The organism is Mycobacterium sp. IDUB_37, assembly GCF_055419245.1.
Genome location: NZ_JBVAXG010000007.1, coordinates 155749 through 251133 on the forward strand (window position 1 = coordinate 155749; position 95385 = coordinate 251133).

The following is a 95385-nucleotide window of genomic DNA, read 5'->3' on the forward strand; positions in this document are numbered from 1 at the left end:
TGCGCCCGCCTACGCCGCGCTTGCGATCGCTCCGGCCCGCTACTGATAAACCCGCGGGTCCAGTGTCCCGATGTAGGGCAGGTCGCGGTACCGCTCGTCGTAATCCAGGCCGTAGCCGACGACGAAGTCGTTGGGAATATCGAAACCCACGTATTCGATTTCAACGTTGGCGCCGACCGCATCCGGCTTGCGTAGCAGCGTGCACACCCGCAGCGAGCGCGGGTGCCGACTGGTCAGGTTGCGCAACAACCAGGACAGCGTCAGGCCCGAATCGACGACATCCTCGACGATCAGCACGTCACGGTCATGGATGTCGCGGTCGAGATCCTTAAGGATCCGCACCACGCCCGACGACGAAGTCGAGGAACCGTAGGAACTCACCGCCATGAACTCGAACTGCGTCGGCAGCGGAATCGCGCGCGCCAGGTCGGTGACGAACAGCACAGCGCCCTTGAGCACGGTGATCAGCAGCAGGTCCTGGCCCGTCTCAGCCACCAGGTCGCGATATTCGGCGCCGATCCGCGCTCCGAGCTCGGCGATGCGGGCGTGAATCTGCTCCTGGGTGAGCAGGACCGACTTGATGTCGCCCGGGTACAGGTCCGCGGTCACGTGCACAGCGTGCCACGACTACCTGTGAACAACCAACGCGGACGTCAAATGTCTTCGCATTGCAACACGAGTAGTCCATTTCGCCGCCCTGCGACCAGGCGTTGACCGCTTAGCGCGGACCCGACCGCTACCCCACCCTGACCTCGCCACCCGGTGATCAAAATGTCTACACCGCGAATCTGCTTGTCGGTCAGGCCGATCGCCCCGCCGACCTGGAGCCAATTGCGGATCACCCGCCGCCGTACCGGGCCGGGCAGCGCGGACAGTGCCTGAGTATTCAGACCGGATCCGTCCGGTCCGGACCCGGCGATGTCGGGCAGCAATTCCGCGGCAACACCGTCCAGGTGGTCGGTGTCCTCGCGCAACGCGGTCGCGGTACGGGCGAGTGCCTCGGCCACACCTCCGCCCAGCACGTCCTCCAACAACGGCAGGACCTCAGCTCGCAACCTGGCGCGGGTGAACCGGGGATCGGCGTTGTGCGGATCCTGCCAGGCGGTCAGGCCCAATTCTCGGCAGGCGTCGTGGGTCACGTCGCGTCGAATCCCCAGCAGCGGACGGCACCACGGTGCATCGTAGGGACGCATCCCGGCGATGGACCGTCCGCCGGAACCGCGGCCGAGTCCCAGTAGCACCGTCTCGGCCTGATCATCGAGCGTGTGCGCCAAGAGCACCGGACCATCGCGATTGCCGTCTAGCGCCGCGTAACGGGCGGTGCGCGCCGCAGCCTCGGGGCCGCCACCAGCGGCCACCTCGACGCGCAACACCCGCGCATCCACGCATCCCAATGAAATCGCTTGCGCCCGTGCGGTTTCGGCCACTTCGGCCGAGCCGGACTGCAACCCGTGATCCACGATCAATGCGCGGGTCGGCCGCAGCGTCGCCGCGACAGCGGTCAGCGCCAACGAGTCTGGGCCGCCGGACAGTCCGACACACCACCGATCGTCGGCGCCCAGCTGGCCGCCCATGTAGTTGAGTGCGAATCTCTTTGTCGCCCAGCGCAGCTGGGCTACAGCACCCGATCGATCCATCGCTGCGGGTGGTCAATTTCGGCGGGCAGTGGCAGTGTCTCGGGGCCCGTCCAGACCGTGTTGAAGCGCTTCATTCCGACCCGCTCCACAACCTGGTCCACGAACGCCTTGCCGCGGGTGTACTGGCTGAGTTTGGCGTCCAGACCCAGCAGAGCGCGCAGCAGTCGCTGCAGCGGCGGCTGTTTGCGCTGTCGCCGTTCGTCGAACCGGCCGCGGATGGTCGCGACCGACGGCACCACCATCGGCCCCACCGCATCCATCACATGCTCGGCGTGGCCTTCCAGCAGTGTGCCGAGCACGAGCAGTTGATCTAGGGCTTTGCGTTGCGGCTCGGATTGCACGGCGCGCACCAGGCCCAGAATGCCCTCGGCATTGGAGTCATCAGCGCCCTTGCCGCGGCTGCGGACAAACTCGGCAAGCCGGCCGACCACCTCGCCGAGGTCTTCGGCGGGTTCCTGGGTCAGCAACGCGAGCGAGCTCGACATGTAGCCCGCTATCCAGGCGTTGGCGGTGAACTGCACCCGGTGCGTCACCTCGTGGAGGCACACCCACAACCGGAAATCGGATGGATCGACCTTCAACTGGCGCTCAACGGCAATCACGTTCGGGTACACCAGCAGCAAACTGCCGGCGCCTTCCGGCTCAGAAGTGCTGAACGGGTCGTACTGCCCCAGGATTCCGGAGGACACGAACGCCAGCACGGCACCCGTCTGAGCACCGGTGAGTCGGCCGGTGAGAAAGCTGCGCGGCGTCTCACTCCCGTTCATCATTGCCCGCATCGAGTCGGCCGCCGCCCGAATCCACTCCCGCCGGTCGATGACGCGGGCCGGTGGCACCACACCGCCGGTGAGCAAACCGGTGACATCGCGAACCGGCGGCTCGGCCTGCTCCGCTGCCCGCAGCAATTCGTCCATGGCCTGCTGCCGCGTGTAATCGGAAGTCGGTGGGCCTGGGCGAGTCAGCTTCTCGCCTACCGTCGCTGCGAATCGCCAATCCACGGCGTTGCCCATCGTCAAGCCAGACGATGCCGAGGAGGAAGTCGCAGAAGAAGTCATGTTGCACACCCACAGAACCACAGTTTCGTGGCCAGCGCATCGATCGCGTTGCGGCCGTTGGGGCCGGCCTCGTTGGAGATGAACGCGAAGGTGAGCACTCGGCCACTGGCATCAGTCAGCACACCTACCAGTGAGTTGACGGCGGTCAGCGAGCCGGTCTTGGCGCGCAGCCAGCCGGCCGGCCCCTGGTCGGTGGACCGGTCCAGAAAGCGTTCGCCGAGCGTTCCGCTGCCGCCGGCGATCGGTAGCAGGTCCAGCAGTGCGCGCAACGAAGCCTGATCCGGACCGGCCGCCGCCTGCATCGTGCCGTCCAGGGTCCGGGCCGTGAGGCGGTCGTTGACCGACAGCCCGCTGGAATCCACCAGACTGATGCCGCCGGTATCAACGTGCGCGGTGTTCAACCTGCTGGTCACCGCGTCGACCGCGCCGGTGAAGCTCTGCGGCCGGTTGATGGCCAGCGCCACCTCGCGGGCAATGCACTCGGCCATCACGTTGTCGGAGGCGTTCATCATCTGGGACAGCCGCTGGATCAGCGGCGCCGACTGCACTACGGCCAGTTGCCGCGCGCCGGACGGGGCTGAGGCGATCGATACCGCCGCCGGGTCCAGGCCGAGTGCTTTGGCTAACTCTCGGCCGGCGTCCAGAGCCGGGGTTTTGGAACGGCGCGAGTTGACCGTCGTCGGCTGAATACGTCCGGCGTCGATCATCGCCGCCTCGATCGGCGCGACGTCACCGTTGTCGACGTCGGAGGGGTCCCAGCCCGGCGCCAGCGTGGGACCACTGAATGCCGAGACGTCCACCTGCACTGCCGTCGGCGTCATGCCGCTACGGTGCACCTGTTCGACCAGGTCACTGATCCGCGCCGCGCCGCGATACCAGGTGTCCACACCCGGCGGAGCCGCCGACAGCGTCGGATCCCCCGCTCCCATCAACAGGACGGGTCCCTGCGAGCTCTGGCCTGCGGCTACCACCCGGGTGCTGATCCGGGCCTGGTGGTCCAAGGTGAGCAGCGCCGCAGCCGCAGTCAAGACCTTGTTCGTCGACGCCGGCACCATCGGCAGGTCGTCGAGCTGGCGCCAGAGTTCCTTGCCGCTCATGGCATCGGTGATGCGACCGCCCAAGCGGCCCAGATTGGGGTCGGCAGCGGTGGCCGCCAGTGCCGCGGCCACACCTTCGGCGCTGGGCATCGCGGCGCTGTCAGCAGCCGGAGACACCGCCGCCTTGACGGTGGGTGGTCGCGGCGGGGGAACGGGCGATCGTGCGCTGCCCGCGCCGTGCCCGCCCGCGGTGAAGAGCACCGCGGCCGCCACAACGGCAGCGACGAACGCAAGCACCACCAACCCAACGAGCACGCGGGTGGACTTGCGCCAGCGTTTGGGGCCCATAACACTCCTGTCTTTCCGGACCCATTCTGCCGAACCGCCCGCCGAGCGCCGCCGGGGTGCCTGCTCGACTACTGTGTAGCCGTGCAATTCGACGTGACGATCGAAATCCCAAAGGGCCAGCGCAACAAGTACGAGGTCGATCACGAGACCGGCCGGGTGCGGCTGGACCGCTACCTCTATACCCCGATGGCATACCCCGCCGACTACGGGTTCATCGAGGACACCCTGGGTGAGGACGGCGACCCGCTGGACGCGCTGGTGCTGCTGCCCCAGCCGCTGTACCCCGGCGTGCTGGTCGAGGCCCGCCCAGTCGGCATGTTCAAGATGGTCGACGAGGCCGGTGGCGACGACAAGGTGCTCTGTGTTCCGGCCGGCGACAAGCGGTGGGACTGGATCCAGGACATCACCGACGTCCCGGAGCACGAACTCGAAGCCATCAAGCACTTCTTTGTGCACTACAAGGACTTGGAACCGGGCAAGTACGTCAAGGCTGCCGACTGGGTTGGCCGCGCCGAGGCCGAAGCCGAGGTCCAGCGTTCGGTGGAGCGGTTTCAGACCGAAGGGCACTAGCCTCCGCCCGATGGCTCTGCGCTGAGGGCGGGAAAACGCGAGTGACCCGCGCCGTCAGCGCAGAATCAATGCAGGGCCAGCGGCTGCGCTACCCGGCCGGACGGTTAGTGTCGCCACGGTGACAGAGGGCGCGGGCACCCCCGCAGCCGGCGCAGGCCCAATCGCGCGCGGCAGCGTCGCGCGGGTCGGCACCGCAACGGCGGTGACCGCCCTGTGCGGCTACGCGGTGATCTACCTGGCTGCGCGCAACCTGGCACCCGGCGGTTTCTCGATATTCGGGGTGTTCTGGGGTGCGTTCGGACTGGTCTCCGGTGCAACCAACGGGCTGCTGCAGGAGACGACGCGTGAGGTCCGCGCGATGCACTACCTGGCCCCGGAGCCGGCAGAGCCAGGCGAGCCCAGGACACATCCGCTGCGGACTGCCGCGCTCATCGGGCTGGCTTCTGCCGGCCTGATCGCTGGCAGCTCGCCACTGTGGAGCGGCCGGGTCTTCGTCGAGGCGCGCTGGACGTCGGTCGCATTGCTCTCGATCGGGCTGGCCGGATTCTGTCTGCACGCCACCCTGCTGGGCATGCTGGCCGGCGTCAACCGGTGGGGTCCGTACGGCGCGCTGATGGTGACCGACGCGATCATCCGGGTGGCGCTGGCTGCCGCGACCGTGGTGATGGGATGGGGTCTGGTCGGGTTCCTGTGGGCCACGGTCGCGGGCTCGGTGGCCTGGCTGATCATTTTGTCTGCCTCACCCACCTCACGTGCAGCGGCGCGACTGCAGACGCCCGGCAGCACCGCAACGTTTCTGCGGGGTGCCGCCCACTCCGTCACCGCCGCCGGTGCCAGCGCAATCCTGGTGATGGGCTTTCCGGTGCTGCTGAAGCTGACGTCGACCGAACTGGGTGCGGCGGGCGGCGTCGTCATCCTGGCGGTGACTTTGACCCGCGCGCCACTACTGGTGCCACTGACCGCCATGCAGGGCAACCTGATCGCCCATTTCGTCGACGAGCGCAGCCACCGACTGCGGGCGCTGATCTCCCCCGCGCTGCTGATCGCCGGTATCGGCGCGGTGGGGATCCTGCTGGCCGGCGTGCTGGGACCGTGGTTGTTGCATTTCGCATTCGGCCCCGACTATCAGGCCAGTAGTGCACTACTGGCCTGGCTGACGGCCGCGGCCGTGGCGATCGCCCTGCTGACGCTCACCGGCGCCGCTACGGTGGCAGCGGCGCTGCACCGGTCCTATTCGCTGGGCTGGGTCGGCGCCACGGTGGCGTCGGGGCTGTTACTGCTGCTACCGCTGCCGCTCGAGACCCGCACCGTGGTGGGTCTGCTGTGCGGTCCGCTGGTGGGAATTGGCGTCCATTTACTTGCGCTCGGGCGTGCCGGACGCAGCAGTTGAATCCGCTCGACGTGTAATTTGTGCTTGAAATGGCTTCTGATACGCACTACCCCGACGTCTGGATCGTCGTTCCCGCCTTCAACGAAGCCGCCGTCCTCGGCGAGGTGATCGCCGAGCTGCGTTCGGTCTTCGACAACGTCGTCTGCGTGGACGACGGCAGCTCCGACGGCAGCGGCCAAGTGGCCCGGCAGGCCGGGGCGCATCTGGTGCGCCATCCGATCAACCTGGGGCAGGGCGCGGCAATCCAGACCGGCGTCGAATACGCCCGTCGGCAGCCGGGCGCCCAGGTGTTCGCCACCTTCGACGCCGACGGCCAGCACCGGGTGAAAGATGTCGCGGCGATGGTCGACCGACTGGCCGCCGGTGACGTCGACGTGGTCATCGGCACCAGGTTCGCCGCGTCCACCGCCAGCCGGCCGCCGTTCATCAAGCGGTTGGTGCTGCAGACCGCCGCGCGGCTCAGCCGCCGCGGTCGCAGGCTGGGCCTGACCGACACCAACAACGGCCTGCGGGTGTTCAACAAGACTGTCGCCGACGGGCTGAACATCACCATGAGCGGCATGAGCCATGCCACCGAGATCGTCATGATGATCGCCGAAAACAATTGGCGGGTAGCCGAACAGCCGGTCGAGGTGCTTTACACCGAGTACTCGAAGTCGAAGGGGCAGCCGCTGCTCAACGGCGTCAACATCATCTTCGACGGTTTTCTGCGAGGGAGGATCAGGCGATGAACTGGATCCAGGTTCTGCTGATCGGATCGATCATGGCCTTGCTGGTCTTCCTGCTGCGGTCGCGCCGCAGCGCGCGCGCCCGCGCCTGGGTCAAGGTGGGCTACGTCCTGTTCGTGTTCGCCGGCGTTTACGCCGTCATCCGGCCCGACGACACCACGATCATCGCGCAATGGTTCGGCGTTCGCCGTGGCACTGACCTGATGCTCTACGCGCTGATCATGGCGTTCAGTTTCACCACGCTGAGCACCTACATGCGCTTCAAGGACCTGGAATTGCGTTACGCGCGACTGGCGCGCGCAGTGGCGCTCGAGGGTGCGCAGCTACCCGACCCTCGGTAACCGTCACCTACGCCTCGGCAGCCGCCGAGCGTGGACAGTACGACGCCCAATCGGCGTGTCTCGTCGTGAAATTCACGCTCGGCGCGGGGAAGCTAGTGCCGGAAGTAATCCACCGTCCGGCGCACGCCCTCGGCCAGCTCAACCTTAGGCTGCCAGCCCAAAACCTCTGTCGCTAAACCGATATCGAGGCAGGACCGCTTCAGATCACCCAGCCGCGGCGGGTGGAACGCAGGGTCGTCAGGCCCGCCCACTGCCGCGGCCACCGCAGTGTGCAGTTGGCGGTCGGAGGTTTCGATACCGGTCCCGACATTGAAACGCTGACCACCGCCTGCCTCGCCGGAAGCGCGGACAAAGGCGTCGACGACGTCGTCGACGAATACATAGTCGCGAGTGTTGGAGCCGTCGCCGAACACCTTGGTGTCCTTGCCCGACAGCAGCGCCCGGGCGAAGATCGCCACCACGCCGGCCTCGCCGTGCGGATCCTGGCGCGGGCCATAGACATTGGCCGGCGCGATGTGCGAGCAGTCCAGGCCGTACAGATGCCGGAAGGTGTTCAGGTAAATCTCGCCGGCCACTTTGCCCGCGGCATACGGCGACGCAGGGTCGGTGGGCACCGTCTCCGGCGTCGGGTACTGCGGCGGCACGCCGTAGATAGATCCGCCCGAGGAGGTATGCACGACCTTGCGCACCTGGGCGCGCCGGGCCGCTTCCGCCAGCCGAATCGTGCCGATCACGTTGACCGAGGCGTCGAATTGCGAGTCGGCCACCGAATGGCGGACGTCGATCTGGGCCGCCAGGTGGAAAACCACCTCCGGTTGGTGCTCGGCGAGGATGCCGTCGAGGTCCGCGGTGACGATGTCGGCATCGACGAACACGTACGCCGCGTTGTCGGCCAGGTGTTCGATATTGGTCGCTTTACCTGTCGCAAAGTTGTCCAGGCCAACTACCGTGTGGCCGTCGGCTAAGAGACGGTCGACTAGCGTCGATCCGATGAAACCGGCTGCCCCGGTGACCAGTGCGCGCACCGGCCCACCATACCGAGGGGCCAGGGCGGTCGTCGTCGCCGCTGCCGTACTGATCCTGGCGCAGCTGGGGATCCGCGCCGTGCTGGCGTTCGGTGGCTACTTCTATTGGGACGATCTGATTCTCATCGGACGGGCGGGTACACAACCGCTGCTGTCGCCGTCGTACCTGTTCGACGATCACGACGGTCACGTCATGCCCGGTGCCTTCCTGGTCGCCGGTGCGATTATCCGGTTGGCACCCCTGGCCTGGACCGGGCCGGCGATCAGCCTGGTAGTGCTGCAACTGCTGGCGTCGCTGGCGCTGCTGCGGGCGCTCTACGTGATCCTGGGCTGGCGACCGGTGTTGTTGATCCCACTGACGTTCGCACTGTTCACCCCGCTGGGGGTGCCGGGGTTCGCGTGGTGGGCGGCGGCGCTGAACTCATTGCCGATGCTGGTGGCGTTGGCCTGGGTGAGTGCCGATGCCGTCCTGCTGCTGCGCACCGGCAACCAGCGCTACGCGGTCACCGGCGTGCTTGCATACCTGGGCGGCCTGTTGTTCTTCGAGAAGGCCGCGGTGATCCCGTTCGTCGCCTTCGCCGTCGCGACTCTGCTGAGCCACGTTCAGGGGACCGCACTCCGCACGGCGCTGCGCACGGTCTGGAAGGACGGAATCCGGCTGTGGGTGTCATCGCTCGCGCTGACCATTGGCTGGGTGCTGCTGTATCTGGCGGTGGTGAATCAGCGTCGCTGGAGTTCGGACCTGGCGATGACGTGGGCGCTGCTGCGCCGTTCGATCACTCACGGCATCGTGCCCGGCCTGGCCGGTGGACCGTGGGACTGGGCGCGCTGGGCGCCGTCGTCCCCTTGGGCCACTCCGCCGCTGACTGTGATGGTGCTGGGGTGGCTGGTGCTGGCTCTGGCGGTCGCGATCTCGCTGACCCGCAAGCAGCGCATCGGACTCGTGTGGGTGACGGCGGTCGGTTACACGGTCGCCTGCCAGGTCCCGATCTACCTGATGCGGTCGTCACGATTTACCGCACTCGAGCTGGCGCAGACTCTGCGCTACTTCCCGGACCTGGTGGTGGTGCTGGCACTGCTGGCCGCAATCGCGTTCACCGCGCCCAACCGCGAGTCGTCCGGCCGACTGGAAGCCTCGCCCACCCGCGCCGCAGCCACGATCAGCCTGGCGGCGTTGTTCGTGGCCAGCAGCCTCTACTCGACTGCGACCTTTCTGACGTCGTGGCGCGATAACCCCGCCGAGCCCTATCTGAAGAACGCCCGGGCCAGCCTGGCGGCCGCCAACAAGGCGGTGCCGTTGCTGGATTCCGAGGTCGATCCCTTTGTGTTGCAGCGCGTCGCCTGGCCGGAGAACATGGCCAGCCACATGTTCGCGCTGCTGCACGACCGACCCGAATTCGAGCCCGCGACAACACAATTACGAATGCTCAACAGCGCGGGTCAGTTGGTCGACGCCCGGGTCACGTGGGTGCGGACCATCAAGCCGGGCCCGGTGCCGCAGTGCGGATACTTCGCCCAGCCCGACCAGCCCGCCCGCCTGATCCTGGACGGGCCGCTGCTGCCGGCCGACTGGACCGTCGAACTGAACTACCTCGGCAACACTGAAGGCTCCATGATGCTGTCCCTGTCCGAAGGACCCGAGGTGAAGGTTCCGGTGCATCCGGGGCTGAATCGCGTGTACGCCCGACTCCCGGGCGCCGGCGACGCGATAACCGTGCGCGCCGCCACCACCACACTCGCGCTATGCCTCGCGTCGGGGCCGGTGGGATTTCTGGCGCCGCTTTAGAAGTCGACCCGGCCAGGGCGGAGAGAACTGTTCGCCATAGCAGTTTCCAACCCCGCGTCAATCGAATTCACATAATTACAAATTCCCTGGTCAACACCGGGATATGGCAGCGCCAAACCCTCAAAATGGTGCGCCGCCAGGGCGATACTGGGAGTTAGCCAGAAGGTCAATTTGAGACCTGTGAGGGGGCCGCAGCGATGTCATATTTGGTGGCTGCACCGGAATCAATAGCCTCGGCGGCAGCGGATTTGGCCGGTGTCGGCTCGATGATCAGCGAGGCTAACGCCGCAGCAGCAAGCTCGACCACCGGGTTGATCGCCGCCGGCGCGGATGAAGTGTCGGCAGCGGTGGCCGCGCTGTTTGCTGGGTACGCCCAGCAGTATCAGGCGCTGGGTGCTCAGGCGGGTGCGTTCCATCAACAGGTTGTGCAATTACTGGGGTCAGGCGCGCAGTCGTATGCCACCGCCGAGTCGATCAACGCCGGGCCACTGCAACCCGCCCTCGACCTGATCAATGCGCCCACCCGGGCACTACTGGGACGCCCGTTGATCGGCGATGGAGCCAACGGGGCCACACCGGGGCAAGCCGGCGGCGCCGGCGGGCTGCTGTTCGGCAACGGCGGCAACGGGGCTGCGGGCGGAACAGCTCAGGCCGGCGGTGCCGGCGGAGAAGCCGGACTGATCGGCTACGGCGGGATCGGCGGCAAAGGCGGCCTCGGCGGAGCGGCCGGTGGGGCAGGTGGCCGCGGTGGCTGGTTGTTCGGCGACGGCGGCCAAGGCGGGATGGGCGGGGCCGGCCAGGGCGTGGCTCTCACCGGAGGCGCCGGCGGCGCCGGTGGCGCCGCCGGGCTCTGGGGCAGTGGCGGATACGGGGGTGAGGGTGGATCTGGGGCCCCAGTAGCGACGCCCGGCAGCGCGGGTGGCCGTGGCGGCGATGGCGGTAACGGCGGGCTGCTCAGCGGCGACGCCGGTGACGGCGGAAATGGTGGTCATGCCACCTTCGCCGCTAAGGGTGGCGACGCCGGAAATGGCGGCAACGCCGGGCTGATGGGCGGCGGCGGCAACGGCGGGTTCGGCGGGTCAGCCGCCCCAACGTCAAGTGGCAACCAGATCGGCGGCAACGGCGGCGGCGGTGGGCGCGGCGGCATGCTGTTCGGCGACGGCGGGCACGGCGGCGCGGGCGGCTTGAGCGCCAGCGTGTTGACAGCCTCGCAGGGCGGCGCAGGTGGCAACGCCGGCTTGTTCGGCGATGGAGGTTGGGGCGGCGCCGGCGGACAGGGCAATCCCGCTACAGGAGGGGTGGGCGGCAACGCGGGTGTGGGCGGCAACGGGGGCCTCATCTATGGCCTCGGCGGAATCGGGGGGGCCGGCGGGACTGGCGGCGCCAGCGGCGCCCTGGGCATCGGCGGATTCGGTGGGTCCGGCGGGTCCGGTGGAGCGGGCGGGATGCTGCTCGGCTCCGGCGGCGCCGGTGGAGTGGGCGGGCGCGGAGGAGATCTGCCCAGCATGGGCTTCGTCGCCGGAAGCGGCGGGGCAGGCGGAGCGGGTGGAGCCGGCGGGCTGCTGTACGGCAACGGCGGAGCCGGTGCCGCAGGTGGTGCTGGGGGCCTTTCCTTCGTCAGCGGCGGGTTGCCCGGAAGTGGTGGCAACGGCGGTGCCGGCGGGTCGGCGAAGCTGATCGGCAACGGCGGTAATGGCGGCCCCGGTGGGCCTCCGGGCACCGGAGGGATCGGCATTGCGCTTGGCGGCGCCGACGGACCCGGTGGTGCCCGCGGCAGTCTCTTCGGCACACCGGGCGCTGCCGGATAACGCCCGGCGGGTGAAACATTCGGGCCCGCGATAGCGATACGTTGGATGTCTATCGTCCGGCGGGAGGCCACCGTTGTCGCAGCTGGTTGCAATTCCAGAGCTGATGGCTTCTGCGGCAACCGATCTGGCCGGCATCAAATCGGTATTGACCGCGGCCAACGCGGCCGCCGCCGCACCGACCGTCGGGTTGCTGGCGGCCGCCCAGGACGAGGTGTCAACCGCGCTGGCAGCGCTGTTCTCCGGCCATGCGCTGGAATACCAGTCACTCAACGACCAGGCGACGGCGCTGCATCAGCGGTTCGTGCAGTTGCTGACGTCGGGCACCGGGGAATACGCGGCGGCGGAGGCAGCCGGTGCGGGGCCGTTGCAACCGTTGCTGGACCTGATCAATGCACCAACTCAGACCTTGTTCGGGCGGCCGCTGATCGGCAACGGCGCCGACGCGGCAGCGGCCGGTGGCGCGGGCGGCGCCGGTGGATTGCTGCTGGGCAACGGCGGCAGCGGCGCCGCTGGCGGCGCGAGTCAGTCCGGCGGTGCCGGCGGTGACGCGGGACTTATCGGTAACGGCGGCAATGGCGGCACGGGCGGCATCGGTGGCGCCGCGGGTGGCGCCGGCGGGCACGGCGGCTGGCTGTTCGGCGACGGCGGCCGCGGCGGGCTGGGCGGTGCAGGGACGTTGGCGAACACGGCCGGCGGCAGAAGTGGTGCCGGCGGCGCCGCCGGACTGTGGGGTGCCGGCGGCGGCGGTGGTGCGGGCGGGGCCGGGAGCAACGTCGGCGCGGGCGCGGCCGGCGGCAATGGCGGACAGGGCGGCAAAGGTGGCCTGCTTTACGGCCCCGGCGGCTTCGGCGGCGTGGGCGGCGACAGCACCCTCGAGGGGAATGGCGGCGCGGGCGGTGACGGTGGCTCAGCCACGCTGTTCGGGCAAGGCGGCCAAGGTGGCGCGGGCGGGGCGGGCAACTCCGCCCTGAGCGCGCACAACGGCGGCACCGGCGGTGCTGGCGGCCGGGGTGGATGGGTGTTCGGCGCCGGAGGGTTCGGCGGGAACGGCGGACAAGGCGGTGACGCCGGCGTTGCCGGGGTCGGCGGCGACGGCGGTGCGGGAGGTGCCGGCGGTTCCGGCGGCGCCGTGTACGGCAATGGCGCGCGGGGCGGCGCGGGCGGCCAAGGCGGCAACGCGGCGGGCATCCCCGGCGGGATCGGCGGTGACGGCGGGGCCGGTGGCTACGGCGGCTCCACCGGGGTGGTGGGTACCGGCGGGATCGGCGGTGGTGGTGGCGCCGGTGGGCTCGGTGGTACCGGCGGAAAGGGTGGCGACGGCGGGAATGGCGGCACCGGCGGGTCCGCTGAGGTCCTCGGCACCGGCGGCGACGGTGGGGCCGGCGGCGTCCCAGGAGCGCCGTTTGGCAGCTCGGTCGGTGGTCTCGGTGGCGCCGGCGGCGCGAAAGGGGTGCTGTTCGGTGCGGACGGTCAGCCCGGGCCGAACGGCTGACCGACTAGATGGAGCCGCCTAGGAGAATCGAACTCCTGACCTATTCATTACGAGTGAATCGCTCTACCGACTGAGCTAAGGCGGCTGTACCCGTTGGCGCCCACGCGCCGGGCGGGACGAGTCTACGGCAGGCGGACCGCGTGGCCCAACTCCGGACGCCGGGTTAGCGCAGTTCCTGGCCGATGGTGGCCACCATGGCGTCGACGGCGAACTTCGGTTTGACGTTGATCGCCAGCGCCTCACGGCATTCCAGCACCGCCTCGATGCAGCGCAGCAGCCGCTCCGGGGTGGCATGGTCGGCCAGCGAGCCCACCCGCTCGGCCATATCCGGGTGGTTGGGCCGCACCTGACCCGCCTTCGCCGAGACCACCAGCGCGTCCCGGAAGTAGGTGGCCAGATCCATCAGCGCCCTATCCAGCGCGTCCCGCGACGCCCTGGTCTGGCGGGACTTCTGCCGTCGCTCCAGATCCTTGATCGCGCCCGCCGAACCACGCAACGCCCCGGCGGCGCCTTTCCCGGTGCCTCCCGCTCCCAGCGCGGTACGCAGTTCCTCGGTCTCGGTCTCTGCGCGTCCGGCGGTCTGCGCCACTGCCTCGGCTTCGGCGGCAGCCACCAACTCTTCAGCAGCGAGGAACGCCCGCGCCGGGCGTGCAGCGTCCCGAATCAACTCCAGCGCCTGCTCTCGCCGCTGCCGTGCCTCGGAGTCGGTGGCGAGCCGGCGCGCCCGACCCACGTGACCGCCGCTGACCGATGCCGCCCATGTCGCCGTGTCAACGCCCAGGCCGTCGACGTCGATCAAGACCTGCGCAATCGCTTCGGTCGGCGGAGTCACCAGCGCGACGTGCCGGCATCGGGAACGCAGCGTGATAGCGATGTCTTCGGGGTCGACCGACGGCGCACACAGCAGGAAGACCGTGGACGGTGGTGGTTCCTCGACGACCTTCAGCAAGGCATTCGCGGCACCTTCGGTCAGCCGGTCGGCATCCTCGACAACCACGATTTGATGGCTACCAGTCGTCGGCCGTCGCGACGCGATCTGCACGATCCCCCGCATCTCACCGACACCGATGGACAGGCCTTCGGGAATCACCCGCCGCACGTCAGCGTGAGTGCCCGCCATCGTCGTCGTGCAGGCTTTGCAGCGTCCGCACCCGGGGCCGCCGTCTTCGACCGTGCTGGTGCATTGCAGCGCCGCCGCGAAGCACAAAGCGGCAATCGATCGGCCAGAACCTGGCGGACCGGTGATCAGCCACGCATGTGTCATAGTCCCGGAGCTCGCGGGTCCGTGACCCTGATCACTGCGAGAACCAGCGCGCGCGGACCTAGCGGCGGCCAGCAGTTCAGCCTCCACGACTTGCTGGCCTACCAGCCGTGTAAACACCCCCGTCATCATCGGCAACAGTAGCCAGCGCCCCCGACAGATACCGTTCAGCGTCCGTTTCGCGACCCTTCCGTGATCTTTCCTTTTCTTTCCTGCACGAAGGCGACTTGCCGACCCACTTTTTAGTTTCCGACGAGTCCCTGCTGACCGATACGGTGGTTCCGTGAGCACGGCAGCAACACTCCCTCGGCGGATCAGCGCATTCGCCCGCTGGGTGGTGCGCACGCCATGGCCCGTCTTTTCGCTGAGCATGCTCCAAGCCGACATCATCGGTGGCCTGTTCGTGCTGGGCTTCCTGCGCTACGGCTTGCTGCCGCACGACCGGATTCTGCTGCAGGATCTGCCGCCGCTGAACGTCGCGATTTTCGTCTCGTCAGTGATCTTCCTGTTCCTGTTCGGGTTCGCCTGGAACCTCAAACTTCTGGTGCCGGTATTCCGATGGCAGCGCCGCGACAACCTGCTGGTCGAAGCCGACCCATCCACTACCGAGCTGGCCCGTACCCGCGCCTTACGCATGCCCTTCTATCGCACAACCATCAGCGCGGCGTCCTGGGCGGTCGGCAGCGTGATTTTCATCGTGGCCAGCTGGTCGGTAGCCCGGCACGCCGCACCCGTGGTCGTGGTGGCCAACGCGCTGGGTGCTACGGCCACCGCGATCATCGGCTACCTGCAATCCGAGCGGGTGCTGCGGCCGGTGGCTGTCGCCGCGCTGCGCAGCGGTGTGCCCGAGAACGTGCGCGCGCCCGGAGTCATCCTGCGGCTGATGCTGACCTGGACGCTCTCCACGGCCGTGCCGCTGCTGACGATCGTGCTTGCGGTGACCTCGGACAAGATCTCGCTGCTGCACACCTCAGCGGAGACACTGTTCAACCCCATCCTGTTGCTGGCGCTGGCGGCGCTGGGCATCGGCGCGGCCAGCACGCTGCTGGTGTCCATGTCGATCGCCGATCCGCTGCGCCAGCTGCGCTGGGCACTGTCGGAGGTGCAGCGCGGCAATTACAACGCCCACATGCAGATTTACGACGCCAGCGAGCTGGGCCTTCTGCAGGCCGGCTTCAACGACATGGTCCGCGATCTGTCCGAACGACAGCGACTGCGTGACCTGTTCGGTCGGTACGTGGGTGAGGATGTCGCCCGTCGGGCCATCGAGCGCGGCACCGAACTGGGCGGGCAGGAACGCGACGTCGCGGTGCTTTTCGTGGATCTGATCGGTTCCACTCAGTTGGCAGCGACCCGGCCACCCGCCGAAGTGGTGCATCTGCTCAACGAGTTTTTCCGGGTGGTGGTCGACACCGTCGGTCGCTATGGCGGGTTCGTCAACAAGTTCCAGGGTGACGCCGCGCTGGCAATCTTCGGAGCGCCGATCGAACACCCCGACGGCGCCGGTGCCGCGCTGTCGGCCGCCCGGGCCCTGCACGACGAACTGCTTCCGGTGCTGGGTTCGGCCGAGTTCGGCATCGGCGTATCGGCCGGCCGGGCCATCGCAGGTCATATCGGCGCTCAGGCCCGTTTCGAATACACCGTCATCGGCGACCCGGTCAATGAGGCCGCCCGGTTGACCGAGCTGGCCAAGGTCGAAGAAGGCCACGTGCTGGCATCGGCGATCGCGGTCAGCGGCGCGCTGGATGCCGAAGCGCTGTGCTGGGATGTGGGCGAAGTCGTCGAACTGCGTGGGCGTACCGCGCCCACGCAACTCGCGCGTCCACTGAACCTTGCCGAGCCCGGTAGCTTTGCCCGGCCGACCGAGGAAGCGGCCGCCGAGGTGGACAGCGACAAGGCTGACCTGACCTCAGCCGTCAACGAAAGTAACCGTCTCGGCTAACGGCGCCCGGCCCGTCCGTTCGTGCACCACCGTCTCATCCTCGTAGCCGATCGACAGTGCGCAGAACAGCATCAACCGGTCGGGGGGCAACAGCACGTCGGCGACGGTCTCGCGATACACCGACCAGGCCATCTGCGGGCAGCTGTGCAGTCCTTCAGCGCGAAGCAGGACCATGACGGTCTGCAGGTACATACCAACATCGGCCCATTGCGCCGGGCCAAGGTCACGGTCGATGTAGCAGAACAGTGCGGCGGGCGCGCCGAAGCAATCCCAGTTCGCGACGGCGGCACGCTGGCGCGCCCCGACGTCATCCCGCGATATGCCCAGCGCTCCGTAGCGCTGCTCTCCGAAGTCGGCGCGGCGCTCGCGGTACGGGGACTTCATCGCAGGCGGATACATCTCGTACTCCCGCTCATCCCAGGGGTCACCGATAGCGACCCTTTCGAGGGCGCGCTTCTTGATTTCCGCCAGCGGCGCGCCGGTGACCACGTAGCAGTTCCACGGCTGAATATTGGATCCCGACGGCGACCAGGCCGCGGCGGCCAGCACCCGCTCCAGCACCTGCTGCGGTACCGGTCGGTCGGTGAACCCGCGCACTGCCCGGCGGCTCGTGACTGCCTCGTATACGTCCATCTCCGTCACCTCTGTCATCCGCCCGATGCGAACCCTTACACCTTATAGTATTGAGTGAGATGGTTTCATTCAATACTTTGTGACGGTTGCGACATCCTCACTCGACCGCGGGGCCGGTCAGCCGGGTCAGCAAATCGGTCAACTGCTCGGGTTCGCCGGGTTTCAGTGCCTGCACGAAACGCTCCGCGAGCGGCTCGGCCGCCACATGCGCGGCATCGAAGAGGTCGAGACCCGCGGCCGTGATTTCCACCGCGCGCGCCCGACGGTCGCCGGGGACCGCGTTGCGGACGGCCAGACCTCGCCGCTCCAAGTCGTCCACCACCCGCATGATTCCGGCCTTATCCGAGCCCGTCGCCTCCACCAGGTCCTGCTGACGGGTGGGACCACGCTCGACCAGCGCAATCAATACGGCGAAATGCCGGACTTCGATTCCAAGTGGCCTCAACGCCTCCGACATCACCGCGGCCGCATGCCAGTGCGCCCGGCGCAGTAGCAGGCCCAAAGCGAATGGCGATGCCTCAGCGGACACGCGCCAACGTTAACCTAGCTGCGCTTGACAGCTTTCTTCGCCGGCGCCTTCTTCGCGGGCACCTTCTTGGCCGGCGTCTTCTTCGCAGCGGTCTTCTTCGCGGTCCGCTTCACGGGCCCACGAGCCCTGCGGTCGGCGAGCAGTTCGGAAGCCCGCTCGTCGGTTATCGACAGCACATCGTCGCCCTTGCGCAGGCTGGCGTTGGTCTCGCCGTCGGTGACGTAAGGGCCGAATCGCCCGTCTTTGATCACCATCGGATTGCCAGACGCCGCATCGGTACCCAACTCGCGCAGCGGCGGCGCCGAAGCCGATTGGCGCCCAGAGCGTTTCGGCTCGGAGTAGATCTTGAGGGCCTCATCGAGGGTGATGGTGAACATCTGGTCCTCGTTTTGCAGTGACCGAGAATCCGTGCCGCGCTTCAGGTATGGGCCATAACGCCCGTTCTGCGCGGTGATCTCGTCACCGGATGCGGGATCCGCGCCAACTACCCGCGGCAGCGACAGTAGCTTGAGCGCGTCCTCGAGCGTCACCGTCTGCAGGTCCATGCTGCGCAGCAGCGAACCGCTGCGAGGCTTCGGCCCGACCGGCTTCTTACCCCTCTTGGCCGGCGCCTCACCGCCCTCCTCGGGCGGAGGTTCCGGCAGGATCTCGGTCACGTACGGGCCGTACCGGCCGTCCTTCGCGACGATGTCATGACCAGTTGCCGGGTCCACGCCCAGCACCCGACCCTCCTGCGGGGTCGCAAAAAGTTCTTCCGCCACATCAAGAGTCAGCTCGTCAGGAGTGAGCGAGTCATTCAGGTTGGCCCGCTGCGGCTTGGTCTCACCGTTGTCGTCGGCAACCGTACGTTCCAGGTAAGGCCCGTTCTTTCCGACCCGGACGTAGACGGCACGGCCTTCCACGTCATCAAACAGCTTGATGGAGTTGACTTCTCGCGCGTCGATGCCTTCGAGGTTGACGCCGACCAACTTCTTCAGGCCGCCGGAGCGGGCCACCGAATCGGCAACGCCGTGCGCTCCGCCGAAATAGAAGTTGTTGAGCCAGTTGGTGCGCTGCTCGTTCCCGGAGGCGATGGCGTCGAGCTCGTCTTCCATGGCCGCGGTGAAGTCGTAATCCACCAGGCGACCGAAATGCTGTTCCAGCAAACCAGTTACGGCGAACGCCACCCAGGACGGCACCAGTGCGCTGCCCTTCTTGTGGACGTAGCCACGGTCCTGGATGGTCTTGATGATCGAGGAGTACGTCGACGGCCGGCCGATGCCCAACTCTTCGAGCGCCTTGATCAGGGAAGCCTCGGTGTAGCGGGCGGGCGGGTTGGTGGAGTGCCCGTCCGGGTTCAACTCGATCGCTTCGAGTCGCTGTCCGGCGGTCAGGTTGGGCAGCCGGCGCTCGGCGTCGTCAGCCTCGCCGCCGGCCTGGTCATCCACCGTTTCCACGTAAGCCTTGAGGAAGCCCGGGAACGTCAGAGTGCGCCCACTCGCCGAGAAGACCACCTGCTGATTGCCGGCTGCTCCTTCGATGCGCAGGCTCAGGGTGGTGCCGCGGGCGTCCGCCATCTGGGAGGCCACGGTGCGCTGCCAGATCAGCTCATAGAGCCGGAATCCGTCACCGTCGAGCTCGGAGCGGACCGCGTCCGGAGTGGCGAATGTTTCGCCGGCGGGCCGGATCGCCTCGTGCGCCTCCTGGGCGTTCTTCACCTTGCGGGTGTACTGCCGCGGGGAAGGCGACACGTACTCCTCGCCATAAAGCTGGCGCGCCTGATTGCGCGCGGCCGTGATCGCCGACTCCGACAGCGTGGTCGAGTCGGTACGCATATAAGTGATGTAGCCGTTCTCGTAGAGGCGCTGCGCGACGCTCATCGTGCGTTCGGACGAGAACCGCAATTTGCGGCCGGCCTCCTGCTGCAGCGTCGACGTCATGAACGGCGGGTACGGCTTGCGGGTGTACGGCTTTTCCTCCGCCGAGGCCACAGTCAGCTGCGCGCCCTGCAGGTTGGTCGCCAGCTCTGTCGCGCCGGCCTGGTTGAGGACGATGACTTCGTCGGCCTTGCGCAGAGTGCCCAGCGAGTCGAAATCCCGGCCCGTAGCGACCCTCAAGCCATCGACATTCGTCAGCCGCGCGGCAAAGGTCGGCGGCTGCGCCTTCGGGTCGGAAACGCTGGCGTCCAGCCTGGCCAGGATGTCCCAGTAGGACGCGCTGCGGAAGGCCATCCGGTCGCGTTCGCGTTGCACGATGATGCGGGTGGCAACTGACTGCACCCGGCCGGCCGACAGCTTGGGTGCGACCTTTTTCCACAACACCGGGCTGACCTCGTAGCCGTACAGCCGGTCCAGGATGCGCCGGGTTTCCTGCGCGTCAACCAGATCGATGTCCAGGTCACGCGGGTTCTCGGCAGCCTCGAGGATCGCCGGCCTGGTGATCTCGTGGAACACCATCCGTTTCACCGGGATGCGCGGTTTCAGGGTTTCCAGCAGGTGCCAGGCGATGGCTTCGCCCTCGCGGTCACCATCCGTAGCCAGATAGAGCTCGTCGACGTCCTTGAGCAGGCCTTTCAGCTCGGTGACCGTGCTCTTCTTCTCCGGGCTGATGATGTAAAGGGGTTCGAAGTCCGCGTCAACGTTGACACCTAGGCGGGCCCACGGCTCAGACTTGAACCGCGCGGGCACGTCGGCCGCGGCGCGGGGTAGGTCGCGGATGTGTCCCCGGGAGGACTCGACGATGTAGTTGGACCCCAGGTAACCCGCAAGTTTGCGCGCTTTGGTGGGCGACTCGACTATCACGAGTCGCCGGGTAATCCCGTTTCTGCCGCCGGAACGGCTCCCGTCAGCCAACTGCGCCTACGCTCCATCTCCTGTGCCGGTCCCCTGGCGGAACCGCCCCGCAGGGAAGAATGACAGCTCCGACCCCTGAAATTCCCGGAAATCCGGTCAACCAGAGGTACGCCGCCGTTCCCTTCATCTCGCGGGCAACTGACAATTTCGCACCCTTGGGCGGGCCTGCGCAAACCGACCACCCCGGACAAGGGGCGGATCGGGTCCTCAAACCCGTGGCCACAGTTCCAACGCCTCGGCACCCTCCGGGGGTTCTCCTACGTTCTCTACCAGGCGCGATAGCCTGCGCCGACCGCCGATTCGCAGCGCCGGCCGGGCCCCGCGGGTACCGATCAGAGTTGGTGCGATCCCGACGCGCATCAACGCCGATGCCAGTGGCGAATGCGTGTCCGGCGCGTGCGGGTCCAGGCCCAGCAAGTAGCGGTCCGCCTCGGGATTGCCGGCCGCCAGCGTCCACGTCCGCAACTCCCGGGGACCGGGCAACCAGCGCGGGGGCACCGTCTTCACCGCACCTCGCGTCCACTCTCTGGCGATACCACGCAACGAGGGGTCGACCGCCGTCCGCACCAAAGGGGTGTCTTCGTCGGTTCGGGTGATCTCCGGGATGAGGCCGGCCTGCGTGATCATGTCGGCCAACGCCGCCGCCCGCCAATGGTGATCCACCACCACCGACAGTCGCGCGCCCGAACCGACCACGACAATCTGGCCGCTCGCCGCCAGCAACCCACATAGATCTCCGACTGCGGGCGGCACAGACTCCGCGGCGAAGAAGGAAAGCTGGCTCACGAATCAAGACAGTAGGCCAGCGAGTCGATCGGCGGCTTCTCCACTCCGGCGCGGCGCAGCGAGCAAGCAGAGCCGGGAGGCGGTCACACACTCCCGGGTAACGAGAACCCCCCGGGGCGGTTCCCGCAAAAGCGAGTCTGCGCCGGGGGGTTTCGTCAGAATCTGCTCGATTAAAGGGAGCGGACTCCGGTGGCCTGGGGGCCCTTGGGGCTGTGGCCGATCTCGAACTCGACCTTCTGGTTTTCTTCGAGGGTGCGGAAGCCCGTCCCCTGGATCTCCGTGTAGTGGACAAAAACATCCGCGGAACCGTCTTCGGGGGCGATGAAGCCGAACCCCTTCTCCGCGTTGAACCACTTCACAGTTCCCTGTGGCATCTCTCGATCGTTCCTTTGCTTATCTATCTGGGTGCGGGGCGCCGCCTTCCGATGCCCCGGGCCAGCCACGACCGCCATACCTCGCGGAGTCGCCGGAATTTCACCCGACAGATAACCTCGCAGGAACCGCGACCGCAACGTCGATCCTGCGAAAGCTTTGACACGAACACAGAAGCTGCGACCGCAAACAGTCAACCATGTTCATCGCCGCAACGACAGCCTCTAGACGACGGAAACAGCACCTAATTTACGTCGGCGTCATCTTGTAGGCAGGTGCATCGTCCCCGCTAGCGACGTCGACGGCGTAGTGGTCGGTCGGTAAAGGTCAGGAAAGGAATGTGATGGCCAGTTTCGGCAGCGAACTCCTTGCCGCTGCCCTCGCCGGCACCGCTCCGGACGAACGACCGCTGCGCCACATCGCCGAGCTACCGCCCCGAATCGGCCGGCCGCGCGGCTGGCCGGAATGGGCCGCGCCCGAAGTGGTCCGAGCCTTCACCGACCGCGGCATCCGCACACCGTGGTCCCATCAGTCCGAGGCCGCCGATCTGGCCCACACCGGCCGGCATGTGGTGGTGAGCACCGGAACCGCGTCGGGCAAGTCTCTGGCCTATCAACTCCCCGTGCTGACCGCGTTGGCAACCGACCCCCGAGCCCGCGTGCTCTACCTGTCCCCCACCAAGGCGCTGGGCCACGACCAGTTGCGCACCGCACACGCCCTGGTCACCGCCGTTCCGCTCAACGACGTCGTGCCCACCGCCTACGACGGGGACAGTCCCACCGAGGTGCGCCGATTCGCCCGGGAGCGCTCCCGGTGGATCTTCTCGAACCCCGACATGATCCACCTGTCGATACTGCGCAACCACGCCCGCTGGGCAGTGCTGTTGCGCGGCCTTCGCTACGTGGTGGTCGACGAGTGCCACTACTACCGAGGCGTGTTCGGCTCGAATGTGGCGATGGTGCTGCGCCGCCTGTTGCGGTTGTGCGCGCGCTACGGCTCCTACCCGACCGTGATCTTCGCCAGCGCGACCACCGATTCCCCGGGGGTGACCGCCACCGAGCTCATCGGCCAGTCAGTCGTGGCGGTGGTGGAGGACGGGTCCCCGCAGGGCGCCCGCACGGTGGCGCTGTGGGAGCCCGCGCTGCTGGCCGAACTGACCGGCGAGAACGGCGCCCCGGTGCGGCGGTCGGCGGGCGCGGAGGCGGCGCGGGTGATGGCCGACCTGATCGTCGAGGGTGCCCAGACGCTGACATTCGTCCGGTCGCGCCGTGCCGCCGAACTGACCGCGCTGGGCACCCAGGCCCGCCTGGACGACATCGCCCCGCAGCTATCGGGCACGGTGGCCTCGTATCGCGCCGGATATCTCTCCGAGGAGCGCACCGCTTTGGAGCACGCCCTGGCCGAGGGACGGCTGCGGGGCCTGGCCACCACGAATGCGCTGGAGCTGGGTGTCGACATTGCGGGGCTGGACGCCGTCGTGTTGGCCGGCTTCCCGGGCACCGTCGCGTCGTTCTGGCAACAGGCCGGCCGATCGGGTCGGCGCGGCCAGGGCGCCCTCGTGGTGCTCATCGCACGTGACGATCCATTGGATACGTATCTGGTGCACCACCCGGCCGCGTTGCTGGCAAAACCCGTGGAACGGGTGGTGATCGACCCGGGCAACCCCTACATCCTGGGACCCCAACTACTCTGCGCCGCGACCGAACTACCACTCGATATCGCCGAAGTCCGGGCGCTGGATGCCGTGGACGTGGCCGAGGGACTGGTCGATGACGGGCTGCTGAAACGGCGCGGCGGCAGATACTTTCCCGCTCCGGGCGTGGAACCGCACGCGGCAGTGGACATTCGGGGATCCATCGGCGGCGAGATCGTCATAGTCGAGGCAGATACGGGTCGGCTGCTGGGTAGCACCGGGGTCGGGCAGGCGCCGGCATCCATTCATCCCGGTGCGGTGTACCTGCACCAGGGTGAGAGCTACGTCGTCAACTCGTTGGATTTCGAGGAGGGCATCGCCTTCGTTCGCGCCGAAGACCCTGGCTACGCGACATTCGCACGGGAGATCACCGACATCACAGTCACCGGGCCCGGGGAACGAACGGTCTTCGGCGCCGTGACGCTGGGGCTCGTGCCGGTGACCGTCACCAACCAGGTCGTCGGGTACTTGAGGCGCCGCCCAGACGGCGAGGTGATCGACTTCGTCGAGTTGAGCATGCCGGAACGCTCGCTGCCCACCGTTGCGGTCATGTACACCATCGACCCAGAAGCGTTCGAGTGCAACGGCATTGAAGCCGTCCAGATTCCGGGGTCGTTGCACGCCGCCGAACACGCGGCGATCGGGTTGCTGCCGTTGGTGGCCAGCTGCGACCGAGGCGACATCGGCGGCGTGTCTACCGCACTCGGTCCCGACGGCCTGCCGACCGTCTTCGTCTACGACGGGTATCCGGGCGGCGCCGGATTCGCCGAACGCGGCTTTCGGAGGGCTCGCACCTGGCTGGCGGCGACGGCGTCGGCCATCGAGGCGTGCGAGTGCCCCACCGGCTGCCCGTCGTGTGTGCAGTCGCCCAAGTGCGGGAACGGCAACGATCCGCTGGACAAGGCCGGTGCCGTACGGGTACTGCGCCTCGTGCTCGCTGAGTTGGATGACGAATCAGGCTGATCCGTGCCGCTAACTGTGGCGCCGAACCCTGTGGCAATCGCGGGCGCGCGGTAGCCGCCGACCGCGGGAGCAAACAATTCAAAGCCCCAAAAAATTAAGTGTTGCACTTGCGTAAAAAGGCGCTAAATTGCTCATATCCATGGCATTGCGATGGTGATCAGACACTGGCCGGGTCTGTCGGGAGCGGATTGGGAGGTGTCGCGTGTCTTTCGTCGGAGCGGTGCCCGAGTTCATCGGCGCATCGGCCCGCGACCTGGTCGGCATCGGCATGACGATCAGCAGTTCCAACGCGATGGCAGCGGGACCCACCGTTGTCCTCTCGGCCGCCGCGGGCGATCAGGTGTCAGCCGCAGTCGCGGCATTCTTCTCCGGGCACGCTCGTGGCTATCAGACGCTCAGCGCCCAAGCGGCAGAGATTCACAACGAGTTCGTGCAGAAGCTCAGCACGGGAGCCAATAACTACGCCGCCACCGAGGCCGCCAATGCGGCCCCCATGGATCAATCACTCGACGCCGCCAACACGGCGGAAAAGGTCGCGGGGCAACCGATCGCCGGTGCCGGCGGCACTACCACAGGCTCCGGAGCAAACGGCTCACAGCGAAGCAATGGAAACAGCGCCGCAGCGGGGGCACAGCAAAGGGTCGGCGGTGGCGGCTCGAGACTGACCATGGGTCTGGTCGGCGGTGGCGGCTCGGCCCGGTTGGGCGAGTCCGGCGGAAACGAGCGTTACGGCGGACTCCTGTTTGGCAACGGCGGCGTCGGATCCGCAACACGACTCGGCAACGCCGGTGCCGCCGAACCGGGCCGCATCGGGGGACTGCTGGGTACGGTGAGTCGTACGGACCACGCCGGTAGCGTCACTTCGGGCGACGCCGGGCGGCCGAGCCCAACCCTGCGTCGACTGGCCGACTCCAGTGCCGACAGTGAGCCAACCGGCGCTACCAGCCAGGTCGGTGGCGGCAAGCTGAGGTTCGGCGACCCGAGGGGCTGGTTGCACTCCTGCCGCTGCGTCGGCGGGTCCGGTGGGCAGTTGAGGCCGTCGGCCGCAGGCACCGAGGCAGGTCCGCTGAGCGTCACGTCAAGTGCTGGCGGAAATAGCGGTCTCTCGATGGGTGGCCGACCGAATCTTCGCGGCGCATCTAGCTGAGCTCACCGCGTAATACGCAGCAGCACAACATGATTCATAGCGTCGCTTTGCTCCCCGACGACAGGTGGGGAGCCTCGTCGGTCGCGGCAGGACCGCCGGCTGCCAAACATCAATCACGCTGATACACAACAAATTGCGATGCGCCGAGCGCCCATTGATCCAATTACGTTACAGGGAATCAATTCCATCCAAGTCGGATGCATTGAAAGATTACGGATGGGAACTGCATTGCAAATCCCGCGACAATAACGTTCGAAATCCGGTGGATGGCGACCGACCCCTCGACGGTCGACCTCCACCGATTCGTTGTTTGACACTCGTACAACAAGATCCGCTGTCTATGTCAAACGTTATGCAGCAAAAACTTACATGGATTCAAGTCTCGAGCGCAACACACACGTGAGCCATTTCACGAACGATCCCTGTGCGAAATCCGCCTATCGGTATGGCAAATCTGGCGCAGTAAGACCCAGATCTGTTGCGGCACCTTCAAATACCTCCTACGGTCCTCAAGTGACCATTGGTCACACGAATTCTCCCCCGCATATGCCCCCCCAAGGGCAGGGAGCCAACAGATTTGACGTTCATGACAATAAATTCGGGGAGCTCCGCCACGCGGTCGATTCCGCGGACGTCGGCAACACCGCTGCGGCAGTTCGGCGCAACCCCGGGAGCGCCCCGCGAGTGGGCCGGTCGAGGCGGTGCTCCGATGCGCGGCTCCGGTCGTATTTTCCTTTCGCGCAATGAATTCCGCCGGACCCGCGATGTGCGAGCTGCCAGGCATGGCGCGATGACATTGTCAGCACCGGTCACCACGACGATCCCCCGCCCGCCTCAACAGTCTGTGTCGCAGTCAGTAAACTGCGCCGTATGGGCCACGACTGGTTGCTCGTGGAGACGTTGGGGGATGAGCCCGCCGTCGTCGCGCAAGGGCGACAGCTGAAGAACCTCGTTCCGATCTCCACGTTCTTGCGGCGCAGCCCCTACCTCGCGTCCGTCAAGACAGCGATCGCCGAGTCCGTACAGACCGGCCAGGCTCTGACCAGCATCACCCCCAAGAACGACCGCGTCATCCGCACCGAACCGGTGATGATGTCCGATGGTCGCATGCATGGCGTGCACGTCTGGACCGGTCCGGTCAACGAGGAACCGCCCGAGCGGCCCACGCCCGGTCCGCTGAAATGGGACCTCACCCGTGGCGTGGCCACCGACACCCCCGAGTCGCTGGCTAACAGCGGCAAGAATCCCGAAGTTGAGGTCACTTACGGCAGGGCCTTCGCCGAGGATCTTCCGTCCCGCGAGCTCAATCCGAACGAGACCAAGGTCCTGGCCATGGCGGTGCGCGCCGAGCCCGGCCAAACAATCTGCAGCACATGGGATATCACCGATTGGCAGGGTAATCCGATCCGAATCGGCTTCACTGCCCGCAGCGCGATGGAGCCGGGACCAGACGGGCGGGACCACCTTGTGGCGCGCGCAATGAATTGGCGTGCCGAACACAAGGGCGCGGCGGTGGCCCGTGACGATCTGGCGCAACGGATTCTGAATGGATTGGCGCAGGAGGGTGTTCATCGGGCCCTCGTCGACCTCAAGAACTGGACCTTGCTGAAATGGCTCGACGAACCCTGCTCGTTCTACAACTGGCGCGCTACCGAGTCCGACGTCGCCCGGGTCCATCCCGATGACGAGGCCCTATTGTCTTACATGACAAAGGAATTCGCCAACGGTGCAACCAGCCGGGTGCTGAGACTGCCGGGAAATGACACCGAGTGGGTGCCTGTGCACGTCACCGTCAATCGAGTCGAGCTCGAGCCGGATACATTTGCCGGGCTGCTCTCTCTGCGATTGCCTACCGAAGAGGAACTCGCGGCGGCCAAACGACGGAATGCGACGGACGAACCCGACTGAGTCGGTAGTCCAACCCGATTGACTTCAACGGGACGGCGCCGTAGCCGGCGTTCCTTTGCCGACCGGCCCGGCCCGCGCGGCCGACCGCGCGATACCGACGTGCGCAACGGGTACCTCGACGCTGACGACCACGTCGAGGCCTTCCACCTGGCACCCGGTGGAACCGACGCGCATCGCCCGGGCCACCGTCGTCGCGCTCGCGCAGGCCGCGGCAACCCCCTGCGGTAGCCGTGCCGCCCCGGCTAACGCCGCCAGATCAGCGGCCGCCTGGGCCCGGTGACGCGCGACCACGGCAGCGCCCAGGCAGACACCTGCCCCGGTGACGCATAGCAGTACAGCCAGCATGGCGACCGCGACCACCGTAGCGGATCCACGCTCATCCCGGCTCGGCGGCCGATACCGCCGTGGCGGCAATATCCAGTGCAGGCAACAGCTTTGATCGCGCAACGACGGTCGCGACCACGAACTCACCGTCTCGGCGCACCTGAATCCGCGCCCCATCAGGCGCAATGCTGCCAGCGGCCGCAACCGCAATACGTTCGTCGCCGCGTGCCGCCAACCGCGCTGCTTCACGGGCAGCGTCGACACAGCGCACCTGCATCGACACCGCCGTGATGCCGGCCAGGCACAGCGCCAGCACCACCACCAGCGAGGCGATCGCCAGGGCCGCCTCGACCGTGCTGAAACCATCACTGGCAGTCAGACTTTCGGGGTCAGTGCGCGACCGATGATGTGGTTCAGCGCCGTGACAATCGAGTCCCCCGTGACGACGGTATATAAAATCGCGCCAAAAGCTGCCGCCGCAATCGTGCCGATTGCGTACTCGACGGTCGACATGCCCGACTCGTCGGTCGCCAACACCGTCATGCGGGCTACGAATACCCGAAACATGCTGAACATCAATGACTTCCCTTCTCACAGCAGACCTGATTGCAAGACCTCGCCCGCCAGCCCGGCCACCACCGGAATGATCCCCAGACACACGAATGCAGGCAGAAAGCAGAGACCGAGCGGCCCGGCTATCAGCACCGCGGCCCGTTCCGCGGCCGCGGTTGCAGCATGCGCGGCGTCATGACGGGACTGTGCGGCCAGTTCGACGACACCATCAGCGAGTGCGGCGCCCGAAGCCGCCGAGCGCCGCGCCAGTCGCAGTAAGCCGTCGGCAGACGCGTCAACCATTCCGGGCGCCCCATCCGCCTGCGGCGCCCACGCGACGGCAGGGTCAGCGCCCAATGCGAGCAAGTCGGCGGCCCGCCGCAGGACCTGCGCCAGTCGTGCCGGCGCGGACGGCGCGGTCGCGGCGGCGGCCGCGGACACTGCCATGCCCGCCGCCAGACAAACGGCGAGCACATCCAGGCTGGACGCGACCGCCAACGGATCTGGGCCGTCGGACCGCGTTCGCCGCGGCCGCCGAGTACGGGATTCGCTGACGGCCCGAGAGCGCACTGCGGAAGGGCGTGCGCCCACCAATAACGCAAAGGCCAACAGCACCGCCGCCGTAGTCACGCCGCGACCACCCGATCCGTGATCCGGTCCGACCACAACAGGCCGCAGCACACCAGAAGCAGGCCGGCCACCAGCAACCAGCCACCGGCATGCCCGCCCAACAGAAAGCTCAGCGGGCGGGCCCCGATCAACTGCCCTAGCAGCAGTCCGAGCAGCGGCAGGCCGGCCAGAATGCCGGCGGTGGCGCGGGCACCAGCCATACCCGACGCCACCTTCGCCGAGAACCGTTGCCGCTCAGCGATGTCACATTGCGCCGCCCGCATGAGCGTGGCGACCGCCAGACCGTGATCGGTGGCCAGCTGCCAACACACCGCCAGTCGCTCCCAGTGCGCCGGCAGCGCCGACGATCCGGCCGCGGCGCGCAGACCGGCCGAGACGTCAGCGCCTAATCGGGCACGAGCGGCTACCGTCCGCAGTGCCGTCGAGACCGAACCAGCGGTCTCGTCGGCGGCAACGCCGAACGCGCGCACCGGATGAGCGCCTGCCCGCAATTCACCGACCAGCACCTCGAGGCCGGCTTCCAGCGACCGTCCCTCGGCCATACCGCTGTGTCCCCGGTGACGCCGTCGGTAACGCAAGGCCGCAGTAGCCCCCACCACCGCAACTGCCAAAACGCTGGTCGGCGGCAAGATCACGACCATGACGGCAACGACACACCCGCACACCCAACCGACCGATCCGGCGCCGCCGGTGAACCGTCCACGGACCGGTGCTGCAACAACCAGTCGGCGAGGCGGCCGTGATACCAGCAGCGCGAGGGACAGCAGTAGCGCGGCGAGTTGCAGACCGGTCATGCCGGTATCCGGTTGTGCAGCAATGCATGTAACGCGGTCGCGTGGTCAGTCATCCCGCGATCTGCATGCCACGCCGTCAACGCGTGCACCTGACCGCCGTCGACTTTTCGCAGCACGGCGATCTCGCTGAGCCGCCGCCCCGTCCGGCCGCGGGTGACGTGCAACAGCACCTGCACGGCGGCGGCAAGCTGGCTGTGCAGGGCGCCGCGGTCGAGGCCGCCCAGCGCGCCCAGTGCCTCCAGCCGCGCCGGAACCTCCGCTGGACTGTTGGCGTGTACCGTGCCCGCGCCCCCTTCATGTCCAGTGTTCAAGGCCGCCAACAGATCCACCACTTCGGCCCCCCTCACCTCACCGACCACGATCCGGTCCGGCCGCATCCGCAGCGCTTGCCGCACGAGTTGGCGAACGGTCACCTCACCAACGCCTTCGACGTTGGCGCACCGGGCTACCAGCTTGACCAGGTGAGGGTGCTGAGGCGCCAGTTCGGCGGCGTCCTCGACGCAGACGATCCGCTCGGTCGGGGGGACGGCACCCAACATCGCAGACAGCAGCGTGGTCTTGCCCGCGCCGGTTCCGCCGCAGACCAAGAAGGCCAGCCGCGCGGCGATGATGTCGGCGACCAGGCCCGTGGCGTCAGGCGCGAGCGTGCCTGCCGCGGCGAGTGCGGCCAAATCCTGGGTGGCGGGCCGCAATACCCGCAACGACAGGCAGGTGCCTTCGGTGGCGACCGGCGGTAACACCGCGTGCAACCGTACCGCCAACCCGCCCGCGCCGATCTCAGTCAATTGCCCGTCCACCCACGGTTGGGCGTCATCGAGTCGGCGGCCGGCCGCCAGCGCGAGCCGCTGTGCCAGACGGCGTACCGCCGCTTCGTCGGGAAATTGAATCCGGCTGCGGCGCAAGCCGTTTCCATCGTCGATCCAGACCGCATCCGGTGCAGTGACCAACACATCGGTGGTGCCGTCCGCACACAACAGCGGATCGAGGATGCCGGCGCCGGTCAGTTCGGTCTGCAGCAGCCGGAGACTGGCCAACACCTCGGTGTCCCCGAGGATCCCGCCGGACTCGGCGCGAATCGCTGCGGCCACCACATTCGGCCGCAACGGGCCGGATTCGGTTGCCAGTCGCTCGCGGACGCGTTCAATCAACGACCCGTTCATGCCGCCCGCCCATCGAGCGTGCCTCGCCCGGTCAGCACGCCGAGGACCGCGCCCGCAGCGGACCGCAACGGGGATCGCCGCCCCAGGCGTAACCCGCCATGCTCCAGTCGCTCGGGGATCTGAGAATCGGCGCGCATCGAAGCCAACAACGGCACGCCCACGATGTCGGCGACCTCGGCCGCACGCAATCCACCCGGCGCTGGTCCGCGCACCACCAGACCGAGGTTGGGGTTGATCGCGGCGAGCACCGGAGCGAAGGTCGCCGAGGCCGCGCACGCCCGCACGTCGCATCGACTGACCAGCACCACCAGATCGGCGTTGTCCAGCGCAACGTGCGTCGCCTCGGTCAGGCGACGCGGCAGGTCGCAGACCACGGTGACTCCCCCGCGGCGGCCGGCATCGACGATCGCGTTCACCGGTCCGGCGTCCAACTCGTAACCGCGTCGCGTCCCGGACAGAACGCTGATTCCACGCTGTCGCGGCAGTGCCGCGCGGATGTCCGCCCAGTTCAACCGGCCGGCCTGCAGCGCCAGATCCGGCCACCGCAGTCCCGGTGACGTCTCACCGCCCACCAGCAGATCGATGCCGCCGCCCCACGGATCAAGATCCAGCAGCAGCGCGTCTACCGCTGCATATGCCACTGCGACCGCGAACAACGAAGCCCCGGCGCCGCCGCAGCCTCCTATGACAGCGACCGCCGGGCCACGGCGCCGGTCATCGCGCGCCGACTCGGCGGCTTCAGCGAGTTCATGCACCAACTCGCGCTCCTGTTGCGGCATCCGAAGGACTCGCTGCGCCCCGATCGCGACCGCTGACTCCCAGGTTGTCGTCGAGGCTTCGATGCTGCTCAGCACGCTTACGCGGGACCGCCTGGGCAGCGCGGCCTGCTCGCATCGTTCCGCCGCGGCCTGGTCGAGTACGACCGCCGCTGCGGCCGACCACGCTTTCCTGCTCACCAGATCACCGCCGGCGTGCACGACCCGCACGCCGACAGCTGCGCCGACCCGGTCAATTTCGTCGCGCAGATCCGGATCGGTCACCATGGCCAGCACGCCGGATCCAAGCCCGATTTTGGTTTCGGTGGCGCAAGAAGTGTTGGTCACCGCTCCACCGTGCGGTGCCGCTGGTCTTGGACGCCAGTGCCAAAGACCGATCTGTGGAGGGAGACCGGTCTGTGTACAACAGTGTTCGCTGGGCACCGGACAGACGACGGACAAGCACTGTGCCCGCAGCGCGAAGAGAGTAGGCCTAAGGATCCGTGAGATCCGTAACCAGGAGTTTCTTACCCCAGAAAAGGGACGACCCCCGCCAGGGGGGGAGGAGGCGGAGGTCGTCGTACATCAGCCCCGGGGGGTCGGGCTGATGTACTCTCGGCTCAGTGGCCGAGTAACGCTTACTATACACATGCCAGCGGGGCATCACGCAAGTATTCCGCGGACCAAAATGTGGCTTGACCGCTCAAAACACTGCCAGCAGAACGACAACGTTGGTTTTCAACCGCCCGCATGGACGCAAAGTCGCGAGTGTCAGGGCTTCTCCGGAGAACTCCGACCTATGCTTGATTGGTGACCGCCCCCGACTCGGACGCGCCGCAGCAAACCTCGCCGCAACCAGCGGAAGCCACCGTTCCCAGCGCCCGCACCGCAGCCTTTTTCGACCTTGACAAAACGATCATCGCCAAGTCGAGCACCCTGGCGTTCAGCAAACCCTTCTTCGCCCAAGGTCTGCTTAACCGTCGAGCCGTGTTGAAGTCCAGCTACGCGCAGTTCATCTTCCTGCTCTCCGGCGCCGACCATGACCAAATGGATCGGATGCGCACTCACCTGGCCAACATGTGCATCGGCTGGGATGTTGAGCAGGTCAAGTCGATCGTCAACGAGACGTTGCACGACATCGTGACGCCACTGGTGTTCGCCGAGGCCGCCGACCTCATCGCCGCGCACAAGCTGTGCGGTCGCGACGTGGTGGTGGTCTCGGCCTCCGGCGAGGAAATCGTCGCGCCGATTGCCCGCGCATTGGGAGCCACCCACGCGATGGCCACGCGGATGGTGGTCGAGGACGGCAAGTACACCGGCGAGGTCGCGTTCTACTGCTACGGCGAGGGCAAGGTGCAGGCCATTCGCGAGCTGGCCGCCCGCGAGGGTTACCCACTCGAGCACTGCTACGCCTACTCCGACTCGATCACCGACATGCCGATGCTCGAGAACGTCGGTCATCCGTCGGTGGTCAACCCCGATCGCGGCTTGCGCAAGGAGGCCGTCGAGCGCGGCTGGCCGGTCTTGTCCTTTTCCCGGCCGGTGTCATTGCGCGATCGGATCCCGGCGCCCTCTGGTGCGGCGATCGCCACCACCGCCGCGGTCGGTGTCACCGCCGTCGCCGCCGGCGCTGTCACCTACGCCCTGCTGCGCCGCTTCGCTTTCTGACGCAGGCGCCCCAGCTTTCCCAACCGCCACGGCAACCTGTCCAGCAAAGTCGTTATGGGCACAATTCAAAGTCATTGCACAACTTTCCGCCCGTAGCCCTTGCTGTGCCTGAGGCCTGGGAGTACAAAGGAATCACGGCAGCTCGGTGAGGCCAAGATCGACCCGGAAGAGAAGGATCGCTCTCCCGAACCGAGCACCCAGCACAGTTCCCGGCACCCACGCGGAGTCATAGCCGCGATAATGGCAGAAGTGTTGCGGGCCTGCGTAATTGCGAAAATCGAATGCCGCGACAGTCCTTTGGGTAGGGCTGCAGCATGAAGTTTCGTAAACGCGCCGAGGCCACCCACGCAACCCACAGGTGCACGCTTGGTACCCGGGAACTGTGTTGGCGGGCGGTGATTCGAATTCGTTCGAATCACCGCCCGCTTTGCATTTCCGAACAATAACTTTCGCGACCGTCAGCTACCTCGCAGGCATTGACTCGGCAATCGCCACCGCCTCCTGCGCGCCGGCTCGCAACGCCCGGCAACACAGCACCAGCCAGGCCGCGACTCCTTCCGGAGTGCCGGAGGCGAACTTGATCGCGGTGTCGCGGTAAGCGGCCGGCTGACGCATCCAATTCACCTCTGGCACACCAAGTCCGTGCGGATCCAAACCGGTGGCGATCGTCACCAACCGCGACACCGCGCGGGCCACCACGCCGTCGGCGCTCCCGAATGGCTGCAGCGTCAACAATTCCCCGTGCGCCACCGCAGCAACCACCGGCGCCGATGCTTTGGTGGGTCGGGTGACCACATCCGCCAGCAACTCGAGCCGTGGTCCGATCTCCGGCTCGCCGCGTGGGCGGCCCAGCCGATCCTCGCCGACCTGATCGGCGGCGGCCAGCACGTGCAGGCGAGCCAGTGCCTGCAGCGGCGCACGCCGCCACACACCCACCAGAGCGCCCTCGCCACCTTCCAATGCCTGTGCCACCCGCAGCGCTCCCCCGAAAACCGGGTCGCTGACGCCGGCGGCGCTGGCTACGTCCTCCAGCCGCACCGGACCGCCGTCGAGCACCGATGACGCCCGCGCCGCCCGCAACGAAGCTTCCGCCGCGGTAACCGGCCAGCCACGCAGGTTAACCCGGTGTCGGTGCGCACGGCTGAGCGCTTCCCGGGCCCGGTCGCTGGCTTCGGCAACACCGGGAAGGTCCATCAGAGGAGCCAGCGCGTCAGTCACAGGTTGCCAAACTAGTCGCGATGGTCGCGACCCGCTGCGCGCGGCCTGCGACCGCACTTGCGATCGCTTCTAGCGCGATGGTCGCGACCCGCTGCGCGCGGCCTGCGACCGCACTTGCGATCGCGCCTAGCGCGATGGTCGCGACCCGCTGCGCGCGGCCTGCGACCGCACCTAGCCCTAACCCGACCCGGCCGGAGCACCGGGAATGGCCTCCAGCAGTTGTCGGGTGTAGTCGTGACCGGGCCGGGTGAACACCGACTCGGTGATTGCGTGTTCGACCACGCGGCCACCGCGCATCACCAGCACCTCGTCGGAAATCTGCCGGACCACTGCAAGATCGTGACTGATGAAGAGGTAGGTCAGACCGAGGTTGGCCTGAAGCTCCGCCAACAGGTTCAGGATCTGCGCCTGCACCAGAACATCGAGAGCGGAAACCGCCTCATCGCACACCAGCATGTCGGGTTTCAGGGCCAACGCGCGCGCGATCGCGACCCGCTGCCGCTGACCGCCAGACAGCTCGCGGGGCAGCCGGCCCAACACCGACGCCGGCAACGCCACCTGATCAAGCAAGTCACGCACCGCCTGTTGACGCTGCTTGCGGTCACCGATTCGGTGAATTCGCAGCGGCTCTTCGATGGCACGGGCCACCGAGTACATCGGGTCGAGGCTGCTGTAGGGATTCTGGAACACCGGCTGCACCCGCCGACGAAACGCGAGCGTTTTCTCCCGGTCCATCTTGCCCACATTTGAGTCACCGTCGAAGGCCACCGTGCCCGACGTAGGCCGCAGCAGACCGAGCACCATGCGCGCCAGCGTCGACTTACCCGAGCCCGACTCCCCGACGATCGCCAAGGTGCTGGCTCGACGGAGCCGAAACGACACCCCGTCGACTGCGCGAAACTCTGCCCGCCGCCATGGCGCACCGTGCGATTCCCGATAGCTCTTGGTCAATTCCGAAACGACGAGAATGTCGTCGGACGCCTCCACGTGTTCGGCAGCTTCGGCTGCCACTCGCGACCGGATCTGGGCCGAGCGCTTGTCCCGCGCCGTCAGCGACGGGGCCGCGGCGACCAGCCGCTTTGTGTACTCATGCTGCGGGTCTCGCAGAATTTGCTGCGCTGCACCAGATTCCACCACCATCCCGCGGTGAATCACCACCACCGACTCGGCGCGCTCGGCGGCCAGCGCCAGATCGTGGGTGATGAGCAGCAGCGCGGTGCCCAACTCGTCGGTGAGGCGCTGCAGATGATCGAGTACCTGGCGCTGCACCGTCACGTCCAGCGCCGAGGTCGGCTCGTCGGCAATCAGCAAGCGCGGCCGTCCCGCCAGACCGATCGCGATGAGCGCGCGTTGGCACATTCCGCCGGACAATTGGTGCGGATACCGACCAGCCTGCTTGCTCGGGTCCGGCATCCCGGCCTCGGCCAGCAGTTCCAGTGCCCGCTGCCGCGCGTCGCGACCGTCACCGTTGGCGCGCAATGCTTCCCGAATCTGGAAACCGACCTTCCAGACCGGATTGAGGTTGGTCATCGGGTCCTGGGGTACGTAGCCGATCTCGCGTCCGCGCAGGGAGCGGAGCAATCGCCGGTCGGATCTACGGTCGCGCCCGGTGATGTCACGTCCGTCGAAAGTGATGCGACCGGACGTGATTCGGCCACCCGGCGACAGCAGACCGAGGATCGCCGCCGCGGTGGTGGACTTGCCCGAACCGGATTCGCCGACCACGGCCACGGTCTGGCCACGCAGCACAGTCAGATCCACGCCGCATACCGCCGGTTCGTTGGCGCCGAAGCGGACCTCGAGTCCTTCGACCGAGAGCAGTGTCTCCGGGTTGCTCATGCCCGCCACGCCCGTGACGCGGGATCCAGACCATCACGCAAGGCATCGCCCATCATCATGAAGGCAAGCACCGTAACCGCAAGTGCCCCAGCGGGATAGAACAATATCGGCGAGCCCGCCCGCAGCCTCATCTGGGCGATGTTGATGTCACCACCCCACGACACGACCGACGTCGGCAGGCCCACCCCCAGGTAGGAAAGCGTGGCCTCGGTGACGATGAAGATACCCAGCGCGATGGTAGACATCGCGATAACAGGCCCCATCGCATTGGGCAGCGCGTGTCGCAGAAGTATTTGAAATCTGCTCAACCCCAACGCTTCCGCCGCGAGCACATAGTCGCTGGACCGCACTTCGAGCACCGAACTACGCGCGATCCGCGCCACCTGCGGCCAGCCGAACAGCGCCAGAATCGCGATCACCGTCCATACCGTGCGGTGGTGCAGAACCTGCATGAGCACGATCGCGGCCAACAGCAACGGCAACGCGAAGAACACATCGGTGATGCGGGACACGACGGCATCTACCCAGCCGCCATAGAAGCCGGCCAGCGCGCCGAGGGCACCGCCGACGACGAACACCAACACCGTGGCGCCCAACCCGACGACGACCGACGCCCGTGCCCCGTAGATGGTGCGCGCGTAGATGTCGTGGCCCTGCAGATCGGTACCGAACCAGTGCGCGGCCGACGGGCTCAACAGGCTCTGGCCCGGGTCGGCGTAGCTGGGATCAGCGGAGGTGAACACCGCCGGAAACGCAGCCACCAACAGGATGAGCAGGATCAGTGCGCCGGCGACCACGAACTTCGGGCGCTTATACATAGCGGATCCGCGGGTCCAGGGCCGCATACAACAGGTCCACCAAGAGATTGCTGGTCAAGTAGATCAGCACCAGTACGGTGACGATCGACACGACCGTCGGCGCCTCCTGGCGCGTGACGGCCTGATAGAGCACCCCGCCGACGCCGTGGATGTTGAAGATCCCCTCGGTCACAATGGCTCCGCCCATCAGCGCCCCCAAATCCGCGCCCAGGAAGGTCACCACCGGGATCAGCGAGTTGCGCAGGATGTGAACGGTCACCACGCGGGGCCGCGACAACCCTTTGGCGGTAGCGGTGCGGACGTAGTCGGTGTGTGAATTGGCGGCGACCGCAGAACGGGTCAATCGCACCACGTAGGCGAATGAGACCAGCCCCAGGACGATTCCCGGCAACAACAGTCGCTCGAAGGTGGCCCGGCCTCCGACCGTCACCGGCGCAAGTCCCAGCCGAACCCCGAACACGAACTGCGCCAGGAAACCCAGCACGAAGATGGGGATTGCGATGATGACCAGCCCGGTGAGCAGCACGGTGGCGTCGAAGATTCCGCCTTGGCGCAACCCGGCGAGCACGCCGAACCCGATGCCCAGCACCGCTTCCACCACCAACGCGATCAGCGCCAGCCTGATGGTTACCGGAAATGCATGTGCCAGAACGGCACTGACCGGCAAACCGGAATATGCGCGGCCCAGGTCACCGTGCAACAGCCCACCGAGATATCGCAGGTACTGGACCAGGAAGGGATCGTCGAGGTGGTACTGGGCGCGTAGCTGTGCGGTCACTGCGGGACTCAACGGTCGGTCGCCTGCCAGCGCCGCAACCGGATCGCCGGGCAGCAGGAATACCATGCCGTAGATCAGCAGCGTCGCGCCCAGAAAAACCGGCACCATCACCGCGATTCGACGCAGCACGTACCAGCCCATCTCAGCCCTTCACGACGTTCTCGTAGTCCGGAAGCCCGTTCCAGGTCACCTTCACGTTGCTCACCGACGTGGACCACCCGACCACGCTGATGTAGTACCACAGAGGTACAGCCGGCATGTCGTACAACAGGATTCGCTGCGCGACGTTCGCCAGGACATCGGCGCCATGCAGATCGGGTGCCGCCTCCGCTGTCGCGAGCGCGGCGTCGAACTCGCGGCTGGCGTATCCGACGTCGTTGGAACCGGCCCCCGTTGCGTAGAGCGGGGCGAGGAATTCGATCATCGACGGATAGTCGCCGATCCAACCGGCCCGAAACGCGGTGTCGATGGTGCGGTTGGTGATCTGAGTGCGGAACCCGGCGAAGGTGGGCTGGGGCGCGCCGGCAGCGTCGATCCCCAGCACGTTCTTGATGCTGTTTGCCACCGCATCCACCCATTCCTGATGGCCGCTGTCAGCGTTGTAGGCGATGGCGTACCGTCCGCCCCACGGCGAGATCGCGTTGGCCTGGGCCCAAAGTTGTCGGGCCCGTTCGGGGTTGAAGTCCAGCGCGTCGCTGCCCGGGATGTTCGGATCGAATCCCGGCAACGAACTTGCGGTGAAATCACGCGCCGGACTGCGGGTTCCGTTGAAGATCTGCTGACAGATCTGCGGTCGGTTGATCGCCGCGGACAACGCCAGCCGGCGCAACCGTCCCTCCTCGCCGCCGAAATGGGGCAGTCGCAACGGAGTATCGAGCGACTGACTGACCGCAACGGGCCCGCTGACGGCGTTGCCGCCCAGGTCGCGCTGGTAGATGGTCAGTGCGCTGGACGGAATCGTGTCCAGCACATCGAGATTGCCGGACAGCAGGTCGGAATACGCGGTGTCGAGGTTGGCGTAGAACTCGAATCGAAGGCCCTTGTTTCGGGGCACCCGGTTGCCGTGATAATCGGGGTTGGCCGCCAGATCGATCTTGACGTTGTGCTCCCACGCCGGCCCGTCGGGACCATCCACGAGTTTGTAGGGACCATTGCCGACCGGGCTGCGTCCGAACGCTGCCATGTCACGAAATGCGTTAGGCGGCAACGGATAGAACGCGTTGTGACCCAGGCTCATGATGAAGTCGATGGTCGGCTCCTTGAGCCGCACGGTGAACTCGAGATCGTTGACTATCTGCAGCCCGGACATGACGGTCGGCTGTCCGGCGGCAGGCGGCCCGGCAACCTCGTCGTACCCGGCGATCGGGCTGAAAAAGTGCTGCTGCAGTTGGGCATTAGCGCTCAACGCGCCGTAGTTCCAGGCGTCGACGAACGAGTGAGAGGTCACCGGGGATCCATCGGTGAATTTCCAGCCCGGTTTGAGGACGACCCGATAGTTGACGTTGTCGGAGGTGTCGATCGACTTGGCAACTTCCAGCGATGGCCGTCCGGCAGCGTCGTACGACATCAGGCCGGCGAAGAGCCGATCGAGGATCCGCCCGCCCAGGCTATCGTTGGTGCCCGTCGGGATCAGCGGATTCGGCGGCTCACCACCGTTGGTCACCACCTCATCCGGCGTCAGCACTCCGCCCCCGCAGGCGGCCAACGGCGCGACGATCAACAGGCCGGCAACGACCGCAGCCAGCATCCGACGCATGACAGCGACCCTAGCGAGGGTCGCGAGCGCGGCGCAGCCGGGCGCTGCGGGCCCGAGCCATTGATCTAGCGAGGGTCGCGAGCGCGGCGCAGCCGGGCGCTGCGGGCCCGAGCCATTGATCTAGCGAGGGTCGCGAGCGCGGCGCAGCCGGGCGCTGCGGGCCCGAGCCATTGATCTAGCTGTGCGCGGCCTGCAGATTCTGGCTACTCCGCAGGAGGCGGTGGCCCCGGTTCTACAGTGACCGGCGTGACGGGGTGCACCTGCAACTGACAGCCGTCGATCGGCGCTCCCACCGCGACCCCCGCGGTGGTACCGGGCGGGATGACACTCAGGTTGGCGAATCCGGAGCACTGATCGCCACTGGCGTCGTCGGCGACACTCTCGAGGACCGACTGCGCCAACTGCGAAGGCGACAGCGTGACGGTCGGCGGTCCATCGACGCCGTCAGGCAATCCGCCCATGTACCCGCGCAACGTCGGCCGCGCGTGATCGAACGGTCCGCCTCCGGCCGACTCCACCCGCGGATAGCCGGTCAGCGTGCAGGGCGCGGCACCGCCTGCGAGAGCGAAGATCAAGGTCACCCCGCGGTGGCCTGCTGCCGCCTGAGGCTCGGAGACGCTAACCCCGACCTGGCCCGACGCGCACGGCGGCGCATCATGGTCGCCCGGGACCGCCGCGGCGGGTGCGCCCGGCGCTACCACGGCAAAACCTGTTGCGAGACATGTTAAGAGGGCAGCCGCAGCGGCCAGCCGAGGAACGCGTGTCATGGCGCATGATTATTCCGCAATTGACGGGCGCTGAAACACCACTCGAAATGCGCCGAGCCAGTACGGAGTTACGCTCACACTCGTGACTGCGACTGAACCCGAGAGTCCCGAAGTTGCCGCCTCCTACCCGCCTGCCAACCAGTTCGCCGAGCAGGCCAATGTCCAACCCGAGGTGTATGAACAGGCCGATGCAGATCGGCTGGCGTTTTGGGCCGAACAGGCCGACCGTTTGTCCTGGGAGACGCCGTATACCGAAGTGCTGGACTGGTCGGATGCGCCGTTTGCCAAGTGGTTCGTCGGCGGCAAGCTCAACGTCGCCTACAACTGCGTCGATCGTCACGTCGAAGCCGGAAACGGGGATCGGGTCGCCATCCACTGGGAAGGTGAACCCACCGACCATCGTCGCACCCTGACTTACGCAGAACTGCAAGTAGAAGTGTCTAAGGCGGCCAACGCGCTGACCGATCTCGGCCTGGTCGCCGGCGACCGCGCCGCCATCTATCTGCCACTGATCCCCGAAGCCGTGATCGCGATGCTGGCCTGCGCGCGCCTAGGCATCATGCACACCGTGGTGTTCGGCGGCTACACCGCGCACGCACTGCAGGCCCGGATCGCAGACGCCGATGCCAAGCTGTTGATCACCGCCGACGGGCAGTACCGGCGCGGCAAGCCCGCTCCGCTCAAGGACGCCGCCGACGAGGCGGTCTCGGTATCCGACAGCCCCGTCGAGCGGGTTCTGGTGGTGCGCCGCACGGGGATTGACGTGTCGTGGAACGACGACCGCGACCTGTGGTGGCACGACGTCGTCGACTCGGCTTCACCCGAACACACCGCGGAGGCTTTCGACGCCGAACAGCCGTTGTTTCTGCTGTACACCTCGGGCACAACCGGTAAGCCCAAAGGCATCGTGCACACCAGCGGCGGCTACCTGACCCAGTCCTCCTACACGGTGCACGCGATATTCGACGTCAAGCCGGACCGCGATGTGTTCTGGTGCACCGCCGATATCGGCTGGGTCACTGGACACACCTACGGCGTCTACGGTCCGCTGTCCAACGGAATCACCGAGGTGCTCTACGAGGGCACGCCTAACACTCCCAGTGAGCACCGGCATTTCGAGATCATCGAAAAGTACGGCGTCACAATCTATTACACCGCTCCGACGATGATCCGGACGTTCATGAAGTGGGGCCGGGAGATCCCCGACGCGCACGACCTGTCCAGCGTGCGACTGCTGGGGTCGGTCGGAGAGATCATCAACCCCGAGGCCTGGCGGTGGTACCGCGAGGTCATCGGCGCGGGCAAGGTTCCGGTGGTGGACACCTGGTGGCAGACCGAGACCGGTGCCGCGATGATCTCTCCCCTGCCTGGAGTCAGCGATGCCAAGCCCGGTTCGGCGATGAAGCCACTGCCCGGAATCTCGGCCAGGATCGTCGACGACCACGGCGAACCGCTGCCCCCAGACAAAGAGGGCGAAGAACACGTCACCGGCTATCTCGTGCTGGACAAGCCGTGGCCCTCGATGCTGCGCGGCATCTGGGGCGACCCCGACCGGTACCGAGACACCTACTGGTCCAAGTTCGCCGACAAGGGTTACTACTTCGCCGGTGACGGCGCTCGGTTCGACCCCGACGGCGCCATCTGGGTGCTGGGCCGCATCGACGACGTGATGAACATATCCGGCCACCGAATCTCCACTGCGGAAGTGGAGTCGGCGCTGGTCGGGCATTCCGGAGTCGCCGAGGCGGCTGTCGTCGGCGTCACCGACGACACCACCGGCCAAGCCATCTGCGCTTTCGTCGTGATGCGCTCCAACTACGAACCGGACGACGGCACCGTCGGTGAGTTACGCAGTCAGGTCGCCAAGGAGATCTCGCCGATCGCCAAGCCGCGCGAGATCCACGTAGTACCCGAATTGCCGAAAACCCGCAGCGGCAAGATCATGCGCCGACTGTTGCGCGACATCGCCGAAAAACGGGAGTTGGGCGACACTTCGACGCTGCTGGATCCCGACGTCTTCGACGCGATTCGGGACGCCAAGTAGTCAGGCGATCGGGACGAATCCCGAACCCGGCCGGTTCTTAGCGACGATGTCGGCCAGGTCCGCGTTGATCGACATCACCACGGCCGGCGTGTGCAGGGGGATGTACTTGGTGACGCAGCTGGGCAGACTGTCGCTGAATGCGCCGTGGATCATCCCGACCAACTGGTTGTCGACCGTGACCGGCGCTCCTGAGTCGCCCGGGCCGCCGCAGACCTGCATCAGGATGGTGCCCGGGTCCTGACCCGGCCCCCAGGTGACACCACAGGAGTTGCCGGTGGTGCGGCCCTGCTTGCAGGCCACCTGACCGAAGTTCGGGTCGGGGCCGATGCCGCTGATGGCAAAGCCGTTGACGTTGTTCACCGGGATCACCTTGGCCGGGTCGAACTTGATCACCGCGTAGTCCAGGATGTCGTTGCCGGCGACCATGGTGCCCACCTGGCCCTTATTCTCCAGACCTTCGGCCGCGACGGGTGCCCCGGGGCCTCCGCAGTGCGCCGAGGTGAATCCGATCAGGTCACCTTTATTGTCGTGTCCTATCGCGGTCAGGGTGCACAGGGTGCCGGTGTTGACGACTATGCCCGACCCGCCACCCAACTGAATCTTGTCGTCGGCGACCGCGCGGACGGCGGGCAGGAATAGCAGACCCAACAGCGCGGCCACCACCGCCGCAGTAGTACCAGTTTTAAGGCCACTCAGTGCCTTGCGCAAAGTGGTACTCCCGTCGAATCGGTGAATGTTGGAGAGAATTTGGCGAACAGTGCGCCAGTCTAGATGATCGGACTCGGTCGTTTGCCCATGCTGAATCAGCGATAAACGTGAATTTTGCGGGTTTGATTCAGCCCGGTCGGCTCGGTGTTTTGGCTGGCCTCGTACGGCATTGGGACTCATGGCAACATGAACCGCGACGACGACGCACCGCGTGGCGTCGAGTGGGCTTGAATGTGCCTGAACGGAGAGGACCGTCTGTGAGCAAACCTGATCGGAAGAACGGTGTGCCCAGCACGCTGACCACGATTCCGCTGGCAGACCCGCATGCCAGGGCCGGCGAGCCGTCGGTGGGTGACCTGATCAAAGACGCGACGACGCAGATGTCGACGCTGGTGCGCGCCGAAGTCGAGTTGGCCCGCGCGGAAATCACCGCCGACGTCAAAAAGGGACTGACCGGCAGCGTCTTCTTCGTCGCCGCGCTGGTAGTGCTTTTCTACTCGACCTTTTTCCTTTTCTTTTTCCTCGCTGAGTTGCTCGACAACTGGCTGTACCGCTGGGCGGCGTTCCTGATCGTTTTCGGGATCATGGTCGTCGTTACCGCTGCACTTGCGCTCTTCGGCTTTCTCAAGGTCCGCCGGATTCGCGGACCGCAGAAGACCATCGAATCGGTCAAGGAGGCGCGCACGGCGTTCACCCCCGGCCACGACAAGCCTCCGCCTGCTGTGGCCGCTCCAAAGACCCCAGCGATCACGGCCGACGCCAAGACCGATCCTTCGGGCTGGTAAATGCCCCCACCAGATCCGTCGATGGCCCGCATCGACGGGCCTTGGCGTCATCTGGATGTGCACGCCAACGGCATTCGGTTCCATGTCGTCGAAGCGCTTCCGGCCGATACCAGCACCCCGGGCACCGCACGCCCCCTGGTCATCCTGCTGCACGGGTTCGGCTCGTTCTGGTGGTCCTGGCGTCACCAGTTGCGCGGTCTGACCGGCGCGCGGGTGGTCGCGGTAGACCTGCGTGGATACGGGGGCAGCGACAAACCGCCACGCGGTTACGACGGCTGGACGCTGGCCGGCGATACGGCCGGACTCATTCGCGCACTGGGTCATTCGTCCGCAACGCTCATCGGGCACGCGGACGGTGGGCTCGCTTGCTGGACCACTGCACTGCTGCATTCGCGACTGGTGCGCGCCATCGCCGTCATCAGTTCCCCGCACCCGGCGGCATTGCGCCGCTCCACCTTGACCCGGCGCGACCAGAGTCGCGCTCTGTTGCCGACGCTGCTGCGCTACCAGGCGCCGCTGTGGCCCGAACGATTGCTCACCCGCCACAACGGCGCCGAGATCGAGCGTCTCGTCCGCAGCCGAAGCAGCGCCAAATGGGTTGCCTCGGAAGACTTTTCACAGTCGATCGAGTACCTGCGCCGCGCCATCCGGATACCGGGGGCCGCACACTGCGCACTCGAGTACCAGCGTTGGGCGGTGCGCAGCCAGCTACGTAGCGAAGGTCACCGGTTCATCAAGTCGATGACTCAACAACTCGGCGTTCCGCTGCTGCATATCCGCGGCGACGTTGATCCCTATGTGCTGGCCGCCCCGGTCGAGCGCTCGCAACGCTACGCACCGCACGGACGCTACCTATCCGTCTCCGGCGCAGGGCATTTCAGCCACGAAGAGGCACCTGAGGAGATCAACCGGCACCTGATGCGGTTTCTCGAGCAGGTGCACAAGCCGAAACTCAGCTGACGCAGGCCCCGGTGCCCACCGGTTGGGTGGCGCCGATCTTGCTGAGTTGACCGGACACCTCCTCGGACGTCAGTACGAAGCCCGTGTCGGCGTCATCCACCGCGGCGCCGAACACCACGCCGAGCACTCGACCGTCGAGATCGATCAACGGCCCGCCCGAATCACCCTGCTCCACATTGGCTCTGATGGTGTAGACGTCGCGGGTCACCGGCTGCGGACTGCGGTAGATGTCGGGCCCGCTGAGCTTGATCACCTCGCGGATTCGAGCCGGGGTGGCGGTGAAGTTGCCGCCACCCGGATAGCCGAGCACCACCACGTCGGTGCCGGTCTTTGCCGGGGCGTCGTCGAAAACCAGAGGCGCCGACGGCAGATTCGGCACGGCCAGGATCGCGATGTCCACGGCCGGGTCGTAGGAGACCACCGAGGCGTCCATCGACTTGCCGTTGACCTGGATGGAGACGCTGCTCGATCCCGCCACCACGTGTGCGTTCGTCATCACCCGCTCGGGTGCGATGACGAATCCGCTGCCCTCGAGTACCTTTTGGCAGCCTGGCGCCAGGCTGCGAATCTTGAGCACGCTGGGCGCGGTAGCCGCCACCACCGGGTTGTTGGCCAGCGCCGGGTCCGGCGAGGCAACCGGGATGACCGGGGTGCGGCTGAACGGTTCGAGGACCGCCGGCAGACCGGAGGTGTTCAGCAGTCCCGATAGTCGTTGGCGCAACGGTTGCTTCAACCAGTCGGGGGCCACCTCGTTGACCGTGGCGAGCACCCGCGAACCCTTTACTGCGGCGGCCAGTTCGGGCTGATCCTTGGACTGGGTCAGCGGCGTGGCCAACAGGTAAGCCGCGACCAACACCACCTGGAGCTGCACCGCAACGCCGATCACCGAGTCGATTGTGCGCAACGGCCGGTTGCGAATCGCACCGCGGATGGCCCGACCCAGCACCACACCGGCAACTTCGCCGACCACCACCAGTGCCAGGATCAGGAACAGCGCGGCGAACAATTTGGCGCGCGGGGCAGCGATGTGGCTGACCACGTGCGGCGCCAGCAGCACACCGGCCACCGCGCCGAGCAGCACTCCGGCGAAGGACAGCAGCGAGCCGAGGGCGCCCGATCGCCAGCCCGAGATCGCGGCGATGAACGCGACCGCAAGTACAGCGATGTCCAACCATTGCGACGGGGTCATCGAATTCACCGCAACCCCCTTTCGCCACCGACCAGCACCAACGCGTCGTCCAACTCACGGCAATCGTCGGTGTCCCACGGCTTGGACCAGCCGGCGACGTCGAGAACCGCTGAGATCACCTGGCCAGTGAAGCCCCACACCAGCATTTGGTTCAACAGAAACGCCGGTCCCGCCCAGCGTTGCCCCAACGTGCCCCGGTAAACCATCAGCCGGTTGGCCGGGTTGATGAACGCGCGCACCGGCACTCGGGCCACGATCGCCGTTTCGGCATCGTTGACGACGTTCACCGGCCCGGGATCCGGGGAGTAGGCCAGCACGGGAACGACATGAAAGCGGGACGGCGCAATGAAGGTGCGCTCCATGGTCGCCAGCGGCTGCAACCTGCCGACATCGATCCCGGTCTCCTCGCGCGCCTCCCGCAGGGCGGTCGCGACGGGGCCGTCATCGCCGGGGTCGGACGCGCCGCCCGGAAACGCGGCCTGACCGGCATGGTGGCGCAATGTCGACGCCCGCACGGTCAGCAGCAGGTCGGCGTCATCCGGAACGCTGCCGTCGGCCGGGCCGGTCTGAGGACCTGAGAACAGCACCAGTACGGCGGCGTCTCGGCCACCCCGGGTAAGCGCTTTGGCTGCGGTCACCATGGCAATCACATCGGCCGGCAGCCTGCGTCGGTAAGCGTCGGGTATCTCATCGATGCGATCGATCAGAGGTCGCAGCCAAGTCGGGCCGGCATCAGGATTCAAGGCGACCGCCTGCTCGCGCGCGGTCTCCCCAGCACTCACCGATACCTCACTCGACTCACTTGGCGCGGTTCCTCCCCCGGCCCTCGCGCGGCTCGCTCACCCCGCCTCATTTCCGACCGCGGCTGCGATCTCGTCGGCGCTCGCGAAAGCACGCGGCAAGGTCTGCGCAACGCTACCGTCCGACCGTAAGACGACCGTCGCTGGCATCACATTTGCCACCCGCAATGCCGCGGCCACCCTGCGGCGGCCGTCCTGCAGCGTCGGCAGCCGAACGCCGAGTTCAGCCAACCGCAGCAACGCGGCCGTCTCGTTCTCATCCTGATGCACCGTCACCACCGTCACGTCAGACCCCACTCGACGTTGATACTCGGCCATTGCGGGCAATTCGGCAGTACAGGGAGCGCACCAGTACGCCCACAAATTGATCACCACCCGCCGTCCGGCGAGCACCTTGGCGACGTCGACGGCGGCCCCGTCAGCCGCGCATTCCACCACCACGCCCCGCAGCGAGGCTGCGCCGTCACCAACAACGGGGGTCGGGCAGGGCGACAGGTCGGCTCGCTGCCGGGGACCGGCCAGCGCTTCGGGAGTGTCGGCATCACGGTGTTCGCGCTGCTCGGGCGCCGCGTGGGGTGTCGCCGATGACGGATCGTCCCCCAGTTGGCCCACCAGCGCGACTATCAGAGCAGCCACCACCGCGACGATCGCTATGGTCCAGCGGACAGTTGAAGAAGGTGCCCTCACGGTTGTGGATCGAGGCCGGCCAGAGCCAGCAGGTGCTCGGCTTCCGGGCCTTGGACCAGCGGGGCAGCCAGCAGCGGTTCCGTAGGACCGAGGCCGTAGGAGGGGCAGTCCTTGGCCAGTACGCACACCCCGCACGCCGGTTTACGGGCGTGGCACACCCGTCGGCCGTGGAAGATGACCCGGTGGCTGAGCAGCGTCCACTCTTTGCGCTCGATCAGTTCGCCGACCGCGTGCTCCACCTTGACCGGGTCTTCCTCGGCGGTCCATCGCCACCGCCGCACCAGGCGCCCGAAGTGCGTGTCGACGGTGATGCCCGGGATGTCGAACGCATTGCCCAGGATCACGTTGGCGGTCTTGCGGCCAACGCCCGGCAGCGTCACCAGTTCTGCCATGGTCTTCGGCACCTCACCGTCGAACCGCTCGACGAGGGCCTGGCCGAGCCCGATCAGCGAGGACGCCTTGTTGCGGAAAAAACCGGTTGGGTGGATCAGCGTCTCCAACTCGGTGCGATCTGCCTGCGCGTAGTCGAGTGCTGTCCGGTACTTCAAGAACAGCGGAGGGGTCGTGAGATTCACCCGTTTATCCGTGCTCTGCGCCGACAGAATTGTGGCGACCGCGAGTTCGAGCGGCGAGGTGAAGTCCAGTTCGCAGTAGACATGCGGAAACGCTTGTGCCAGTTCGCGATTCATTCGTCGAGCCCGCCGCACCAGTCCGGTGCGGGTCTCGTTGGCAAAGCGCTTGGCGACCACCGGTGCGGCCGGGGCAGGCTTTGATTTCGCGCGCCCGGGACTCCGCCCCGAGAAGTCCGCCGCTGTCACCTACGACAGAGTACTGATTTCGTAATCTCTCTGAGACCTTGACCATGTTTACTCATTTTGTGTTGTGGTTGCTGGTGGCCTGCATTCCGGCGTTGCTGATGCTGGCCACACTCGGGCTCGGACGGCTGGAACGGTCGCTTGCCCATGACACGGTGACGGCCACGGACGTCGCCGAATTTCTCGATCAGGCGGAGCCCGTCGATGTCCACACGCTGGCCCGAGAGGGAATGCCCGAAGCGTTGGAGTATCTGCATCGCCGGCAGGCTCTCGAACTCGCCGCGCCGCCGCAGCACAAGGCACTCACCGGTCGACACCATGCGGAGACTTTCTTAACCGCGGACGTCGTCCGCATCGAATCCGGCCTGCCCACTCGCATCACACCCAGCAGGGAAGTGCGCTACCGGACCAGCACGCAATTTTCAGTGAGTCAGCACATTAATCGTGTGTAGCGTTGGCACGCCGCACGGATTGGCCTACCTTTAGAATCGTGTCGGCCGTCACAGATTGGCCCGCTCACATCACTTCGTTGGAGGGTTGAAAAGGCACGTGGACGAAATCCTGGCAAGGGCTGGAATCTTTCAAGGGGTTGAGCCCAGCGCAGTCGCGGCACTCACCAAGCAACTGCAGCCAGTCGACTTTCCCCGCGGACACACCGTGTTCGCCGAAGGCGAGCCGGGTGACCGGCTGTACATCATCGTGGCGGGAAAGGTGAAGATCGGCCGGCGCTCACCGGATGGTCGGGAGAACTTGCTGACGATCATGGGCCCGTCGGACATGTTCGGCGAGCTGTCGATCTTCGACCCGGGTCCGCGGACGTCGAGCGCGACGACGATCACCGAGGTGCGCGCGGTATCCATGGACCGCGATGCGCTGCGGGCGTGGATCGCCGACCGGCCGGAGATCGCCGAGCAACTGCTGCGGGTGTTGGCGCGCCGGCTGCGTCGCACCAACAACAACCTGGCTGACCTGATCTTCACCGACGTGCCGGGCCGGGTGGCCAAGCAGCTGCTGCAGCTCGCTCAGCGTTTCGGCACCCAGGAGGGTGGCGCGATGCGGGTCACCCACGACCTGACTCAGGAAGAGATCGCCCAGCTTGTCGGCGCTTCCCGGGAGACGGTGAACAAGGCGCTGGCCGACTTCGCGCACCGCGGCTGGATCCGTTTAGAGGGGAAGAGCGTGCTCATCTCCGACTCCGAACGCCTGGCAAGACGGGCGCGTTAGTTACGCCGAGCGCTACTGGGTGCGCAGGTAGTTGAGTTGCACCTGCACGGACCACTCCGCGGCGTCCCACAGCTTCTCGTCGACGTCGGTGTAGACGTGTTCGACGATCTGGCGGGCGCTCGCGTCCTCTCCTAGGTCGCGTAACGCAGAGCGCACCTGTTCCAGGCGTTCCTGTCGGTGCACCAGGTAGTCGTGGGTGATCGCGTCCAGATCCGGCAGCTCCGGCCCATGCCCGGGCAGCACGGCCCGGCGCCCGAGCCCGCGCAACCTGTTCAGCGATTCCAGGTAGTCGGTCAGGCTGCCGTCTTCCTTGTCCATCACCGTCGTGCCGCGGCCCAACACCGTGTCGGCGGTCAGCACCGCGTCCTCCAGTACGAACGACAGCGAGTCTGCGGTATGGCCCGGGGTGGACATGACTTTGATCTTGAGGCCCGCAGCGTCGATCACCTCGCCATCGGTGAGATGGCCGCCGAGGCCGCGCAGGAATCCGCTGCCCGCGGACCGTACCGTCGCCCCGGTCAGCTCGACCAGCTTGTCGATGCCGTCGGTGTGGTCCGGGTGGCGATGACTTATCAACACCAGGGAGACACGGCCCAGCGCGGCGATGCGCGCAATGTGCTGGTCGTCGTCGGGCCCGGGGTCGACGATCACCAATTCGTCGCTGCGTGGGCCGCGTAGCACCCAGGTATTGGTGCCTTCCAGCGTCATCAAGCCGGGGTTGTCGGCCAACAGGACCGAGGCAGTGTCCGTGACCGCCCGCAACAATCCGTATGCGGGATGGGTCAGCGACTCAGCCTCAGTCACGATCGTTAACCAACCTCCACGATGAGCTCAACTTCGACCGGAGCACCCAGCGGCAGTTCGGCCACGCCGACCGCCGAGCGCGCGTGTGAACCGCGGTCGCCGAACACCTCGCCCAGCAATTCGGAGGCCCCGTTGATGACGCTCGGTTGACCGTGAAATCCCGGCGCCGAGGCGACGAACCCGACCACCTTGACCACCTGGGTCACCGAGTCCAAGCCGACCAGCGAGTCCACCGCGGCCAGCGCGTTGAGCGCACAGATCTGAGCCAGCGCTCGCGCCTCTTCGGGTGTCACGTCCGCACCGACCTTGCCAATATGCGTCAACTTGCCGTCCACGAACGGCAATTGACCGGCGGTGTAGACCAGATTGCCGGTGCGTACCGCGGGGACGTAGGCCGCCAGCGGGGCGACCACCTGCGGAAGCACGAGGCCGAGTTCTTCTACGCGAGCTTTGGCGCTCATCGACGTTGCCCCCTACTTCGGGCGCTTCAGGTAGGCCACGTGCTGCTCGCCTGTTGGCCCCGGCAGCACGGCTACCAACTCCCAGCCGTCGGCGCCCCACTGGTCGAGGATCTGCTTGGTGGCGTGGGTGAGCAGCGGAATCGTCGCGTATTCCCATGTCGTAGGTTGGGTCATCCCGCGAGCTTATCCGCCACAGTTGACCAGCTCCGGCCAGCCCGGCAGCCGGCCGAACCGGTAGGGCTAGCATGCGATAGTGGCAAACACTTCTAGCGGCGGTCGCTCCGTCGGGTGGCCGTCGCGGTTGTCGAAGGCCCGCCTCCATTTTGTGACCGGCAAGGGCGGCACGGGTAAGTCGACGATCGCGGCCGCACTGGCGCTGACCCTGGCTGCGGGCGGGCGCAAAGTCCTACTGGTCGAGGTCGAGGGGCGGCAAGGCATTGCGCAACTCTTCGACGTCCCGCCCCTGCCCTACCAGGAACTCAAAATCGCGACCGCGGAACGCGGAGGTCAGGTCAATGCCCTGGCGATCGATATCGAGGCTGCCTTCCTGGAATACCTCGACATGTTCTACAACCTGGGTATCGCCGGCCGCGCCATGCGCCGGATCGGCGCGATCGAATTCGCCACCACGATCGCGCCCGGCCTGCGTGACGTGCTGCTCACCGGCAAAATCAAAGAGTCGGTGATTCGCGTCGATAAAGCGAAAAACCCGGTGTACGACGCAATCGTGGTGGACGCGCCGCCGACCGGCCGTATCGCCCGCTTCCTTGACGTCACCAAGGCGGTGTCAGAGCTGGCCAAGGGCGGGCCCGTGCATTCGCAGGCCGACGGCGTGGTCAAGCTGCTGCATTCCGATCAGACCGCGATCCACCTGGTGACGCTGCTCGAAGCGCTTCCGGTGCAGGAAACTTTGGAAGCCATCGAGGAACTCGCGGAGATGGAACTGCCGATCGGCAGCGTGATCGTGAACCGCAATATCCCGGCCCATCTCAATGCCGACGACCTCACCAAGGCGGCCGAGGGCGTCGTCGATGCGGACGCCGTCCGGGCCGGGCTCGCCTCCGCCGGAATCGAGCTCGACGACAACGATTTCGCCGGTCTGCTGACCGAGACCATTCAGCACGCCACCCGGATCACCGCGCGCGCCGAGACCGCGCAACAGCTGGACGCCTTGAAGGTGCCCCGCCTCGAACTACCGACCATCTCTGACGGTGTCGACCTGGGCAGCCTGTACGAACTTTCGGAAGCACTTGCGCAACAGGGGGTTCGCTAGCATGACCCAGGCACACAAGCCGAAAACCCTTGAGATGGCCGCCATTCTGGCGGACACCACCAACCGGGTTATCGTGTGCTGCGGCGCCGGCGGCGTCGGCAAGACCACCACCGCCGCGGCCATCGCGTTACGCGCGGCCGAATATGGGCGCACCGTAGTCGTTTTGACGATCGACCCGGCCAAGCGGCTTGCACAAGCGTTGGGAGTCAACGACCTTGGCAATACTCCGCAGCGCGTCCCGCTAGCGCCGGAAGTCCCCGGCGAACTCCACGCGATGATGCTGGACATGCGCCGCACGTTCGACGAGATGGTCGTTCAGTACTCGGGATCCGATCGCGCACAGTCGATTCTGGACAACCAGTTCTACCAGACCGTCGCCACTTCGCTGGCCGGCACGCAAGAGTACATGGCCATGGAGAAGCTCGGTCAGCTGTTGGCCCAGGACCGTTGGGACCTGGTGGTGGTGGACACCCCGCCGTCGCGCAACGCACTGGATTTCCTGGACGCGCCTAAACGTCTGGGCAGCTTCATGGACGGCCGGCTGTGGCGGCTGTTGCTCGCGCCGGGACGGGGCTTCGGCCGACTGGTCACCGGTGTAATGGGCTTGGCCATGAAGGCGATGTCGACGATCCTCGGGTCACAGATGCTCGGAGACGCGGCGGCATTCGTGCAGTCGCTGGACGCCACTTTCGGGGGCTTCCGGGAAAAGGCCGACCGCACCTACGCGTTGCTGAAACGGCGAGGCACCCAGTTCGTCGTCGTGTCGGCCGCCGAGCCCGACGCCCTACGCGAGGCGTCCTTCTTTATCGACCGGCTGTCCCAAGAAGGGATGCCGTTGGCGGGTCTGGTCTTGAACCGCACTCACCCGATGCTGTGCGCGCTGCCTGCCGAGAGTGCCGTCGATGCCACCGAGAAACTGCACTCCGACGACACGGAGTCTGGGTCATTGACGTCCGCCGTGCTGACGATCCACTCCGAACGCGCCCAGACGGCCAAGCGGGAGATACGCCTGTTGTCCCGATTCACGGGCGCCAACCCGCACGTGCCAGTGATCGGGGTGCCGTCGTTGCCGTTCGACGTGTCGGACCTGGAAGCGCTACGCGCTCTCGCGGACCAGATCACCTCGGGCTGATCGGGCTCGACGCGACCGGATACCGCCGTGACCAGCGGCAATATCCTCATGATCTCGTTATATTCGACATCGCGTCAGTGATAACGATCTGCCCACACTGGCCCCACCAGCACCAAAACTATCTCTGACCTGCGAGAACGCCGCTTCCGCGATAGTACGCTGAGCTAACGTGTAACAAAAAAGTAATGATGAACGTGTCGAATTGGCCCACGACGCGCCACCCGCGATCCACCCCACCGACGCTGTTTCTGCGGCCCTATAAGCGCCGATCCGAAAGGCGCCCGCTTAACCGAGCTGCCAAAAATCGCCCTGAACTGCACAAATATGCCCGCCACGGAAGGTGATGAGCTCGGCCTTAACGAAAAAGAAATAACGGGGACTGCTCAGCAGTCCCCGCTTGGGATGAGATTGGGGTCAGATCAGATGATGCCGCGACGCTTGCGCTTGTCGAAGTAGTCGCCCCAGTTGGCCACCTCGGGGTTCTGCTTGAGCAGCGCACGGCGCTGGCGCTCGGTCATGCCGCCCCACACGCCGAACTCGACCTTATTGTCCAGGGCGTCGGCGCCACATTCCTGCATCACAGGGCAGTGCCGGCAGATGACCGCGGCCTTGCGCTGGGCTGCTCCACGCACGAACAGTTCGTCAGGGTCGGTGGCCCGGCACAACGCTTGCGACACCCACGCGGTGCGGTCGTCCTGCTCGACACTGCGGAGGAGGTTGCCTGCGGATGTGAGGCTGGTCCTGCGACCGCCCGGACGTGTATCGGACACGAGCTCATCCCTTCCTTCCGGTCGCTACCTTGCGACCGCCCTCCTCCGGCACCAGCCAGTGATGCGATCTACGCCACATTGGAGCCACCGGTGTTACCTGAATCTCACTGCGATTCTAAGTTAGGCGTCAGGTGGCGATTGCGCAACAGTCCGATAACGCTTCTTCTGGGACGTGCGTGCCGTCTTGCGTCGAGCCGCCGGGGCAGTTGGGTCGCTCGCGATACATTTTGTGGCTCTGACCAGTGACGTAGCCGTAAGTTCGCCTCACCTTACCGGTGCCTAGGCCGGAAAACACCTGCTGAGAAATTATTTCCACCCGCGCGGCGAGGTGCCGTGACGAGGGGTCGCTACTGTAGTACGCATGTCCGAACGTCCCCCGGTTGTGCTCACGCTGCTGAAGCTCGCAGGTTTCTGCTTGCTGGCCAGCATCGTCGCCACCGCGCTGATGTTCCCTTTCGCCGGTGGAATCGGGCTGATGTCCAACCGCGCCTCCGAAGTTGTCGCCAACGGTTCGGCGCAGCTCCTCGAGGGGCAGGTGCCGGCGGTGTCGACGATGGTCGACGCCAAGGGCAACACGATTGCGTGGCTGTACTCACAACGCCGGTTCGAGGTGCCGTCCGACAAGATCGCCAACACCATGAAGCTGGCGATCGTGTCCATCGAGGACAAGCGCTTCGCCGACCACAACGGCGTGGACTGGAAGGGCACCCTGACGGGCCTGGCCGGGTACGCGTCCGGTGATGTCGACACCCGCGGTGGCTCGACAATCGAGCAGCAGTACATCAAGAACTACCAACTTCTGGTCACCGCCCAGACCGACTCGGAGAAGCGCGCCGCCGTCGAGACCACCCCGGCGCGCAAGCTGCGCGAGATCCGGATGGCGCTGACACTGGACAAGACCTTCACCAAGCCGGAGATCCTGACCCGCTACCTCAACCTGGTGTCGTTCGGGAACAACTCTTTCGGCGTGCAGGATGCCGCCCAGACTTACTTCGGCGTGAATGCGACCGACCTCAACTGGCAGCAGGCAGCGCTGCTGGCCGGCATGGTGCAGTCGACCAGCGCGCTCAACCCCTACACCAACCCCGAGGGCGCGCTGGCCCGACGGAACCTGGTGCTGGACACCATGATCACGAACATCCCCAACGAGGCCGACGCCCTGCGTGCGGCCAAAGCTCAGCCGTTGGGAATCCTGCCGCAGCCCAACGAGTTGCCACGCGGCTGTATCGCGGCCGGCGATCGCGCCTTCTTCTGCGACTACGTCCAGGAGTACCTGTCGCGCGCCGGCATCAGTAAGGAACAGGTTGCCCGCGGCGGATACCTGATTCGCACCACGCTCGATCCCGATGTGCAGATCCCGGTCAAGTCGGCGATCGACAAGTTCGCTCCCCCGACGCTCAGCGGCATCTCGAGCGTGATGAGCGTGATCCTGCCCGGCAAGACCTCGCACAAAGTGGTCGCGATGGCCAGCAACCGCAAGTACGGACTGGACACCGAGGCCGGCGAAACGATGCGGCCCCAGCCGTTCTCACTGGTAGGCGATGGCGCCGGGTCGATCTTCAAGATCTTCACCACCGCCGCGGCGCTGGACATGGGGATGGGCATCAATGCCCAGCTCGACGTGCCGCCGCGGTTCCAGGGCAAGGGCCTGGGCAGCGGTGGCGCCAAGGGGTGCCCCAAGGACACCTGGTGCGTAATCAACGCCGGAAATTACCGCGGCGCGATGAGCGTCACGGACGCCCTCGCCACCTCGCCTAACACGGCTTTTGCCAAGTTGATCTCCCAGGTCGGCGTCACACGCGCGGTCGACATGGCGATCAAACTCGGATTGCGGTCCTACGCCAATCCCGGCACCGCTCGCGACTACAACCCCGACAGCAACGAGAGCCTGGCCGACTTCGTCAAGAGGCAGAACATCGGCTCGTTCACACTCGGCCCCATCGAGGTCAACGCGCTGGAGCTGTCGAACGTCGCCGCGACGCTGGCATCCGGCGGCACCTGGTGCCCGCCGAACCCGATCGACAAGCTAATCGACCGCAACGGCAATGAGGTCGCCGTCACCACCGAGACCTGCGAACAGGTGGTGCCCGAGGGGCTGGCCAACACCCTCGCCAACGCCATGAGCAAGGACGCGGTAGGCAGCGGCACGGCCGCCGGTTCCGCGGGCGCGGCCGGCTGGGATCTGCCGGTGGCCGGTAAGACCGGCACCACCGAAGCTCACCGGTCGTCCGGTTTCGTCGGCTTCACCAACCGCTACGCGGCCGCCAACTACATCTACGACGACTCACCGTCGCCGACGGATCTGTGTTCCGGCCCGTTGCGGCACTGCGGCAGCGGCGACTTGTATGGCGGCAACGAGCCGGCTCGCACCTGGTTCACCGCGTTGAAGCCGATCGCCAACAACTTCGGTGAAGTACATCTACCGCCCACCGATACGCGCTACGTCGAAGGTTCACCCGGGTCCCGGGTGCCTAGCGTGGCCGGTCTGGACGAGTCCGCAGCCCGTCAGCGGTTGCGGGACGCGGGGTTCCAGGTCGCCGATCAGTCGAACTCGGTCAACAGCTTGGCCAAGTTGGGCGAGGTGGTCGGAACGTCGCCCACCGGTCAGACCATTCCGGGTTCGATCGTGACGATCCAGATCAGTAACGGCATTCCGCCGCCACCGCCGCCGCCACCGGAGGGTGGTCTGCCACCGGAGGTCATCGGCTCGCAGGTCGTCGAGATTCCTGGGCTGCCGCCGATCACCATTCCGCTGTTGGCGCCGCCCCCACCGCCTGCGCCGCCCCCGTAGGCCCGGATCGCGCGGGAGACGCGCGATCAGTCGCCGGGCGGCAGTAAACTGCCGGGCATGGCTGATGTTTTGCCCGTCTTGTTGCGCACCGGTGCCGCCGTCGTCGGCTCGGCGGTCGCTGGGATCGGTTACGCCTCGGTTGTCGAGCGCAATGCGTTCGTCCTGCGCGAGGTAACGATTCCGGTCCTGACCCCGGGTTCCACACCGTTGCGAGTGCTGCATATCAGTGATCTGCACATGACGCCCAACCAGCGGCGTAAGCAGGCCTGGGTGCGTGAGCTGGCCAGTTGGGAACCCGACCTGGTGGTCAATACCGGCGACAACCTGGCCCACCCCAAGGCGGTGCCCGCTGTCGTGCAATCCCTGGGTGACCTGTTGTCCCGACCCGGCGTGTTCGTGTTCGGCAGCAATGACTACTTCGGGCCTCGTCTGAAGAATCCGGCGAACTACCTGATCAACAAGGGTCACCGGGTCCGCGGCGAAGCGTTGCCCTGGCAGGACCTGCGGGCGGCTTTCTCCGAGCGTGGCTGGTTGGACATGACCCACACCCGCCGTGAATTCGAGGTGGCGGGCCTGCACATCGCCGCCGCCGGCGTTGACGACCCACACATCGACCGGGACCGCTACGACACCATCGCGGGACCCGCCAGCCCGGCCGCCAACCTGAGGCTGGGCCTGACCCACTCCCCGGAACCGCGGGTGCTGGACCGCTTCGCGGCCGACGGCTACCAGTTGGTAATGGCCGGCCACACCCACGGCGGCCAGTTGTGCCTGCCGTTCTACGGGGCCATCGTCACCAACTGCGGACTGGACCGATCCCGGGCCAAGGGACCGTCCCAGTGGGGTGCGAACACCCGACTGCATGTGTCTGCGGGTCTCGGCACCTCTCCGTTCGCGCCGGTGCGGTTCTGCTGCCGGCCCGAAGCGACGCTGCTGACCCTGATCGCCACCCCGATGGGTGGCCATGACACCACTAGCAATCTCGGCCGACAGCCCACTGCGTCGTCGGTGCGTTGAACGATCGAACTCAGATCGCGGACCGCAGTCTGTCCCGGCGTTGGACTGACAATGCGATCCGACTGATTGAGGCCGACGCACGTCGCAGCGCCGACACCCACCTGCTGCGCTATCCGCTACCGGCCGCGTGGGGCATTGGGGCCGGCGTGGAGTTGTATCTCAAAGACGAGACGACCCACATCACCGGGAGCCTCAAGCACCGGCTGGCCCGCTCCCTGTTCCTCTACGCGTTGTGCAACGGCTGGATCGGCGAAGGCACCACAGTCGTCGAGGCGTCCTCGGGTTCGACCGCGGTCTCGGAGGCCTACTTTGCCGCACTGCTGGGTTTGCCATTCGTCGCGGTGATGCCGGCGGCGACCAGCGCGGCCAAGATCGCACTGATCGAATCGCAAGGTGGTCGTTGCCATTTCGTCGAGAAGTCCAGCGAGGTCTACGCCGAGGCCGCGCGCCTCGCCGACGAGGCCGGCGGCCACTACCTGGACCAGTTCACCAACGCCGAACGGGCCACCGACTGGCGTGGCAACAACAACATCGCCGAGTCGATCTATCTGCAGATGCGCTCGGAGACACACCCGATACCCGCGTGGATTGTCGTGGGTGCCGGCACCGGCGGAACCAGCGCGACGATCGGCCGCTATATCCGCTACCAACGGCACGCGACCCGGCTGTGTGTAGTCGACCCGGAGAATTCCGCGTTCTTCCCGGCCTACGCCCAGGGGCGACTGGACATCACGACCGGCGCATCGTCACGGATCGAAGGCATCGGCCGACCGCGGGTTGAGCCGTCTTTTCTGCCGTCGGTGGTGGACCGGATGGTCGCAGTGCCCGACGCCGCCTCAATCGCCGCCGCGCGCCACGTCAGCGCCGTCCTGGGGCGCCGGGTGGGGCCGTCTACGGGCACCAATCTGTGGGGCGCCTTCGGCCTGCTGGCGGAGATGGTCGCCGAGGGCCGCAGCGGTTCGGTGGTCACGCTGCTGGCCGACAGCGGTGATCGGTATGCCGACACTTACTTCAGCGACGAGTGGGTGGCCGCTGCCGGGATCGATCCCCGCGCCGCGTCCAGCACACTGGTCGAGTTCGAGCGATCCTGTCGCTGGAACTGATCCGCCGACCTGCCGTTTGGGAAGTACCTGGTCGGGTGCGATAGGCTGTCGAGGCTTCAATCGGGGTGTGGCGCAGCTTGGTAGCGCGCTTCGTTCGGGACGAAGAGGTCGCAGGTTCAAATCCTGTCACCCCGACACTCACAAGGCCCTGGCCAGCACATATGTGGCCGGGGCCTTGTTGCATCCTGGGTAGGAACTAATACGATCGGAATGCGCCGAGCAGGCGCGTGAACACATTTCGCTTATCTGTGTTGAGAGGTAGCGAATATGCCGCACGGGTTCCGCATTGAGCGCAGTACTGCCGTTGCAGCCCAACAGCTCTACGACCGACTCGCAGACGCAGCGTCATGGGATCAATGGGCCCCCATGGTTGGCCGTTCGGAAGTGGTTCAGTCCGGCCCCAATGATCCGTTGGGCGCCGGCACGATCCGCAGAATGACAGGTCTCCGCGGGCTGCTGACGGTCGACGAGGAGATCCTGGAAGCCAAATCGCCGACATATCAGCGGTACACGGTCCGCGGCCTCCCTACCCGCGATTACATCGGAGAGGTCCATATCGACGAGGTCGACGGTCGGACGCAAATCGTCTGGACCGGCCGATTTGAGCCTCGTGTCCCCGGCACCGGCCCGGCGCTAGCCAAGTTTCTTGGATATTCGATACGCCGAATCACCGAGCGTTTGATCGTCGAGTGTGAGCGCACGTCGGTCAACGACGTGTAGTCCTGCGATGCCGCCGACGGTGCCCTAGACCGGTTCGGCCGAATTGTTGGCACGCTCGGATGCGGTGAACCGCAATTGGTCGAACTCCGAATGTGAGCCGATAGTGGCCTGACTGATGCTGCATAAGTCGCTGGCAATCTGTTGGGCGAGTCGGGCCAACTTCGTGTTGTGCGCTTGAGACAGCGACGTCAACATGTTGATTGCGGCGGACTCGTTGATGTCGTAGACGAACATCAAAATGCCCTTGGCTTGTTCGATTGCGCCACGACTCCGGGCGATCGCCTCGACCTTCGGGCGTCACGTTGACGTAGAACCGTGAATTCCCACCCTGACAACCTTCGCTACCTGCGGACGGTCGTCGGGGGTTGGTAGCCGTGGATGCGGTGGACTTCGTCAGACCACTCTCACCGCTCCTGCACGAAATAGAAGCGGAACCATCCCACCCGCCGTGGCGCCTCGATGGTCAGCGCCTCGTCCACCGCTGCGGCTTGGGCATCCAGGTCCGATTTCACTGCGCCCGGCTAGGGGTTTGAGGTGGGGATTTCGCCGTCTGCTCAGCGCGAGACAGACGACTCGTGCGGCACTCTTGCCAAAGGACGACCGCACGCTGGCATTCTTCGCTCGATGCGGCACACAGTTCGCGGGATCTGCTGATGCTGTCCTGAACGCGCCTGCGGGTGGCAGCAGCGGCATCCCGCGTCGACACTGCTGACGCGTTGCCCTCCAGACGTTTGACCATTGCCGCCACTCGGCGGGCGCTGCGGACGCGGTGAGCCCGCTGCCGACACGCCGGCGTGCAGTAGACCGCATCGGATCGGCCGTCGAAACAAGCCCCGCAAACTGCGCATTCGACCCTGGCCATAGCCGTCACGTTACAACTACCAGGCGCTGGTCAGCACCTCAAAAGTTCTCGACGCACAGACGCGAACTGCCGCGTCACGTCACCTTGAGGTTCAAGGTGACGTGACGCGGCAGTTTTGCTGGCGGTTAGTACCAAGCTCTACGGCCGCCGACCGGGCGACCTACCGCGCCCAGAATCCATAAGACGACCCCAACGAGCAGGAGGACGCCACCAATTGTGTACAGAATGCTGATCCCGGTGAAATAACCAACCACCAGGAGAACGATCCCCAGGATAATCACGTCGCGCTCCTTCTGATGTTGTTGAACGCTGTCTAATTGGCCGACCCAATTCATGTGTACCCCGCGACATGTGCGCCCAATCACAATGGATTGCAACAGATTTTGGTCGGGAAATCAGGCCTAGCCGTCAAACGCAATACGCGGACGAAACCGCACCCTGGTGCCGTTGCGCGGGGCCAACATGATCGAACGGCGCACGATCTTCTCGGGCCTGTCATCGACGGCGGTGAACTCACCTTCACGCAGCAGCACGTGCAAGACCGTCACGAGTTCCCGCATCGAAAATGCCGCGCCCAGACACCGTTTCACGCCACCTCCGAACGGCAGCCAGGCATAGGTCTGCGGCCGGGTGCCGAGAAATCGTTCGGGCCGGAACTCGTGCGGTCGGTCATAGGTAGCCGGATTGCGGTTTATGGCGATGATGTGGATGACGATTCGCGTTCCGGCGGCTACGAGATAGTCGCCGATGACAATCGGTTTCGCGGCGACTCGAGAGGTCAACGGCGCCGGCGGGCGCACCCGCAATGTTTCGTCGATCACGGCCGTCGTGAAGGATTCCGCTCCGCTGACCGCCTCTTCCCGTACTCGCCGTAGCGCGTCGGGATGGTGCAACAACAGATCGAACACCCACGCCAACGTGGTGGCGGTGGTTTCGTGACCGGCCAACATCAAGGTGATCAGGTCATCGCGAATCTCGCTGTCCGACAACCCCTCTCCGTCCTCACCCCGGGCCGACATGAGCAGTGCCAGGATGTCGCGTTGCTCTCCCAACGCCGGGTCGGCGCGGCGCGCGGCGATGAGTGGAAGTACCACATCGTCGATCTCGCGGTTGGCCCGCGCCCGGGACGGCCAGACCCGCAGCGTTCCGAGGTGCCGCAGGGCGTAGCGGACGGTCAATTGCTCTGAGACACCGAGATTCAGCAGCCGCTCGAAAGGTTGCCCCAACCGCCGCACCTCGGCGGGATCCTCGACACCAAAGATGACCTTGACGATCACATCCAGCATCAGTGCCCGCGCCGCCTGCAGCATCTCGAATGGATGGTCAACCGGCCAGTCGCGCATCGCCGCCCGAGTGGAAGCCTCGATGATCGGCACGTAACTGTTCAGCGCCGATCCGTGCAACGGCGGCGTCAGCAGTTTGCGTCGCCGCAGATGCTCGGGTTCCTCTTGGACGAACATCGACCCGGATCCGTAGATTGCCGCTGCGGGGCCTACCCCTTCTCCCCCGAGCAGCACATCCGTTGGTGCGGTGAAAACCTCCTTGACCAGCGCCGGGTCGGAAACGATCGCGACATCACCAAGACTCAGAATCGGCATCGTCATGATCGGCCCGTGGCGACGGATCAATCGGAGCATCCGCCGCTCCCCGCCCACCAGGTAGGCCACCGCATACACCGTCGCGAAGAGGCTTCGCAACCGGCGCGGTGCGGGCAGGCCGGGCGGAGGGCTCACGGGCGCTGCCACGCTGTCGACCCAACACGGCGCCGCCAGCTAGGTCAAGGCGCCACGGCGCCCGGGGACCCGAAGGGGCCCGGCGAGGCACTTAGGAGCAGTCGGCGCAAATCTGTCGCCCGCCGCTGGAGACGCGCAAGCGGTTGCGGTGCTGCACCAGGAAGCAGCATGAGCAGGTGAACTCGTCGGAGCGTTGCGGGATGACAACTACCGAGAGCTCCTCACCAGACAGATCCGCGCCCGGCAGTTCGAAGAAGGGGGTGTCGTTGGGGTCCTCGTCGACGACGACCATGCCCACCGTGGGCAGGGGCCCCAGGTCGCGCAGGGCAGACTTGTCTGCGGTATCGACGTCGGTCACACGGCGAGCGTCGTAGTCAGTGGCGGTACGCATGGTATTCCCTCCTGAGTGGTCGGGCCACGCACCTCGTGCTCGCCCGTTGGCGCAGGAGATACCCCTTTCGGCCGCGGCTCACACCCAACTGTCGGAAGAAATTCCGCACGTGGTAACGCGGCCGCGCGAGCCCCCTTGGAAGGAACGGAAACGTGCCCTACCGGGCGGGCCAACCGCCCGCGTACGGCGACACCTGGACAGCCGAGATCCCGCGCTGCTGATTACGGGCCCCGGCCCGCTGACTTTGCGACAACCAGGCCAGCCCGAACCACGGCGACAGGATGGCCAGCACCAGCGAGACGCCGGCTACAAGTTCGTGTCCGTGCGTCATTGCGACAAGCCCGATCACCAGGCCGATCGCCCAGGTGGCGGCGGCCAGCAGGCCGGGCACGCTGAAAGCGTCCTCGTCCGAGTCGCCGGCCATGGCCGACCCGGGAGCTATCGCGTCGGCTGCGAGGTGAACCATGACCACTCCTAATCGAACAGCTAATAATCAATTTGGATAATGCATCCCATAGATAGTGTTTCTGCACCATCTAATCGTTGGGCGTGCCAGCTTTAAGACAACGTCGCAGACATCATCAGGCCTCGCGCGCACGCGATCAAGACCTGCAAGGCAAACGGACGACGTCAACTTCATTACGCCGTACCAGAACGTGAAGACGCCGGCCGTGGCGGCTACCGCTGTAAGTCGACCACCAGCGGGCGATGGTCCGAAATCGGCATCAACTCAGCGCTCGCGGCGTCGGCGCGCAGATCGTCAGCGTCGGTCAGGATGTGGTCGAGCTGACGATTGGGAGCGGGCGCGGGGAACGTGACGGCCGAGACCAACGGCCGCATACCCGAATAGCGCTGCACTGCCGCCGGCGTCAGATTGAGGTCGCCGAGCAGCACCCGGGGACCGGGAAGTCCGCGCAGGTCGCGCACCAGGCGCCGCAGCTGACGCCGATTCCAACCGGGCACGAAGGACAGGTGCGTGTTGGCCACCGTCATCAGCCCCAACGGGGTCTGCAACCGGGCGATGACGGCGGCGCGCGGCTCTTCGTCGACGATTAACACCTTGTTCGCTCCGGGCAGGTACATCGGGAAGCGCAACGGGATGCGCGGCATCCGCACCACCTGCCAACTGACGGCCGGGAAGCGGGACAGCAGCGCGATGCCGTACGCCGCAGTTCCGGGCCGCTCCCGGCCGGTGGCGGCGATCCAGGTCGCTCCTGGCGTTCCCGAGATGGCGGCCACGAATCGGTGCTCGACCGCGCCCATCGCTTCGGCGGCCGCCGCGGTCAGATCTACCCGGCCGGAGCGGGGCTGATCGACGTCAACCTCCTGCAGAGCAAGTACATCGGGATTGAGCAGACGGACGCATTCCTGCAGACGCTGCACGTCGACGATGCCATCTGCGACGGTGCGGCCATGCAAGATGTTGAAGGTCGCGACCCGCATGGCTACTCAACGGCTCCTGGGAGCTCTTCGCGGACAGCGACCGACCGCCCATCGCCCGCGTCGAATACCTCGATGGCGACGTCCTCATCGAGGTACCGGCCCACCGATATCAGCCCGGGTGTGGCGGCGATGACGGAATTGGCGGCTTCGCCGGTCAGCGGATAGTCCGACACCGGGTGCCGCCAGTGTGCGGCGATCACTGTGGCCCCAGGCGCCAGGCGATCACGTTCCCGGCGCAATGTCTGGGCCAACGTATCTGCCGTCAAGTAGTAGGCGACCTCGCTGAGCACCACCAGGTCAAACGGACCGAGCGGCCACGGCTCGTCCAGGGATCCGCGGGACAACGTCACTTGTTCCCGGCAGCCCGCCTCGTGCAGGTGCGCGTCAGCGGTCCGCACCGCGGCATCCGCTACGTCTACCGCAGTGATGTGGTCGCAACGCAGCGCCAGGTGGGATGTCAGTGCCCCGATGGAGCAGCCCGGCTCGAACGCGTGCCGGTACCTGCGCCGCGGCAGTAGAGCCAGTGTGATCGCGTACTTGCGCTGCTCGTACCAGCGCGACGACAACTGCCAAGGGTCCTCGGCGCCGGCGTACATGCGGTCGAAGTAGGCGTCCGGCAGTCGAGCGGTCATCCTCTGCTGGTCGGACGCCCGGCCAGGCGCCCGAGTTCGGCCAAGTCGCGCTCGGCGTGACTTTGGCGGATGTAAATGGTCAGGTCGGCAACTCGCTGGGCGTGCCGGCCATCCTGGGTGAGCGGGCCTGGGCCCAGCGCGCGTCCAGTACGGGTGATCGCTTCGTCGACAGCATGCTCCACGACCGCGCGCACCCGACGGGCCAGTAGTTGGGCGGTACCGGCGTGGTCGAACGGGTCCGCGTCGAGAGTCGCGGCCGCAGCGCCGAGCATCGCATCACCGGCGGACAGCGCGGCGTCGACCGCGCCCAGGTGGGCCAACGCGTATGCGTCAGCCGACTTGCCCTTCGCGGAGCGATACAACGGATCGGCCACTCGACGCGCCCCGCCGAGCCAGCACGCTGCGACGCCGATGGCGCCGTGCCAGAACCCAGGGCGCGTCAGGTACTGACCGGGTTCGCCGACCAAGATCGCGCGCACATTGTTGAACTGCACCGACCTGGTGTCGCTGCCGGCCATTCCGGAGTTCCACCAGGTGCTCGGAAGTGGTTTTACTCCTGGGTCGGTCAAGGTGACAGCGAACAATCCGCGCTCATCCTCGTCCAGGCGCGCGGTGATAAGCGCATTGGCGCAGAAACTCGCACCCGAGCACCACAGCTTGGTGCCGTTGAGCAGGAACTCGTCACCGGAGATATTGGTGGCGGTCAGTACTGCGTCTGGCGCCTCGGCCGCCCATACCCCCCACAACTGGGCGGGATCCGGTGGCTTGCCTCCCAACTCGTTCAGAATCGCGACGGCATCGACATGAGCTTCGGCGATGCGGGCGGCGGCGATATCCTCCTCGGCCAGTCGAGCCAGGCTTTGCCAGCGGTCAGCGGTGTAACCCGAGGCCGGAAGCGGCAGCTCCAACCGCCCCGATTCCAGCCAGTGCTGCACCAACCCCGCCGTCATGCGACATCCCCGGTAGCCATTTTCGACACTTCTTTGAGGTGGTCCGCGAATCCGCGTGGTGCCCGCGCCTGCGTCCGCGCCGACGTGACGACAGATTGTGCGGTGTCCCGCTCAATCCGGTATCCAGCGCGCTCGAACCGGTCGACGAGTTCGGCGTCCTCGCTCGAGGACAGGGCCCGGAAGCCGCCGACCCGCCAATAGGCGCGCGAGCTGAACCCCATGTTTGCGCCGTGGATGTGGTCATGTGTCTGTTCCCGGTCGTCATCGACCCGCATGTCGTAGGCGGCCTGATAACGCTGAACGACCTCGGGCCGCTGCCGGTGCCAGTCGGTGACACGTACCAGGCCGAGGAACATATCGGCACCGCACTCCAACTGCCGCAGTAGCCAGTCCGGATCCACCGCGCTGTCTGCGTCGGTAGTCGCGTACCACGCGTTGGTGCCCTCTTCGCCGAGCGAACGTGCGTAATCGAACCCCGCGGCCCGGGCTGCCCCGACATTGCGGGCCTCAACGCGAACGAAGTGCACGTCACGCCCGTACTCACCGGCAAATTCTGCGCTGCCGTCGCGATTGGCGTCGAGCACAACGACGACGGTTACCGGGATTGCTGCACACAGTGCGGCGGTAAGCACCGCCGACAGGCACGCTGGTAGGTTTGCCTGTTCGTTGTGGGCTGGAATCACTACGGCGACCTGGTCGTAGGGGTGTGACCCCGCGGCTGGCATGGTTGATAATTTCCCGATTCCATCCCAAATAAACGATTCAACCGGCACCCCGACGAGTTGACAGGTTGCGGCCAGCGGAAGCGGGTATGCCACTGCAACTATGTCTTTAACGCCTCAGCCGACACCGGAGTTGCGCGAAGCACTGCGCTGCGCGGCATCGGCACTCAAAGAGCACGGGCCGGACTTTGCTCTCGCCGGTGGCTACGCACTATGGGCCTATGGTGCGCCCGAACCCACGCACGATGTCGACATCGTGGTGGCCGAGACCGACGCACCGGCCGCCGCCACCACGCTCGGTAAAGCAGGGTTTCGTATCGAACGTCCCCCCGAAGACTGGTTGTTCAAGGCGCACCTCGGCGCCAGCGTGGTCGACGTACTGCACCGCGTCAACGGGAGGATCGTGCAGCCGACAACGCTGGACGACGCCGAAGACCGCTCGGTGCTGGCAATTTCAATGCCTGTGCTGCCACCTACCGTCGTGTTCATCCAGCGGCTGCGTGCACTCACCGAGCACTACTGCGATTTCGCGAGGTTGATTCCGGGGGCACGAGCGGTCCGCGAGCAACTGGACTGGGACCGTATTGCTGCCGAAACGGCCGACAATGCTTTCGCGGTGGCATTCCTGCTACTGGTCGACCGCCTGGGTCTGCGAAGCTGATGGCCATGGAATCGCACCCGAGCCGTGACGACGATCTCGAGAAAGTCGTCGACGACCTTCAGCAGAGCGTTGCCGACGAACGCAAGGAAGACGACGTGCCCGGCAACGAGGACGAACGCGAGCAAGCCCCGGTAAAAGGATCGGAACAAGAACCGCCGGACTGAGCGAGACTGTGGTTGCGTAGCAATCAGGCACCGTCCAGTCGGTGCAAGGATCGGCCTTGCCGCCCTTGCGACCCTTTGGATTTGCCCTGTCCGGCAGCCGCATTCGAGATCCGGGTGGCCTGCGGCAAGGCTGTCACTCCCCACGCATGAGTACGGTTGTCGCAGTGAGCATTTCGTCGCAACCGTCGGCGACAACCGCGGGGCCACCCGGCAGCGAAGAGACTGACATCCGCCCGCGCGGCGCGTCGAATATCCTCGCGCACTGGATAATTCAGCCGTTTCTAGCGAATCCTTTCCGGTGAGTCGGTGCGCCTGTTTCATTCCACCCGAACCGGACACCTGTCCTTAATCAGCCGAAGCCGAAGACGCACGCGGTGGCGCCAAGGCTGCCGAAGAACAGCAGAAAGCAAACCAGTAAATCAGATCCTCCTGCTACGGCCCCGGTCCCGAGGACCGGGGCCGTACCCATTTCCACCCGGGTTTCGAAAGCCTTGGCTCACAACATTTCGCACCGTGCACTTGGTTGTTGAGGGTTCGGTTGCCTACTCTTGAAAAGGGTACTGGTGAAGATGATGCAGGTTACGGGCGAGCAAACACCCCTCGATGGCATAGTTGCGATCGGCGCTTCCGCCGGGGGTATCGAAGCCCTCTCACACCTGGCCGCAGGCCTGACGCACGACCTGCCCTACGCCTTCCTGGTAGCTCTGCACATGCCCGCCGGCGCACCGAGCATTTTGGCGCGAATCCTCGACCGCAACGGCCCACTCCCTGCGGTAACTGCAGAACACGGCACCAAACTGCGGCCAGGGTGCATCTACGTCGCGAGCCCGGGTCATCACCTCCTGGTCGCTGACGGCCGGGTGGTGCTCTCCCAGGGTCCGACTGAAAACGGTCACCGGCCCGCCATCAACGCGTTGTTTCGTTCTGCAGCTTTGACTTTCGGCCCGCGCGCGATTGGTGTGCTGCTGTCGGGCGTGCTGGACGACGGTGTCCTCGGCTTGGCCGCCATTCGCTCACGTCGTGGCGTCACAATCGGCCAGACCCCCGGCGACGCACTGTTTCCGGCGATGCCGACGGCCGCAGCCACCGCCGAGGTGTTGGATCGCCAGGCCGCGGCGGCCGAGATTGGCGGCGTGCTCAAGGAACTCTCAACCAGGGAGATCGCGGAGGCGCCCATGGAACGCGACATCGCGATGGAGCTAGAGAATCACATTGCCCGGACATCGCGTTTCAGTACAGACTTCGACAGCCACGAGCTGGGTCCGGCAACGGGCTACACGTGCCCGGATTGCAACGGCTCACTGGCCGCTCTGGGTGAGGGCAACTTTCGCTGCCATGTCGGCCACGCTTGGTCACCCGCATCCCTGCTCGCCGCACGCGATATCGAGGTCGAGAATGCACTGTGGGTTGCCCTGCGCAGCCTGCAGGAAAAGGCCATATTGGCCAGACAGTTGGCCGACAGAGCCGACCACGGCTTGATTTTGCTGCGCTATACGGCACTGGCCGAGGAAGCCGAGCACGCCTTGTCGGTGCTGAGCGACCGGTTGGGAAGCGCCGTTCCGCACCCGGGAGAAACCCCGTGACCCAGCGCCGCCCAGTCGTGCTGATGGAGATCGAGCGCGTACAAGACGCGGTGATCCTGGTCGCCGATGGCGTTCTGGACAGTTCCACCTACCGGGAAGTCCGCGACGTCGTGATAGACGCCGCGCTCGATGAACCCCGAGCGGTCATCGTCGATGTCAACCGGCTGGACGTGCCGGCACCGTCCGCCTGGTCGGTATTCACCAGCGCACGCTGGCACGTCAGTACCTGGCCAGATGTGCCAATCATGTTGACCACCAGCAGTCTGCTGACGCGCCGCGCCATCTCCGCCGGAGGCATTACCCGCTACGTACCGGTGCACGCGACCCGCGAGGCAGCACTGGCCGCTGCCGGAGACTTGAGTTTGCACGGGCGGCGCCGAGCGCGCGTTGAGCTCCCCAACTCCCCGGGGAGTGTTCGTCTAGCCCGCGCCACGGTGCACGGGTGGCTCACCACCTGGTCCAAGACCGGTTTGATCTCGGTCGCTAGCACCGTGGCATCGGTCTTTGTACAGAACGTTCTCCAACACACCGACAGCGCACCAATTTTGATCGTGGAGAACGTCGAGGACACCGTGAGCGTTGCCGTCCAGGATGCGAGTCCGCACTATGCCGTCCGACATGAAGACGCCGTTGGCGGCGCCGCCGTGGTGTCCGGTCTGGCTATCGTCGCCGCTCTCTGTCGATCGTGGGGCAACATACCGACATCCTCAGGCAAGACGGTATGGGCGGTGGTCGGCGCCGAAAACCAGCTCTAGCGTTCGCGGTAATGTTCATGCTTCGGCAGCAAGCCCAGGTGAGAACGGCATCGCATGAACGGCACCACCGACGAGTCCTTCGAAGCTCTGTTGCGATACATGCGGGATTCCCGCGGCTTCGACTTCACCGGCTACAAGCGCACCTCGTTGGTGCGCCGCGTCCGGCATCGGATGGATCACGCCGGATACCAGTCCTACGAGGAGTACCTTGACATCCTCCAGGCGAGCTCCGACGAATTCGCGGCGTTGTTCAACACCATTCTGATCAACGTCACGGCATTCTTTCGGGATCCGGACGCCTGGGAATACGTCAATACGGAAGTCCTTCCCCGCCTGCTGGCCGAGCGTGGCCCGAACGACCCGGTCCGGATTTGGAGCGCTGGATGTGCGTCGGGCCAAGAGGCCTACACCCTGGCCATTTTGTTGACCGAACTGATGGGCGCCGACGCGTTTCGGCAGCGCGTCAAGATCTACGCCACCGATATCGATGAGGAAGCGCTCGCCGAAGCGCGCACAGCCTCTTACGACGCCAGGGCCGTGGAGTCGATTCCGCCGAATCTGCTGGCTCAGTATTTCGAGCAGGCCAACGGGCGCTACTTTTTTCACAAAGACCTGCGCCGAGCGGTGATTTTCGGACGCAATGACCTGGTCAAAGACGCACCTATTTCGCGCGTCGACCTTTTGGTCTGCCGCAACACGCTGATGTATCTCAACGCAGAGACACAGCGAAATGTGCTAAGCCGCTTACATTTCGCGCTCGCCCCGCAAGGGACGCTGTTTCTCGGACACGCCGAAATGCTGTTGAGCCATGGCGACCGGTTCACCCCGCTCAACCTCAAGCACCGCATTTTTCGCAAAGCCGTCGGCTCGCACGCCGGCGTGGACCAGTACGACCCCGCGGCAGCATTCTATGAACGGCAAGGCGAGCTGACCGGACTGACCACCGTGCGCGAACTGGCATTTCGCGCCAGCCCGGTAGCTCAGATCGTCGTCACCGGCGAGGACACGGTGGCCATGATCAACCAGCAAGCCGAGACCATTTTCGGGCTCTCAGCCCGCGATATCGGGCGGTTGCTGCGTGATCTCGAGGTGTCCTACCGGCCGGTAGAGCTGCGCGCATACCTCGAGCAGGCCAAGGTCGAGAGACGCTCCGCTCGAATTCAGGACGTCAAATGGCAACGGCCGGGCGCTGATCTGGTGTGGTTCGAGATTCACGTCAACCCTCTGGTCGATGCGGAGAACGGCCTACTCGGCGTATCGGTCGTGTTCTTCGACGTCACCGCGACACGCGCGCTACTCGACAAGGTCGTCCACACGAACCGTCAACTCGAGGCGGCCTACGAGGAATTGCAATCGACCAACGAGGAACTCGAGACCACGAACGAGGAATTGCAATCGACCGTGGAAGAACTCGAAACCACCAACGAAGAATTGCAGTCCACCAACGAAGAACTCGAAACGATGAACGAGGAGCTGCAGTCCACCAACGACGAACTGCACACCATCAATGACACACTGCGGGAGCGCAGCCTGGAGCTCAGCGATGCAAAGAAGTTCCTGGATTCACTGACCAATTCGATCAAATTGGGCATGGCGGTGGTGGATCGCGAGATGCGGGTGGTGGTGTGGAACCGTGGCTGCGAAGAACTGTGGGGATTGCGAGCCGATGAAACCAACGGCACGCCCCTGACCGCCCTCGACATCGGGCTGCCGATGGAAACCGTGCGACCACTCATCGGCCACGCCCTGGTCGATCACGACGGCTCTGGCGAAACCGTGGTGGACGCGATCAACCGGCGCGGACGCCCAACGCGGGTGCGCGTCACCTGCACGTCGTTCCGAACCACGGTGGACACTGTCGGTGGGGCGCTGCTGCTCATGGAGGTGCTGAGCTAGGACGGCGAACCACCGGCAAGCTCGCCGAGCGCACGCCCGATCTCCTCGATCGGTACCACGAGACCCGCGCCGGCCTCGATCGCCGCTTTTGGCATGGACGGGTACTCGGCGGACTCCGGAGTCTGCGCCACGACGAGCGCGCCGGTGCGCTTCATCGCCATGGTGCCCTCCGCTCCGTCCCGACCCGATCCAGTCAGCACCACAGCGACTCCACGAGCGCCACAGGACCTCGCCATCGACGCCATCAACACGTCGAAACGCAGTTCGAAAGGCGTTCTCATGTCGCGGAGCGAACAGGAACCGTCCGGCCTCAGCTCCAGATGCGTTCGCGGCGGACAAACAATGACCCGGCCGGGCTCCAGTTGCTGCCCGTCCAAGGCCCAGTCGACCGGGTGCGTCGATCTTCTCGCCAATATCGTCGGCAAGACGCTCGCGCTCCCGCCGAGATGCTGTTGCACGACGACGGCGGCGGGAAACTCCGGCGGTAGGTCGCCCAGCACCGTCGACAATGCCTGCAATCCGCCTGCCGACGCCAGCAAAGCCACCACTTCGACCGGCGGCCGACGCGTATCGCTTGCCACCCTTCAAGTGTCCCCCGCCAACCGCCGCCCGCCCACACTTCCTAGCTCTATCCAATAAGCGAAAGGCTTGGTCAGAGCCGTTTACGGCACGGGCGGTCGGGTACTACCAATGGCCCGTAGCCGACGTTGCATTCGCAACAGGAGCGCCGGGGGATGAAGCCAAGATGGGGATCGCCGCTCCTGCAATCGGCCATGGTTCTTGCGCTGAAGCAGCCCGGCGCTCAAACCTCTACCAGCAGGCGAGTTCGCTCGACATAGGTTAGGACGGCAATCGTGACAACTGCCCTGCGCGGTCTCGACGACGAAGTCACCCACCGACCGGCGGGAACTGCCAGCGGCGACGCACTCCATTACGAGCAGTTCGATACCGGCGTGTCGGAGGAGGCGACGGAGTTCTTCTCCGGCGCGTACAAGCCAGGCTGGCGGATCACCAGCCTGGGCGAAGGTACTTCCGTCACACACCGCCGGTTTGAGGCCGAGTCGATGACCGTCGACGAAGTGCTGATCGAAGGCCGAGTGGGTTGCGAAATCCATGCCACGACATCCGTGGTGGTGATCCAGCCACAAACCGGCACGCTGACAGTGGCCGGTGACCCTGGTACACGCCTGGACACCGCGGTGGTTGTCGCAGAGGGCATGCCGTGTGCTTTTCAGGCTGACACCGCCAGCTTCCACGTCGTCAGCATGGACGTGCAGCTATTGAGCAAGATCGCGTCGGCCGGAAACGGGCCACTGCCGCAGATCATCCAGTTTGCCGATTGCCGTCCGCGTACCGATGCGGTCGCGCGCGGGTGGAAGCGGGCGCTGGACTACGTGGTCGGCAGCTTCGAGTCCAGCGACACTGCCGATCAACGGATGATCGTCGCCGCAGCGGCTGATCTGCTGGGCGCCGCGGCACTCGAATGCTTTCCGTCCAATGTGAACGCCAGTCAGGAGCTCCTGAGTAATCCCTCGGTTCCCCCGGCCCTCAAAGGCGCGATCGCGTTCATTCACCGCCATGCGGCGGACGGGATCGGGGTGAACGACGTGGCCGACGCGGTGCGTCTGACTCCACGCGCCGTGCAGTACGTGTTCCGGCAGCACCTCAACACCACGCCGACCGAGTACCTGCGGCGCGTCCGGCTACATCGCGCCCATCAGGAACTCAAGACCAGCGACCGGTCCGCGACCACCGTCAGCGAAGTTGCCCAGCGTTGGGGCTTCGCCCATACCGGACGCTTCGCCGCGCTCTATCGCCAGACTTACGGGCTGAGCCCGCACAGCATGCTGCGGCAGTAACGCGCGTAAACGGCGCAACCCGCCTACGGCCCCCTCCAAGGTGTGCGGAGCAGTCGGTCAACTCGGTCGGCGGCGTCGTCATTACCGTCGTCCTGCGCCGAGATCTCGGTGACGACCTGCTCAGCGATATTTCGCAGTTTGACGTTTGACTCCTGGGACAGCTTCACCAGCAGGTCGAACGCCGAATCGGAACTGACGCCATACCGCAGCATCAGGATTCCCATCGCCTGATTGATCACCGCACGGCTCGAATCGACGGCCACTAGCGCCTCGCTCAGATGCTTTTGCAGATCGGCGTCGAACTGGTCGGTGATGTCGATGAAGAACCCGCCGATTCCCATCAGTCGGCCGTCGGGTCCGGCGAACCGATCACCCACTACAACCACAACGTGGGTTTCCCCACGAGTATCGACAATCCGGTGGCGGCTGCTGAAGGCGGCGCCGTGCCGGCGCACCTGCTCGACGAGTTCAGCGATTGTCGGTTTGTCATCCGGATGTTTGTGTTTGAGGAGAAGTTGGGTCGTCGGGACTACGCTGCCCGGCTCGTAGCCATGCATCCGCGCAACCTCTTCTGACCACTCCCAACGGTCCTCACGGGCTAGGTAGCGGAATCTCCCCACCGGCGGCCATCGGCGGCCCCGCTTTCTCCGCGAATCTGCACACACCAGATCAATTGTATTCGGCCAAGCTGGTCTTCAAGGGCAGTTAGCGGATCCTTGATGCGTTTTATGGCCACCGGCAACGGCGTGTGTCAGGCCGTCTTGGCCAGTTCCGAAGTCCCGGATGCACTGCTGCTCTGTGCAACTCGACGGATCAAGCTGCGGGTTGCCTTTTCAAGGATCTCTTGTGCGGCTCCTGGTTTGCGGGCGCGCTCCGCGCGCTTCGCCGCCGCAGCGATGGTCAGACCCTGCCGGTAACCGGTCACCACCCGCGGATCCACATACGAACTACGCGCCACCGCCGGTGTATTTCCCAACTCCTCGGATACTTCCCGCATCACCGCGGCCTCGACGCGTTTGGCCACCCGCTGCGACACCGCGGGATCGGCGTCGACAAACGCGGTGGCACCCAACACTGTGCCGTGCCAGGTTCGTAGATCTTTGACGCTGTAGTCGTTGCCGACCAATTCTTTGAAGCGCTTATTCAGGTCGTCCGATCTGATCTCCACCCAACCGGAAGCGTTGCGAAACACCAAGAATCGTTCGGTGCAATCGGTTCTGCGCTGGAGTGCCCGCACCACCCGCACGACTTCGGCATTCTCGATCTCATACCTGCGCTGCACTCCGCTTTTGGCCGGGTAGTCGAAAGCCACCGCGTCGCGACGCACCGTTACGTGCTCACACAGCAGGGTGGCAAGCCCGTACGACTCGTTCTCCTCGGCGTACGTCTCGCCGCCGGCCCGGAAGTACCCCAGATCGAGCAGATGCAACGCCAATGCCAGAACCCGATCCCGGTTAAGGCCCCGACCCGCCAGATCGCGCCCAATCTGGGCGCGCCAGGCGGGTAACTCCTTGGACAGCGCCAGAACACGATCGAACTTCTCCTCGGCTCGCTCCTGCTGCCACCTCTGGTGGTAGAGATACTGACGGCGCCCGGCCGCATCGGTGCCGACAGCCTGAATGTGGCCGTTGGGATATTGCGAAATCCACACTTTCTTCCAAGCCGGCGGGATGACCAGATCCTTGATTCGTTGCAGCGCCAGCTCATCGGACAACGGCTCACCGTCGGGTCCGTAATAGGAGAAGCCCTTGCCCCGGCGCTTGCGGGTGATGCCGGGCTTGCTCAGCACGCTGCGGCGTAGCCGCATCTCAGTCCTCCACCGTCCCCCGACTTCGATCGGCTTGAGTCGGCTGAACGCAGAATTACCCTTGCTGCCTGGCAGCTACACCTGCACGTCGCGGGTGCGCAGCAACAACGGAACCAGCCACCAGCAGGCCACCAGCAGTGCCAGCGCGCAGGCGCCGGCGCCGATGCCCGCGGCGGTTCCGGCCACCGAGTCGAAGATGATCGTCGTCACCCCGGTCAATGCGAAACCCAACAGCAGCAGCCCGGCGAAGGCACATCGGTGCGCCGCCGATACCAACACCGACAGTCGGTGGCGCCGGAACAGCAGACGGTGCAGGCCAACCGGGGCGATCAACAAAACCGTGGCGCCGACCGAACAACCCACGGTCATAAGGTAAACGGCCCGCATGTCGGCTTCCAAGACGTCGAAACGAGTTTGGAACGGCAAGGTCAGCAAGAACCCGGTGAGGAGTTGCACACCGGTCTGCACCACCCGCAGCTCTTGCAACAGGCTGTTCCAATTCCGGTCGAGGCGTTCGATTTCGGTTTCACCGCGCTCCCGGCGATCCCATTCCTGGTCGCGCGCCGGATGATCGACATCCACCCGGCAATCCTAAAAGGCGAACGACCCGCCACATCGTTGTGGCGGGTCGTTCGTGGTTTTCCGGAGTCTCCGGGCGGATCAGCCCGCCATGAACTCGTGGTAGGCCGATTCCAGATTCGGCGGCAGTGCCGAAACATTGCACTGACGCTCGGTGTCTCCGATTGGCGCGAGGATGCCGCGCAAGTCGGTGTATTCGTTCGGGTGGGCGGTGAAGTATCCCCGAATGTTGGCCGACGCGTCGCCTCGCGGCTGACCGTATGCGGCCGAGACCACCTCGTTGGCGCCTGGGTGGGCACCCAGGTATTGCTGCGCAGCGCCCGTGACCGACGAAACGGTGGCGTTGACTCCTTCCGGGCTGCAGTCAGGTGCTGCTGCGGCCGACGGTGCGCCGACAATGCCGATGGCAAATCCCCCGAGCAGACAACCCGCGCTGATACCGGCAACTCGCCGAGGCGCGACGATACTGCTGAATTTCATAATGATTTGTTCCTCCGAATGAGTGAACTATCGCTCAAGACTCCCCGTTTAGGCTCCCGACGCCCTTGGAATCCAACGTACCCAGGCGAAAACGATTGCTCCGCGGTAGCTCACACATAGCGGCCACGAAAAGAAGTCCGCAACTGGTGACACTGTGACACGAGGAACTCGAGTGACGCCTACGACTGAGCGAACGAGCAAAGGATCGGCCATTTGATGAGAATTCTCAGAAAAGGCCGCGAGTTCTTAAGCGATTGTGACCAAGTTTCGTGACTCAACCGTTATCTCTAATGGTGCCGTGCGCCGACTAGCGGTTGAGCTTGCCGTCCCGCACCCCAGCCAGGGCGTCATCCAGCGACTGATACAGAGCAAAAGTCTTGTCCAGGCCGGTCAGATGAATCGGCCGCCTGGTTGCCGGGCCGCGCGCGACCACACCAAACTCCGCCGCGTCGCCTAATTTCTCGTAAGTCGCTGCAAGAATCTTTAACCCGACCGAACCGAGAAACTCCACCGCCGACAGATCGATGATCAGTGCTACCGGATTATCAGTGAGTACAGCGGCGATTGCCTCTTCCAGAGCCGGCGCGGTGACCAGGTCAATCTCGCCGCCGATACTGAGCACGACGACCCCGTCGTGGTCTACGACCGTGGCGGTGATCGAATCAGGAGCTGACAACTGGCGATCCTTCGTCTAAGCCTTCGGTGTGGTGCAAGCCTAGCCTGCTGCGCCTACCGCGAGAAGAAGAAGACCTCAACACGCCCCACCTGCAAGCCCAGGCTAGTCTCCCCATAGGACCTGCGCCCCGCGTAGCGCGAGGCAGCACTTGGTGTAAGCCTCGAGGGGCTGTACGGGCTTGGAGGGCAGATGTCGGATTCGTCGACAGAATTCAGCAGCACCAACTCGACGATCGGCGTTTCCAGCGAAGGCTTGCTGCCGCAATTGGTTCAGCACCTGCGTCGTAACCGAACCGCTCTCCGTGAAGAATGGGCGCGCCGGATCACCGAGGCGCAACTGCTGACCGCAATGACGCCCGAGGAGATCTTTTCCGAGGCGACGGCGGTGTATGACAACTATGTCGAGGTGCTCGAGACAGGAAGCGTCGAGGCGCTGCAGGACTACGCTCGCGACCTTTCCGAGCGCATCATTCCTCGAGGGGTCGAGACCGACGAGGTGCTCGGCATCGTGCTGCTGCTGCGCGACGTGCTGGCGCGCTCGCTGTTCGAGAAATACCAGACCGAGTTCGACATGCTGAACCGCGTGCTGGACGCGTACGAACCGGCGGCCAACCGTATCGCCAACACCGTGGGTGTCAGCTTCGTCCAAGAGCGTGAGCGCATCATCCGTCAGCAGCAGGAAGCGATCCGCGAGCTGTCGACGCCGGTGCTGCAAGTCCGCGAGCAGCTGCTGATTCTGCCGATCATCGGCGTGCTCGACAGCCAGCGCGCCCGGCAGGTCACCGAACAACTGTTGCGCGCCATTCGCGCCAACCGCGCCAAGGTCGTGGTCATCGACATCACCGGTGTGCCGACCATCGACTCCACGGTGGCCAACCACCTGGTGCAGACCGTCGATGCATCGGGCCTGATGGGCGCCAGCGTGATCATCACCGGTCTTTCCTCTGAGATTGCCCTGACCCTGGTGACAATCGGCCTGGACCTGTCGAAGATGAACGCCGTCGGCGACTTGCAGGGCGGCATCGAAGAAGCCGAACGTCTGCTCGGCTACGAAGTCACCCGCACCGGCGACTAACCGGCTCCCGCAACCGGGTAAGGACATCTACCGCAAGCCATGCCAGTACCGATCTTGAAACAGGGCGCGATCTTGATCGCGACGGTTCAGGCCGCCTTGACCGACTCAGACACCGAGCGGCTCCGGGAAGACCTGATGGAGCGGGTCAGCCGGTTTCGCGCGCAGGGGATCGTTGTCGACGTCACCGCCATTGACGTGATGGATTCGTTCGCGGCCAGGTCGCTACGGACAATCGCGCACATGACCCGGTTGCGCGGGGCCACCACTGTGATCGTGGGTTTGCCACCTGAGGTGGCGTTCGCCATGGTGCAACTCGGGCTGGCCTTTGATGATATGAGTACCGCGCTAGACCTCGAAGAGGGCCTGGCGCTGCTGAACAAGCAACTAGGCCTGGGTCTGACACTGGGCAAACAGACGATCGGGCGCGACGGTGGCGGGTGAGACCGTGGTCGCGATCAACACGTCGGACGACATCGTCGCGGCCCGCAAAGCCGGCCACCAACTCGCACTGGATCTCGGCTTCTCACTGACCGACGTCACCATGGTTTCCACCGCGATCTCGGAGATCGCGCGCAACATCACCAGCTACGCCGGGCGCGGCGAGGTACGCGTCGGAGTTGCCGACCGGGAGGGCCGCAAGGCTCTGGTGGTCCGGGCAGAAGACGACGGCCCTGGCATCGCCGACATAGACCGTGCCATGGAGGACGGCTACACCACCGGTCGCGGGCTCGGCATGGGCTTGCCGGGCTGCCGACGACTGATGGACCGCTTGGTCGTGGAATCCGCTCTCGGCCAAGGCACGGTCATCGAGATGTGGAAATGGGTCCCCGCCCGTGCGCGATAACGGCCGCCTAGGGCCGATCGAATGGGCGATTGCCGGCCGGTCCCGCCCGGGTGAGCAGGCCTGCGGCGACCAGTCGATCGTCATGGGGATTGACAGCGACAGTGCGTTGTTCGCCGTTCTCGACGGTCTCGGCCATGGGCCGGACGCTGCGAGTGCGGCACTCGCGGCGGCCGATGCACTCAAGGGCGCCCCAGGCGAGCGCCTCGAGGTGTTGGTCCAGCTCTCGCACCGCGTTTTGACCGGAACCCGTGGTGCCGCTATGACCCTGGCACGCATCGATTTTCACAGCGGCGACTTGAGCTGGACCGGGATCGGCAACGTCAGCGCCAATCTGGTGGCCAAGACCGCGAGCGGTATCCAGGTGCGCTCCAGCGCGCGCCTGGTAGGTGGCATCGTCGGCTATCGCATTCCCGAAATCAGCCCCGCACAGGTAGTTTCGATACGAACCGGCGATCTGCTCGTCATCGTCAGTGACGGCATCACCGAAGACTATGTCGACCATATCGACTTCGCGGCTTCCGCCACCGATATCGCCGAGCACATTTTGAGTAAGCACGCCAAGGAAACTGACGACGCCATGGTGCTCGCCGCGCGTCATCGAGGCATCCCGGCATGAACTTCACCGGCGACTTTCAGGCTCAGTATCGGGCCGCGCTGCAGAGCTACCTCGAAACCCGCGACGAGGACTTTCTCGCCATCGGTCATGAACTGGGCCGCCGAGCGCTGCAGGAACAAATCAGCATGCTCGACATCATCGAGCACACCTTTTCGCTGCTCGAAGAACTCTCGAAGACCTCGCTTGTCGAGCGCGGCACTGCGCTGGAATTCGTGCTCCAGACACTGGCTCCACTCGACGTCGCAACCCGCGGATTCATGGATGGCACCAGGCGATACGCGGCGGAACGGGCCCGCGCGCAGGACCTGGCCGAGCGAGACCGGTTTCGCTCCGCACTGGTGAACTCGTTGCAGGAGGGATTCTTCGTCGCCGACAAAGACGGTGCGGTGACGGAGATGAACAGCGCGTTCGCCGAGATCCTCGGTTACCCACCGGAAGGATTGCCCTACCGGTGGCCCCATCCCTGGTTGGTCAACAAGAAGATCGCTGCTCAACACCAAGAGCGGGTTCGACGAGACGGCAGTGCCCAGTACGAGATGCCCGTCCGCCATCAAAGCGGGCACCAAGCGTGGATTGCGGTGAGCATCAACGCAGTTCGTGAACCCGAAGAAGAGCACGATGTGTACGTCGGCACGGTCCGCGACATCACTGCGGACCGCGCTTTCGCCGCCCGGGAAGGCGCCGTGCTACGCCTGGCCACCTCGGTGGCGGTTGCCAAGAGCGTCGCCGAGGTGCTGGCGATCACCCTCGACGAATGCCGTACCGCGGTCGATGTACAGCGTGTCGTCGCGGTGATGTGGCCTTCGGGTGATGGCGAACCGAGCGTGCAAACGGCTGGCACTCCGGCCGTATCAAACTGGCGCACAATGGATCCGCGGTTACGGCAGACAATCCAGGACGCCCGTCATCAGCTGCCACTGACCGCGAAAGTTGTTGAGTGGTCCGACGATCCGGGAAAGACCCAGGGGCTGGTAGCGATGCTGTCCGGCACCGCCGACGTAGCGCTCTGGCTGGAACTTCGACTGCCGCGTTGGGTAAGCCCCGAGGATCGGCTGCTGGTCACGGTGCTGATCGGCCACCTGAGCCTGGCCATCCAGCATGTCCGCCAGTTCGAAAGTGCTCGGGACACGTCGATGACGTTGCAGAGAGCCATGCTGCCTCCGATGGAGCCGCCGCCGGGATTTGCGGTGCGATATGAACCCGCCGTCGAACCGTTGGAGATCAGCGGCGACTGGTACGACGTCGTCGCCATCGACGACAACCGCATCGGCATCGTCGTGGGCGATTGCGTGGGCCGGGGGTTGCCGGCAGCCGCAATCATGGGTCAGCTGCGAAGCTCATCGCGCGCGCTACTGCTCACCGGTTCGCGACCTGCGGTGCTGCTGGAACAACTGGACAGGGCGGCGTCGATGATTCCCGACGCGTACTGCACGACGGTTTTCCTGGCGATTCTGGACACCGACTCCGGGGTCTTGGAGTACAGCAATGCCGGCCACATGCCCGCCGTTCTCGTCAGCAGTGAACCGGGCACGGAAACCAGGATGCTGAATGGCGCGCGGTCCGTGCCACTTGCTGTCCGCCGCAACGAGACCCGTCCGCAAACGTCCGAATTGCTGCTGCCGGGTTCGACACTGATGCTGTTCACCGACGGCCTGGTCGAGCGGCGACACGAGTCAATCGACGATGGACTCGCACGCGTTGCCGATGTCCTGACTAATTCTGTCCATCTCCCGATCGGCGCCGTAGCCGACGCCATACTGGACCAACTGGCGCCGGCCGACGGCTACGATGACGACGTCGCGATGGTCTTGTACCGGCATCGACTGGCACCGCTGATCAGCGAAACCAGCGCCACACCAAAACAATTGGCGCCTATTCGGCGGCGGCTGATTTCCTGGCTGCAGGCCGCCGGGGTGCAAGAGCCGCAAGCCACCGACATCGTGCTGGTGATCAGCGAGGCATGCACCAACTGCGTCGAACACGCGTATGTCGGACATGACGTCGGGAAGATGCGGCTCGAGATGGAGGCCGAAGACGGCGAGATCCGCGCACGAATCGTAGATTCGGGTTCATGGAAACCACCGACCGACAGACCTGGCAACGGCGGCCGCGGCTTGCTGTTGATGCGAGCGATGAGCGAGTCCATGGAGATTGAGAGCCGCCCCAGAGGCACTGTCATCGACTTGGTGTTCCGGATCGCCCCGGCCGGCGGCGAGTAGCCCGCATCGTTTGTCTGCGTGGCAGACGGGTAAACGACGGTGTGACCCAAATGTCGATCACTGTCGAACCCGTCTTGCCGGCGGCACACGGCCCGTTGTCGACGGCAGTACGCCGCACCTTGACCGCACCTCCGTCCCGTGAGCTGACGGGCCGTATCGGCGCATCGGTACGCGACTCCGATCCCTACGGTCTTGATCTGCAGTTGGCGCTGTACATGTGCTACGAACTGCACTACCGCGGCTTTGCCTCGGTCGACCCGGCTTGGGAGTGGAATCCCACCTTGTTGGCGCTGCGGGCCGAACTGGAGCGGGTGTTCCTGTCCGGCGTGCGCCGGGACGTGGGCGAAATCGACCCGGCCTGGACTGCTGCGGACGAAATCGAATCGCTGTCAATCGAACCCACCGACGGCAACGGGCCGTCGTATTTTCTGCGCGACGCGGGCACCTGGGAACAGATGCGCGAGTACTTCGTGCACAGATCGCTGTATCACCTCAAAGAAGGTGATCCGCACGCGTTCACGATTCCCCGCCTGACCGGCCCCGCGAAGGCGGCCTTCGTCGCTGTCGAGTTTGACGAGTACGGCGCCGGGCGGGGAGAGCACATGCACCAGCAATTATTCGCCGATCTTCTGGACGCGGCGGATCTGGACTCAACCTATCTCGGTTACCTCACCTGGGTGCCCGCCGAATCGCTGGCCGTGGTGAATTTGATGTCTCTATTCGGGCTGCACCGCCGGTGGCGTGGTGCCTCGGTTGGACATTTCGCGTCCACCGAGATCACCTCGCCCCCGGGGTCGCGCCGCATGGTTGATGCACTGCAAAGGATGCAGGCGCCAGTCGAGTGCGTTGGGTTCTACCGTGAGCATGTGGAAGCTGACGCAGTGCACGAACAAGTTGTGCGATTGAACCTGGTCAGCGACTTGGTGGCTCGTGAACCGCAGCTGGATCGCGACATCGTCTTCGGCATGCGCGCGAACGCCGCCGTCGAGAACCGACTGGCGGACACGCTGATGGCCTGTTGGCGACGCGGCGAGAGTTCGTTAAGGCGTCCGCTGAGCTGAAAAGGTCACTCGGCCTTTGGGTCGTGAACCTTTGCGGCGCGGTCGGTCTTGGCGGCGCGCTCGACCTTGGTGCGCCGGCACCGTCGATGGCTCGTGTCACACATCGGGTACTCGCGGCTCCGGCCGCAGGTACAAATGGCCACCATGAATCTATTGGATTCGACGACACCGCCATCAGGTGTCTCGATACGCACCGGCCCCGACACCAGGACGGGTCCGTTGCGCACCACTTGGACTCGTGTCGTCATGGCTTATCGGCCCGTATCACTACCAGCTCTTCCTCACGGCAGCCGCGCTCAATCTGCCCCGTCCTCTCGAGCCATTGAGCTCGCGCCGTCAGCACCGGGCCGAACGGAATCTGCTTCACGGCAACAACATCGGCGTCCAGTCCAGCGGCCCGCAATGCGTTCAGAGACTGCTGCGCGCCGGCAAGCGCCGAATGCACCAGCATCATCGAGCCCTTGCTGCGCAACAACTTCGGCGCCGCGTCGCAGAGCGGATCCAAGATGCGTCGTCCGTCCGGACCGGCATCCCAGGCCCAGGAGGGGCCCGCGACCGGGGCCGCGTCGACGTCATCGACGCAAGGGGTAGGCACATAGGGCGGATTGCACACGACTACATCGAACGGCGCGCAGTCCAGCGCCCTTACCCACGAGCCATGCCTTAAATCAACGTCCGCGCCGGCGCGGGCCGCGTTGCTCCGCGCGTAACTGACCGCATGGGGACAGGCATCGAAGGCAGTGATGCTGGCACAGTCCATTTGGGCCGCCGCTATTGCGACGTATCCAGAACCGGTGCACAGATCAAGCACCCTGCGTCCACGAATAAGACCCGTCTGTCGCATTGCTTCAACCAGCAGGTACGAATCGGATTGGGGCTGATAAACCCGGTCGACGACCAACGACTCGCCTGGCACTGGGTAAGTGAGCGTCACGCAGCTCTCCCTTTACTTTGAGCGCGGCCGCAATGGTTACGACCTGCTCCTCTAGTGCCCGGAAAATGGGTGCCTAAACAGAACGCGTTCGCGCCGTGGATGTTACGACGAACGGGTTGATAAGCCGGCGAGATGCTCAATGATGGCTGAACAAAATGCGGCAAGATCCTTTGGCGACCGGCTCGTGATTATGTTGCCGTCGACCACGACCTCTTCGTCCAGAACCCGTGCACCCGCATTGCGCAGATCGGTGCGAATACTCGGATAAGACGTCATTTTTCGGCCAGCCGTCACGCTGGCCTCCACCAGCGTCCACGGCCCGTGGCAAATCGCGGCCACAAGCTTGCCGGAGTCGACGAAGTCACGAACGAAGGTGACCGCTGACTTGTCCGCACGAAGTTTGTCTGGATTCACCGTGCCGCCAGGCAGTATCAAGCCATCGTAGTCGTCCACCGAGGCATCGGATACCTTGCGATCGACCGCGAAGGTTCCGGAAGGTTCGAGATCGTGGTCGCGTGCTTGGATCTCGCCGGATTCCAACGACAGCACCTCGGTCTCAGCGCCAACGTTCTGCAACGCCTTTCGCGGTTCCTCGAGTTCGACCCGCTCCACGCCGTCAGCTGCAAGAAAGGCAATCCGCTTGCCTTGTAATTGATTTGACATCGATCAAACTCCTCTACGGATTGAGGACCACCTTGGTGCAGCCGTCCTGCTTGTGCTTGAAGATTTCGTACCCGTACGGTGCTTGGTCGAGTCGCATGTGATGACTGATGATTACGGTCGGGTCGATCTCACCGCTTCGAATTCGCTCGAGCAGCGGGCGCATGTACCGGTGAACGTGGCACTGGCCCGTCTTGATAGTCAGCGAACGATTCATCACGGCGCCAATGGGAAACTTGTCCATCATTCCCCCATACACACCGACCACCGAGATGGTGCCGCCGTTGCGACAACTCATTGCCGCTTCCCGAAGCGCTTGCGGCCGTTCGGTTTCCATCCGTGCCGCCTGTTTGACTCGGTCGTACGCGTCTACCACTGCCGAGCCGCTACGCGCCTCCATGCCCACCGCGTCGATGCAGTGATCGGGCCCGCGGCCGGCAGTCATATCCCGTAGCTGGGTAAGTACTGACGTCTCATCGAAGTTCAATGGGGTTGCGCCCAGATTCTTCGCCAATTCGAGTCGGTACGACACCCTGTCGATCGCAATCACCTGCGCGGCACCGAATAACAGCGCACTTACCATGGCGAACAGGCCCACCGGTCCGGCGCCCCACACCGCGACCACGTCGCCAGGAACAATGCCGCACATCTCCGCACCCATGTAGCCGGTCGGCAGAATGTCGGATAGAAAAAGAACCTGGTCGTCAGTGAGATCGTCTTCGACCTTCATCGGACCGACGTCCGCAAACGGCACTCGCGCGTATTCGGCTTGGCCCCCGGCAAATCCGCCCAACATGTGGGAGTAACCGAAAAGGCCCGCGGGCGAATGTCCCATAAGTTTTTCTGCGATACCCGCGTTGGGGTTGGAGTTTTCACACAGTGAGTACAGATCGCGTTCACAGGCCGAACACGCTCCACACGCGATGGGAAATGGCACCACCACCCGATCTCCGGCGGCCAGATTGTTGACACCCCTTCCGACTTCGACGACTTCCCCCATGAATTCGTGTCCAAGGATGTCGCCGTGTTTGACGGTGGGGATGTAGCCGTCGTAGAGGTGCAGATCTGATCCGCAGATGGCGGTAGAGGTGATCCGCACAATGGCATCGCGATCGTTGAGTATCTTGGGATCGGGGACCGATTGCACCTCAACGTTATTGCGGCCCGCGTAAACTGTGGCTCGCATTGTTAGCCTGCCTCGCTGACTGGCTGAGCCGGCAACTGATGCATCTGCCGGAATGCGACCGTCCCGTCCGGTGATCCGTCGGAGCGGAGCACCTGGCCGGTTTCCATAATCTGTTTGAAGCGACGGAGGTCGTCGTTGACTTGTTGTTCGGGAGACTCTCCCAGCAGTGTTGCCGCCGCCTTGCCGAACACCCCGCCCGGAATTTGGTACGCGATGGTGACGCGAACCTCGGTTCCCTTCCCCTCGTGGTCGGATGCGAATTCGACGCTGCCTGCGTTCTCTAATCCCGAGTCCGGCAACGATTGCCAGGAGATCCGCTTCCCCGGCTGGTCTTCCACGATCTTGGCGTCCCATTGCACATCTTGTCCCACGGGCGCATTGGCCACCCAGTGCGACCGCCCATCATCTTGGGAAGTCACCGATTTCAGGTGGTACATAAATGCCGGCAGGTTGTCGAAGTTGCGCCAGAAGCCGTAAACGTGTTCCGGAGTCCGCATTACGGTTATCGAGGCACGCAGCATGTGATGGCGATGACCGTTCGCGTGGCGGGGACTGTCGCCGCGGGTGGTGCGTAGTGCCGCGTACAAGTCGACGCCGCCGATGGTGGTTAGCGCGAGGGCAGCAGCCACACCACGAGTCCGTCGTCCAGACGGTCGCCGCGCGACGCCCGCTGACAAGAAACCGATGTCAAGCAGATCGCCCGCTACGCGGGTCCACGCCAAGTTCTGCGGACCGAGTAATAACGCTGCCGCATGGCCACATTCGCGGGCGCCAAGTGCACGGATGATCAGCCGTGACCGACCAGTGTTGTCGACGCCGGCGAGTGCTGCGACTTTTGCAGGCGCAAGAATTTCAGCAGCCCCCAGACCTAGACTCGCCGCTCCCAAGGCCTTCACCAGAGCCGTCGTCGCACCCGCAGCAGAAACGGTCATAGCTAAACTCCTTGTGCCGCAATAGATTTGGCGGCGGCACGACATCCTGGTGGTGTCCACCGCTTCGAAGCGGAATTGGCTGCCGCTCCTATCGCAGCGATACCCGCCCGAAGGCCACCCAAACTCTTGCTATCTCAATTGGCGACGCTGCGCAGCGCGTCGAGCAGTGGTTCGGCAGCTTCCTTGAGGAACTGCTCCTGGGTTTCGCCGCCGATCTGGATGAGTGCGATATCGCTGAAGCCGGCTTCCCAGTACGGGCGCGTCGCCTCCACGATCGCGTCCAGATCCGGCCCGCAGGGGATGCTGTCGGCCACATCCTCGGGCCGGACGAACTGTGTTGCCCCGGCAAATCCTGCGGGGGTGGGCAAGTCCGCGTTGACAGACCAGCCGCCCGCGAACCAGCGGAACTGGTCATGCGCGCGTTCGATGGCCGCGTCGCGGTCGGGATCCCAACAGATCGGCAGCTGCCCGATCACCCGGTCGACGCCGGGCAAGCCGCGACTTTGGCGCGCAGCGAGCCAAGAGTCCACCAGATCTCTGTCGGGTTGCACCGCTACCAGGTGATCGGCCAGGTTGGAGAGCTTCTCGACACCTTTTGCGCCCGCCAGGGCCACTGCGATGGCCGGGGGCGCTTCGGGCAGGTCCCACAAGCGAGCGGAATCCACCTGGAAGTATTCGCCGCGGAAGTCCACAGTTTCGCCGCCGAATAGCTCGCGAATGATCTTGATCGCCTCGCGCAGCATGTCCTGACGACGTTCGACGGTAGGCCATCCCTTTCCGACGACGTGCTCGTTGAGATTCTCGCCGCTGCCGAGGCCGAGGGTGAATCGCCCGTCGGCAAGGATCTGCACGGTAGCCGCCTGCTGCGCGACGACAGCCGGGTGATATCGCATCGTTGGGCACGTCACATAGGAGTACAAGTCCACACTTTCGGTGGCGTGCGCTACCGCGCCGAGCACTGCCCACGCATTGGGAGCATGGCCCTGCGAAGCCAGCCACGGCGAGAAATGATCACTACATACTTCGAAGTCGAAGCCTCGTTGCTCGGCCGAAACAGCATCACGCACAAGCTCTTTCGGACCGCTCTGCTCCGTCATCAAGGTGTAACCGAACCGTGGCATACCCGACGGTTACCCGGGCGGGCCGGCGGCAAACGACGCTGCCGACGCCGTCCGTTCCTGATCAGGACGGTGCGGGGTCCTCTCTCGCTTCGCCGTACCCCGGTGGGCGCGCCGTGCGCGCTAGGGACTAGTGGGCGGCTCGAGCGGCTCGGGCGCCGCAGGCGGCACAGGCGGCGCGGGTGACGCGGGCGGCGGTGAGCCCGCCCGGCCAGGTGCAACGGCTCCATGCAGGCAGTCCTTGTACTCCTGACTACCTGGGGCGTTGTCGAAGCCACAGCTGCAATCGTGAACTTGAGCAGCGGTGGGAAGCGAATTGCAATAGTCGCTATCGGCCGAGGCCGATGGCGTGGTCCACATGACACCAGCGGCCAAGGCAGCCGCTGCGGTCATCAATACTCTCGTCTTCATCTTGGAATCCCTTATCTCTGGTAGACGACAGCGCTCTCGCGCCGCTGCCTCGTTAGCCGAATCGTAAGACCATTCAAGGAAAGTCGCAGCCCAGGAGGGTTCTGCGGTCTCACGATCAAGGCGCGACAGCGGGTCAGAGCCGGTCTTTGACCGCAGCCGACAATCGCGAGCCGTCCGCCTTGCCCTCGGCGATTCCCGTGGCCACCTTCATCACCAGCCCCATCTGCTTCATGGATGGCCGCTGCCCGATCGATTCGGCCACCTGCGCGATCGCGGTTTCGACCACATTGACGACTTCGGCGTCGGTGAGCGGCGTCGGCAGGTAGTCGTCGATGATGCGCGCCTCGGCATGCTCGTTCGCGGCGAGCTCGCCCCGGCCGTTCTGCGTGTAGATCTCGGCCGCCTCGCCACGCTTGCGAGATTCTTTGGCCAACACCTTGAGCACCTCGTCGTCGGAGAGCTCCCTGGCCGCCTTGCCCGATACTTCCTCGGTCTGGATCGCCGCGAGCACCATGCGCAGCGTTGCCGTGCGCAACTTGTCCTGGGTCTTCATCGCCTGGGTCAGGTCCGACCGGAGCCGGGATTTGAGTTCCGCCATCTCTGAGACGCTACGCGCCGCTACGCTCGGCGAACGCGACCCTGAGGTGCCACGGACACCTAAAGTGAGAGAAGCACGGAACGCCGACAGGATGGATCACATGACGCACGACGACAGCCGCTGCCTACGGTGAGCACGCTGCCGCCTGACGCCCCGGGCGACTCCGGCCACGGGACTGCTGAAGACGGGTCACCCCCGGCCTATGACGCGCTCCCCGCGTACGCCCCGCCCCCGGCGTACGCCCCGCCCCCCGCATACGGGCCGCCGCCGGCGTACGGAGGCGCGCAGCCCGGCTACGGTCCGCCGCCCGGTTACGGTCCGCCGCCCGGCTACGGCCCGCCGCCCGGCTACGGTCCGCCGCCCGGTTACGGTCCGCCGCCCGGCTACGGCCCGCCTCCCGGTTACGGTCCGCCCCCCGGCTATGGCGCACCTCTCGGCTATGGCGCACCCCAAGGCATGCCATTCGGGCCGCCGCTCATCCCCGGCGCGGTCAAACCCGGCATCATTCCGCTACGGCCCTTGACCCTGAGCGATATTTTTAACGGCGCGGTCGGCTACATCCGCGCCAACCCGAAGCCGACGCTGGGCTTGACCGCCCTGGTCGTGATCGTCATGCAGGTCATCTCGTTGCTGGCCACGATCGGTCCGCTCACCGCCGCTAGCAACATGGAGTCGAACCGGTCCGAAGCCAGCCTGGCCGCGCTGGGTGGATGGACAGCGTCGCTGGGCGGCAGCGCACTAGTCAGCTGGCTGGGCGGCATGCTGCTCAGCGGCATGCTGACCGTCATCGTCGGCCGTGCCGTGTTCGGTTCCCCAATCACTATGAGCGAAGCCTGGGCCAAAGTCCGCGGTCGGATACTCGCGCTGCTCGGTCTGGCGTTGCTCGAAGGCGTCGGCCTGGCGGTGGTCGTCGGTCTGGTCGTGGTGATCCTGATCGGCGTAGCGACGGCCGCCAGTACCGGCGCGGCGGTGCTGCTGGGATTCGGGTTGTTTTTCGTGGTCGCCGCAGGGCTGGCGTACGGCTACACCACATTGACGTTCGCCCCGGTGCTGATCGTGCTGGAGAGGATGCCGGTCTTCGACGCCATTACCCGCTCCTTCGCGCTGGTCCGCAACGCCTTCTGGCGGGTTCTGGGCATCCAGTTGTTGGCGTCCCTCGTCGTCGGCATTGTCGGTGGCGCGATCTCGGCTCCATTCAGCATCGTCGGCCAGGTCCTGCTGGTGGGCGGGTCGTCGAGCACCACGATGCTTTTGGTCGGCACCACGCTGACATCCATCGGAGGCGCCCTCAGCCAGATCGTCACAGCGCCGTTCGTTGCGGGCGTCGTCGTGCTGCTATATGCCGACCGGCGGATTCGCGCCGAGGCGTTCGACCTGGTGCTGCAGACCGGTGCGGCCGGCGGGCCCGCCGCGGTGGAATCGACCGACAATCTCTGGCTCACGCGGTCGTACTAGCGGATTGGTCAGCTGACAATGCCATCTATCGACATCGATCGCGATGCAGCGCACGAGGCCGCCCAGCGCGAACTCAACAAACCGATTTATCCGAAGCAGTCGGTGACCAACATGATCATGGACAAGATCAGCGAGTTCTTCATGCGACTGCTGCAGAAGAGCTCGCACATATCGGGCGGCTGGTTCACCGTCACCGTGCTGTTGATCTTGGTCGTGATCGGACTGATCGTCGCCGTGCATATCGCGCGTCGCACCATGGTGACCAACCGCGGTGGCGACTACGAACTGTTCGGCGTCGGCCAGTTGACCGCCGCCCAGCACCGGGCGACAGCCGAAAACTTTGCGGCCGAAGGCAATTGGGCCGCGGCCATCAGACACCGGTTACGTGCGGTGGCGCGCGAGCTAGAAGAGACGGGCGTGCTGACCCAGGTTCCGGGCCGCACCGCCAACGAACTGGCCACCGACGCCGGCGAGGCTTTACCTCACCTAGCCGGTGAATTATCGCAGGCAGCAACCGCTTTCAACGACGTCACCTACGGCGAGCAACCCGGCACCCAGGCCGCCTACCAGATGATCGCCGACCTCGATGACCACTTGCGTTCGCGATCCACCGCCGCATCGGCGGTAGCGCAATCCCCGGCGCCGGACTCGTGGGCGCAGATCCGGTGACCACCACCCGTCCCGCATCCACCCCCGTCCGGCAACGACGCCCATGGCGTGGGGTCCTGCTCACGCTGATCGCCCTCGCGATCATCGCGTCGATCACGACCTACCTGACCGCACCGCGACCCGGCGGAACGATGGATCCGGAAGCCACCAGTCCGATGGGCGCCCACGCACTCGTCACGCTGTTGAGCGAGGGCGGCGTCGATGTCGTCGTCGCCAAGTCCGTCGCCGACGTCGAGCAAGCTGCACGCTCCGACACCCTCCTGGTGATGGCGCAAACCCAGTACTTGACCGACAACAGACTGCTGGACCGGATCGCCCACGTCCCAGGGGACCTCTTATTGGTAGACCCCACCTCTCGGGCACGCACCGCGTTAACGCCCCGCCTGCGGGTGGGAACTGCCAACAAGTTCGAAGATCAGCCGAATTGTTCACTGCCGCAAGCTAATCGAGCTGGTGTGGCCAGCCTTGGACCGAGCGACTCTTACCGGACCAAGAGCGACCTGAACTTGGTCAGCTGCTACGGCGGCGCACTGGTCAGCTACCGGGACGCCGGCAGGACGGTCACCGTCGTCGGGACCAGCCACTTCATGACCAACGAGGGCCTGCTCGAAGAGGGCAACGCTGCGTTGGCGATGAACTTGGCAGGCTCGCGCCCCCGGGTGATCTGGTTCGCGCCTCAACGCGTGGAGGGACACACCACCGAGCCGGGATCGATCATGGACATGATTCCGGAGAACGTGACATGGATCGTCTGGCAGCTGTGGCTGGTCGTGCTCCTGGTGGCTCTCTGGAAGGGCCGGCGGATCGGCCCGCTGGTAGCCGAGGAGCTGCCCGTCGTCGTACGCGCATCCGAGACGGTCGAAGGCCGCGGCCGGCTGTACCGATCCCGACGGGCACGGGACCGCGCCGCCGAGGCACTACGCACCGCGACGCTGCAACGGCTGGTACCCCGTCTCGGCCTCGGGCCCAGCGCGGACCCGCCCGCGATAGTGATGACGGTCGCCGAACGCAGCGGGACTGACTGGACCGTCATCCAGCATCACCTGTTCGGGCCACCACCGGCCGACGACAACGACCTACTACACCTAGCCCGCGCGCTCGACGACATCGAAAGGCAGGTCACCCACTCGTGACGCAGTCTCCCCCCGGCCCGCAAACCCCGCCCGCCCAGTCCCCGCAGGCAGACAAAGCCCGCGAGGCATTGCTGGGATTGCGCACTGAGATCGCCAAGGCCGTCGTCGGACAGGACGGAGTGATCAGCGGTCTGGTGATCGCGCTGCTGTGCCGCGGCCACGTGCTGCTGGAAGGCGTCCCAGGGGTGGCGAAGACCCTGATGGTCCGCGCCCTGGCCGCCGCCCTGCAGCTCGAGTTCAAGCGGGTGCAGTTCACCCCGGACCTGATGCCCGGCGACATCACCGGATCGTTGGTCTACGACACCCACACCGCCGAGTTCGCCTTCCGGCCCGGCCCGGTGTTCACCAACCTGCTGCTGGCCGACGAGATCAACCGCACCCCACCCAAGACGCAGGCCGCACTGCTCGAAGCGATGGAAGAACGCCAGGTCAGCATCGACGGCGACCCCAAACCGCTGCCCGACCCGTTCATCGTCGCCGCGACGCAGAACCCGATCGAGTACGAGGGCACCTACCAGCTACCCGAGGCCCAACTCGACCGTTTCCTGCTGAAACTGAACGTGACGCTGCCACCACGCGAGGCGGAGATCGCCATCCTCAATCGGCACGCCCACGGCTTCGACCCGCGCGATCTGTCCGCGATCACGGCGGTGGCCGGGCCGGCTGAATTGGCGGCCGCGCGCGAGGCGGTGCGTCAGGTGCTGATCGGCGACGAAGTACTCGGATACATCGTCGACATCGTCGGAGCCACCCGCTCCTCCCCCGCGCTTCAATTGGGGGTCTCACCGCGTGGCGCGACCGCACTGCTGGGGACTGCACGTTCTTGGGCCTGGCTGTCGGGACGGAATTACGTCACGCCCGATGACGTGAAGGCCATGGCAAGGCCGACGTTGCGGCATCGGATCATGCTGCGTCCGGAGGCCGAGCTCGAGGGCGCCACACCCGATGGCGTCCTGGACGGAATATTGGCCTCGGTTCCGGTGCCCCGCTAGTGATCCTCACCGGGCGCACGGGATTGATGGCGCTGATCTTTGTTTTGCCGATCGCGGTATCCCCCTGGCCGGCAAGCGCTTTCGTCGGACTGCTGATGGCCTTGGTGCTAGCGGTGAGCGTTGACATCGCGCTGGCGGCGAGCCCCCGGAAACTCCGGCTGACCCGGTCGCCGGATAGTTCAGCCCGGCTGGGTCAGCCGGTTGAAGCCGGCCTACTGATTCACAACGATGGCCGACGCCGGTTCCGCGGCCAGGTGCGCGACGCGTGGCCGCCCAGCGCGCGCGCCGAGCCACGCAGTCACCGACTGGTCATTGCCGCCGGCCAGCGACAGCACGTCGACACCCTCCTGCGGCCGATTCGGCGTGGCGACCAGCGTGCGGCGTTGGTGACGGCGAGGTCGATCGGCCCCCTTGGATTCGCGGGACGGCAGAGTTCACAGGCGGTGCCGGGTCAGGTCCGGGTCCTGCCGCCATTCCTGTCCCGCAAGCACCTGCCGTCACGACTGGCGAAACTCCGCGAGATCGACGGGCTGCTGCCCACGCTGATCCGCGGTCAGGGCACCGAGTTCGACTCGTTGCGCGAGTATGTCGTCGGCGATGACGTCCGCTCGATCGACTGGCGGGCGAGCGCACGTCGCACCGACGTCATGGTGCGAACCTGGCGTCCTGAACGCGACCGCCGCGTGGTGATCGTGCTCGACACCGGGCGCATGACGGCGGGGCGCGTCGGCGTCGACCCGACTGCGGCAGATCCTGCCGGGTGGCCCCGGCTGGACTGGTCGATGGACGCCGCGCTGCTGTTGGCGGCGCTGGCGTCGCGGGCCGGTGACCACGTCGACTTCTTGGCCCACGACCGGGTGAGCCGGGCCGCGGTCTTTGGGGCATCGCGCACCGAACTCCTCGCCCAGTTGGTAGTCGCAATGGCTCCGCTACAGCCGACGCTCATCGAGTCCGATTGGCGGGCAATGGTGGCCACCATCTTGCGTCGGACCCGGCGGCGGTCGCTGGTGGTGTTGTTGACCGACCTGAACGCGACCGCCCTGGACGAGGGCCTGTTGCCGGTGCTGCCGCAGTTGTCAGCCAAACACCACGTGCTGGTTGCCGCCGTCGCCGACCCGCGCGTTGACCAACTGGCCGCTGGACGTTCGGACGCTGCCGCGGTGTACGACGCAGCAGCCGCGGAGCGATCCCGAAATGAGCGGCGCGCGATCGCATCTCGGCTACGGCGCAATGGCGTGGAAGTGGTGGACGCGCCGCCTACCGAGATCGCGCCCGGGCTTGCCGACCGTTATCTGTCGATGAAGGCCACCGGCCAGCTGTAATCGGCCGCCCATCGTGAATCCTGCGACGCCTTGACGGCGTGTCTCGTCGTGAGATTCACCATCGGCGCGCGCTCAACTGGTGGGGACGAAGTCGGGAGCGTCTTCCATATCGCCGGTCTCGCCGGCGGCTACTGCGCGACGCCCGAAGTACACGACGTAGGACAAAAACGCGACCTCGGCGATCACTCCGATAGCGATGCGCGCGAACGTCGGCAACGGCGCCGGCGTCACCATCGCTTCGATCAGCCCCGAGACCAGCAAAACACCGACCAACCCGACAGCAACAGAAACGACTCCGCGTCCCTCTTCGGCCAGCACCTGCCCGCGCGGCCGGTCACCGGGCGAAATCACCGACCATCCCAGCCGCATCCCGACTGCCGCGGCCAGGAACACCGCCGTCAACTCAAGCAATCCGTGCGGCAGCAGCAAACCCAACAGTAAGCCACCCTTGCCGGCCTGGAACATCAATCCGGCAATCACTCCCACATTGGCGGCGTTCTCGAAAAGCACGAAAGGTATTGGCAGCCCCAGCACCACCGACATCGCGATGCACTTGGCGGCCACCCATGAATTGTTCACCCAGACCTGTAACGCGAAGGCCGCTGCGGGGTGCTCGCTGTAGTAGGACTCGACGTCGTGATTGACCAATTCGTCTATGTCGGCGGGTGTTCCGATGACGGACTGCACCTCCGGGCTGCCCGCCACCCAGACGGCCATCACCACCACGACGGCGAAGAAGATGACCGCCGTCGCCAGCCACCAGCGCCAGGCCCGATACGCGACGACCGGGAAAGACACCGTCCAGAAGCGGACGAACGTGCTGGTCAGTGGCGCGTGGGCGCCGGTAACGGCGGACCGTGCCCGGGCGACCAGGCTCGAGAGCCGACCTGTCACCAGCGAATCGGAGGACACCGATCGCAAGATCGACAGGTGCGTGGACACACGTTGGTAAAGCTCGACCAGTTCATCGATCTCGGCGCCGGTCAGCGAGCGGCGCCTTTTGATCAACTGGTCGAGGCGATCCCAGGTGCTTCGGTGGGTTAGCAAGAACGCGTCGACGTCCACCTGCGCAGCCTACCCAGCGGCGATCGCAAGGCTCGACCGCGGCGATCGCGAGGCTCGGCGAAAGCCGAGTCGAAGCGGGTCGCCGCAATGGGCACCGCGGCGATCGCGAGGCTCGGCGAAAGCCGAGTCGAAGCGGGTCGCCGCAATGGGCACCGCGGCGATCGCAAGGCTCGGCGAAAGCCGAGTCGAAGCGGGTCGCCACAATGGGCACCGCGGCGATCGCAAGGCTCGGCGAAAGCCGAGTCGAAGCGGGTCGCCACAATGGGCACCGCGGCGATC

The 95385-nt window shown here is 65.6% G+C and carries 95 protein-coding genes and 2 tRNA genes; 41 read left to right on the forward strand and 56 right to left on the reverse strand.

Annotated features, from left to right (window positions below):
- Positions 1–39 precede the first annotated feature (39 nt).
- The 4 genes from hpt to dacB are packed head-to-tail and all read right to left on the reverse strand — an operon-like array spanning position 40 to position 4077.
- Positions 40–615 (reverse strand): hypoxanthine phosphoribosyltransferase, encoded by a 576-nt coding sequence (hpt, locus tag ACZY1I_RS22710; protein ID WP_463757494.1) that lies wholly within the window; start codon positions 613–615, stop codon positions 40–42.
- A 38-nt stretch (positions 616–653) separates the two neighbouring features.
- A complete protein-coding gene (tilS, locus tag ACZY1I_RS22715) occupies positions 654–1637 on the reverse strand; it encodes a tRNA lysidine(34) synthetase TilS (RefSeq protein WP_463757497.1) in 984 nt (327 codons plus the stop codon).
- Complete coding sequence (locus tag ACZY1I_RS22720; protein WP_463757500.1) at positions 1616–2692, reverse strand: zinc-dependent metalloprotease; 1077 nt, start codon at positions 2690–2692, stop codon at positions 1616–1618. Before ACZY1I_RS22720 ends, tilS begins: the two co-directional genes overlap by 22 nt.
- A complete protein-coding gene (gene dacB / locus ACZY1I_RS22725; RefSeq protein ID WP_463757503.1) occupies positions 2689–4077 on the reverse strand; it encodes a D-alanyl-D-alanine carboxypeptidase/D-alanyl-D-alanine endopeptidase in 1389 nt (462 codons plus the stop codon). The genes ACZY1I_RS22720 and dacB overlap by 4 nt, the downstream gene beginning before the upstream one ends.
- 81 nt (positions 4078–4158) lie before the next feature.
- Between dacB and ACZY1I_RS22730 the strand changes: the two genes are divergently transcribed.
- The 4 genes from ACZY1I_RS22730 (at position 4159) to ACZY1I_RS22745 (ending at position 7106) form a co-directional block, all read left to right on the forward strand.
- Positions 4159–4647 (forward strand): inorganic diphosphatase, encoded by a 489-nt coding sequence (locus ACZY1I_RS22730; RefSeq protein ID WP_463757505.1) that lies wholly within the window; start codon positions 4159–4161, stop codon positions 4645–4647.
- Between the two features lie 64 nt (positions 4648–4711).
- Entirely contained in the window at positions 4712–6037 is a 1326-nt protein-coding gene (locus tag ACZY1I_RS22735; RefSeq protein ID WP_463757931.1) for a polysaccharide biosynthesis protein, read from the forward strand.
- Between the two features lie 29 nt (positions 6038–6066).
- Positions 6067–6768 carry a glycosyltransferase family 2 protein gene (locus tag ACZY1I_RS22740; protein WP_463757508.1) on the forward strand — a complete coding sequence of 234 codons (702 nt, stop codon included), beginning with the start codon at positions 6067–6069 and terminating at the stop codon, positions 6766–6768.
- Positions 6765–7106, forward strand: coding sequence for a DUF2304 family protein (locus tag ACZY1I_RS22745; RefSeq protein WP_463757512.1), 342 nt, complete (start codon positions 6765–6767; stop codon positions 7104–7106). The genes ACZY1I_RS22740 and ACZY1I_RS22745 overlap by 4 nt, the downstream gene beginning before the upstream one ends.
- 92 nt (positions 7107–7198) lie before the next feature.
- On the opposite strand, the gene ACZY1I_RS22750 is transcribed toward ACZY1I_RS22745, so the two are convergent.
- Positions 7199–8131 carry an NAD-dependent epimerase/dehydratase family protein gene (locus ACZY1I_RS22750; RefSeq protein WP_463757515.1) on the reverse strand — a complete coding sequence of 311 codons (933 nt, stop codon included), beginning with the start codon at positions 8129–8131 and terminating at the stop codon, positions 7199–7201.
- On the opposite strand from ACZY1I_RS22750, the gene ACZY1I_RS22755 reads away from it, so the two are divergent.
- The 3 genes from ACZY1I_RS22755 to ACZY1I_RS22765 all read left to right on the forward strand — a co-directional run bounded on the left by ACZY1I_RS22755 (position 8097) and on the right by ACZY1I_RS22765 (position 13217).
- On the forward strand, positions 8097–9917 hold the full coding sequence (locus tag ACZY1I_RS22755) for a hypothetical protein (protein ID WP_463757519.1): 1821 nt from the start codon (positions 8097–8099) through the stop codon (positions 9915–9917). The two genes, ACZY1I_RS22750 and ACZY1I_RS22755, sit on opposite strands and share 35 nt — an antisense overlap.
- A 197-nt stretch (positions 9918–10114) precedes the next feature.
- The gene (locus ACZY1I_RS22760; protein WP_463757524.1) at positions 10115–11725 is read left to right on the forward strand and encodes a PE family protein; all 1611 of its coding nucleotides are present in this window, start codon (positions 10115–10117) and stop codon (positions 11723–11725) included.
- Between the two features lie 73 nt (positions 11726–11798).
- Positions 11799–13217, forward strand: coding sequence for a PE family protein (locus ACZY1I_RS22765; RefSeq protein ID WP_463757527.1), 1419 nt, complete (start codon positions 11799–11801; stop codon positions 13215–13217).
- Between the two features lie 9 nt (positions 13218–13226).
- On the opposite strand, the gene ACZY1I_RS22770 is transcribed toward ACZY1I_RS22765, so the two are convergent.
- Both ACZY1I_RS22770 and ACZY1I_RS22775 read right to left on the reverse strand, forming a co-directional pair.
- A tRNA-Thr gene (locus tag ACZY1I_RS22770) sits at positions 13227–13302 on the reverse strand.
- Between the two features lie 78 nt (positions 13303–13380).
- Positions 13381–14607: a DNA polymerase III subunit delta' gene (locus ACZY1I_RS22775; protein WP_463757530.1), complete on the reverse strand. Its 1227-nt coding sequence runs from the start codon at positions 14605–14607 to the stop codon at positions 13381–13383.
- Between the two features lie 154 nt (positions 14608–14761).
- On the opposite strand from ACZY1I_RS22775, the gene ACZY1I_RS22780 reads away from it, so the two are divergent.
- Positions 14762–16420, forward strand: a complete 1659-nt coding sequence (locus tag ACZY1I_RS22780) for an adenylate/guanylate cyclase domain-containing protein (protein ID WP_463757533.1) — start codon at positions 14762–14764, stop codon at positions 16418–16420.
- On the opposite strand, the gene ACZY1I_RS22785 is transcribed toward ACZY1I_RS22780, so the two are convergent.
- The 5 genes from ACZY1I_RS22785 to cspA all read right to left on the reverse strand — a co-directional run bounded on the left by ACZY1I_RS22785 (position 16388) and on the right by cspA (position 21573).
- Positions 16388–17053, reverse strand: coding sequence for a nitroreductase (locus ACZY1I_RS22785; protein ID WP_463757933.1), 666 nt, complete (start codon positions 17051–17053; stop codon positions 16388–16390). The genes ACZY1I_RS22780 and ACZY1I_RS22785 overlap by 33 nt on opposite strands.
- 97 nt (positions 17054–17150) lie before the next feature.
- Positions 17151–17582: a MarR family winged helix-turn-helix transcriptional regulator gene (locus tag ACZY1I_RS22790; protein ID WP_463757537.1), complete on the reverse strand. Its 432-nt coding sequence runs from the start codon at positions 17580–17582 to the stop codon at positions 17151–17153.
- Between the two features lie 14 nt (positions 17583–17596).
- Positions 17597–20413, reverse strand: a complete 2817-nt coding sequence (gene topA / locus ACZY1I_RS22795; protein ID WP_463757539.1) for a type I DNA topoisomerase — start codon at positions 20411–20413, stop codon at positions 17597–17599.
- Positions 20414–20620: 207 nt separating this feature from the next.
- On the reverse strand, positions 20621–21199 hold the full coding sequence (locus ACZY1I_RS22800) for a hypothetical protein (RefSeq protein ID WP_463757542.1): 579 nt from the start codon (positions 21197–21199) through the stop codon (positions 20621–20623).
- 170 nt (positions 21200–21369) lie between these two features.
- Positions 21370–21573, reverse strand: a complete 204-nt coding sequence (cspA, locus tag ACZY1I_RS22805) for a cold shock protein CspA (RefSeq protein ID WP_003419650.1) — start codon at positions 21571–21573, stop codon at positions 21370–21372.
- A 341-nt stretch (positions 21574–21914) separates the two neighbouring features.
- Here cspA and ACZY1I_RS22810 point away from each other — a divergent pair, with 341 nt between their 5' ends.
- From ACZY1I_RS22810 to ACZY1I_RS22820, 3 genes are all read left to right on the forward strand, one after another.
- Entirely contained in the window at positions 21915–24227 is a 2313-nt protein-coding gene (locus ACZY1I_RS22810; RefSeq protein WP_463757550.1) for a DEAD/DEAH box helicase, read from the forward strand.
- A 202-nt stretch (positions 24228–24429) separates the two neighbouring features.
- A complete protein-coding gene (locus tag ACZY1I_RS22815; RefSeq protein ID WP_463757552.1) occupies positions 24430–25374 on the forward strand; it encodes a PE family protein in 945 nt (314 codons plus the stop codon).
- 870 nt (positions 25375–26244) lie between these two features.
- Positions 26245–27282, forward strand: coding sequence for a PAS domain-containing protein (locus tag ACZY1I_RS22820; protein ID WP_463757555.1), 1038 nt, complete (start codon positions 26245–26247; stop codon positions 27280–27282).
- Between the two features lie 24 nt (positions 27283–27306).
- Here ACZY1I_RS22820 and ACZY1I_RS22825 read toward each other — a convergent pair whose 3' ends face one another.
- Genes ACZY1I_RS22825 through ssd form a run of 7 tightly spaced genes read right to left on the reverse strand, consistent with a single transcriptional unit; the run spans position 27307 to position 31785 of the window.
- Positions 27307–27642: an Rv3654c family TadE-like protein gene (locus ACZY1I_RS22825; protein WP_463757936.1), complete on the reverse strand. Its 336-nt coding sequence runs from the start codon at positions 27640–27642 to the stop codon at positions 27307–27309.
- Positions 27643–27658: 16 nt separating this feature from the next.
- Complete coding sequence (locus ACZY1I_RS22830) at positions 27659–27985, reverse strand: TadE family type IV pilus minor pilin (protein ID WP_463757940.1); 327 nt, start codon at positions 27983–27985, stop codon at positions 27659–27661.
- A complete protein-coding gene (locus ACZY1I_RS22835) occupies positions 27982–28182 on the reverse strand; it encodes a DUF4244 domain-containing protein (RefSeq protein ID WP_463757558.1) in 201 nt (66 codons plus the stop codon). Before ACZY1I_RS22835 ends, ACZY1I_RS22830 begins: the two co-directional genes overlap by 4 nt.
- A gap of 15 nt (positions 28183–28197) precedes the next feature.
- Positions 28198–28788, reverse strand: a complete 591-nt coding sequence (locus ACZY1I_RS22840) for a type II secretion system F family protein (protein WP_463757560.1) — start codon at positions 28786–28788, stop codon at positions 28198–28200.
- Positions 28785–29582 carry a type II secretion system F family protein gene (locus ACZY1I_RS22845; RefSeq protein WP_463757562.1) on the reverse strand — a complete coding sequence of 266 codons (798 nt, stop codon included), beginning with the start codon at positions 29580–29582 and terminating at the stop codon, positions 28785–28787. The genes ACZY1I_RS22840 and ACZY1I_RS22845 overlap by 4 nt, the downstream gene beginning before the upstream one ends.
- Positions 29579–30742 carry a TadA family conjugal transfer-associated ATPase gene (locus ACZY1I_RS22850; protein ID WP_463757565.1) on the reverse strand — a complete coding sequence of 388 codons (1164 nt, stop codon included), beginning with the start codon at positions 30740–30742 and terminating at the stop codon, positions 29579–29581. The genes ACZY1I_RS22845 and ACZY1I_RS22850 overlap by 4 nt, the downstream gene beginning before the upstream one ends.
- A complete protein-coding gene (ssd, locus tag ACZY1I_RS22855; RefSeq protein ID WP_463757943.1) occupies positions 30739–31785 on the reverse strand; it encodes a septum site-determining protein Ssd in 1047 nt (348 codons plus the stop codon). The genes ACZY1I_RS22850 and ssd overlap by 4 nt, the downstream gene beginning before the upstream one ends.
- Before the next feature lie 522 nt (positions 31786–32307).
- Between ssd and ACZY1I_RS22860 the strand changes: the two genes are divergently transcribed.
- Positions 32308–33165: an HAD-IB family hydrolase gene (locus tag ACZY1I_RS22860; protein ID WP_463757568.1), complete on the forward strand. Its 858-nt coding sequence runs from the start codon at positions 32308–32310 to the stop codon at positions 33163–33165.
- A gap of 462 nt (positions 33166–33627) precedes the next feature.
- Here the strand turns inward: ACZY1I_RS22860 and ACZY1I_RS22865 are convergent, their stop codons facing one another.
- The 6 genes from ACZY1I_RS22865 to ACZY1I_RS22890 all read right to left on the reverse strand — a co-directional run bounded on the left by ACZY1I_RS22865 (position 33628) and on the right by ACZY1I_RS22890 (position 40341).
- Positions 33628–34359 (reverse strand): Fic family protein, encoded by a 732-nt coding sequence (locus ACZY1I_RS22865; protein WP_463757945.1) that lies wholly within the window; start codon positions 34357–34359, stop codon positions 33628–33630.
- Between the two features lie 201 nt (positions 34360–34560).
- A complete protein-coding gene (locus ACZY1I_RS22870) occupies positions 34561–36222 on the reverse strand; it encodes a dipeptide ABC transporter ATP-binding protein (RefSeq protein WP_463757570.1) in 1662 nt (553 codons plus the stop codon).
- The gene (locus ACZY1I_RS22875) at positions 36219–37067 is read right to left on the reverse strand and encodes an ABC transporter permease (protein ID WP_463757573.1); all 849 of its coding nucleotides are present in this window, start codon (positions 37065–37067) and stop codon (positions 36219–36221) included. The genes ACZY1I_RS22870 and ACZY1I_RS22875 overlap by 4 nt, the downstream gene beginning before the upstream one ends.
- Positions 37033–37959 (reverse strand): ABC transporter permease, encoded by a 927-nt coding sequence (locus tag ACZY1I_RS22880; RefSeq protein WP_463757575.1) that lies wholly within the window; start codon positions 37957–37959, stop codon positions 37033–37035. Before ACZY1I_RS22880 ends, ACZY1I_RS22875 begins: the two co-directional genes overlap by 35 nt.
- A gap of 1 nt (position 37960) precedes the next feature.
- Positions 37961–39574 (reverse strand): peptide ABC transporter substrate-binding protein, encoded by a 1614-nt coding sequence (locus ACZY1I_RS22885; protein WP_463757577.1) that lies wholly within the window; start codon positions 39572–39574, stop codon positions 37961–37963.
- 203 nt (positions 39575–39777) lie between these two features.
- Positions 39778–40341, reverse strand: coding sequence for a DUF4232 domain-containing protein (locus tag ACZY1I_RS22890; protein ID WP_463757580.1), 564 nt, complete (start codon positions 40339–40341; stop codon positions 39778–39780).
- A gap of 82 nt (positions 40342–40423) precedes the next feature.
- On the opposite strand from ACZY1I_RS22890, the gene acs reads away from it, so the two are divergent.
- Positions 40424–42385, forward strand: a complete 1962-nt coding sequence (gene acs, locus ACZY1I_RS22895) for an acetate--CoA ligase (protein ID WP_463757583.1) — start codon at positions 40424–40426, stop codon at positions 42383–42385.
- Here the strand turns inward: acs and ACZY1I_RS22900 are convergent, their stop codons facing one another.
- Positions 42386–43081, reverse strand: coding sequence for a chymotrypsin family serine protease (locus ACZY1I_RS22900; protein ID WP_463757947.1), 696 nt, complete (start codon positions 43079–43081; stop codon positions 42386–42388). It lies immediately after the preceding gene.
- A gap of 269 nt (positions 43082–43350) precedes the next feature.
- Between ACZY1I_RS22900 and ACZY1I_RS22905 the strand changes: the two genes are divergently transcribed.
- Positions 43351–43878, forward strand: a complete 528-nt coding sequence (locus ACZY1I_RS22905; RefSeq protein ID WP_463757586.1) for a phage holin family protein — start codon at positions 43351–43353, stop codon at positions 43876–43878.
- A complete protein-coding gene (locus ACZY1I_RS22910) occupies positions 43879–44838 on the forward strand; it encodes an alpha/beta fold hydrolase (protein ID WP_463757588.1) in 960 nt (319 codons plus the stop codon).
- On the opposite strand, the gene marP is transcribed toward ACZY1I_RS22910, so the two are convergent.
- From marP to nth, 4 genes are read right to left on the reverse strand one after another with little or no spacing between them, the layout of a single operon-like run.
- A complete protein-coding gene (gene marP, locus ACZY1I_RS22915) occupies positions 44831–46027 on the reverse strand; it encodes an acid resistance serine protease MarP (RefSeq protein ID WP_463757949.1) in 1197 nt (398 codons plus the stop codon). The two genes, ACZY1I_RS22910 and marP, sit on opposite strands and share 8 nt — an antisense overlap.
- A gap of 5 nt (positions 46028–46032) precedes the next feature.
- Complete coding sequence (locus tag ACZY1I_RS22920) at positions 46033–46809, reverse strand: NUDIX hydrolase (protein WP_463757590.1); 777 nt, start codon at positions 46807–46809, stop codon at positions 46033–46035.
- 57 nt (positions 46810–46866) lie between these two features.
- The gene (locus tag ACZY1I_RS22925; RefSeq protein WP_463757592.1) at positions 46867–47514 is read right to left on the reverse strand and encodes a TlpA family protein disulfide reductase; all 648 of its coding nucleotides are present in this window, start codon (positions 47512–47514) and stop codon (positions 46867–46869) included.
- Positions 47511–48203: an endonuclease III gene (gene nth / locus ACZY1I_RS22930; protein ID WP_463757952.1), complete on the reverse strand. Its 693-nt coding sequence runs from the start codon at positions 48201–48203 to the stop codon at positions 47511–47513. The genes ACZY1I_RS22925 and nth overlap by 4 nt, the downstream gene beginning before the upstream one ends.
- Before the next feature lie 173 nt (positions 48204–48376).
- On the opposite strand from nth, the gene ACZY1I_RS22935 reads away from it, so the two are divergent.
- On the forward strand, positions 48377–48781 hold the full coding sequence (locus tag ACZY1I_RS22935; RefSeq protein ID WP_463757594.1) for a hypothetical protein: 405 nt from the start codon (positions 48377–48379) through the stop codon (positions 48779–48781).
- 97 nt (positions 48782–48878) lie between these two features.
- Complete coding sequence (gene crp, locus ACZY1I_RS22940; protein WP_036362963.1) at positions 48879–49553, forward strand: cAMP-activated global transcriptional regulator CRP; 675 nt, start codon at positions 48879–48881, stop codon at positions 49551–49553.
- A 12-nt stretch (positions 49554–49565) separates the two neighbouring features.
- Here crp and ACZY1I_RS22945 read toward each other — a convergent pair whose 3' ends face one another.
- Genes ACZY1I_RS22945 through ACZY1I_RS22955 form a run of 3 tightly spaced genes read right to left on the reverse strand, consistent with a single transcriptional unit; the run spans position 49566 to position 50992 of the window.
- Positions 49566–50360, reverse strand: coding sequence for an MBL fold metallo-hydrolase (locus ACZY1I_RS22945; RefSeq protein ID WP_463757954.1), 795 nt, complete (start codon positions 50358–50360; stop codon positions 49566–49568).
- 2 nt (positions 50361–50362) lie between these two features.
- The gene (locus ACZY1I_RS22950; protein WP_463757598.1) at positions 50363–50818 is read right to left on the reverse strand and encodes a RidA family protein; all 456 of its coding nucleotides are present in this window, start codon (positions 50816–50818) and stop codon (positions 50363–50365) included.
- 12 nt (positions 50819–50830) lie between these two features.
- Entirely contained in the window at positions 50831–50992 is a 162-nt protein-coding gene (locus ACZY1I_RS22955; RefSeq protein ID WP_120794267.1) for a DUF4177 domain-containing protein, read from the reverse strand.
- Positions 50993–51068: 76 nt separating this feature from the next.
- On the opposite strand from ACZY1I_RS22955, the gene bagA reads away from it, so the two are divergent.
- Both bagA and bagB read left to right on the forward strand, forming a co-directional pair.
- On the forward strand, positions 51069–52091 hold the full coding sequence (gene bagA / locus ACZY1I_RS22960) for an ATPase BagA (RefSeq protein WP_463757956.1): 1023 nt from the start codon (positions 51069–51071) through the stop codon (positions 52089–52091).
- A gap of 1 nt (position 52092) precedes the next feature.
- Positions 52093–53223, forward strand: a complete 1131-nt coding sequence (gene bagB / locus ACZY1I_RS22965) for an ATPase BagB (RefSeq protein WP_463757602.1) — start codon at positions 52093–52095, stop codon at positions 53221–53223.
- A 419-nt stretch (positions 53224–53642) separates the two neighbouring features.
- On the opposite strand, the gene ACZY1I_RS22970 is transcribed toward bagB, so the two are convergent.
- Positions 53643–53993, reverse strand: coding sequence for a WhiB family transcriptional regulator (locus ACZY1I_RS22970; RefSeq protein WP_463757605.1), 351 nt, complete (start codon positions 53991–53993; stop codon positions 53643–53645).
- A 361-nt stretch (positions 53994–54354) separates the two neighbouring features.
- Here ACZY1I_RS22970 and ponA2 point away from each other — a divergent pair, with 361 nt between their 5' ends.
- From ponA2 to ACZY1I_RS22995, 5 genes are all read left to right on the forward strand, one after another.
- Positions 54355–56784 carry a transglycosylase/D,D-transpeptidase PonA2 gene (ponA2, locus tag ACZY1I_RS22975; protein WP_463757607.1) on the forward strand — a complete coding sequence of 810 codons (2430 nt, stop codon included), beginning with the start codon at positions 54355–54357 and terminating at the stop codon, positions 56782–56784.
- A gap of 57 nt (positions 56785–56841) precedes the next feature.
- The gene (locus ACZY1I_RS22980) at positions 56842–57801 is read left to right on the forward strand and encodes a metallophosphoesterase (RefSeq protein ID WP_463757609.1); all 960 of its coding nucleotides are present in this window, start codon (positions 56842–56844) and stop codon (positions 57799–57801) included.
- Positions 57798–58904, forward strand: coding sequence for an L-cysteine desulfhydrase Cds1 (cds1, locus tag ACZY1I_RS22985; protein ID WP_463757612.1), 1107 nt, complete (start codon positions 57798–57800; stop codon positions 58902–58904). The genes ACZY1I_RS22980 and cds1 overlap by 4 nt, the downstream gene beginning before the upstream one ends.
- 61 nt (positions 58905–58965) lie before the next feature.
- A tRNA-Pro gene (locus tag ACZY1I_RS22990) sits at positions 58966–59039 on the forward strand.
- Between the two features lie 132 nt (positions 59040–59171).
- Positions 59172–59624: an SRPBCC family protein gene (locus ACZY1I_RS22995; RefSeq protein ID WP_463757615.1), complete on the forward strand. Its 453-nt coding sequence runs from the start codon at positions 59172–59174 to the stop codon at positions 59622–59624.
- Between the two features lie 24 nt (positions 59625–59648).
- Here the strand turns inward: ACZY1I_RS22995 and ACZY1I_RS23000 are convergent, their stop codons facing one another.
- The 8 genes from ACZY1I_RS23000 to ACZY1I_RS23035 form a co-directional block, all read right to left on the reverse strand.
- Entirely contained in the window at positions 59649–59858 is a 210-nt protein-coding gene (locus ACZY1I_RS23000) for a hypothetical protein (protein ID WP_463757617.1), read from the reverse strand.
- A 1029-nt stretch (positions 59859–60887) separates the two neighbouring features.
- Positions 60888–62219 (reverse strand): cytochrome P450, encoded by a 1332-nt coding sequence (locus ACZY1I_RS23005; protein WP_463757620.1) that lies wholly within the window; start codon positions 62217–62219, stop codon positions 60888–60890.
- Positions 62220–62310: 91 nt separating this feature from the next.
- Entirely contained in the window at positions 62311–62610 is a 300-nt protein-coding gene (locus tag ACZY1I_RS23010; RefSeq protein WP_463757624.1) for a DUF4193 domain-containing protein, read from the reverse strand.
- A gap of 157 nt (positions 62611–62767) precedes the next feature.
- Entirely contained in the window at positions 62768–63076 is a 309-nt protein-coding gene (locus tag ACZY1I_RS23015; RefSeq protein ID WP_463757626.1) for a hypothetical protein, read from the reverse strand.
- A gap of 212 nt (positions 63077–63288) precedes the next feature.
- Positions 63289–64053 carry an endonuclease/exonuclease/phosphatase family protein gene (locus ACZY1I_RS23020; protein WP_463757628.1) on the reverse strand — a complete coding sequence of 255 codons (765 nt, stop codon included), beginning with the start codon at positions 64051–64053 and terminating at the stop codon, positions 63289–63291.
- Positions 64054–64055: 2 nt separating this feature from the next.
- A complete protein-coding gene (locus ACZY1I_RS23025) occupies positions 64056–64685 on the reverse strand; it encodes a class I SAM-dependent methyltransferase (RefSeq protein ID WP_463757631.1) in 630 nt (209 codons plus the stop codon).
- Positions 64682–65635 carry an acyl-CoA dehydrogenase family protein gene (locus ACZY1I_RS23030; protein WP_463757635.1) on the reverse strand — a complete coding sequence of 318 codons (954 nt, stop codon included), beginning with the start codon at positions 65633–65635 and terminating at the stop codon, positions 64682–64684. The genes ACZY1I_RS23025 and ACZY1I_RS23030 overlap by 4 nt, the downstream gene beginning before the upstream one ends.
- A complete protein-coding gene (locus ACZY1I_RS23035; protein WP_463757637.1) occupies positions 65632–66360 on the reverse strand; it encodes a glycosyltransferase family 2 protein in 729 nt (242 codons plus the stop codon). The genes ACZY1I_RS23030 and ACZY1I_RS23035 overlap by 4 nt, the downstream gene beginning before the upstream one ends.
- Positions 66361–66460: 100 nt before the next feature.
- On the opposite strand from ACZY1I_RS23035, the gene ACZY1I_RS23040 reads away from it, so the two are divergent.
- From ACZY1I_RS23040 to ACZY1I_RS23060, 5 genes are all read left to right on the forward strand, one after another.
- Positions 66461–67018: a nucleotidyltransferase family protein gene (locus ACZY1I_RS23040; protein WP_463757639.1), complete on the forward strand. Its 558-nt coding sequence runs from the start codon at positions 66461–66463 to the stop codon at positions 67016–67018.
- 5 nt (positions 67019–67023) lie between these two features.
- A complete protein-coding gene (locus ACZY1I_RS23045; RefSeq protein ID WP_463757642.1) occupies positions 67024–67182 on the forward strand; it encodes a hypothetical protein in 159 nt (52 codons plus the stop codon).
- Between the two features lie 569 nt (positions 67183–67751).
- On the forward strand, positions 67752–68765 hold the full coding sequence (locus ACZY1I_RS23050) for a chemotaxis protein CheB (RefSeq protein WP_463757644.1): 1014 nt from the start codon (positions 67752–67754) through the stop codon (positions 68763–68765).
- Positions 68762–69520, forward strand: coding sequence for a sulfate transporter (locus ACZY1I_RS23055; protein ID WP_463757647.1), 759 nt, complete (start codon positions 68762–68764; stop codon positions 69518–69520). Before ACZY1I_RS23050 ends, ACZY1I_RS23055 begins: the two co-directional genes overlap by 4 nt.
- A 54-nt stretch (positions 69521–69574) precedes the next feature.
- Complete coding sequence (locus ACZY1I_RS23060; protein ID WP_463757649.1) at positions 69575–71416, forward strand: CheR family methyltransferase; 1842 nt, start codon at positions 69575–69577, stop codon at positions 71414–71416.
- Here ACZY1I_RS23060 and ACZY1I_RS23065 read toward each other — a convergent pair.
- Entirely contained in the window at positions 71413–71997 is a 585-nt protein-coding gene (locus ACZY1I_RS23065; RefSeq protein ID WP_463757652.1) for a chemotaxis protein CheB, read from the reverse strand. The two genes, ACZY1I_RS23060 and ACZY1I_RS23065, sit on opposite strands and share 4 nt — an antisense overlap.
- Positions 71998–72270: 273 nt before the next feature.
- Between ACZY1I_RS23065 and ACZY1I_RS23070 the strand changes: the two genes are divergently transcribed.
- Positions 72271–73275 (forward strand): helix-turn-helix transcriptional regulator, encoded by a 1005-nt coding sequence (locus ACZY1I_RS23070; RefSeq protein ID WP_463757655.1) that lies wholly within the window; start codon positions 72271–72273, stop codon positions 73273–73275.
- Between the two features lie 23 nt (positions 73276–73298).
- Here the strand turns inward: ACZY1I_RS23070 and ACZY1I_RS23075 are convergent, their stop codons facing one another.
- The 5 genes from ACZY1I_RS23075 to ACZY1I_RS23095 all read right to left on the reverse strand — a co-directional run bounded on the left by ACZY1I_RS23075 (position 73299) and on the right by ACZY1I_RS23095 (position 76817).
- Entirely contained in the window at positions 73299–73940 is a 642-nt protein-coding gene (locus ACZY1I_RS23075) for a PAS and ANTAR domain-containing protein (protein WP_463757658.1), read from the reverse strand.
- Between the two features lie 86 nt (positions 73941–74026).
- The gene (locus tag ACZY1I_RS23080; RefSeq protein WP_463757660.1) at positions 74027–75082 is read right to left on the reverse strand and encodes a DNA topoisomerase IB; all 1056 of its coding nucleotides are present in this window, start codon (positions 75080–75082) and stop codon (positions 74027–74029) included.
- Between the two features lie 75 nt (positions 75083–75157).
- A complete protein-coding gene (locus tag ACZY1I_RS23085; protein ID WP_463757663.1) occupies positions 75158–75664 on the reverse strand; it encodes a DUF6328 family protein in 507 nt (168 codons plus the stop codon).
- Between the two features lie 78 nt (positions 75665–75742).
- Positions 75743–76141 carry a heme-binding protein gene (locus ACZY1I_RS23090; protein ID WP_463757666.1) on the reverse strand — a complete coding sequence of 133 codons (399 nt, stop codon included), beginning with the start codon at positions 76139–76141 and terminating at the stop codon, positions 75743–75745.
- A 307-nt stretch (positions 76142–76448) separates the two neighbouring features.
- Complete coding sequence (locus ACZY1I_RS23095; protein WP_463757668.1) at positions 76449–76817, reverse strand: STAS domain-containing protein; 369 nt, start codon at positions 76815–76817, stop codon at positions 76449–76451.
- A 189-nt stretch (positions 76818–77006) separates the two neighbouring features.
- Here ACZY1I_RS23095 and ACZY1I_RS23100 point away from each other — a divergent pair, with 189 nt between their 5' ends.
- Genes ACZY1I_RS23100 through ACZY1I_RS23125 form a run of 6 tightly spaced genes read left to right on the forward strand, consistent with a single transcriptional unit; the run spans position 77007 to position 82631 of the window.
- Positions 77007–77891, forward strand: coding sequence for an STAS domain-containing protein (locus ACZY1I_RS23100; protein ID WP_463757671.1), 885 nt, complete (start codon positions 77007–77009; stop codon positions 77889–77891).
- Between the two features lie 39 nt (positions 77892–77930).
- Positions 77931–78332: an STAS domain-containing protein gene (locus ACZY1I_RS23105; RefSeq protein ID WP_463757674.1), complete on the forward strand. Its 402-nt coding sequence runs from the start codon at positions 77931–77933 to the stop codon at positions 78330–78332.
- Positions 78322–78735 (forward strand): anti-sigma regulatory factor, encoded by a 414-nt coding sequence (locus ACZY1I_RS23110; protein WP_463757678.1) that lies wholly within the window; start codon positions 78322–78324, stop codon positions 78733–78735. Before ACZY1I_RS23105 ends, ACZY1I_RS23110 begins: the two co-directional genes overlap by 11 nt.
- Positions 78725–79351, forward strand: coding sequence for a SpoIIE family protein phosphatase (locus ACZY1I_RS23115; protein ID WP_463757681.1), 627 nt, complete (start codon positions 78725–78727; stop codon positions 79349–79351). The genes ACZY1I_RS23110 and ACZY1I_RS23115 overlap by 11 nt, the downstream gene beginning before the upstream one ends.
- Positions 79348–81570, forward strand: coding sequence for a SpoIIE family protein phosphatase (locus ACZY1I_RS23120; protein WP_463757683.1), 2223 nt, complete (start codon positions 79348–79350; stop codon positions 81568–81570). The genes ACZY1I_RS23115 and ACZY1I_RS23120 overlap by 4 nt, the downstream gene beginning before the upstream one ends.
- A gap of 50 nt (positions 81571–81620) precedes the next feature.
- Positions 81621–82631 carry an iron-containing redox enzyme family protein gene (locus ACZY1I_RS23125; protein WP_463757686.1) on the forward strand — a complete coding sequence of 337 codons (1011 nt, stop codon included), beginning with the start codon at positions 81621–81623 and terminating at the stop codon, positions 82629–82631.
- Between the two features lie 5 nt (positions 82632–82636).
- On the opposite strand, the gene ACZY1I_RS23130 is transcribed toward ACZY1I_RS23125, so the two are convergent.
- The 7 genes from ACZY1I_RS23130 to ACZY1I_RS23160 all read right to left on the reverse strand — a co-directional run bounded on the left by ACZY1I_RS23130 (position 82637) and on the right by ACZY1I_RS23160 (position 88470).
- The gene (locus tag ACZY1I_RS23130) at positions 82637–82879 is read right to left on the reverse strand and encodes a CDGSH iron-sulfur domain-containing protein (RefSeq protein ID WP_463757689.1); all 243 of its coding nucleotides are present in this window, start codon (positions 82877–82879) and stop codon (positions 82637–82639) included.
- Positions 82876–83565, reverse strand: a complete 690-nt coding sequence (locus ACZY1I_RS23135; protein WP_463757693.1) for a HemK2/MTQ2 family protein methyltransferase — start codon at positions 83563–83565, stop codon at positions 82876–82878. Before ACZY1I_RS23135 ends, ACZY1I_RS23130 begins: the two co-directional genes overlap by 4 nt.
- A 102-nt stretch (positions 83566–83667) precedes the next feature.
- Positions 83668–84228 carry a type 1 glutamine amidotransferase domain-containing protein gene (locus ACZY1I_RS23140; protein ID WP_463757695.1) on the reverse strand — a complete coding sequence of 187 codons (561 nt, stop codon included), beginning with the start codon at positions 84226–84228 and terminating at the stop codon, positions 83668–83670.
- 13 nt (positions 84229–84241) lie between these two features.
- Positions 84242–85411 (reverse strand): zinc-dependent alcohol dehydrogenase, encoded by a 1170-nt coding sequence (locus tag ACZY1I_RS23145; protein ID WP_463757698.1) that lies wholly within the window; start codon positions 85409–85411, stop codon positions 84242–84244.
- 2 nt (positions 85412–85413) lie between these two features.
- Positions 85414–86343, reverse strand: coding sequence for an SRPBCC family protein (locus ACZY1I_RS23150; protein WP_463757701.1), 930 nt, complete (start codon positions 86341–86343; stop codon positions 85414–85416).
- A gap of 134 nt (positions 86344–86477) precedes the next feature.
- Entirely contained in the window at positions 86478–87464 is a 987-nt protein-coding gene (locus tag ACZY1I_RS23155) for an LLM class F420-dependent oxidoreductase (protein ID WP_463757704.1), read from the reverse strand.
- A gap of 541 nt (positions 87465–88005) precedes the next feature.
- Positions 88006–88470: a GatB/YqeY domain-containing protein gene (locus ACZY1I_RS23160; protein WP_463757707.1), complete on the reverse strand. Its 465-nt coding sequence runs from the start codon at positions 88468–88470 to the stop codon at positions 88006–88008.
- Positions 88471–88590: 120 nt separating this feature from the next.
- On the opposite strand from ACZY1I_RS23160, the gene ACZY1I_RS23165 reads away from it, so the two are divergent.
- Genes ACZY1I_RS23165 through ACZY1I_RS23185 form a run of 5 tightly spaced genes read left to right on the forward strand, consistent with a single transcriptional unit; the run spans position 88591 to position 94041 of the window.
- Positions 88591–89925: a DUF7847 domain-containing protein gene (locus ACZY1I_RS23165; protein ID WP_463757959.1), complete on the forward strand. Its 1335-nt coding sequence runs from the start codon at positions 88591–88593 to the stop codon at positions 89923–89925.
- Between the two features lie 18 nt (positions 89926–89943).
- Positions 89944–90594, forward strand: coding sequence for a DUF4129 domain-containing protein (locus ACZY1I_RS23170; protein WP_463757709.1), 651 nt, complete (start codon positions 89944–89946; stop codon positions 90592–90594).
- Positions 90576–91727: a DUF4350 domain-containing protein gene (locus ACZY1I_RS23175; RefSeq protein WP_463757713.1), complete on the forward strand. Its 1152-nt coding sequence runs from the start codon at positions 90576–90578 to the stop codon at positions 91725–91727. The genes ACZY1I_RS23170 and ACZY1I_RS23175 overlap by 19 nt, the downstream gene beginning before the upstream one ends.
- Entirely contained in the window at positions 91724–92719 is a 996-nt protein-coding gene (locus ACZY1I_RS23180; protein WP_463757716.1) for an AAA family ATPase, read from the forward strand. The genes ACZY1I_RS23175 and ACZY1I_RS23180 overlap by 4 nt, the downstream gene beginning before the upstream one ends.
- Entirely contained in the window at positions 92719–94041 is a 1323-nt protein-coding gene (locus ACZY1I_RS23185; RefSeq protein ID WP_463757718.1) for a DUF58 domain-containing protein, read from the forward strand. Before ACZY1I_RS23180 ends, ACZY1I_RS23185 begins: the two co-directional genes overlap by 1 nt.
- A 72-nt stretch (positions 94042–94113) precedes the next feature.
- Here the strand turns inward: ACZY1I_RS23185 and ACZY1I_RS23190 are convergent, their stop codons facing one another.
- Positions 94114–95106, reverse strand: coding sequence for a stage II sporulation protein M (locus tag ACZY1I_RS23190; RefSeq protein WP_463757721.1), 993 nt, complete (start codon positions 95104–95106; stop codon positions 94114–94116).
- Between the last annotated feature and the right edge of the window lie 279 nt (positions 95107–95385).

Excerpts from the sequence above, each read along its gene's own strand:
- tilS (WP_463757497.1), bottom strand. The coding sequence starts at position 1,637 with ATGGATCGATCGGGTGCTGTAGCCCAGCTGCGCTGGGCGACAAAGAGA.
- ACZY1I_RS22720 (WP_463757500.1), bottom strand. The coding sequence starts at position 2,692 with ATGACTTCTTCTGCGACTTCCTCCTCGGCATCGTCTGGCTTGACGATG.
- dacB (WP_463757503.1), bottom strand. The coding sequence starts at position 4,077 with ATGGGCCCCAAACGCTGGCGCAAGTCCACCCGCGTGCTCGTTGGGTTG.
- ACZY1I_RS22740 (WP_463757508.1), top strand. The coding sequence starts at position 6,067 with ATGGCTTCTGATACGCACTACCCCGACGTCTGGATCGTCGTTCCCGCC.
- ACZY1I_RS22745 (WP_463757512.1), top strand. The coding sequence starts at position 6,765 with ATGAACTGGATCCAGGTTCTGCTGATCGGATCGATCATGGCCTTGCTG.
- ACZY1I_RS22755 (WP_463757519.1), top strand. The coding sequence starts at position 8,097 with ATGAAACCGGCTGCCCCGGTGACCAGTGCGCGCACCGGCCCACCATAC.
- ACZY1I_RS22760 (WP_463757524.1), top strand. The coding sequence starts at position 10,115 with ATGTCATATTTGGTGGCTGCACCGGAATCAATAGCCTCGGCGGCAGCG.
- ACZY1I_RS22775 (WP_463757530.1), bottom strand. The coding sequence starts at position 14,607 with ATGACGGGGGTGTTTACACGGCTGGTAGGCCAGCAAGTCGTGGAGGCT.
- ACZY1I_RS22785 (WP_463757933.1), bottom strand. The coding sequence starts at position 17,053 with ATGGACGTATACGAGGCAGTCACGAGCCGCCGGGCAGTGCGCGGGTTC.
- cspA (WP_003419650.1), bottom strand. The coding sequence starts at position 21,573 with ATGCCACAGGGAACTGTGAAGTGGTTCAACGCGGAGAAGGGGTTCGGC.
- ACZY1I_RS22810 (WP_463757550.1), top strand. The coding sequence starts at position 21,915 with ATGGCCAGTTTCGGCAGCGAACTCCTTGCCGCTGCCCTCGCCGGCACC.
- ACZY1I_RS22820 (WP_463757555.1), top strand. The coding sequence starts at position 26,245 with ATGGGCCACGACTGGTTGCTCGTGGAGACGTTGGGGGATGAGCCCGCC.
- ACZY1I_RS22835 (WP_463757558.1), bottom strand. The coding sequence starts at position 28,182 with ATGTTCAGCATGTTTCGGGTATTCGTAGCCCGCATGACGGTGTTGGCG.
- ACZY1I_RS22845 (WP_463757562.1), bottom strand. The coding sequence starts at position 29,582 with ATGACCGGTCTGCAACTCGCCGCGCTACTGCTGTCCCTCGCGCTGCTG.
- ACZY1I_RS22850 (WP_463757565.1), bottom strand. The coding sequence starts at position 30,742 with ATGAACGGGTCGTTGATTGAACGCGTCCGCGAGCGACTGGCAACCGAA.
- ssd (WP_463757943.1), bottom strand. The coding sequence starts at position 31,785 with ATGGTGACCGATCCGGATCTGCGCGACGAAATTGACCGGGTCGGCGCA.
- ACZY1I_RS22865 (WP_463757945.1), bottom strand. The coding sequence starts at position 34,359 with ATGGACCTTCCCGGTGTTGCCGAAGCCAGCGACCGGGCCCGGGAAGCG.
- ACZY1I_RS22870 (WP_463757570.1), bottom strand. The coding sequence starts at position 36,222 with ATGAGCAACCCGGAGACACTGCTCTCGGTCGAAGGACTCGAGGTCCGC.
- ACZY1I_RS22875 (WP_463757573.1), bottom strand. The coding sequence starts at position 37,067 with ATGCGGCCCTGGACCCGCGGATCCGCTATGTATAAGCGCCCGAAGTTC.
- ACZY1I_RS22880 (WP_463757575.1), bottom strand. The coding sequence starts at position 37,959 with ATGGGCTGGTACGTGCTGCGTCGAATCGCGGTGATGGTGCCGGTTTTT.
- ACZY1I_RS22885 (WP_463757577.1), bottom strand. The coding sequence starts at position 39,574 with ATGCGTCGGATGCTGGCTGCGGTCGTTGCCGGCCTGTTGATCGTCGCG.
- ACZY1I_RS22890 (WP_463757580.1), bottom strand. The coding sequence starts at position 40,341 with ATGACACGCGTTCCTCGGCTGGCCGCTGCGGCTGCCCTCTTAACATGT.
- ACZY1I_RS22910 (WP_463757588.1), top strand. The coding sequence starts at position 43,879 with ATGCCCCCACCAGATCCGTCGATGGCCCGCATCGACGGGCCTTGGCGT.
- marP (WP_463757949.1), bottom strand. The coding sequence starts at position 46,027 with ATGACCCCGTCGCAATGGTTGGACATCGCTGTACTTGCGGTCGCGTTC.
- nth (WP_463757952.1), bottom strand. The coding sequence starts at position 48,203 with ATGAATCGCGAACTGGCACAAGCGTTTCCGCATGTCTACTGCGAACTG.
- ACZY1I_RS22935 (WP_463757594.1), top strand. The coding sequence starts at position 48,377 with ATGTTTACTCATTTTGTGTTGTGGTTGCTGGTGGCCTGCATTCCGGCG.
- ACZY1I_RS22950 (WP_463757598.1), bottom strand. The coding sequence starts at position 50,818 with ATGAGCGCCAAAGCTCGCGTAGAAGAACTCGGCCTCGTGCTTCCGCAG.
- ACZY1I_RS22955 (WP_120794267.1), bottom strand. The coding sequence starts at position 50,992 with ATGACCCAACCTACGACATGGGAATACGCGACGATTCCGCTGCTCACC.
- bagB (WP_463757602.1), top strand. The coding sequence starts at position 52,093 with ATGACCCAGGCACACAAGCCGAAAACCCTTGAGATGGCCGCCATTCTG.
- ponA2 (WP_463757607.1), top strand. The coding sequence starts at position 54,355 with ATGTCCGAACGTCCCCCGGTTGTGCTCACGCTGCTGAAGCTCGCAGGT.
- ACZY1I_RS22980 (WP_463757609.1), top strand. The coding sequence starts at position 56,842 with ATGGCTGATGTTTTGCCCGTCTTGTTGCGCACCGGTGCCGCCGTCGTC.
- ACZY1I_RS22995 (WP_463757615.1), top strand. The coding sequence starts at position 59,172 with ATGCCGCACGGGTTCCGCATTGAGCGCAGTACTGCCGTTGCAGCCCAA.
- ACZY1I_RS23000 (WP_463757617.1), bottom strand. The coding sequence starts at position 59,858 with ATGTTCGTCTACGACATCAACGAGTCCGCCGCAATCAACATGTTGACG.
- ACZY1I_RS23010 (WP_463757624.1), bottom strand. The coding sequence starts at position 62,610 with ATGCGTACCGCCACTGACTACGACGCTCGCCGTGTGACCGACGTCGAT.
- ACZY1I_RS23015 (WP_463757626.1), bottom strand. The coding sequence starts at position 63,076 with ATGGTTCACCTCGCAGCCGACGCGATAGCTCCCGGGTCGGCCATGGCC.
- ACZY1I_RS23020 (WP_463757628.1), bottom strand. The coding sequence starts at position 64,053 with ATGCGGGTCGCGACCTTCAACATCTTGCATGGCCGCACCGTCGCAGAT.
- ACZY1I_RS23025 (WP_463757631.1), bottom strand. The coding sequence starts at position 64,685 with ATGACCGCTCGACTGCCGGACGCCTACTTCGACCGCATGTACGCCGGC.
- ACZY1I_RS23030 (WP_463757635.1), bottom strand. The coding sequence starts at position 65,635 with ATGACGGCGGGGTTGGTGCAGCACTGGCTGGAATCGGGGCGGTTGGAG.
- ACZY1I_RS23035 (WP_463757637.1), bottom strand. The coding sequence starts at position 66,360 with ATGCCAGCCGCGGGGTCACACCCCTACGACCAGGTCGCCGTAGTGATT.
- ACZY1I_RS23040 (WP_463757639.1), top strand. The coding sequence starts at position 66,461 with ATGTCTTTAACGCCTCAGCCGACACCGGAGTTGCGCGAAGCACTGCGC.
- ACZY1I_RS23045 (WP_463757642.1), top strand. The coding sequence starts at position 67,024 with ATGGAATCGCACCCGAGCCGTGACGACGATCTCGAGAAAGTCGTCGAC.
- ACZY1I_RS23050 (WP_463757644.1), top strand. The coding sequence starts at position 67,752 with ATGATGCAGGTTACGGGCGAGCAAACACCCCTCGATGGCATAGTTGCG.
- ACZY1I_RS23060 (WP_463757649.1), top strand. The coding sequence starts at position 69,575 with ATGAACGGCACCACCGACGAGTCCTTCGAAGCTCTGTTGCGATACATG.
- ACZY1I_RS23080 (WP_463757660.1), bottom strand. The coding sequence starts at position 75,082 with ATGCGGCTACGCCGCAGCGTGCTGAGCAAGCCCGGCATCACCCGCAAG.
- ACZY1I_RS23090 (WP_463757666.1), bottom strand. The coding sequence starts at position 76,141 with ATGAAATTCAGCAGTATCGTCGCGCCTCGGCGAGTTGCCGGTATCAGC.
- ACZY1I_RS23100 (WP_463757671.1), top strand. The coding sequence starts at position 77,007 with ATGTCGGATTCGTCGACAGAATTCAGCAGCACCAACTCGACGATCGGC.
- ACZY1I_RS23105 (WP_463757674.1), top strand. The coding sequence starts at position 77,931 with ATGCCAGTACCGATCTTGAAACAGGGCGCGATCTTGATCGCGACGGTT.
- ACZY1I_RS23120 (WP_463757683.1), top strand. The coding sequence starts at position 79,348 with ATGAACTTCACCGGCGACTTTCAGGCTCAGTATCGGGCCGCGCTGCAG.
- ACZY1I_RS23125 (WP_463757686.1), top strand. The coding sequence starts at position 81,621 with ATGTCGATCACTGTCGAACCCGTCTTGCCGGCGGCACACGGCCCGTTG.
- ACZY1I_RS23130 (WP_463757689.1), bottom strand. The coding sequence starts at position 82,879 with ATGACGACACGAGTCCAAGTGGTGCGCAACGGACCCGTCCTGGTGTCG.
- ACZY1I_RS23140 (WP_463757695.1), bottom strand. The coding sequence starts at position 84,228 with ATGTCAAATCAATTACAAGGCAAGCGGATTGCCTTTCTTGCAGCTGAC.
- ACZY1I_RS23145 (WP_463757698.1), bottom strand. The coding sequence starts at position 85,411 with ATGCGAGCCACAGTTTACGCGGGCCGCAATAACGTTGAGGTGCAATCG.
- ACZY1I_RS23150 (WP_463757701.1), bottom strand. The coding sequence starts at position 86,343 with ATGACCGTTTCTGCTGCGGGTGCGACGACGGCTCTGGTGAAGGCCTTG.
- ACZY1I_RS23155 (WP_463757704.1), bottom strand. The coding sequence starts at position 87,464 with ATGCCACGGTTCGGTTACACCTTGATGACGGAGCAGAGCGGTCCGAAA.
- ACZY1I_RS23160 (WP_463757707.1), bottom strand. The coding sequence starts at position 88,470 with ATGGCGGAACTCAAATCCCGGCTCCGGTCGGACCTGACCCAGGCGATG.
- ACZY1I_RS23170 (WP_463757709.1), top strand. The coding sequence starts at position 89,944 with ATGCCATCTATCGACATCGATCGCGATGCAGCGCACGAGGCCGCCCAG.